Annotated in this window: 115 protein-coding genes, 4 tRNA genes and 1 pseudogene (1 of these 120 only partly in view); 56 read left to right on the plus strand and 64 right to left on the minus strand. The window is 69.6% G+C overall.

Annotated elements, in window-relative coordinates:
• From WH85_RS13895 to WH85_RS13905, 3 genes are all read left to right on the plus strand, one after another.
• Positions 1-481 (plus strand): peptidoglycan-binding domain-containing protein (locus tag WH85_RS13895; RefSeq protein ID WP_045742257.1); only part of this gene is annotated, 481 nt, incomplete at its 5' end.
• A 43-nt stretch (positions 482-524) separates the two neighbouring features.
• Positions 525-818 (plus strand): hypothetical protein, encoded by a 294-nt coding sequence (locus tag WH85_RS13900; RefSeq protein WP_045742258.1) that lies wholly within the window; start codon positions 525-527, stop codon positions 816-818.
• Positions 815-1,048, plus strand: a complete 234-nt coding sequence (locus tag WH85_RS13905) for a hypothetical protein (protein ID WP_045742259.1) — start codon at positions 815-817, stop codon at positions 1,046-1,048. The genes WH85_RS13900 and WH85_RS13905 overlap by 4 nt, the downstream gene beginning before the upstream one ends.
• A 7-nt stretch (positions 1,049-1,055) precedes the next feature.
• Here WH85_RS13905 and WH85_RS13910 read toward each other — a convergent pair whose 3' ends face one another.
• Entirely contained in the window at positions 1,056-1,340 is a 285-nt protein-coding gene (locus WH85_RS13910) for a hypothetical protein (RefSeq protein WP_045742260.1), read from the minus strand.
• 64 nt (positions 1,341-1,404) lie between these two features.
• Between WH85_RS13910 and WH85_RS13915 the strand changes: the two genes are divergently transcribed.
• Both WH85_RS13915 and WH85_RS13920 read left to right on the plus strand, forming a co-directional pair.
• On the plus strand, positions 1,405-1,665 hold the full coding sequence (locus WH85_RS13915) for a holin (RefSeq protein WP_245673932.1): 261 nt from the start codon (positions 1,405-1,407) through the stop codon (positions 1,663-1,665).
• Positions 1,662-1,898, plus strand: a complete 237-nt coding sequence (locus WH85_RS13920; RefSeq protein WP_045742261.1) for a hypothetical protein — start codon at positions 1,662-1,664, stop codon at positions 1,896-1,898. Before WH85_RS13915 ends, WH85_RS13920 begins: the two co-directional genes overlap by 4 nt.
• 7 nt (positions 1,899-1,905) lie before the next feature.
• On the opposite strand, the gene WH85_RS13925 is transcribed toward WH85_RS13920, so the two are convergent.
• Positions 1,906-2,085: a hypothetical protein gene (locus tag WH85_RS13925; RefSeq protein ID WP_045742262.1), complete on the minus strand. Its 180-nt coding sequence runs from the start codon at positions 2,083-2,085 to the stop codon at positions 1,906-1,908.
• Between the two features lie 173 nt (positions 2,086-2,258).
• On the opposite strand from WH85_RS13925, the gene WH85_RS13930 reads away from it, so the two are divergent.
• The 5 genes from WH85_RS13930 (at position 2,259) to WH85_RS13950 (ending at position 6,142) form a co-directional block, all read left to right on the plus strand.
• Positions 2,259-3,482, plus strand: coding sequence for a helix-turn-helix domain-containing protein (locus WH85_RS13930; protein WP_045742263.1), 1,224 nt, complete (start codon positions 2,259-2,261; stop codon positions 3,480-3,482).
• 375 nt (positions 3,483-3,857) lie between these two features.
• Positions 3,858-4,181, plus strand: coding sequence for a hypothetical protein (locus WH85_RS13935; protein WP_157410980.1), 324 nt, complete (start codon positions 3,858-3,860; stop codon positions 4,179-4,181).
• A 34-nt stretch (positions 4,182-4,215) separates the two neighbouring features.
• Positions 4,216-4,908, plus strand: a complete 693-nt coding sequence (locus tag WH85_RS13940) for a hypothetical protein (RefSeq protein ID WP_045742265.1) — start codon at positions 4,216-4,218, stop codon at positions 4,906-4,908.
• Entirely contained in the window at positions 4,908-5,699 is a 792-nt protein-coding gene (locus WH85_RS13945) for an SAM-dependent methyltransferase (RefSeq protein WP_045742266.1), read from the plus strand. The genes WH85_RS13940 and WH85_RS13945 overlap by 1 nt, the downstream gene beginning before the upstream one ends.
• 239 nt (positions 5,700-5,938) lie before the next feature.
• A complete protein-coding gene (locus WH85_RS13950; RefSeq protein ID WP_045742267.1) occupies positions 5,939-6,142 on the plus strand; it encodes a DUF397 domain-containing protein in 204 nt (67 codons plus the stop codon).
• A 129-nt stretch (positions 6,143-6,271) separates the two neighbouring features.
• Here the strand turns inward: WH85_RS13950 and WH85_RS13955 are convergent, their stop codons facing one another.
• On the minus strand, positions 6,272-6,484 hold the full coding sequence (locus WH85_RS13955; protein ID WP_063775508.1) for a hypothetical protein: 213 nt from the start codon (positions 6,482-6,484) through the stop codon (positions 6,272-6,274).
• Between the two features lie 268 nt (positions 6,485-6,752).
• Here WH85_RS13955 and WH85_RS13960 point away from each other — a divergent pair, with 268 nt between their 5' ends.
• Positions 6,753-7,154 (plus strand): hypothetical protein, encoded by a 402-nt coding sequence (locus WH85_RS13960; RefSeq protein WP_045742269.1) that lies wholly within the window; start codon positions 6,753-6,755, stop codon positions 7,152-7,154.
• Positions 7,155-7,238: 84 nt separating this feature from the next.
• Here the strand turns inward: WH85_RS13960 and WH85_RS13965 are convergent.
• From WH85_RS13965 to WH85_RS13975, 3 genes are all read right to left on the minus strand, one after another.
• Positions 7,239-7,325, minus strand: a tRNA-Leu gene (locus tag WH85_RS13965).
• Positions 7,326-7,745: 420 nt separating this feature from the next.
• On the minus strand, positions 7,746-8,222 hold the full coding sequence (gene bcp, locus WH85_RS13970) for a thioredoxin-dependent thiol peroxidase (protein ID WP_045742270.1): 477 nt from the start codon (positions 8,220-8,222) through the stop codon (positions 7,746-7,748).
• Positions 8,223-8,242: 20 nt separating this feature from the next.
• Positions 8,243-8,677 carry an S-adenosylmethionine decarboxylase family protein gene (locus tag WH85_RS13975; protein WP_083448993.1) on the minus strand — a complete coding sequence of 145 codons (435 nt, stop codon included), beginning with the start codon at positions 8,675-8,677 and terminating at the stop codon, positions 8,243-8,245.
• Positions 8,678-8,917: 240 nt separating this feature from the next.
• Here WH85_RS13975 and WH85_RS13980 point away from each other — a divergent pair, with 240 nt between their 5' ends.
• Positions 8,918-9,295, plus strand: coding sequence for an Asp23/Gls24 family envelope stress response protein (locus WH85_RS13980; protein WP_045742367.1), 378 nt, complete (start codon positions 8,918-8,920; stop codon positions 9,293-9,295).
• Here WH85_RS13980 and WH85_RS50350 read toward each other — a convergent pair.
• Genes WH85_RS50350 through WH85_RS14000 form a run of 5 tightly spaced genes read right to left on the minus strand, consistent with a single transcriptional unit; the run spans position 9,282 to position 12,314 of the window.
• Positions 9,282-9,458 (minus strand): hypothetical protein, encoded by a 177-nt coding sequence (locus WH85_RS50350; RefSeq protein ID WP_157410982.1) that lies wholly within the window; start codon positions 9,456-9,458, stop codon positions 9,282-9,284. The genes WH85_RS13980 and WH85_RS50350 overlap by 14 nt on opposite strands.
• Positions 9,459-9,514: 56 nt before the next feature.
• On the minus strand, positions 9,515-10,510 hold the full coding sequence (locus WH85_RS13985; RefSeq protein ID WP_045742271.1) for a UbiA prenyltransferase family protein: 996 nt from the start codon (positions 10,508-10,510) through the stop codon (positions 9,515-9,517).
• Entirely contained in the window at positions 10,507-11,247 is a 741-nt protein-coding gene (locus tag WH85_RS13990) for a DsbA family protein (protein WP_045742272.1), read from the minus strand. Before WH85_RS13990 ends, WH85_RS13985 begins: the two co-directional genes overlap by 4 nt.
• Complete coding sequence (locus WH85_RS13995; protein ID WP_045742273.1) at positions 11,244-11,717, minus strand: MauE/DoxX family redox-associated membrane protein; 474 nt, start codon at positions 11,715-11,717, stop codon at positions 11,244-11,246. Before WH85_RS13995 ends, WH85_RS13990 begins: the two co-directional genes overlap by 4 nt.
• A gap of 51 nt (positions 11,718-11,768) precedes the next feature.
• Positions 11,769-12,314, minus strand: coding sequence for a sigma-70 family RNA polymerase sigma factor (locus WH85_RS14000; RefSeq protein WP_045742274.1), 546 nt, complete (start codon positions 12,312-12,314; stop codon positions 11,769-11,771).
• Between the two features lie 105 nt (positions 12,315-12,419).
• On the opposite strand from WH85_RS14000, the gene WH85_RS14005 reads away from it, so the two are divergent.
• The 4 genes from WH85_RS14005 to WH85_RS14020 all read left to right on the plus strand — a co-directional run bounded on the left by WH85_RS14005 (position 12,420) and on the right by WH85_RS14020 (position 18,019).
• Positions 12,420-14,096, plus strand: coding sequence for a copper resistance CopC/CopD family protein (locus tag WH85_RS14005; RefSeq protein WP_045742275.1), 1,677 nt, complete (start codon positions 12,420-12,422; stop codon positions 14,094-14,096).
• Positions 14,097-14,205: 109 nt separating this feature from the next.
• Complete coding sequence (locus tag WH85_RS46970) at positions 14,206-16,920, plus strand: hypothetical protein (protein ID WP_052720437.1); 2,715 nt, start codon at positions 14,206-14,208, stop codon at positions 16,918-16,920.
• A 341-nt stretch (positions 16,921-17,261) separates the two neighbouring features.
• Complete coding sequence (gene orn / locus WH85_RS14015; protein ID WP_083448994.1) at positions 17,262-17,858, plus strand: oligoribonuclease; 597 nt, start codon at positions 17,262-17,264, stop codon at positions 17,856-17,858.
• A gap of 85 nt (positions 17,859-17,943) precedes the next feature.
• Positions 17,944-18,019: transfer RNA gene (locus WH85_RS14020), tRNA-His, on the plus strand.
• 54 nt (positions 18,020-18,073) lie between these two features.
• Here the strand turns inward: WH85_RS14020 and WH85_RS14025 are convergent.
• The 24 genes from WH85_RS14025 to WH85_RS14135 form a co-directional block, all read right to left on the minus strand.
• Positions 18,074-19,363: a tyrosine-type recombinase/integrase gene (locus WH85_RS14025; protein ID WP_169792443.1), complete on the minus strand. Its 1,290-nt coding sequence runs from the start codon at positions 19,361-19,363 to the stop codon at positions 18,074-18,076.
• 207 nt (positions 19,364-19,570) lie between these two features.
• A complete protein-coding gene (locus tag WH85_RS50355) occupies positions 19,571-19,921 on the minus strand; it encodes a helix-turn-helix domain-containing protein (RefSeq protein WP_157410983.1) in 351 nt (116 codons plus the stop codon).
• A 483-nt stretch (positions 19,922-20,404) separates the two neighbouring features.
• A complete protein-coding gene (locus WH85_RS14030; RefSeq protein ID WP_045742277.1) occupies positions 20,405-21,988 on the minus strand; it encodes a hypothetical protein in 1,584 nt (527 codons plus the stop codon).
• Positions 21,985-22,308 carry a DUF4031 domain-containing protein gene (locus WH85_RS14035; RefSeq protein ID WP_045742278.1) on the minus strand — a complete coding sequence of 108 codons (324 nt, stop codon included), beginning with the start codon at positions 22,306-22,308 and terminating at the stop codon, positions 21,985-21,987. The genes WH85_RS14030 and WH85_RS14035 overlap by 4 nt, the downstream gene beginning before the upstream one ends.
• Positions 22,305-23,264 (minus strand): bifunctional DNA primase/polymerase, encoded by a 960-nt coding sequence (locus tag WH85_RS14040; protein ID WP_045742279.1) that lies wholly within the window; start codon positions 23,262-23,264, stop codon positions 22,305-22,307. The genes WH85_RS14035 and WH85_RS14040 overlap by 4 nt, the downstream gene beginning before the upstream one ends.
• 331 nt (positions 23,265-23,595) lie before the next feature.
• Positions 23,596-23,874, minus strand: coding sequence for a hypothetical protein (locus WH85_RS14045; protein ID WP_045742280.1), 279 nt, complete (start codon positions 23,872-23,874; stop codon positions 23,596-23,598).
• A 1-nt stretch (position 23,875) separates the two neighbouring features.
• Positions 23,876-24,619: a DNA cytosine methyltransferase gene (locus WH85_RS14050; RefSeq protein WP_063775509.1), complete on the minus strand. Its 744-nt coding sequence runs from the start codon at positions 24,617-24,619 to the stop codon at positions 23,876-23,878.
• An 8-nt stretch (positions 24,620-24,627) separates the two neighbouring features.
• Complete coding sequence (locus tag WH85_RS14055; protein WP_045742281.1) at positions 24,628-24,921, minus strand: hypothetical protein; 294 nt, start codon at positions 24,919-24,921, stop codon at positions 24,628-24,630.
• Complete coding sequence (locus WH85_RS14060) at positions 24,914-25,111, minus strand: hypothetical protein (RefSeq protein ID WP_157410984.1); 198 nt, start codon at positions 25,109-25,111, stop codon at positions 24,914-24,916. The genes WH85_RS14055 and WH85_RS14060 overlap by 8 nt, the downstream gene beginning before the upstream one ends.
• Positions 25,104-25,505, minus strand: a complete 402-nt coding sequence (locus WH85_RS14065) for a hypothetical protein (RefSeq protein ID WP_045742283.1) — start codon at positions 25,503-25,505, stop codon at positions 25,104-25,106. The genes WH85_RS14060 and WH85_RS14065 overlap by 8 nt, the downstream gene beginning before the upstream one ends.
• The gene (locus WH85_RS14070) at positions 25,502-25,945 is read right to left on the minus strand and encodes a hypothetical protein (RefSeq protein WP_045742284.1); all 444 of its coding nucleotides are present in this window, start codon (positions 25,943-25,945) and stop codon (positions 25,502-25,504) included. The genes WH85_RS14065 and WH85_RS14070 overlap by 4 nt, the downstream gene beginning before the upstream one ends.
• Positions 25,942-26,322, minus strand: coding sequence for a hypothetical protein (locus tag WH85_RS14075; protein WP_045742285.1), 381 nt, complete (start codon positions 26,320-26,322; stop codon positions 25,942-25,944). The genes WH85_RS14070 and WH85_RS14075 overlap by 4 nt, the downstream gene beginning before the upstream one ends.
• Entirely contained in the window at positions 26,322-26,606 is a 285-nt protein-coding gene (locus tag WH85_RS14080; RefSeq protein ID WP_052720441.1) for a hypothetical protein, read from the minus strand. The genes WH85_RS14075 and WH85_RS14080 overlap by 1 nt, the downstream gene beginning before the upstream one ends.
• 137 nt (positions 26,607-26,743) lie before the next feature.
• Positions 26,744-28,909: a cell division protein FtsK gene (locus WH85_RS14085; RefSeq protein WP_045742286.1), complete on the minus strand. Its 2,166-nt coding sequence runs from the start codon at positions 28,907-28,909 to the stop codon at positions 26,744-26,746.
• Positions 28,899-29,306 carry a hypothetical protein gene (locus WH85_RS14090; protein WP_052720443.1) on the minus strand — a complete coding sequence of 136 codons (408 nt, stop codon included), beginning with the start codon at positions 29,304-29,306 and terminating at the stop codon, positions 28,899-28,901. Before WH85_RS14090 ends, WH85_RS14085 begins: the two co-directional genes overlap by 11 nt.
• A gap of 181 nt (positions 29,307-29,487) precedes the next feature.
• Positions 29,488-30,123: a hypothetical protein gene (locus tag WH85_RS14095; RefSeq protein WP_045742287.1), complete on the minus strand. Its 636-nt coding sequence runs from the start codon at positions 30,121-30,123 to the stop codon at positions 29,488-29,490.
• 9 nt (positions 30,124-30,132) lie between these two features.
• Positions 30,133-30,321 (minus strand): hypothetical protein, encoded by a 189-nt coding sequence (locus WH85_RS14100; protein ID WP_045742288.1) that lies wholly within the window; start codon positions 30,319-30,321, stop codon positions 30,133-30,135.
• Positions 30,322-30,341: 20 nt separating this feature from the next.
• Entirely contained in the window at positions 30,342-32,021 is a 1,680-nt protein-coding gene (locus WH85_RS14105; protein ID WP_157410985.1) for a type IV secretory system conjugative DNA transfer family protein, read from the minus strand.
• An 8-nt stretch (positions 32,022-32,029) separates the two neighbouring features.
• Entirely contained in the window at positions 32,030-32,746 is a 717-nt protein-coding gene (locus tag WH85_RS14110; protein ID WP_045742290.1) for a DUF4097 family beta strand repeat-containing protein, read from the minus strand.
• An 11-nt stretch (positions 32,747-32,757) separates the two neighbouring features.
• On the minus strand, positions 32,758-32,970 hold the full coding sequence (locus tag WH85_RS14115) for a hypothetical protein (RefSeq protein WP_045742291.1): 213 nt from the start codon (positions 32,968-32,970) through the stop codon (positions 32,758-32,760).
• Positions 32,967-33,368 carry a Pycsar system effector family protein gene (locus WH85_RS14120; RefSeq protein ID WP_157410986.1) on the minus strand — a complete coding sequence of 134 codons (402 nt, stop codon included), beginning with the start codon at positions 33,366-33,368 and terminating at the stop codon, positions 32,967-32,969. Before WH85_RS14120 ends, WH85_RS14115 begins: the two co-directional genes overlap by 4 nt.
• A 5-nt stretch (positions 33,369-33,373) precedes the next feature.
• On the minus strand, positions 33,374-33,601 hold the full coding sequence (locus WH85_RS14125) for a hypothetical protein (protein WP_157410987.1): 228 nt from the start codon (positions 33,599-33,601) through the stop codon (positions 33,374-33,376).
• 95 nt (positions 33,602-33,696) lie between these two features.
• Positions 33,697-34,704: a hypothetical protein gene (locus WH85_RS14130; RefSeq protein WP_045742293.1), complete on the minus strand. Its 1,008-nt coding sequence runs from the start codon at positions 34,702-34,704 to the stop codon at positions 33,697-33,699.
• Positions 34,701-35,081 (minus strand): DUF6284 family protein, encoded by a 381-nt coding sequence (locus tag WH85_RS14135; protein ID WP_045742374.1) that lies wholly within the window; start codon positions 35,079-35,081, stop codon positions 34,701-34,703. The genes WH85_RS14130 and WH85_RS14135 overlap by 4 nt, the downstream gene beginning before the upstream one ends.
• Positions 35,082-35,577: 496 nt before the next feature.
• Between WH85_RS14135 and WH85_RS52895 the strand changes: the two are divergent.
• The 3 genes and pseudogenes from WH85_RS52895 to WH85_RS48695 form a co-directional block, all read left to right on the plus strand.
• A pseudogene (locus WH85_RS52895) lies at positions 35,578-35,787 on the plus strand (winged helix-turn-helix domain-containing protein); the annotation flags it as partial.
• A 9-nt stretch (positions 35,788-35,796) separates the two neighbouring features.
• On the plus strand, positions 35,797-36,411 hold the full coding sequence (locus WH85_RS52900) for a UTRA domain-containing protein (protein WP_342669792.1): 615 nt from the start codon (positions 35,797-35,799) through the stop codon (positions 36,409-36,411).
• A gap of 19 nt (positions 36,412-36,430) precedes the next feature.
• Positions 36,431-37,336: a glycosyltransferase family 2 protein gene (locus tag WH85_RS48695; protein WP_083448997.1), complete on the plus strand. Its 906-nt coding sequence runs from the start codon at positions 36,431-36,433 to the stop codon at positions 37,334-37,336.
• A gap of 50 nt (positions 37,337-37,386) precedes the next feature.
• Here WH85_RS48695 and WH85_RS52905 read toward each other — a convergent pair whose 3' ends face one another.
• Complete coding sequence (locus WH85_RS52905) at positions 37,387-37,770, minus strand: hypothetical protein (RefSeq protein ID WP_245673933.1); 384 nt, start codon at positions 37,768-37,770, stop codon at positions 37,387-37,389.
• A gap of 730 nt (positions 37,771-38,500) precedes the next feature.
• Between WH85_RS52905 and WH85_RS14140 the strand changes: the two genes are divergently transcribed.
• Entirely contained in the window at positions 38,501-39,391 is an 891-nt protein-coding gene (locus WH85_RS14140) for a DUF4231 domain-containing protein (protein WP_245673934.1), read from the plus strand.
• A 575-nt stretch (positions 39,392-39,966) separates the two neighbouring features.
• Here the strand turns inward: WH85_RS14140 and WH85_RS14145 are convergent.
• The gene (locus WH85_RS14145) at positions 39,967-40,893 is read right to left on the minus strand and encodes a hypothetical protein (protein ID WP_157410988.1); all 927 of its coding nucleotides are present in this window, start codon (positions 40,891-40,893) and stop codon (positions 39,967-39,969) included.
• A complete protein-coding gene (locus WH85_RS14150; RefSeq protein WP_157410989.1) occupies positions 40,890-41,480 on the minus strand; it encodes a DUF6932 family protein in 591 nt (196 codons plus the stop codon). Before WH85_RS14150 ends, WH85_RS14145 begins: the two co-directional genes overlap by 4 nt.
• 204 nt (positions 41,481-41,684) lie before the next feature.
• Here WH85_RS14150 and WH85_RS14155 point away from each other — a divergent pair, with 204 nt between their 5' ends.
• Genes WH85_RS14155 through WH85_RS46975 form a run of 5 tightly spaced genes read left to right on the plus strand, consistent with a single transcriptional unit; the run spans position 41,685 to position 45,798 of the window.
• On the plus strand, positions 41,685-42,983 hold the full coding sequence (locus WH85_RS14155) for a glycoside hydrolase family 12 protein (protein ID WP_045742296.1): 1,299 nt from the start codon (positions 41,685-41,687) through the stop codon (positions 42,981-42,983).
• Positions 42,984-43,030: 47 nt separating this feature from the next.
• Positions 43,031-43,561, plus strand: a complete 531-nt coding sequence (locus WH85_RS14160; protein ID WP_045742297.1) for a SigE family RNA polymerase sigma factor — start codon at positions 43,031-43,033, stop codon at positions 43,559-43,561.
• Entirely contained in the window at positions 43,554-44,348 is a 795-nt protein-coding gene (locus WH85_RS14165) for a hypothetical protein (protein WP_045742298.1), read from the plus strand. Before WH85_RS14160 ends, WH85_RS14165 begins: the two co-directional genes overlap by 8 nt.
• Positions 44,349-44,400: 52 nt before the next feature.
• Positions 44,401-45,192, plus strand: a complete 792-nt coding sequence (locus WH85_RS50365; RefSeq protein ID WP_157410990.1) for a DUF6461 domain-containing protein — start codon at positions 44,401-44,403, stop codon at positions 45,190-45,192.
• 42 nt (positions 45,193-45,234) lie between these two features.
• Complete coding sequence (locus WH85_RS46975) at positions 45,235-45,798, plus strand: hypothetical protein (protein ID WP_052720448.1); 564 nt, start codon at positions 45,235-45,237, stop codon at positions 45,796-45,798.
• 55 nt (positions 45,799-45,853) lie between these two features.
• On the opposite strand, the gene WH85_RS14180 is transcribed toward WH85_RS46975, so the two are convergent.
• Positions 45,854-47,101 carry a L,D-transpeptidase gene (locus WH85_RS14180; RefSeq protein WP_045742378.1) on the minus strand — a complete coding sequence of 416 codons (1,248 nt, stop codon included), beginning with the start codon at positions 47,099-47,101 and terminating at the stop codon, positions 45,854-45,856.
• Between the two features lie 152 nt (positions 47,102-47,253).
• The gene (locus tag WH85_RS14185; protein WP_045742299.1) at positions 47,254-48,504 is read right to left on the minus strand and encodes a L,D-transpeptidase; all 1,251 of its coding nucleotides are present in this window, start codon (positions 48,502-48,504) and stop codon (positions 47,254-47,256) included.
• A gap of 140 nt (positions 48,505-48,644) precedes the next feature.
• On the opposite strand from WH85_RS14185, the gene WH85_RS14190 reads away from it, so the two are divergent.
• The 3 genes from WH85_RS14190 (at position 48,645) to WH85_RS14200 (ending at position 49,674) form a co-directional block, all read left to right on the plus strand.
• Positions 48,645-48,717, plus strand: a tRNA-Lys gene (locus WH85_RS14190).
• A 135-nt stretch (positions 48,718-48,852) separates the two neighbouring features.
• Positions 48,853-48,925: transfer RNA gene (locus WH85_RS14195), tRNA-Lys, on the plus strand.
• Positions 48,926-49,014: 89 nt separating this feature from the next.
• Positions 49,015-49,674, plus strand: coding sequence for a hypothetical protein (locus WH85_RS14200; protein WP_157410991.1), 660 nt, complete (start codon positions 49,015-49,017; stop codon positions 49,672-49,674).
• On the opposite strand, the gene WH85_RS14205 is transcribed toward WH85_RS14200, so the two are convergent.
• Positions 49,640-50,227: a DUF4190 domain-containing protein gene (locus WH85_RS14205; RefSeq protein ID WP_052720452.1), complete on the minus strand. Its 588-nt coding sequence runs from the start codon at positions 50,225-50,227 to the stop codon at positions 49,640-49,642. The genes WH85_RS14200 and WH85_RS14205 overlap by 35 nt on opposite strands.
• 129 nt (positions 50,228-50,356) lie before the next feature.
• Between WH85_RS14205 and WH85_RS14210 the strand changes: the two genes are divergently transcribed.
• Entirely contained in the window at positions 50,357-51,016 is a 660-nt protein-coding gene (locus WH85_RS14210) for an NADPH-dependent FMN reductase (RefSeq protein WP_063775510.1), read from the plus strand.
• A 3-nt stretch (positions 51,017-51,019) separates the two neighbouring features.
• Here the strand turns inward: WH85_RS14210 and WH85_RS14215 are convergent, their stop codons facing one another.
• Positions 51,020-52,540, minus strand: coding sequence for a sulfatase family protein (locus WH85_RS14215; protein ID WP_045742300.1), 1,521 nt, complete (start codon positions 52,538-52,540; stop codon positions 51,020-51,022).
• A 347-nt stretch (positions 52,541-52,887) separates the two neighbouring features.
• Here WH85_RS14215 and WH85_RS14220 point away from each other — a divergent pair, with 347 nt between their 5' ends.
• Positions 52,888-54,081 (plus strand): cytochrome P450 family protein, encoded by a 1,194-nt coding sequence (locus tag WH85_RS14220; protein ID WP_245673935.1) that lies wholly within the window; start codon positions 52,888-52,890, stop codon positions 54,079-54,081.
• 54 nt (positions 54,082-54,135) lie between these two features.
• Here WH85_RS14220 and WH85_RS14225 read toward each other — a convergent pair whose 3' ends face one another.
• Positions 54,136-54,801 carry a DUF305 domain-containing protein gene (locus tag WH85_RS14225; protein WP_045742302.1) on the minus strand — a complete coding sequence of 222 codons (666 nt, stop codon included), beginning with the start codon at positions 54,799-54,801 and terminating at the stop codon, positions 54,136-54,138.
• A 139-nt stretch (positions 54,802-54,940) separates the two neighbouring features.
• Between WH85_RS14225 and WH85_RS14230 the strand changes: the two genes are divergently transcribed.
• Complete coding sequence (locus tag WH85_RS14230) at positions 54,941-56,371, plus strand: LVIVD repeat-containing protein (RefSeq protein WP_045742303.1); 1,431 nt, start codon at positions 54,941-54,943, stop codon at positions 56,369-56,371.
• Between the two features lie 40 nt (positions 56,372-56,411).
• Here WH85_RS14230 and WH85_RS14235 read toward each other — a convergent pair whose 3' ends face one another.
• Positions 56,412-57,587, minus strand: a complete 1,176-nt coding sequence (locus WH85_RS14235) for a helix-turn-helix domain-containing protein (protein ID WP_245673936.1) — start codon at positions 57,585-57,587, stop codon at positions 56,412-56,414.
• Between the two features lie 158 nt (positions 57,588-57,745).
• Here WH85_RS14235 and WH85_RS14240 point away from each other — a divergent pair, with 158 nt between their 5' ends.
• Positions 57,746-58,147 (plus strand): hypothetical protein, encoded by a 402-nt coding sequence (locus tag WH85_RS14240; RefSeq protein WP_045742305.1) that lies wholly within the window; start codon positions 57,746-57,748, stop codon positions 58,145-58,147.
• Between the two features lie 76 nt (positions 58,148-58,223).
• Complete coding sequence (locus WH85_RS46980; protein ID WP_052720454.1) at positions 58,224-59,012, plus strand: hypothetical protein; 789 nt, start codon at positions 58,224-58,226, stop codon at positions 59,010-59,012.
• Between the two features lie 362 nt (positions 59,013-59,374).
• Here WH85_RS46980 and WH85_RS14250 read toward each other — a convergent pair whose 3' ends face one another.
• Entirely contained in the window at positions 59,375-59,590 is a 216-nt protein-coding gene (locus tag WH85_RS14250; RefSeq protein WP_045742383.1) for a DUF397 domain-containing protein, read from the minus strand.
• A 40-nt stretch (positions 59,591-59,630) separates the two neighbouring features.
• Complete coding sequence (locus tag WH85_RS14255) at positions 59,631-60,479, minus strand: helix-turn-helix domain-containing protein (protein WP_045742306.1); 849 nt, start codon at positions 60,477-60,479, stop codon at positions 59,631-59,633.
• A gap of 261 nt (positions 60,480-60,740) precedes the next feature.
• Here WH85_RS14255 and WH85_RS14260 point away from each other — a divergent pair, with 261 nt between their 5' ends.
• Genes WH85_RS14260 through WH85_RS14270 form a run of 3 tightly spaced genes read left to right on the plus strand, consistent with a single transcriptional unit; the run spans position 60,741 to position 63,835 of the window.
• On the plus strand, positions 60,741-61,382 hold the full coding sequence (locus tag WH85_RS14260) for a GOLPH3/VPS74 family protein (protein ID WP_052720456.1): 642 nt from the start codon (positions 60,741-60,743) through the stop codon (positions 61,380-61,382).
• Entirely contained in the window at positions 61,379-63,211 is a 1,833-nt protein-coding gene (locus tag WH85_RS14265) for an APC family permease (RefSeq protein WP_083449000.1), read from the plus strand. The genes WH85_RS14260 and WH85_RS14265 overlap by 4 nt, the downstream gene beginning before the upstream one ends.
• 12 nt (positions 63,212-63,223) lie before the next feature.
• Entirely contained in the window at positions 63,224-63,835 is a 612-nt protein-coding gene (locus tag WH85_RS14270; RefSeq protein ID WP_045742308.1) for a GNAT family N-acetyltransferase, read from the plus strand.
• 16 nt (positions 63,836-63,851) lie between these two features.
• On the opposite strand, the gene WH85_RS14275 is transcribed toward WH85_RS14270, so the two are convergent.
• The 4 genes from WH85_RS14275 to WH85_RS14295 form a co-directional block, all read right to left on the minus strand.
• A complete protein-coding gene (locus WH85_RS14275) occupies positions 63,852-64,406 on the minus strand; it encodes a hypothetical protein (protein ID WP_045742309.1) in 555 nt (184 codons plus the stop codon).
• A gap of 1,259 nt (positions 64,407-65,665) precedes the next feature.
• A complete protein-coding gene (locus WH85_RS14285) occupies positions 65,666-66,589 on the minus strand; it encodes a carbohydrate ABC transporter permease (RefSeq protein WP_045742311.1) in 924 nt (307 codons plus the stop codon).
• Complete coding sequence (locus WH85_RS14290; RefSeq protein ID WP_045742312.1) at positions 66,586-67,593, minus strand: ABC transporter permease; 1,008 nt, start codon at positions 67,591-67,593, stop codon at positions 66,586-66,588. The genes WH85_RS14285 and WH85_RS14290 overlap by 4 nt, the downstream gene beginning before the upstream one ends.
• Positions 67,590-69,248: a type 2 periplasmic-binding domain-containing protein gene (locus WH85_RS14295; RefSeq protein ID WP_045742313.1), complete on the minus strand. Its 1,659-nt coding sequence runs from the start codon at positions 69,246-69,248 to the stop codon at positions 67,590-67,592. The genes WH85_RS14290 and WH85_RS14295 overlap by 4 nt, the downstream gene beginning before the upstream one ends.
• Before the next feature lie 189 nt (positions 69,249-69,437).
• On the opposite strand from WH85_RS14295, the gene WH85_RS14300 reads away from it, so the two are divergent.
• Together WH85_RS14300 and WH85_RS14305 are read left to right on the plus strand one after the other, a co-directional pair.
• A complete protein-coding gene (locus WH85_RS14300; protein ID WP_045742314.1) occupies positions 69,438-70,640 on the plus strand; it encodes an ROK family protein in 1,203 nt (400 codons plus the stop codon).
• Between the two features lie 195 nt (positions 70,641-70,835).
• Complete coding sequence (locus WH85_RS14305) at positions 70,836-73,661, plus strand: glycoside hydrolase family 3 protein (RefSeq protein WP_083449002.1); 2,826 nt, start codon at positions 70,836-70,838, stop codon at positions 73,659-73,661.
• A 201-nt stretch (positions 73,662-73,862) separates the two neighbouring features.
• Here the strand turns inward: WH85_RS14305 and WH85_RS14310 are convergent, their stop codons facing one another.
• On the minus strand, positions 73,863-74,729 hold the full coding sequence (locus tag WH85_RS14310; protein ID WP_045742315.1) for a helix-turn-helix transcriptional regulator: 867 nt from the start codon (positions 74,727-74,729) through the stop codon (positions 73,863-73,865).
• An 87-nt stretch (positions 74,730-74,816) separates the two neighbouring features.
• Here WH85_RS14310 and WH85_RS14315 point away from each other — a divergent pair, with 87 nt between their 5' ends.
• Positions 74,817-75,311, plus strand: a complete 495-nt coding sequence (locus WH85_RS14315; RefSeq protein WP_045742316.1) for an SRPBCC family protein — start codon at positions 74,817-74,819, stop codon at positions 75,309-75,311.
• 9 nt (positions 75,312-75,320) lie between these two features.
• On the opposite strand, the gene WH85_RS14320 is transcribed toward WH85_RS14315, so the two are convergent.
• Positions 75,321-77,438: a glycosyl hydrolase family 95 catalytic domain-containing protein gene (locus WH85_RS14320; protein ID WP_045742317.1), complete on the minus strand. Its 2,118-nt coding sequence runs from the start codon at positions 77,436-77,438 to the stop codon at positions 75,321-75,323.
• Positions 77,439-77,483: 45 nt separating this feature from the next.
• Between WH85_RS14320 and WH85_RS14325 the strand changes: the two genes are divergently transcribed.
• Positions 77,484-79,457, plus strand: a complete 1,974-nt coding sequence (locus WH85_RS14325; RefSeq protein ID WP_045742318.1) for a beta-galactosidase — start codon at positions 77,484-77,486, stop codon at positions 79,455-79,457.
• A gap of 43 nt (positions 79,458-79,500) precedes the next feature.
• On the opposite strand, the gene WH85_RS14330 is transcribed toward WH85_RS14325, so the two are convergent.
• The gene (locus WH85_RS14330) at positions 79,501-79,893 is read right to left on the minus strand and encodes a rhodanese-like domain-containing protein (protein WP_045742319.1); all 393 of its coding nucleotides are present in this window, start codon (positions 79,891-79,893) and stop codon (positions 79,501-79,503) included.
• 71 nt (positions 79,894-79,964) lie between these two features.
• On the opposite strand from WH85_RS14330, the gene ftrA reads away from it, so the two are divergent.
• Positions 79,965-80,957, plus strand: a complete 993-nt coding sequence (gene ftrA / locus WH85_RS14335; protein ID WP_045742320.1) for a transcriptional regulator FtrA — start codon at positions 79,965-79,967, stop codon at positions 80,955-80,957.
• Between the two features lie 726 nt (positions 80,958-81,683).
• On the opposite strand, the gene WH85_RS14340 is transcribed toward ftrA, so the two are convergent.
• Positions 81,684-82,922, minus strand: a complete 1,239-nt coding sequence (locus WH85_RS14340; RefSeq protein ID WP_045742321.1) for an FAD-binding protein — start codon at positions 82,920-82,922, stop codon at positions 81,684-81,686.
• 63 nt (positions 82,923-82,985) lie between these two features.
• Here WH85_RS14340 and WH85_RS14345 point away from each other — a divergent pair, with 63 nt between their 5' ends.
• The 4 genes from WH85_RS14345 (at position 82,986) to WH85_RS14360 (ending at position 86,919) form a co-directional block, all read left to right on the plus strand.
• Positions 82,986-83,561 (plus strand): PadR family transcriptional regulator, encoded by a 576-nt coding sequence (locus WH85_RS14345; RefSeq protein WP_045742322.1) that lies wholly within the window; start codon positions 82,986-82,988, stop codon positions 83,559-83,561.
• A gap of 37 nt (positions 83,562-83,598) precedes the next feature.
• Positions 83,599-84,465 (plus strand): response regulator, encoded by an 867-nt coding sequence (locus tag WH85_RS14350; protein WP_045742323.1) that lies wholly within the window; start codon positions 83,599-83,601, stop codon positions 84,463-84,465.
• 413 nt (positions 84,466-84,878) lie between these two features.
• The gene (locus WH85_RS14355) at positions 84,879-85,790 is read left to right on the plus strand and encodes an MHYT domain-containing protein (RefSeq protein WP_045742386.1); all 912 of its coding nucleotides are present in this window, start codon (positions 84,879-84,881) and stop codon (positions 85,788-85,790) included.
• A 100-nt stretch (positions 85,791-85,890) separates the two neighbouring features.
• A complete protein-coding gene (locus WH85_RS14360; RefSeq protein WP_045742324.1) occupies positions 85,891-86,919 on the plus strand; it encodes a 3-oxoacyl-ACP synthase III family protein in 1,029 nt (342 codons plus the stop codon).
• Positions 86,920-86,929: 10 nt separating this feature from the next.
• On the opposite strand, the gene WH85_RS14365 is transcribed toward WH85_RS14360, so the two are convergent.
• Positions 86,930-87,265 (minus strand): PRC-barrel domain-containing protein, encoded by a 336-nt coding sequence (locus WH85_RS14365; protein WP_045742325.1) that lies wholly within the window; start codon positions 87,263-87,265, stop codon positions 86,930-86,932.
• 216 nt (positions 87,266-87,481) lie between these two features.
• On the opposite strand from WH85_RS14365, the gene WH85_RS52250 reads away from it, so the two are divergent.
• The gene (locus WH85_RS52250; RefSeq protein WP_063775511.1) at positions 87,482-88,255 is read left to right on the plus strand and encodes a hypothetical protein; all 774 of its coding nucleotides are present in this window, start codon (positions 87,482-87,484) and stop codon (positions 88,253-88,255) included.
• A gap of 258 nt (positions 88,256-88,513) precedes the next feature.
• On the opposite strand, the gene WH85_RS14375 is transcribed toward WH85_RS52250, so the two are convergent.
• Positions 88,514-91,099, minus strand: a complete 2,586-nt coding sequence (locus tag WH85_RS14375) for a lipopolysaccharide biosynthesis protein (protein ID WP_045742326.1) — start codon at positions 91,097-91,099, stop codon at positions 88,514-88,516.
• Positions 91,100-91,346: 247 nt separating this feature from the next.
• Positions 91,347-92,432 carry a magnesium and cobalt transport protein CorA gene (locus WH85_RS14380; protein ID WP_045742327.1) on the minus strand — a complete coding sequence of 362 codons (1,086 nt, stop codon included), beginning with the start codon at positions 92,430-92,432 and terminating at the stop codon, positions 91,347-91,349.
• Between the two features lie 53 nt (positions 92,433-92,485).
• Here WH85_RS14380 and WH85_RS14385 point away from each other — a divergent pair, with 53 nt between their 5' ends.
• A complete protein-coding gene (locus WH85_RS14385; protein WP_045742328.1) occupies positions 92,486-93,466 on the plus strand; it encodes a helix-turn-helix transcriptional regulator in 981 nt (326 codons plus the stop codon).
• 240 nt (positions 93,467-93,706) lie between these two features.
• On the opposite strand, the gene WH85_RS46990 is transcribed toward WH85_RS14385, so the two are convergent.
• Complete coding sequence (locus WH85_RS46990; RefSeq protein WP_052720457.1) at positions 93,707-94,249, minus strand: GNAT family N-acetyltransferase; 543 nt, start codon at positions 94,247-94,249, stop codon at positions 93,707-93,709.
• 11 nt (positions 94,250-94,260) lie between these two features.
• The gene (locus WH85_RS14395) at positions 94,261-94,797 is read right to left on the minus strand and encodes a GNAT family N-acetyltransferase (RefSeq protein WP_045742329.1); all 537 of its coding nucleotides are present in this window, start codon (positions 94,795-94,797) and stop codon (positions 94,261-94,263) included.
• Between WH85_RS14395 and WH85_RS14400 the strand changes: the two genes are divergently transcribed.
• Entirely contained in the window at positions 94,796-96,262 is a 1,467-nt protein-coding gene (locus tag WH85_RS14400) for a beta-N-acetylhexosaminidase (RefSeq protein WP_045742330.1), read from the plus strand. The genes WH85_RS14395 and WH85_RS14400 overlap by 2 nt on opposite strands.
• On the opposite strand, the gene WH85_RS14405 is transcribed toward WH85_RS14400, so the two are convergent.
• A complete protein-coding gene (locus tag WH85_RS14405) occupies positions 96,232-97,497 on the minus strand; it encodes a cytochrome P450 (protein WP_083449005.1) in 1,266 nt (421 codons plus the stop codon). The genes WH85_RS14400 and WH85_RS14405 overlap by 31 nt on opposite strands.
• 90 nt (positions 97,498-97,587) lie before the next feature.
• Between WH85_RS14405 and WH85_RS14410 the strand changes: the two genes are divergently transcribed.
• Complete coding sequence (locus tag WH85_RS14410; protein WP_045742331.1) at positions 97,588-99,672, plus strand: M48 family metallopeptidase; 2,085 nt, start codon at positions 97,588-97,590, stop codon at positions 99,670-99,672.
• Between the two features lie 317 nt (positions 99,673-99,989).
• Here the strand turns inward: WH85_RS14410 and WH85_RS14415 are convergent, their stop codons facing one another.
• The 3 genes from WH85_RS14415 to WH85_RS14425 form a co-directional block, all read right to left on the minus strand.
• Positions 99,990-100,301, minus strand: a complete 312-nt coding sequence (locus WH85_RS14415; RefSeq protein ID WP_157410992.1) for a hypothetical protein — start codon at positions 100,299-100,301, stop codon at positions 99,990-99,992.
• A gap of 145 nt (positions 100,302-100,446) precedes the next feature.
• Positions 100,447-101,424 carry a hypothetical protein gene (locus WH85_RS46995; RefSeq protein WP_052720460.1) on the minus strand — a complete coding sequence of 326 codons (978 nt, stop codon included), beginning with the start codon at positions 101,422-101,424 and terminating at the stop codon, positions 100,447-100,449.
• A gap of 11 nt (positions 101,425-101,435) precedes the next feature.
• Positions 101,436-102,110: a hypothetical protein gene (locus WH85_RS14425; protein ID WP_045742333.1), complete on the minus strand. Its 675-nt coding sequence runs from the start codon at positions 102,108-102,110 to the stop codon at positions 101,436-101,438.
• 354 nt (positions 102,111-102,464) lie between these two features.
• Between WH85_RS14425 and WH85_RS14430 the strand changes: the two genes are divergently transcribed.
• From WH85_RS14430 to WH85_RS14445, 4 genes are read left to right on the plus strand one after another with little or no spacing between them, the layout of a single operon-like run.
• Positions 102,465-105,341: a nitrate- and nitrite sensing domain-containing protein gene (locus tag WH85_RS14430; protein ID WP_045742334.1), complete on the plus strand. Its 2,877-nt coding sequence runs from the start codon at positions 102,465-102,467 to the stop codon at positions 105,339-105,341.
• Entirely contained in the window at positions 105,338-105,760 is a 423-nt protein-coding gene (locus WH85_RS14435) for a roadblock/LC7 domain-containing protein (RefSeq protein WP_045742335.1), read from the plus strand. The genes WH85_RS14430 and WH85_RS14435 overlap by 4 nt, the downstream gene beginning before the upstream one ends.
• Positions 105,750-106,142: a DUF742 domain-containing protein gene (locus WH85_RS14440; protein ID WP_045742336.1), complete on the plus strand. Its 393-nt coding sequence runs from the start codon at positions 105,750-105,752 to the stop codon at positions 106,140-106,142. Before WH85_RS14435 ends, WH85_RS14440 begins: the two co-directional genes overlap by 11 nt.
• A complete protein-coding gene (locus tag WH85_RS14445) occupies positions 106,123-106,722 on the plus strand; it encodes a GTP-binding protein (RefSeq protein ID WP_045742337.1) in 600 nt (199 codons plus the stop codon). The genes WH85_RS14440 and WH85_RS14445 overlap by 20 nt, the downstream gene beginning before the upstream one ends.
• Positions 106,723-106,874: 152 nt before the next feature.
• On the opposite strand, the gene WH85_RS14450 is transcribed toward WH85_RS14445, so the two are convergent.
• The gene (locus WH85_RS14450) at positions 106,875-108,302 is read right to left on the minus strand and encodes an AfsR/SARP family transcriptional regulator (protein ID WP_045742391.1); all 1,428 of its coding nucleotides are present in this window, start codon (positions 108,300-108,302) and stop codon (positions 106,875-106,877) included.
• 150 nt (positions 108,303-108,452) lie between these two features.
• On the opposite strand from WH85_RS14450, the gene WH85_RS14455 reads away from it, so the two are divergent.
• The 3 genes from WH85_RS14455 to WH85_RS14465 all read left to right on the plus strand — a co-directional run.
• Positions 108,453-109,238: a hypothetical protein gene (locus WH85_RS14455; RefSeq protein ID WP_045742338.1), complete on the plus strand. Its 786-nt coding sequence runs from the start codon at positions 108,453-108,455 to the stop codon at positions 109,236-109,238.
• Between the two features lie 166 nt (positions 109,239-109,404).
• Positions 109,405-109,905, plus strand: coding sequence for a type 1 periplasmic-binding domain-containing protein (locus WH85_RS14460; RefSeq protein WP_052720464.1), 501 nt, complete (start codon positions 109,405-109,407; stop codon positions 109,903-109,905).
• 406 nt (positions 109,906-110,311) lie between these two features.
• Positions 110,312-111,435, plus strand: the start of a protein-coding gene (locus tag WH85_RS14465) for a LamG-like jellyroll fold domain-containing protein (protein ID WP_045742339.1). Its footprint extends 9,766 nt past the window's final position; the window shows 1,124 of its 10,890 coding nt (coding positions 1-1,124); its start codon is at positions 110,312-110,314; the stop codon falls past the right edge of the window.

Below are 111,435 nucleotides of genomic sequence, written 5' to 3' on the forward strand. Positions count from 1 at the left end.
GGAGGCGTCGAACTCCTGGCGGCAGAGCTCGTACAACGGGGCCAGCCCGCACACCGAGCACGCGCACTTCTCCTCGTCGTACGAAACCGCACGCGAAGCCGACACCAGCTCGTGGCACCTGGACGAACTCCGAAAGGACGATGACGTGATCCCGGTCAAGAAGGGCGACAGCGGCGAGGCCGTGAAGTTCTGGCAGCTCGCGTTGGTCGAGCTGGGCTTCGGCCCGCTGCAGGCCGACGGGGAGTACGGCCCCCTCATGGAGAAGGCGGTGAACGCCTACCGCGCCAAGCACGCGCCGACGTCGGGCACCACCCCCCAGATCACCGGCTGGCACGCCTTCCACATGATCCGCGCGCTGGCCGCCAAGTACGCGGGCAAGCCCGGTGCCGACGGCAAGCCGGGCAAGGACGGCACGAACGGCACGCTGACCGGAACGCTCACCGTGACCAGCGGCGAGTTCAAGGTCAAGGCCGGCGCGTGACGGCCGTAGCCCGCCCCGGCGCGGGGAGAGGGCGGCGGCATGCATGAGCACGTCGCGCCCTTCCCGCTCCCGCCGGCGGCCGGATCGGGGCACGGTCATCAAGGACGCGGTCTCGTACGTGCTGGGGCTGGGCCTGATCGTCCATCAGGCCGGATGGGTGGACCCGGCGGACTTCAACGTCGTGCTGGTGGTGCTGGGCGCGATCCTGGTCGGGGTCCCCGGGGCGACGCAGCTGCTGCCGTGGCGTACCGGGCAGTTGCCCTCGCCGGATCCGCCGGAGCCCTCGCCGGAGTCGCCGCCCTCGTCCTCGTCCGCGCCGTCGGGGGCTGAGCGATGAGACCCGGCTGGTACACCCTCGCGGCGGTCCTGCTCTCGTCGCTCACGACCGGCGTGATCGCGCTAGCGATCAGCCTCTACGCCCTTGCCGAGATCCGGCGTCAGGTGTGCGTGGTTGTCGTCGCCCAGGACGACGTCTACCGCGAGACCGGCGCGTCGACCCCGGCCGGCCACCGTCTGGCCGCCGCGCTCCGATCGGTGCGCGGCGATCTGGACTGCCCGCCGAGCTGAGCGCGAATCAGACCGCCCAGTGAATGTGGTCTCGCTGCGAAAAGATCTCGGGATACGGCTTCCGGGACTCTTGCTGACGCCGGTTGGCGGCTTCCAAGGCGTCTTGCGCCAGCACTGAGAGCACGATGACCTCGGCTTCGTTCGCAGCGACCTCGCCGTCCTCATCCGCGGTGGGCACCCACATGAGCGGCTGCGCGCCGATGCATCCCTCGACGGTGCACATGTCGTGTCCGCGGTGGAACCGGAACGCGGCGATGTGTCGCCGCTTCCACTCCTCGCTGGGATCGCTCATCCGCCCATCCTCTCAGGATCCAGCGGATTCAAGCCAGCAGTTCACCCCGTCCGGTCGGCCCACGATGCCGACCGCACTCACCGCCCAGGAGGGCATCATCATGTGGACCAAGAAGTTCTGGCGCGAGGCGTTCGAGCGCGCCCTCAAGTCGGCCGCGCAGGCGCTGCTGATCGTGTGGGCCGGTGACGGCGTGTTCAACGCCTGGAGCATCGATCCGGCGCTGGCCGGCGGAGTCGCGGTCGGCGCCGCAGTGCTGTCGGTGCTCACCAGTGTCGTCAGCCTGCCGGTCGGCGAGCCGGCCAGCCCCAGCGCGGTGCCCGAGTGAACATCACGGGCCCGAACCTGCGCCGCTGGGCGGCCGGCATCTTGATGGCCCTCGTCGCCGCGGCGCTCGCGTTCGTCGCGGCGATCACGACCGGCTGGCCGACCGGGCCAGACCCGCAGCCGTCGCCGACCTCGACGACATCACCGCCGCCGACGATGACGCCCACCGCCGAGCCGACGACGCAGCCCACCACGACCGCTCCGAACACGCCACCGGCCGGCGACGACTCCTAACGGGCGGTCAGAACCAGGCTCGCGCCTCGTCAGCCGCGAGCCGTGCCAGGTCGTCAAGGCTCAACCGCGGCACACCCAGCTCGTCGACGAGCGCGGCCCGTCCCTCGCCGACCTCGGCTCCCGTGCGCACCTGGTGCTCGACCACCGCGGCGAGACGCGCCGAGATTCGCTCCTGCAGCTCATCCATTCCCGGACCGTAGACCGGTCGGACCGACCCGCGCCCCGCCCTGTGGATACGTCCGCAGGGCGGGGCGCTTTCCTTCGTCCGATGATCGTCGGCTTGGCGTACCGTCGAAGAGGACGGTCGGCGTCTTCCGGCCAGGCTGTCTACCCCTGACCGCGAGCAGGGAGGTCCCCGCCGTGCCCGATGAGCTTTCCTTCGGCCAACGACTTCGCGCCCTACGCGAGCGCTCTGGAAAGTCCCGACCCGTCCTTGCCGGGCTGGTTGGCAGGTCCTCCGACTGGGTCAAAGCCCTGGAGAGCGGGAGGCTCCTGCCCCCTCGCATGCCCATGCTTGTACGACTTGCTGAGGCGCTCGGGCTTCAGGACCTGTCCGACCTGACTGGCAGCCACTCCATCCCGATCGGGTCGATCACGAAAGCCCCTGTTGCAGGCACCGAAGCGGTGACCGCTGCGCTGCTGCGACCGATTGCTCTAGCCCGCCCGCCCCTCCCTTTGGCCGAACTGGTCGGCCGTGTCGACATGGCCTGGGGGGTGTGGCACCGGTCGACGCAGGAACGGACCGCGATTGTCGGCGTGCTCCCGGACCTGGTCGCGGATGCCCGCGCCACGGTGGGGGCCCTGAGCGGCACGGAGCAGCGGCGCGCCCGTGTCGAACTGGCGCGCGCCTACCACCTGGTGCAGCTGCTGTCGGCGTACCAGCCGACCGAGCAGCTGTCCTGGCTGTCGGCGGACCGCGCCTACAGCGCCGCTCAGGAGGCCGACGACCCGCTCGCCATGGCCATTGCAGCCTGGTACTACGCACATCTCTATCGAGCCAGCGGGCAGGCCGACCTTGCGGTGGACGTGCTGACCGACGCGCTGAGCCACCTCGGCCCAGATAGCGAAGACGGCAACCCTGACGCCCGCGCCGTTCGAGGTCAGGTGCATCTCGGATTGGCTCTCGCGCACGCAAAGGCGGGCCGCTCGGGAAAGGCATGGCACCACCTGGACGAGACGGAGAAGGTCGCCACGCAACTCGGCCGCGAGTATCACCATCCGTGGCTGATGTACGGGGCTGCGGCCGTGGACATCTACCGGGTGACCGTCGAGACGGACCTGGCCCGATTCGGTGAGGCCGAGCTGGCAGCCCGCAAAGTCGAACTGCGGACGCTGCCGTCGCACACGCGCCGGGCGTTCTTCCACCTGGAGCAGGCCCGCCAGCGACGCGCCAAACAGGACGACGTCGGGGTTCTGTACTTCCTCGGCAAGGCGCTGCGCGAGTCTCACGACACTACGGTGCATCACCCCGTAGCGCGTTCGGCGGTTGTTGAGCTAGTCACCCGTCCGGGTGTTATTGGCGAGGACGCCCGTGAATTGGCCCTCGTCATCGGCCTTGAGGGCGACGGGGGATACATCGGGTAGGGGGACAGACTCTCCCCCTCTCTCCCTTGTGGTCGCCGTAGCTTGCCTATGCGGATGGCTCGCCTCGATCAGGGAACGAGGAGGCCGGCCATCCGCGCCAAGCGCGGCAGGACCGGCTCTCTCCATCAAGCGACTCCCGGTCTGCCGCGCCTGATACGGCGGCGGGCTGTGCTCGGTCAAGACCCTCTTTCGGCCTGCCGCGCTGATGCGGCGGGTCGGGTGTCCATGCTCGATCTCCCTGACCCGCCGCGTCGGTACCCCTCGGATCGGATCCAGGTGGGAGGCGATGGACGTGGTGGAGTACGAGGGCGGTCACCGGCCGCGGCGTAGCTGGCGGCGCCCCTGGCGGCGGCACTGCCGTCATGACGGAGCGCGGTGGCCATGCTGGGCCGAGAAAGATCGGTGGCCGAGGGAGTGGTCCTGGTGATCGCGGCTGTGAAGTGCGCCGGCAAGAACTGCTCGGGCGCGTGCGAGGAGATCGCCTGTGAGGCGACAGTGGCCGCGCTTGTCGCCGAGCACGGGGACGGGCTGCCGCTCACCGCGCACCTGTATCAAGCGGCGATCGAGGGCTGGAACCGCTTCGACGTGGTCGCCCGCCTGGAGCCGAACGCCGACTTTGTGGCGCTCTACGTGAAGTCTGTTCGCGAGCCGCTGGAGGCTGCTGCACGGCATACCGCGGAGGCGTCTCGTGGGCAGTGATGTCTCGCTCGAGGTTGCCAGCGGAGCGGTTGGCGTGGCCGGTCTGTCCGCGGCGGAATCGTCGCTGCTGCGCGACGTCATCCGTTGGATGCAGGCTGAGAAGCACATCCGTCACGGCCGTATCAATCGCTGGGAGTTCCGCCGACCGGGTAAGCCGAACTGGGACGTCAGCTTCTGGCCCTGCGAATGGGAGCCGAACGACACGGTTGCCCTGGAAATTCGGCGTGATCGCGACAGCAGCCAGCGGTACTGGGTTCGCAGCCTGGTCGAGGCCGTCGATCTTCTGGTGAGTCTGGGGATGGTCCCCACGAGGTTCTCGTCGGCGTTCCGGGACGGCCGCCAGGATGGCTACCGGACCGGGTGGCGCGACTCCCTCGATGTCTGCTGCCACACCGGACCCGGCGACGGCCATCAGCGCGCGCGACTCGTCATCGATCGGTGGACGCGCGCCGAGATGGGCAGATGGCCGACCGGGGTCGTCGAGGAGTGCGAGCGCCTGGACCGCGAGCACCCCGCCTGGTACGTGACCTACGGCGATGGGCCCCGGGCTGCCACCGCCTGGGTGGCGTTGCTCCGCGACGAGACCGTGACCGTCATGAACGGCGACGCCGCCCGGCTCGGCGAGCCCCGGCGGCCGCGGGTCCGGGGTGCCACCGTGGCCGACCTGGAGACCCAGATCGGCGAGGTCGAGGCGAGGATCGCCGAGCAGTCAGCGGGCCGGCCGTGATGGACACCTCGACGTTCGACCGGGCTGTCGATGCGCGGGTCCACAACTACCTGGCTGGGGAGCGGGACAATTTCGCTGTCGACCGTGCTGCCGTCGACGAGATGATCACGGTGGTTCCCCAGTTGCGGGTGATGGCCGTGGCGAACCGGGAGTTCATCCACCGTGCAACCCGCGTCCTGGTCGAGCGGGGCATCACCCAGTTCCTGGACATCGGCGCCGGCATCCCGGCGCATCGCAACCTGCACGACACTGTGCAGGGCGCCGTTCCGCACGCACGGGTGATCTACGTCGACTACGACCCGATCGTGGCCGTCCACGCCCGCGCGCTACTGCGCAGCACCGCCGCCGGCCGCGTGGAGTACCTCGATGCCGACCTGCGGTATCCGGCCACGATCCTCACCTCCTCCGTTCTGCATGACACGTTCGACCTGAGCAGGCCGGTCGGGCTCATCCTGAGCGCCGTCCTGCCGTCGCTCGCCGCCGAGGACTACCCGTGGAGCGCGGTCGAGGCCATACGAGACACGCTCCCGGCGGGAAGCTGCATGGTGGTCACCCACCTGGCCAGCGACATCCCCTCCGGCTCGGGGGCGGCCGCTGCCAAACTCACCGCGATCGCTGCCTCGCACGGCCTCACCCTGTTCCCCCGCGGCAAGGCCAAGGTGATCCGGTTTTTCGGTGACTGGGAACTCCTGGACCCGGGCCTGGTCCCGGTCTCCGCGTGGCGCCCCAACGAGCCTGGATACGACTACGACCTCAGTGGCGCCTGGGCGGGAGTGGCATGCAAGCGGTGACCAGGTGACCAATCCGATTTCCAAGATTTCGGAGCGCTGCCCACGCTGCCACTCACGCCGCTACGTCCCGTGTGTTGCCCTCCACGGCAAGGTCTCCACCTTCGTGCACGCCTCACGGTTGGCACTGATCATGTCGACCCCCGCGGCGGACCTCCCGCCCGCCCTGATCGCGCCGCCCGCCAGGACAGCGCGCCCATAGACCACCCCTTTCCGAAGTTCCAACAACAGAAGGAGATCGCATGCTCAAGATCGGCGTTCCACACAAGAGCAGCCGCAGCGGCGCCGCCGGCCAGTGCGTCGAGGTCGAGCTCCAAGCGGCAGGCGGCATCGTCGTCCGGGACACCAAGAACCCGGGCGGCGCCGCGCTGACCTACACCGGAGGCGAGTGGGACGCGTTCGTCGAGGGCGTCAAGGCGGGCGAGTTCGACCGGCCCGCCGCCTGATGACGTGCGGCGGCCGGTGGGTCGGGTCTCAACTTGGCCGCCGCACCAGTAACCCCCGGCCGACCAACTCCGCCACGTTGTGACGCGGTCGGGAGCGGCGGTCGGTCCAGCCAAGGGCCGGCCGCCGTGCTACGAACTGCCCCCTGCATCCTCCGCGGACGGTCGACGCCACCGGTCAACCCAGGCCAGGACTTCGTCCTCGAACCACACGGTCCCGCCGCGCAACGTGTCGTCGGCCGGATCCGGGAAGCCCTTGCGGTGCATGATCTCGCGGGCACGGGTACGACCGAGCCCCAGCGCCTGCTGTATTTCGTAGGCGCCCATCAGCCGCACTCTGCGCATGGGGGGAGTCTTGGTCCGCTCAGTTGGGCGGCCAGTTGCTCCGCCCAGTTGACCGGCCAGTTGATCAGTTGACCTGCGACAGGATGCCGCGCCGCCTCGGATGGGTCAAGAGTCCGAAAGGGATCTTGCCCATTCGGGCCAGCGGAGTTGAGACCGACGTCACGAGTCCGGGCCTGATCACCCCCTGTTGCTATGGAACAACTGTGCGAGAGGGTGGGCGTCTCGCTCCCTGAGATCCATAAGGGAACCGACTTTCGGGGGAACTGTCATGGACCGAATCCGAGCATGCATCTTCGTCCCGCCCCGCCTCTCGCTGGACGGCCTCTATGCCCAGCGATGCATGACGTACGTAGCGCGCCGCGGGTACGCCCTCGTCTCGCTCCTCCGAGACTGGGGCACCGTCGAGCGCAGCCTCCTAGCGGGTCACTCTCAGGTCGTCGTCGTGGCCCGCCAGGACCACTATGCCGGTGGTTGCCAGCCCGGCCGAGGCGTCGAGGTGGTGACCGGAGAACGGACCCGCGTGATTCGCCGCCAGGTCGTCGCGGGGTCATGCCGGGTGCGGGCGGCCGCCCCCGCCGCAGCCCTGGTTGCGGCCTACCGCTCCGGGTACGCCGACGGCTACGTCGACTGTCTGACCATCCGCAGCGAGGGTGTCGGTCGACCCGACTGAAAACCGATTCCCCTACCTGTCCCCTAAATGGACTCAGGCCCGATCATGAGATCGGGCCTGAGCTGCAAAAACGTAGATCACATATGGTGCGGAAGAGGGGACTCGAACCCCTACGCCCTTTCGGGCACGGGCACCTAAAACCCGCGCGGCTGCCGGTTACGCCACTCCCGCCCGTGCTGCCCGTCACGGCACAGCGTTGGGGAGAGTCTAATCGGTCGCCCGTCCCCGTGGCGCCTCGGTTACCACCGTTCTCGCCCGTCTCCCCTGCAACCCGGCGCCTCGCGGGTGCCCTCGGCGCCGTTCCGGGAGCCGCGGAAGCGTGCACGGCGGCCGCCTTGCGGGTTGGGTACCGCATGACGACCGCCGTGAGTTCCGGGCCCGACCTCACCGGGGCCGCACTGGTACGTACCCACGGGGAGTCGGTTCGTCCCCGTCGGGGGCGGCTCGCCCCTCGGTGGGGGTGAACCCGCCCCCTCGCCGGGGTCGGCTCGCCCCCGCCGAGGCTCAGGGGGAGCCCGGCGAGGGCGATTGCACTCCCCATCGGCGGGGCCTGCCCGGACTTGCGGCTTTCGACGGACTTTTCGCCCCGGATCAGTCCAGACCGAGGTCGCGGCGCAGTTTGGCCACGTGGCCGGTGGCCTTGACGTTGTAGAGGGCGTGCTCGATCACACCGTTCTCGTCGATGACGAAGGTGGAGCGGATGACGCCGGTCACCGTCTTGCCGTAGAGCGACTTCTCGCCGAACGCCCCGTACGCCGTGAGGGTGCTCTTGTCCTCGTCGCTGACCAGCGGGAACGTGATGGCGTCGTTCTCGCGGAACTTGGCGAGCTTGGCGGGCTTGTCGGGGGAGATGCCGACCACCTCGTACCCGGCGGCCTGGAGCGAGGCCAGGTTGTCGCGGAAGTCGCAGGCCTGCTTGGTGCAGCCCGGGGTCATCGCGGCGGGGTAGGCGTACAGGACGACCTTGCGACCGCGCAGGTCCTTGAGGGCGAGGCTGTCACCGTTGTCGGTGGGGAGCGTGAAATCGGGTGCGGCGTCGCCGGCGGCCAGGCGCACGTTCTCAGTCATGGGACCGACGATAGTGCGGGTCAGGCGGCGATCCGGCGGGTGCTCCAGAGGCGCCGGGCTCCGGCCATGTCACGGGGCCATTCCTCGCCGCGGCGGGTCAGGGTGCGTTCGGTGGTGACGAAGTCGCCGACGAGACGGTGGAACTCGTCGACGACGTCGGACTCGCGGAACGGTTTGCAGGAGAAGATGTTCGCGAAGATCTCCCGGAGATGCGGATAGGTGTGAATGGCCGCGTGCGATTCGGCGAGGATCACCACCGCGGATTTGCCGGCCTTCTCCGGCGGCCCGGTCTCGGTGGCGACCAGGGGGCCGGCGATGACGGTCATGCCGATCCGGGCGACCAGGTCGCGCAGGAACGTGGTGAGCGCCTCGTCGTCGTCGAGCAGCGAGATGTCGGTGATGCCGGAGAGCCGGAGGGTCAGTTCGTCGCCGTAATGATCGTCAGCAATGGCCATGACCGTACGTTACTGACAAGTGACGGCACGCGGTCAAGGGTGCTGTGTGCCAATTCCGAGGCCCCTGTGGAATCCGTTTCCACGACTATTCCCCACCGTTTTTCCGTTCCTTTTCCGGCCGTACGGAGACGGAAATGGCACGCCTTCGCAGCGTGTTCTGCGCGCGGAGTCGTAGCCTCCCCACAGCGGGGGAGGGGCGGTACGCTCCCGGATCAGGAATCGAGAGTGGAGATCAAGCACATGAGCGACACCGGAACCACCGGCGAACCCGTGGTCGGCGACACCACCACCGTCGCCAACGAGGTCGTCGAGAAGATCGCCGTCGCGGCCGCCCGGTCGGTGCCCGGCGTCGCCGACCTCGGCGGCGACGTGGCCCGCTTCTTCAACACCATGCTCGACAAGGTCGGCCTGGACTCCGTCGGCGACGGCAGCCGCGGCGTCGCCGCCCGCGTCGAGGGCGCCGACGTCACCGTCGACGTCGTCCTGGTCCTGGAGGCCGGCCGCGTCGTCGCCGAGGTCACCGCCGAGGTCCAGACCAAGGTCACCGAGGCGCTGACCGGCTACGGCCTGAACGTCCTGGCCGTCCACGTGAAGGTCGACGACATCAGCGGCGTGTGAGCTCCGCCGGCCCGTCGAGGTGGCAGGTGGGGAAGACCGAACGCAACGTGGGCAGACTGTCCCGGGCGAACGAGGCGATCACCGCCTGCACACCTTTCAGGTGCAGGCGCCCACCGGCCGCGTCGTGGGCGAAGTGGTGAAAGGAGAAGCGTCGTCCTCCCAAAGCCGACCCGGACGTGCCCACCGTGGACGCGGGCGGCTTCGGCCACCTTAATCCGGTCAGGCCGACGAGGCCGTCGACGGTTCGGGAAGCCCCTCGCGGGAGGCGGGCGCCGGGGCGGTGGCGGCGCGCAGGCGCAGGACGCCGGTGAGGGCCAGTCCCGCACCGGCGCCGATGGTCACCGCCACCAGCGCCCGGGCCAGCCAGCCCGGCCCGGCGGACGGGACGACCGCGGCGAAGAAGACGTCGGTGCTGCCGAAACCGGCGAAGGCGGCGACCACGAAACCGGACAGGGCCAGGTAGAACGGCGGGTGGCGGTAGACCGCCCCGGCGGCGATCGCTCCGGCCAGCATGAGGACGCCGGACCAGCCGGTGCCGTCGAGGACGCGCGTCAGCGCGTACCCCCAAGGGGCGAAGGCCGCGATCAGCGCGAGGGGCCGCACCGCGCCGGACCACCGATGGGCCAGCAGCGCCCCCAGGGCGGCGATCAGGGCGGCGCCGGTCCACCAGGCCCAGGTCGGCGGGGGTGGCTCGTAGTCGAGGGTGCCCTGGATCTCGAAGGTGCGGGTCTGGTCGCGCAGCGGGATCGCCCAGTCGCGGAGCCGCGTCCGCTGTGCCGGATCGGTCGTGGCGGGCAGGCCGGCCTCGGTCCAGCGGGCGCGTTCGTCGTGCCAGCGGACCGTGGGATCGTCGGAGATCAGCCGCCAGGACGGGGCGACGGTGGCGTCCGCGCCGGCGGGTAGCGCGGTGTCGGCGTTGAGGTAGGTGGCCGGCGAGTTCACGTTCTCGTAGGCGCCGTCCGGCCGGATCTCCAGGTAGGGCTCGCCGTGATAGCCGAGCACTTCGATGGTCCGGTCGCTGGTGTTGGTCAGTTCGAGTCCGGCGCCGCCCTGGACGACCCGCACGCTGAGCCCGTCGAGGGGGCTGCTGATCCCGGTGATCGTCGTCCGGTACGCGCTCACGTCGCTCGCGTCACCCGCGTGGGCGGACGCCGGAGCGGCCGGCAGAAGGATCACGCCGGCCGCCGCGGTCACCGCGAGGAGCAGTCGCCTCAACCGGCCGCCTTCTCGATGGTCTGGGTGAGCAGTTCGGTGGTGGGCACGCTGTCCTCCGGCCCGGTCAGCCGTTCGCCGTCGACGACGATGGTCGGCGTGCCGTTGTAGTCGCGCTTGGAGAATGTCTCGGTCGCCTGGGTCACCCACGTCTCGTAGGTTCCCTCGTCGACGGCCGTTGCGAAAGTCTCGCTGGTCAGACCGACCGACTTGCCCAGCTCGACGAGTTTCTCGTCACTGAGCCCGGACGAGTTCTCCTCGGGCTGGTTGGCGAAGAGCACGTCGTGGAACTCGGTGAACTTGCCCTCCTCGGCGGCGGCCGCGGCAGCGGCGGCGGACCGGGTGGAGTATCTCGTGCCGTTGGAGGCCCGGTCGAGGATGCTCACCGGGTGGTATCGCAGCGTGATCGTGCCGTCGGCGGCGAGTCTCGTCAGGGTCTCCCCGCTGCTCTGCTCGAAGTTGTTGCAGATCGGGCACATGAAGTCCTCGTAGATGTCCACGGTGACCGGGCCGGTGCCGACCGCGAAGGCGGTGCTCTCGTCGACCGCGGACGCCGGGGTCACCAGTTCGCCCTCGTCGCGTCCGGCCATCACGGTGTATCCCACCAGCCCGGCGACGAACAGCACCAGGACCACGGTGACCGAGGTCCACAGGGTGACCCGCCGGCGCCGGTCGGCGGCCTTCTGCGCCTCGACGATCTGCCGGGCCTTCGCCGTCCGGTCGCGCTTTGCCTTGCTCACCGTTCCCCCATCAGTACGCCGTCGAGTGAGAACCGGGTCCGCGGTCGCCACAGCAGGATCCCGGAGAGTGCCAGAAAGCCCAGGTCGCGGACGATGTCGATGCCGTACCGGGTGTCGGTGCCGGCGGCCAGTGCACCACCGGAGCTGAAGCATCCGCAGTCGATCTGCAGTCCGCGCGCCCACGCCGAGACGATGCCGGCGATGAAGATCGTCATCAGCAGGGCGGAGATCGCCGCGGTCAGCCGGGTCGACAACCCGATCAGCAGGAGCACGCCGAGGGCGATCTCCAGGAACGGCTGGACAGCGCCGACGACCTTGGCGACGTCGTAGGGCATCAACTGGTACGCGTGGACCGCGCGGGCGGAGGCGGCGAGGTCGCCGACCTTGAGCCCGCCGGCGATCAGCCAGACGGCCGCCAGCCCGGCACGGGCCGCCGTGGAGATCCACGGCCAGGCTTTTTCCTTGGTCACGCCGGTTAGACGACCGGCGCCGCCGGGAAAGTTCCCCGTTTCAGGAAGGTCTCAGCTTGCTTGAGCCCGGCTCACAGCGGTGATCAGCTCGTCGCGGGCCCGGGCGACCCGGGACCGGATCGTCCCGACCGGCACGGCCTCGACCTCGGCGGCCTCGGCGTAGGAGAGGCCGAGAACCTGGGTGAGGACGAACGCCGTGCGACGCTCCTCACTGAGCCGGCTCAGCAGATCGGCGCTGCTCAGACGGTGTGCCGGGTCGGGAACCGGCATCTCGGTGGCGGCCTGGGCGGCGAGCCGGGCGTCGAGACGGCGGCGGCGGACCACCGAACGCAGATGGTCGGCGCAGGTGCGCCGGGCGATGCCGAGCAGCCAGGTGCGCACACTGGAGCGCCCGGCGAAACCGTCCAGGGCGCGGAACGCCCGCAGGAACGTCTCCTGGGTGAGATCGTCGGCGCTACCCGGGTCGATCAGGGCGGCGGTGAACCGCCACACCTCGGCCTGGGTGGCCCGGACGAAGGCCGCCTGTGCGACCGGATCGCCCTCGCGGGCGGCGAGGGCCAGCGCGGTGGTCTCGTCGGTCTCCTGCTCACCCGTCACGAGGCGACATGGTACGCGCTCCCGGGTCGAAGGTCCCGGTCTGGAACCATGCAAGGCACTCGAGCGACCACCCACGTGTGGGTGTAAAGACCGGGATCGGAGAGCATGTCTGCCATGACCGTTGACCGCCGCCGGGTATACGCCGTGCTCACCGGACTGCTGATCGGCCTTTTCGGGTCGCTGATGGCGGCCGCGCCGGCCAGTGCGCACGCCGCTCTGGTCGGCAGCGACCCGGGTATGGGCACCATCGTTCCGGATGCCCCCAATCGGGTGACCCTGTCGTTCAGCGAGTCGGTGCAGCTGCTCCAGGGCAAGATCCGGGTGATCGGGCCGGACGGGGCCCGCGCCGATCAGGGTGACCCGACCGTCGACGGCGCGACCGTGACGATCCCGCTGCGCTCCGGCGGCGGCCGGGGGACATACCTGGTCAGCTACCGGGTGATCTCCGCGGACAGCCACCCGGTGGCGGGCACCATCACCTACTCGGTGGGTGCGGCCTCGACGCCGCCTTCGGAGAGTGGGGACGACGCGCGGGTCGATCCGGTGATCCGCTCCCTCATCCCGGTCGGCAAATATCTGGGGTACGCCGGACTGGTGTTCCTGGTCGGCCCGGTCATGGTCCTCGCCCTGCTGTGGCCGCAGCGGCTGTCCCGCCGGGGTCCCGGTCGTCTCGTCTGGACCGGCATCGGGCTGGTCGCCGGGAGCACCGTGCTGGCGATCTGGCTGCAGGCGCCGTACACGCTGGGCACCGGTCTGTTCGACATCGGCCTCGGTGACCTGCGGGACGTCCTGGCGAGCACGTTCGGCGCGGTGATGCTGGTCCGTCTCGGCGTGGTGGTGGCCGCCGCGTTCCTGCTCAAGCCGCTGCTCGGCGGCTCTGCCGGTGGCTCCTCGGGGGAGGGCGAGTCGAAGCTCGACCTGGCCCTGCTCGGCGTCCTCGGTGTGGCGGCGCTGGCCACCTGGCCGCTGACCGGGCACCCGACCGCCTCCCCGGTGGCCGGCGTCTCGGTGGTGATCGACGCGCTGCACCTGGCCGCGATGGCGGTCTGGCTGGGCGGCCTGGTGATGCTCTTCGCGTTCCTGCTGCCGCAGGCCAACGGGCGGGAACTCGGCGCGATCCTGCCGATCTGGTCCCGGTGGGCGGCCACCGCGGTCGGCGTGCTGATCTTCGCCGGGGTGGTGCAGGCGCTGATCGAGGTGTCGACGCTGGACGGCCTGTTCAACAGCACCTACGGCCGGCTGATCATGGCGAAGGTGGCACTGGCCGCGGTGGTGATCGGCGTGGCGGCGTACTCGCGGAAGCTGGTCAAGGACCGGGTCTCCGAGGAGTCGCCGAAACCGCTGCGCCGGATCGTGCTGGCCGAGTTGGCGATCACCGCGGTCGTGCTGGGCGTGACGTCGGCGCTGGTGCAGATCTCCCCGCCGCGGACCGCCGAGGCCGCCGAGACCGGGGCCGCCAACCAGACGGTCACCCAGACCCTAACCTCGGATGCGATGTCCCTGCAGGTGGACGTCTTCCCGGCCACCGTCGGGAACAACTCCATTCATCTGTACGCGTACACGCCGGACAACCAGCCGTTGCCGGTCGTCGAGTGGAAGGCCACCGCGGCGCTGACCGCCCAGGGCATCGAGCCGATCGAGATCCCGCTGCTGCGGATCACCGACTTCCACGCCATCGGCGACATCGCGCTGCCCGCGGCCGGCGAGTGGACGTTGCGGTTCACCGCCCGGACCAGCGACATCGACCAGGAGAACTTCACCGCGACCGTCACGATCTCCTGATCCCGGGGTCCCCGCATCTATCGGGGACTGACGTACTCGTTTGACCACTTTGGGGTTATTTGCCTCTGTATGGTCACCGCGAGTACGGCCCGGGAAGGGGGAGAGACAGATGCGGGTGTTCCGCACGATCCTCGGCATGCTGTTACTGACCATCGGACTACCCGCGCTGCTGGCGGCCGGCGGCCTGTGGACCGTCATGCAACACCGTGACCCCGGCGGGGCGTTCAGCGGCGAGCTGCAGCGCCTCACCGTTCCCGGGTACGCCCTGGTCGTCCCGGACATCGACCAGCTGCTCCGGTCCGACGCGCCGTTCGCCCGGATCGGCGGCACCGAACTGCGCCTGTCCGCCCTCACCACGAACGGCCCCGCCTTCGTCGGCCTGGCCCCGTCCGCGGACGCCGCCCGGTACCTCGACGGCGTCCCGTTCAGCCAGGTCGGCGCGGTCAGCGTCGGCACCGGAATCCTGCCGGTCAGCGCCACCCCGGTGGCCGGCCACCGGGCACCCGCGGGCTCCCCGGCCGGCGAACGGATCTGGACCCGCAGCGGCACCGGGCAACTCGCCTTCACCCCCGAGGAACTGGCCGGCGGACCGTACAGCCTGATCGTGATGAACACCTCCGGCAACCCGCTCAGCCGCCTCGCGACGGTCGCCGAGATCCGCCCCGGCTGGATGAACTCCAGCACCTGGGGCCTGTTCACCCTCGGCACCCTGCTGGTGATGGCCGGTTTCATCGCCCTGACCTGGCCGGGCCGCCACCGCGAAGTGGTCTACGTGGTCGAGCCGAGCCAGGTCCCGGAACTGATGCACGCGATCGGCGCACCGCTGCCGCTCGGACCGGGGCCCCGGCACAGCGGGGTGTACCGCCAGCGCGCCCTGACGGCCACCTGGTCCGGTCCGGCTCCCGCGCTGCCCGAGTTCATCTGGCCGCCGCGCCACCAGCCGGGGGGCCCGGGATCTCCGGACCCGGCCTCGGACCCGGCTGCTCCGGGTTCAGTCGCTCGGGGAACGGCGGCATCGGGTACGGCAGCCCGGGGTTCGGTGGTGACGGGTTCGGCGACCGTGGTCTCCTACGGCGAGGTGCTGCCGGCCGTGCCGGTGCCGCCCGGCGCGCGGACCCCGGCGCCCGGGGAACCGCTGAGCCTGTTCGGCGAACCCGCCGCTCTGACCGGACTGCAACTGGCCGGCCCGCCGGAGAACGCACCCGCCCCGGGCCGCCGCGACACCCGTCGTCGCGACCCGGCCCCGGGCGATCTGCCGGAGTTCCACGCCACGGCCGTCGGCGCCTGGGTGGCCGCCACCGCCCCGGAACGCGCCCGCCAGACCGAGGCCCGGGCCGCGGCCCGCCTGGCCGAGGCGGCTCGGCGCTCGGCTCCGGCCCAGTTCGCCCCGGAACAGCCTTTCACGGAATCGGCCTCCTCCCAGCCCACGTTCTCCCCGTCGGACGAGCCGGCGTTCTCCCCGTCGGACGAGCCGGCGTTCTCCCCGTCAGGCCAGCCGGCGTTCTCGGAGCAGGAGCCGGAGCCGGAGTCGGACCTGGAGCCGGCGAGGATCCCGGCCGAGAGCGGGGCGACGGCCCGAAGGGCGATCGCCGCCCCCCGTGAGGCCTCGGAGCCGGTGACCGAGGACGACACCGCGTCGGCCGAACAACGAGTCGCCATCAGCACCGGCCCCGCCGCCACCGACTGGACCGCCACCGGTTCGATGCCCTTGGGAATGACCCGTTTCGCCCAGGAACAGGCCTCTCCGGAAGCCGAAGAGGCGGCGGGAAGGACCCCGGCGAAAACCGACGACCCGAAACCCGACGACGGCAAGCCGGTCCCCGCCGAACCGAAGCGCCCGATCGTTCCCTTCCCGTCCCGCCCGGTCACCCCGGAGCCGGTCCCGGCCCGCTCCGAAGCGGCCACCGAGGACATCACCGTGACGCAGGAGACCTTCGGTGGGGCGGCTGATGCCACGGTCGAGTCCGGTACCCCGGCCGAAGCCGCCGGCAAGGTGGTCCCGGCCCGCCGCCGCCCGTCGGTGCACGCCACCGAGGCCGGTCCTCTGCTCGACGCCCCGACGGCAGAGACCACCACGGTGGTCAAGGCGGTCGGCCGTGCCACCGTGGCCCCGGCCCCGCCTCGCCCGATCCCGGCTCCCGCCGATCCTGAACGCCCGTCGATCCACGAAGCCGAGGCCCCCGTGACTCCGATCCCAGACCCGACCGCGGTCCCGACCTCGCCCTCAGTCCCGGCTGCGGCCCCGGCTGCGGTCCCGGCTGCAGTGCCTACCCCGGGCCCGGTGTCAGTTCCGGCCCCGGCTCAGGCTTCGGCCCCGACTCCGGCCGCCGGCCCGAAGAAGCCCTCCGCGGCGAACAATCCGCTGACCCGGGCGCAGAGCCGCACCTCCGGCAAGGGCTTGGCTCCGGCCGGCCCCCGCCAGGCTCCGCAGACCCGCCGCATCCCCGCCTCCTGGCTCAAGGCCGCCGAGACGGTGGCCGCGAGGGTCGCCCAGTCCGCCCCGGAAGCAGCCACCGTAGAGGCGGCGTCACCGGCGGAGGAGGCGGAGACGGCACCGCCCGTGGAGAAGCCGGACAAGGGAGACAAGGCGGAGCAGAACGAGGCCCGCCGCGCTCTCCCCGGTGACAAGCGCAGGCCGTCACCGCGGCCCAAGCCGGGCACGGCCCCGAAGCCGGCCCAGGACAGCGCCCGCTCCCGGAACTACCGCGAGGAGGCCGCGGAACTCCTGGCGGGGAGTCCGGAGCAGGAGCGCCGCCGTCGGCGTACCGTCGCCGGCCGCCCGGCAGCCGCGCAGGACGGCCCCGCCGAGACGGACGGATCCTGAGCCGAGCCGGACAAGTCACCAAGAATGCGGAGAGCGGGTCACCCGATCAGGGTGGCCCGCTCTCGTTTGCCGTGATCCCGTCTTCGGCCCCGGCCGCGACGCCGATCCGGACCCCGGTCCCGACCCGGGATGGGAAAGGTGGAGGGCCCTCCGCGCTGCCGACACGGAGGGCCCTTACCGGGGGGAACGGAGTAACCGAAGGGGGGCTTCGTCCGTTAAGTACGACTTTACCCCGCAACCGGCCAAGTCGGAAGTCCAGGGTGTAAACCAGACAAAACACTTGAAGAAGCGTTTGCGGTCGGCGTACGCGTCAAACGTCGGACGGCCGCCCGGCGTAGGCTGTGCCCGTGGCGGATCTTCTGGTGTGGATCGACTGTGAGATGACCGGCCTTGACCTGGGCAAGGACAAGCTGATCGAGGTTGCGGCTCTGGTCACCGATCCTGAACTCAACGTTCTCGGTGAGGGCGTCGACCTCGTCATCCACGCCGATGACGAGGCGCTCGACGCGATGCCCCCGGTCGTGCGTGACATGCACGCCAAGTCCGGCCTGACCGAGGAGGTGCGCCGCTCGGTCGTCACCATGACCGAGGCGGAGGAGGCCGTCCTGGCCTACATCAAGGAGTATGTGCCCAACCCGCGGACCGCCCCGCTCTGTGGCAACTCCATCGCCACCGACCGTGGCTTCCTCGCCCGGGACATGCCGGCCCTCGACGCGCACCTGCACTACCGGATGATCGACGTCTCGTCGATCAAGGAGCTGACCCGCCGGTGGTACCCGCGGGTGTACTTCGGTCAGCCCGCCAAGGGGCTCTCGCACCGGGCGCTCGCCGACATCCGGGAGAGCATCCGCGAGCTGGAGTATTACCGTCGCACCGTCTTCGTGCCGCTGCCCGGACCCGACGTCGAGACCGCCAAGGCCATCGCCGCGGGGCTGTGAGCCCTCGGAGGGGTAACCCGCTCGACGGGCCCGCGGGGGATGTCGCTATGATTGTCTCGCACCGCAGGGATCACCTGCGGGCATGGTGGTCGTAGCTCAGCTGGTAGAGCACCGGGTTGTGGTCCCGGGGGTCGCGGGTTCAAGTCCCGTCGATCACCCCAAAGAAAGTCCAGGTCAAAGCGCCTGACCGCGAAAGCGGTCAGGCGCTTTGCTGTTCAGGTGTCCGAATTTGGGAGCGCTTTGGGAGCGAACCCGCCCAGAGGGAGCGCCAGGGGCGGATCCGCGAGCGCCGCCAGCGCCTCGTTCAGCACCGGCAGTGGTGACGTGGGCCACAGGGCGGCGCGAGCACGTAGTGAGTCCAGCCATCGCCGCTGTAATGCCTCACGGACCTCGTCCAGCATGCGGTCGGTGACGTGGCTGTAGATGCCACGCATCCCCGGTACCTCATGCCCCATCTGCTGTGACTGTGCCACGTACGCAATGCCGTCCTCGTCCAGCCAGGTCTCGTAGCCGTGCCGCTGGCCGTGCGGAGTCAAATTTGGCCGGATCGGCAGCCATGACGCGAACCGTGACGCGTCGGTCTCACGGGGCCGACCGCGACCCTGCGGTGGCGCGTACGGCTCGTTTTCGACAGCGGCCGGCCAGGGCGGCAGCGGACTGCCCGGCCACGAGTGCTGAAGGTCGACCAATACGGGCATGCGGGGCCGTGTCGAGCGCCGCGGATACCAGCCGTCGGCGGCCGGCCGGAAAATCCTTTCGCTGAAATTCGAACGCCGGTAGTGGCTTCCTTCGACAGTGAGGAACGTGTACGCGCCACCCGTGCACCAGGGAATATCGTCGTCAGTGGTGTGCGGAATACAGGAACAGGTCAACGGGGCACCCGATCGCAGGAAACGCTTAATCATGCGATTAAGGAATGGCGGTGTCGCCACAGTTCGCATGCTGCCGTCTTTGGGTCGGCCGCGGTAGAACTTGCCGTTGAGTTCGTACAACTTCCAATGCAGGTCGATGGCATCGTCGTAAATCATGTCAGGGGGGATCGCCAGCATCTCACCCCAGCGGCTTCCGGTGTAGGCGATGGTGATGTCCGCGATGAACGTGCTGTCGCCACCGGAAATGATCGCAGCGCGTTCCGCGATCAATAGAACCTGCAATGGTGAAGCCCAGACTTTCGCCTCCTTCTCCATGCGCTCGACTCGGCTACCGCCTTTCCTTCCCTTCCCTTTCCGTTTGGCTGCCGGGTTCAGTGGGATGTACCGGGGTGTCGCGTCTGCGAGCATGGCGGAGAGGGTGCCACGGGCATTGGAAGCGGTCTTCTGAGATAGCCCCTCTGCGGCAAATGCCTTCTCCCACTTGGAGATGTTCTCCTGGGTTAGCGATATCAGGGCGTCCGAACCGAACTTCGGGAGAATGAAAGTCTCGATCAGATAGCGGTAGCTATCTAGGGTTGATGGTTCCAGATCGAGAGCAGGAAACCAGATGTTCGACCATTCCGCCACGGTCATCCGGGATCCGCGGGGGTCGACATACCGGTGTGCCCGGATTGCAGCCTCCTGATCCCTGCCGTACTTCAAGGCGGCCTTCTCGGTCTGGAATCCAGGCTGCGACTCCAGCGTTCCATCTGGGCCGCGCCATCGTGCGCGCCACAGGTTCCCGCGCTTTTCTGCATACGCCATACGGGACGCTCTCTCTCTTCGATCCGAACAGGCGGCTCAAGCGGCGATATCGACTTGACGTGGAAGCCGCCGGGGGCGTGGGCGAAGCGGGGTCACCTGCAAGTCGGGAATCTCGGCCGGAGGATTCTTTTTTCGGCGAATCATGGGGATATCCTGGGCCGGGATGAGTGAAGGGCCGGATGTGGGTTTCCGCTCGAACTGGGCGAATATCTGCCAGAGATGGTCAGGGGAGAAGTGATAGCTGCCGCCCAGCAGGGAAACGGGGATCTCGCCGCTGGCAGCCTTCCTTTCGAGCCAACTCTTTTTGACCTTCAAAATCGTTGCCGCCTCATCGATCGTAAAAACCTCGGGAACCGATTTGGTCATGTCCCGATGCGGCAGGACCATGGATGCCCCTTCCTGAAGAGGTGCAGCGGGGTACGCGATACGGCCCGACGGCGCCGTTCGCGCATGAGGGGGTGTCAACGGGACCCGCCCGGCGGCGTCCCCGCAGGAATCCGCGTGTTAGCCCGCTGAGGGCGCCGGAGCAGCAAGATCCGGTGGTTGTGAGGGTTAAGGCATGGCCCAGACCGGCTCGGTCGTTCTCAGCGGGTCCGTTCAGCGCGGTCGTCTTGTCGGGCCGGGTTGGCTGAAACATCTCCGCATCTCCGCAGCAGGTCGGTTGACCTGCGGTTTTGCGGTGCGGAGATGTTCCGATCCCATCTCCGCACATCTCCGCATCTCCGCATGATCTTGGAGTGGTGTCGAGCTGCGGAGATGCGGAGATGTGCGGAGATGGGTGGCTCCGCATCTCCGCAGCCTGTTTTCCCTGTTAGAGCAAGGTTTCTGGGTGGCTTGCGGAGATGCGGAGATGTTTCAGCGGTTTTCCGGTCAGTCGGTGCGGTGCTCGACTCTGAACACGGACCGGTCACCCCGTTCTGACCGTTCGGCGCGGATGACGTATTCGCCACGCCACCTGCCGTTTTGGCCGGTGAGCATGCGTCCAAGCACGATTGCGTTGGGCAGTCGGCCGTTCTTCGTGGTGATGAACATGCCGTCCCACGGGTCGTGCAGGTCCCCGCCGAGCTGTACCTGTTCGGCGCTGCGCCGCAGGTCGGCAGCGGTGACCGGTTTGGCACCGTGCCGGTCGTGCCAGGCCGTGAGGAACCCGCACCAGCGGATCGCGTCCTCGTCGACGTCGCGGACGCTGCTGATGTTGGTCAGGAACCCGTCGATGCCGTGATGGGCGAGGAACCCGCCGAGTGCCTGCGCCCACGGGGTGAACTGGCGCATCGAGAGCCCGGCCGCCCGCGGCGCCGTGGCGCGTGTCCAGTCGAGGACCAGGACCAGCAGGTGCCACAGCACGGTGAGCTGATTCGCCGGAACCGTGATCCACTGATCCAGCGACGGGATGCCGAACCCGGACTGATCACGCGATTCCGGATGCGGCATGTCGGGATCGAGGTGCACCCGTACCGTCCGGGAGGCCATGTCTCCGCCGACCTGCAAGTTGTTGCCGGTGGCCATCCACAACCGGTCGTTGACGCTGGCAACGTTGCGCGACGCGCCCAGCTGCCGATCGGACCACTCCCGCTGCGTGATCAGCTGGGCCAGGACCGCCGAGTCGACGACGGTGCCCTCGGTCAGGTTGTCCCAGATCACCACGCCGACCTGCTCGGCGAACACGGCGGTGATCGACTTGCGGAGTTCGCCGTCGTCATCGTCGGGCCAGGTCAGGATCTTCTGACCGTAGAGCATGCCCGGCCCGCCGGTCAGGATGCTCTTGCCGCTGGCCGGCATCGTCGCGTCGATCAGGGCGAACGGGGTCAGCGACCGGGTGTAGTGCCGCAGGATCGGCGTCGCGAGCAGCGCAACGTAGTTCGCCCGGTCCGCCGGCGACGACCAAGGGAAGTCCCGCAGGAACCTGTCGAGCAGGAACGACCGGGCCGTGGCCACCTGCTCGGCGGTCGGCTGGTCCGGCACCGGCGGCAAGTCCACGCTGGATGCCAGGTAGAGGCCGGTCGCCGGGTCGTAGCCGGGGGCCTGCAACAGGGTGCCGTCACGGCGCAGCACCGGCGCCCCGATGATCCCACGTAGCGCGGGCAGGCCCGGCCAGGTCTTGCCGGCCAGGACCGCGCCGAGCGCATCCCGGGCCGGGGTGCACTCCTCGTCGTAGGGCTTCGGGTCCCCGCCGTCGTCCTTGCGGATCTTCTGGCGGTAGACGAACGCGTGTCCGGCCAGCAGACCGGCCAAGCTCGCCGGGGTGACCGCACTCGCGGCGACCGGCAACGGCGCGTCCTCGTCGGCGGCGCCGGCCAACCCGCCGGACACCGTCTCCACGTGCACCAGGGCGCCCGCGGACACGTACGTGTCCGGCAGTAGCCCGCTGCCCAGTTCGGCTTTGAGAGTGCGGATCGTCTCCGGGCCGGTGCCGACCTTCACCCGCCGCGCCGCCGGCCGGCCCTGCTCGGTCACCGACGCACCACCGCGAGGTGTACGGCCCGCCGCACGGCGACGATCTCGCCGAACTCGCGGACGCCAATCGACACCGCCCCCGCCGCGATTGCCTGGAGTCGCTTGTTGTCGGTGACGTCGTAGTGGAAGTGGACGCACACCCCACCCGCGGACGGGCACGTCCTGCTCTTGCACCTCGACTGGAACCAGGCGCGGCGCAGGCCGATACGTTCGGCGAACTCGTGCAGCTCGTCGGGAGTCGCGGCGGTCAGGTGACTCCACCGGGCCTGTATCCGTCCGACGCGGGCCGGGCACCGGAAGTCATCGACGAAGACGGTCATGTGATCCTCCTGGGATTACGCGCACCGGCCATGAGGCCGGAACGGATGGTGCGGGTGGTCTCCCGCTCGGTCAGTCCGATCGCCAGCGCGGTCGGGGCCAGCGCTTCGGCCACCTCGGCACAGGTCAGCGCCCCGCCGGCGGCGAGCTGACCAAGGGTCTGCGCGGCCATGAACAACGCCGCGTTACGGCCCGGCTCCCGGGCCGCGGCGAGCCGGTCGAGGGTGCCCACCACTGCGGCCCGCACATACGCACTCCGCCTATATGCGGAGAAATTTCCCTTTACTAGGCGCGGCGAGGTCACCTTGGCGGGCCGGAGCAGGGCCGCAATCCAGCCGGGCAGCGGTACGGCCGGCCGGTCGGACAGCACCCGGTACGCCCGGCCACCGGCGGTCGAGCCGGGGGCAACCACGTATCCGCCGTGTGCACGGGTGTCGATCAGCCACCCCAGACCGCTGCCGCGGGCGCCGGCCGTGTTGTGCAGTGCCGGGCCGGGCGGATGCCGGAAGTAGAGGTGCCGGCCGCCGCTGCCGGTCTCCACCGTGTACGTGTCGCCGGGTACCGGCTGACCGTGCTCGGCGCACAGGGCGGCGAACACGTCCAGGCCATGCCGGTACTGGTCGTGCCTAGCGGGGACATTGGCACCGGGCTTGCGGGTGTCGAGGTCGATCACCACAAGGCGGGAGGGGCCGCAGGCGATGCCGACGTTGTACGGCGCCGCCGTCCACGCCCTGCCGATGCGGGCCGGGTCGCAGGTGGCGCGGGGCTCCCACCCGGTATGCCCGGCACGGCATCGCGGGTCGGTGCGGGGGCACCGGTCGACGGCGTGGTCCGGGAAGGCGGGCTTTTTCGGATGGTCGGGGTCGTGGTGGCGGTTGTCGGGGCGGAGCGGGAACACGTGCCATCCCCGGCCGGCATGGTCGAGGGCGGCGGCGCGCAGGGCGCCGGGGTCGGGCATGGGGAGCCTCCTGGATCGGGGCGGGAAGTAGCTGCCCGGGTCGGGTACCGGGCAGTGAGAATCGACTGCCACCACCGCCGCGCGCGGCGGGCGCGCGGCCCTGGCGCGGTGGCCGGGCAGGCAGCGGCGAGATGCCAGCTGATCAGCGCTTGCGCGTTGTTTTCCGAGTCGGCCGGGCCGACGGCGGGGCAGAGCACGCAGGACCAGCGCCAGACACGCGGCCCTGCAGCGCGGGGTTCACAGCCCGGGTGGACGGTGTACCCACCGACCGCGGCGGCCGGGTGCAGCGGGACACCGCACCCGGCCATGCAGGTCAGCATCGGTACCGGCGTCATGCGGGCACCTCGCTCCGATGCGCGGCGAGATGCTCGGCCTCGGCGCACACCTTGTGACAGGGCTTGCCGTTGCAGTCGGTCAGCATCGACAGGCCCCGGCAGATTCGGCACGGGCGGTCGTAACCGGGCCAGGTCACCGGGTGTCCCCAGTTGTTGCCGCCGGACCAGTCCATGCCGCAGGTGATGCCGCCGGATTTCGTGCGGTAGATCAGCGGCGGGAGGTGCCCGCCCCCGTAGACGCACTCGTCCGCGGTGACGCGCGGCGTCTTGGCCATGTCACGCCGCGCGCTCGATCGGCTCGCCGGTGATGGCCCCGACCACGGCGGCGACCCCACTGTCTTCAACTCCCGGCGGATTCGAACCGGTAGCCACCGAGACCAGCTCGCGGCCCTGCAGATGCCGCATTATTTGTCCACCAATGTGCTCGGCGTAGACCGGCGGGATGCATTCGCGGATGCCTTCGCGGGTCATCCACGGCACGCCCATGTCTGCACGCACGTACGGGACATTCGAGAAGTTGCCGACGGCCTGGTACCAGTCGCCCTCGCGGAGCGGCCGGCCCATCTTCACCAGCCGCTCGGGGTGCGGCGGGTGCTCTGGCGCGGTGAGGTCGATGTTCGACTCGAAGAGCCGGTGCCGGTAGGTGTGGAGCCCGAACGTCGCCCCGCACAGCTCGATCGGGTCTTTCAGGGGGGCGCCGGGCACGTTCTCGATGGCGTACGGGAGTCCGGAGGCGATGACCAGCTCCCGGAACGGGGTGATCAGGTCCGGGTGCTCGCGGCGCTGGATGCGCTGCGCGAGGGTGAACCGCTGACACGGCGGCGAGCCGCCCACCGCCGCGTATTCGCGGATCTCGCCGGACGTGATCAGCCCGGACAGGTGGGCGATGGCGTCGGCCACGATCACCTTGTGCGGGGCGTAATGCCGCGGCTGAGGCATCAAGTCGACGGGCGTGACGTCGAAGCCCGCTTTCTCGTAGCCCTTGCAAGCGCCGCCCTGGCAGCAGAAGTAGACGATCATGCGCGGCTTCACTCGGCCACCGCCGAGAGATACGGCGCGGTGTCCACCGGTCGGTGCATGGGATCGTGGTCGGAGTCCGGGTTGTGGAGCGGGCAGTCCTGATCGCCGAGCACGTCAGCCTGCCGAGCGCAGGAGCACTCGCCGTGGACCTGGCACCAGAGCGCGTACCAGCCGGAGCAATCGGTTATCCCGGCCGGTGCCAGCTCGTCCGCGATCCCGCGCAGCAGGTTCGCGGCCTCGTCCGGATCGAGCCGGCCGAGAAGGGTCACCACGGCGAAACGGGCGGTCAGGATGTCACGCATCTTCGACCTCCGACGGATTCGGCATGCCCGGTCCGGTCTCCCATTCACCGTTTTGCACGGCAGAGAGAAGCTGGTAGGCGGCGTCGTCCACGGTCGATGCCGAGGCGGACGTGCCGAACCCGACCTCGCTGTAGCTGCTCTCGTCGGGAAGGCGCCGCTCGATCGAGAACGTGATCCGGAAGTCAGCCACGGTCCGCACCGCCCTCCGAGAGAGAAGGACGGGTAACGGTTGCGTCCTGGTTCCGTGGCGCGGGCCGGTCGGCGCGGACACTGTCCCGGTAACTCATCACCGCGTTGTAGTCGGCCATCTCGGCGCGGCTGACGTAGAAGGCCCGGTAGGAGGCGTTCCCGAACCGGCGGTAGACCGCGAAGTGGTCGGGGCCGCCAGTGACCTCGACACCGAGCGCAGCAGCGATCGCCGCCAGCTTCGCCAAACCTGCCCGGTCGTCGTCGGCGGACACGCAGTACTCGACGCGGTGGACGTCGCGGGCGGGCACGTCGGGGTTCTCGGCGAGGAAGGCGGCCAGGTCGCGCAGCCCGTCAAGGACGGCCTGACGTTCCGGGGCGATCGAGGTGGTGGTCACGCGACGTCCTCCGCTTCGGACTCGTCCTTCAGTTCGGGGGTCCACCGGGCGGAATCCCCGTTGATCCACTCGTTCCGGCCGTACTGCGGCCCGGGATTACGCGCCGCCTCCTCCTGACTCGCCCGCGTGGCGGCGTCCTCTTCCTCGCGGTACTCGGCATGGGCGTCGTTCCAGAGCCGTTCCGTCATGTACTCGTCGGCCTGCTCGCGGGCGGTGGGTGCGTCGAGGTCGCAGAATCGGCGGGCGAGCCGGGAGTTGTCGAGGATCTCCGCGGCCCGGTCGTAGTGACGGCTGATCAGCTCCGCGCACTCGGCGCGGGCTTTCGGGTGGTCGGTGTTGGCCATCCGGGCCTCGAGCAGGGCGACGGCGCGTTGGTGGCGATCGACCGCGTCGGCGGGTCCGGACAGATTGAAGAACTCGGCGATTCTGCGCAGGCTCATGCGACTCTCCGTTCGATCGCGGCACGGCCGGCGTCGAGAGCCGGGCGCCCGGGGCGGGCCAGCGGGGTACTGGCGGTGCGGCGGGACAGGGCGGGACGCAGCGCGGCGACCGCGTTGAACAGCTCGCCCAGTAGCCGGGCGATCGTGGCGAGCTGCTGGCGGGCGGTGCCGGGGTGCAGCGGCACCCGGGCGGTGATCTCGGCGTACTCGCGTTCACCAGCGCGGACGCGGGTGATCACGTACCGGCCGCCGGTGTCAGGGCCGACGGTGATCGTCCGTCCGCGGTGCTCGGCGAGCCCGCAGGTGTGGTCGCGCATGCACCAGTCGGTGTGGTCGGTCTGTGCCCGCCGGTGGTGGGCCATGGTGCGGATGGTCATCAGCGGGTCCCCTTGTCGTGCAGTTCGCGGAAGCTGTTGATCAGTCGGCGGCCGATGCGCAAGCGGCGTCCGTCGCCGTGGCAGCGGCGGCACAGGCCGAACGCGCGGCCGAACGGGGAGCGGCGTTTTCCAGTGCCGTGGCACTTGCGGCACGCGCCGAACGGCCAGATCCAGCAGCCGATGCCGTAACAGAAGGTGACGACTATCAGGATGATCAGAAGCGGACAGAGGAGAGCGGCGATCGAGGCGCCGTCGGGGGTAGCAGTAGCGGCCAGCGCGGGCATGAAAGTTCCTCCAGAGCGGTTTTCGCTGGTGGGAGGGGTGGTGCCGCTACCCGCTACATGCCTGTATCGGTACTGGCCAGGCATGTAGCGGGTGCATGTAGCGTTCGCGCTACATGTAGCGGGGGTGCCGCTACATGTCAGGCGGCGCCACGGTCGGCGATGATCTGTTCGAGATCGGACCGGCGGGCGCCCCTGCCGACGGCTCCGCGCATGTTGATGCTCACGCTCGGTACACCGAGCGCGCGGGCCTGCGCAGAGATCGACTCGTCGGTGCCCGAGCCGTACGGCTCGGGCAGCGCGCCGCCGAGCCGTTCGGCGATGACCTTCCAGTGCAAGCCCGGCTCGCCCTCGAACACCGACAGGATGTCGGCGAGCACGTCGCGGGTCTCTCGCTCGAAGGCCTCCCCGACGGCATCACCGGTCAGGGTGCCGGCGTCCTCGCGGTGTTTACGCGCGGCGATCAGGATCTTCTCGGCGTCCTCGTGGTCGGCCAGATGCGTGCGCAGGGTCGCGGTGTCGTCGCTGTGGCCGTAGAGGATGCCCACGCCCCGGTAGTCGGCGCCGTTGGGCAGCGCCGACGCGTCGAACCCTTCGGCGTAGGCGTCACCGCCGAGCACCGCCTCACTGACGATCCGGTTGCCGCACCGCAGCGCGAACCGGACGGCGTGGTTGTCGCGGTAGCGGTTGAACAGCCTGCCCACGTCGCCTGCGCCGACACCGGACGGCTTCTGCGAGGACGACAGGATGATCACTCCGGCCGACGGGCCGACCGCCATGATGAACGACAGCAGCGCGGCGATCTTCTTGTTGTCGTCCTGGTCGTCGGTCTCGTAGTACGCCTGGAATTCCTCCATGACCAGCAGCCACGGCCGCAGCAACGGGTACTTGCGCGACAGCTCCCGGGTGAGCTTGCCCTCCGGGCATTCGCTGGTCGGCAACGAGGCAAGGAAGTCGTTGACCTCCTCGATGTGCTTCTTGACCTCGCGCAGCATGTCGAGCAGGTGCTCGATCGGATCGTCGTCGCGGCTGTTCGGGACGATGCCGCACACGTACCGGTGCGCGATCAACCGGAACTTGTCCCAGTCCGCCGACATCTTCCCGTCGGCCAGCAGCAGCACCGTGTACGGGTCGAGCGCCGCGTACAGGGCCATCAGCCGGGTAGCGAACGTCTTGCCCTTGCGGGGCTGCGCACCGACCAGCACGCTGATCCACATCAGCAGCAGCGACACCTTGCGGCCCCGTTCGTCGAGGCCGAGCGGGGCAGGCTTCCAAATGTCGCGGATCTTGCCGTCCAGCAACGGCGTCCGGCCGGCCGGCACAGCGAGCGGGTCCCGGTCGGCGACGAACAGCAGGTGCCGCCGGTTCGAGGTCCGGTCGCGGGTGATGAACACCTGGTTGACCGACACGTCCAGCCCCGACGCGATGGCGCCTTTGGCCTTGACCACCTCGTCGAACGTCTTGCCGTACGGCAGATCGATCGTGACCTGAGAACCGGTACCCGAGCCGTCACGCGACATGGGACCGCCGAACGTGACCTGCTGGTGCGGCCGGTCCGGGTGACCGAGCCCCGCGGCGTAGTACGCCCGCAGGATGATGTCCGGGTTGACCCGCCGGAACCGGCCGGTGACCGTGGCCGGGGTGATGATCGGCCGGTCGTCCGGCCGACCGAGATGCGCCAGGCCCGCCACGACCGCGGTGCTAACCAGGGCGAGCACCCACCACGGGGCCATGGCGTAGAGCACCGGGGCGCCGACGCCGAGCGCGAGCAGCTCGGCGACGATGACGGTGAACCGCCACGCCCGGGTGGCCTTGACCTCCCGGTGCAGCTTGAGCCACATCCCGGGATCGTTGGCGTCCGCGGCGGCCTGCCGCAGCCGGTACTGCTCGGTGACCCACCACCACCGCAGGTGCCGGCCGGTGACCCGGAACACCCCGACGGTTGCCCAGAACGCACCGAGTGCGACGTACTTCGGGCTGCGCACGGCGTGGAAGCAAGCGCGGTAGCCGGTCAGCGCGGCCAGCTGCCGGCTGCTGTGCTTGATGTTCGGCCAGGTGTTCCAGCCGACCGGCACGACCGGCATCCGCCCGTCCGGGGCCGCCGTCGGCGGCTCCACCGGCGCGCCACCCGGGATCGGCTCCTCATCCAGGGCCACCTCGTAGTGCGTGCCCGGATCGTCAGTGGCGGCCTTACGGGCGCGGGCCGAGTCCAGGTCCACCACCTCAGCCGCGGGCCGCTCCGCCACGTCCTGCTCGGCGGCCGTCCAATCGAACCCTTCCGGGTTCGGGGTCTGCTCACTGCTCATCCGGCACCCCCGCCCCGGCGGGTCGTACCCGGGTCTGCGACGGGGTAGAGCAGCCCGAACGCATCACCGTTGTGACGAACAGGCTCAGGCGGCACAAGCCACGCCGTGCCCACCCGGCAGGGAGGGGTGTGCGGATCACGGCTGCCGTCAGCGAGCCGGACCGGCCCGAACTCCACGGGGTCGTGCGGGTCAGTCCGAGCAGGGTCAAGCCTGCGTCCGCGGCGGCGACCTCGCCGGGCAGCGGCTCGGTGTAAGCGTCCCAGCGGATGCCGAGGTCCACCCCGGTCCGGCGGCGCCCGCCGACACTGAAGTAGGTGAACAGGATGTAGCCGCCGCAGCCGGCCGGAGCGATGACAGCCCGGACGGGATCGCCCCACGCGATCGGCGGACGGGACACCCGACGGGGACGGGGCGGAGGCTGAGGCGGTTCCCACGCGCGGGGGACCTGCTTCCCGGGCGGGGTGTGGTCTGAAAGCATCAGGTTCTCTCTCCCAGTGCTGGACGTGTGTGGTGCAGGGGTGAGGGACCGGCAGCACGGCCCTGTGGCCTAGGAACCCGTGCCGTGCTGCCGGGCGGATCTAGAACTCGTCGGTGTCGTCGGCCTCGGCGCGACGCCCGGTCTCGGTGGCCTGGTCCTGTGCTGCCCACTGCGCACGCTGCTCGGCCATCTCGCGGTGATCACGAACGGATGCGGCGGTCTCACGGATCTGCTCGGCTGTCGGCGACCGGTCGTCCGGGGCGAGGGCGTCGGCGTTGGCCAGGACCCGGTCCTCCATGCGGGCGCGGGTCCGGTCGTTGTGGGCGTCGTAGCCGGCGGTGCGCTGCTCGGGGGTGCCGTTCCACTCGGTCTCGGCGTCCGGGCACAGTTCCCGGGCGATCGCCGCCTTGTCGCTCGCACGGGCCGACACCTCGTGCAGCGCGTCACGGGCGTCGACCCCGCTCGACTGAATCGCCGCTCGGACCGCAGCGGTGATCTCCTCGAGACGTTGCTGCCGTCGCAGGTCCTCGCCGGCCGGGACCGGCTGGAACTCCGCGGCGGCTTCCGGGCCGCCCCACGCCTGAGCGAGCGCGGCCCGGTCGGTGTCGGGCAGGTCAGCCTCGGCGAGCAGGTCGTGAAGGTCGGCGCCGGTGGCGCCGGCCTGCTGTTCGAACTCGTTGCAGAGGCCGTTCTGCCGGTCGTCGAGGTGGGCGTACGGGTCGGGTTTGTCCGTCACGGGTTCTCCTCAGAACTCGTCGGCGTCGTCGTTGGCACGGCGGGCGTGATCGGCGCACGCGTCACGCCACTCGGCCTCGCGTCGGCGCAGGTCAGCGGCGACTTCCTCGTCGGTCATGTAGTTGTAGCCGCGGCCGAGGACCTCCCACCGCTCCTGTTCGAAGGCTTCGTCCCATGCGGCACTGTCTTCGGGGTTCATCGATGGATCTCCTCAGTGGGTCAGGCGGCCCGGTGACCGGGGCGCGGGATGAGTGCTGACACGGTTCGGCGTAGCTGGGCGGCCCGGGTCGGACGGGTGCGCTGGGCGCGGCGTACGTCGCGGCGTTTCCAGGCGATCGGGGTGTCGACCAGGGCGACGCGCATCCCGCGGCGGATCAGCATTGCCCGGAAGCTGGGCAGGCCGGCGAGCATGGCCGGGGCGATGACCGGCACCCGGCGGGTGCTGGTGGCGGTGACGCGGCCGTGGGCGTCGCGGAGTTCGGTCACCTCTTCGCGTTCGCCGGCCAGGTCGACCAGGGCGCGCAGGTCGTCGGCGTCCTTGCATCCGCCGTAGATCAGTACTGCGGCGGCGGCGTTGAGGATCATCGAGGCGCCGTCGTTGCCCCACCGTTCCCGTAGCTGGCCGAGCCCTTGGCAGGCGGCATGGATGACGATCGAGCGTTTGCGCAGCTCGGCCATCCACTTGTCCAGCGGGGTCGGGCAGACCAGGGCGACCTCGTCCAAGACGAGGGCCAGGCCCGGGTCGAGGCGCCCGCCCGGGCGGGTCGCAGCGAGCCGGCGAGCCTGGTGGGCGATCTCGGCGACCAGCGCGCCGACCAGCGGGCCGACGGTGCCGTCGTCGTCGCCGAGCAGGTACAGCGTGCCGCGCCGGTCGACCAGCTCGCCGACGTCGAACATCTCGGCGTCCGGGTCGGGGTCACCGGCGCGGGCGGCGTCCGGCAGGGTGATCCACGCCAGGGCCGGGGCCATCGAGAGCATCACCCCGTCGCGGGTACGGGTCGACATGTCGATCGACTGAGCGGCTGCCTGCCGCATCGCCGCAGCCTGCGGGGACGTTTTGAGGGCGGTCAGGATCGCCTCGCGGCCGGTGTCCGGATCGGCGCACCACGCCTGCACATCGGCCATCCGGTACCCGCCGAGCGCGGCGGCGTGCAGCCACACCGCCAGGACCCGCCGGGCCTGCAGCGACCACCGCTCGGCCTCACTGCCGGGCTGCGACGGGCCGACCAGGTCCGCCGAGCGCCGGGCCGCGGTGCCCGGATCGGTGCAGCCGGTCAGTGGCGACCAGCGCAGCGACGAGGCCACCGCGCCGAGCCCGCCCGGGTTGAACACCCGCACCGGACCGTGCTGGGCGCGCAGCGGCGCGGTCAGCTCGTACATGTCGGTGGCGGTCGAGGTGACCACCACCCCGCCGGGCGCGTCCAGGACCCGGCACGCCATCTCGGCGGTCTTGCCGGTGCCGGGGATACCGACGCGCACCGTGGACTCCTCACCGGAGGTCCACACCGTCTGACGGCCGGCACGAGCCAGCGGAACCGCGAACGTGGTCAGCGGCACCCGGCGGCGTTCCCGCCGGGACATGCCCGCCAGCGACGGGCGGATCACGGTGGCCTTGCGGCGCATCGCCCACCCGGACGAGGTGCGCCAGATGTCGAACCGCGACGCCGTGCCCGCGTTGCGGCGGGAGTGTGCGTCCCACCGGCCGATCGCCCCGGCCGATCCGGTCCGGGCGTTCTTGATCCGCCACCACAGCGGGCCAACCGTCACCGCGAGCCCGGCCAGGATCAGCCCGGCGCCGGTGAACAGGTGATCGGTGTTGCGGGCCAGCAGCCATCCGGTCGCGGTCAGCAGCAGCCCTACGCCGGCAGCGCGAGCGAGGGTCTTCGTCGTGAGCGTCATCGCCGCGTTCACCACCACTCGTCGGCGGTGGACGCGCACTGGCCGTTGACCCGGCCGGACACGCTGGACGCGTCGAGGTCGACACCGCCGGAACTGCTCACGTCACCGGTCGTCGTCTTGGCGGTGACCCGGGTCCCCGGCTCGCCGCTGACCATGATGTCGCCGGAAACCGACTTGAGCCGTGATGAGGCGGTGACGCCGACCGCGTCGATGTTGCCGGACGTCGTCTTGGCCCGGACGTCGTCGACGCCGAGCGTGGTCACGTCACCGGACACCGTCTCCGCCCGCACGACGCGCACATTCTTGGCCATGACGTCACCAGACACCGTCTCGACCTTGACCGCAGAGCCGGTCTCGGTGATCGCCCGGACCAGAATCTTGCTTCCGCCGATGGTGGTACCGCCGGTGACGACCTGGCCGTTGACCCGTATCGTGCCGCCGTTGCCGAAGATCATGCCGCCGCCGTAGATGTTGGAGAACGTCATGCCACCGGTGCTGAAGCTGACGCTCGGCTCGGTCAGCTTCAGGCTGACCTCCGCGCCGTCGTCGTAGAACCGGGCCTCGCGGATCGCGTCCACCGACGGACCCGACTCGTCCTCGGTGGACAACTCGATCCACGTGCCCGTCACGCTGGGGTCGGCGACGACCATGACGTCCGCGGCCCCTGTGTCGATGTTCAGAGTGACCGGCCCGGTGAGCCGGGCGGTGTGGTTGACCTTTGCCACGTACTCGCTCCTCAGAACTCGTCGGTGTCGTCGGCGTACGGTGCCGGCGGCAGCGGCTCGCCGGCGGCCAGCGCCGCAGCGGCGCCGGACAGGTGCTCGGCGATGTACTGCCGGTCGGTCCCGTCGCTGTTCAGCACCCGTTCGGCCCAATCGTGCAGACCGGCCAGGTCAGCGCGCAGACTGCGCAGCGCGACTTCGGCCGCGTCGATCGCGGGTTCGGTCACAGCGCACCGATCCCGCCGACCAGCGCCGCAGCGGCGAGCAGCAGAATCGCCACCTGAATCAGCCGGTACTTACGGCGCGCGATCCGGGCCAGGACGTGCAGGTGTTCCCAGCTCGCGGCAGGTTCCTCGGTGTCGGCCTGCGCCTCCAGCACGGCCGCCGAACGAGCATCTGCCCAGAGCGCGATGCCGGTCCGGCCACCGAGCCGGGGCAGGATGACCAGCAGGGCCATCACCAGCGCGGCCAGCACCAGCACACCCGCAACGACGGCCAGCGGGCCGTGCACGTTGCCCTTGCCCAGCGACGCCAGACCGAGCGCGAACGCGGCCACGATCGACGCCTTCGTGTCGCCGCGAACGATGTGCGACTCGGCCAGCTCCGCGCGTTCCCGCGCCGTCATGCCGCTCACATCTCATCCGCATCGACGACACGGCGTTCGGCGCGAGTCCGGGCGGTGCGCTGGTCGGCGGTGGTGTCGCGTCCCGTCGCGGCGATCGCCCGTCGCCCGCGGACCGCGTCGGCAGTCCGGGCATGGTTCGCGTCGGCGGTGCGGGCCGCGTCCTGGTCACGTTCGATGTCGGCGGCGGTCCGGCCCATGTACGGGCCTCCCGCGCCGAACAGACTGCTTGCCATACTGGTGACCTCCCGAAGGTCCTGGTGACGGGATGAGGGGAGACCGGCGGCACGGCACGTGCTTGCGAGGCTTGAGGCCGTGCCGCCGGGCGAAATCAGTGCGAGCGGTGCACCAGGTGCGCGAGACCGGCACCCATGCCGAGCACCGCGACCGGGAGACCGGAAACGGCGACGATGATCGGCCACGGGGCGATCTCCCACCCGGCGGCGGCCATCTGGTGATAAGCGGCCTGACCAACGAACCCGATGACCAGCGAACCGATCGCCGACCACTTGGCGAACCTCAGCGCCGGACCGGTAACCGTGCCGGACAGCCACACGTACAGCGCGTACGCGGCGTAGGTCTCGACCCCGATCGGAAGCGTGATCGCCGTGTTGATCTGGAAATCCGAGATACCGGGCAGCAGCGTGACCATCCCGAAGCCGGTCATCCGTCCCATCTCGACCCAGCCACCCCAGATCGCGACGAACGCGGGCAGGCACAGGATCAGCACCGGCCATGTAACCGTCCGCCGGCGCCGCTTCGGCGGCTCCGGCTCGGCGACCGGCTCGACCGTGGGCGGCTCGGCGGGGACCTCCGCGGCTACCGGCTCGAGCGCGGCCGGCTCGGCGGCTGCCACCGGAGCGGCGGCCGGTGCGGACCGAGCAATGTCCAGGAGTCCGGCGGACCGGACACGGTGCCGGATCGACTCGGGGACGGCCGAAACTCGCTCGGTGACCGTGTCACCGGCGGCATTCGGATAGGTCACCATCAGGTCGCCGGCGGCGTTGCGGTAGGCGGTCATGTCATCCGCATCGGCGGGCACCGGCGGAACCGGGATCACCCGCGGCTCCGGCTCGCCGGGCGTCTCCGCACCCGGCTCGATCTCCGGGGCGGCCGGTGCCGACGAGATCTCACCCGTGGCGGGAAGGTTCTCCGCGGCCCGGGTGCCGGTCAGCTCGGCAAGCAAGGCTTTCGCCTTGTCGGCGCCCACGTGGAAGGTCTTCATCAGCTCGTTGCGGCTCGGTGTCTTGCCGAGCTGCTCGGCCAGGTCGCGAGCGTGCGGGATCAGCTCGGCAACAGTGCGCGGGTAGGCACTGCGGGCCGTGGTCGCGGCGGTCACGACGCCACCGCCTGACGGGCGATCTGGCAGCCGTACGTGTAGGAGTGGCTGACCTGCTCGGTCTCGCACTCGTCACACCGCATCACCTTGCAACCGGACGGGCAATCCGACAAGCGCACCTCGCGCTCCCGGTGCGGCTTGCACAGCTCGTGCCGGCGCCCATTGACCAGCAGCCGAGCGACGTCGAGCAACTGCCGGTTCGCCCGGCGCAGACGCTGCCAGTCGATCTCACCCGGCCCACCACGGTCAGCGGCGTAGAGCATGTGAATCTCGGCGTCCAACACGTCCAGCTCAGCATCGATCAGCGGACGCTCGAACTCGATCGCCGCTAACTCCACCAACGACGGCTCACCGTCAAACTCGTCGAAATCATTCATGAGATGTCTCCGAAACAGCAGGCCGGCACCACCACTGCGCACCAGCGCAGGGCCGTCCCGGACGAGGGAAGTCAGAAAAAGTTGCAACGCCGGGTGAGACCCGCCAGACAGGCGATCAACCACACGGCGAACAAACATCAAGAAGGAAGTGCACCGCGCAGCGCGGTACCGGCCTGACGACCAGTACCGCACTGACCAGCGGTTTCATCGAACGAAGCACATGGATAACCGACGTCCATGCACGGCGACCTTTTCGGGGTTCCGACCCGGGGAGGTGCGACCCACTCGGCTCTATTCAGTTCTCAGAGAACGTGTGCGCGGCGGGACGATCACGAGCGGCACAGCCGAAGCCACGACCGCCGTGTCGGAGCCCGACCGGCTCGCCAGCTAGCTAGTTTGCTAGCGAACTGGCGATGAGGGGAACGTAACGTACGACGCACGAGCCGCGCAAGGGTTCGCTAGCGAACTGTCCAAGATCCGTGCTTCACTGGCTGTCATGCGTGAGCGGACCGCGGGCGTAGTCCCGATTCACCACCAGATTGCGGACTCGATCCGCGATCGAATCTTGGGCGGCGAACTTCAGCCGGGTGACAGTATTCCGTCGGTAGGAGAACTGTGCGAGGAATGGAACTGTGCGCCTGGCTCCGCCAGGACAGCAATTTCCGTTCTGAAAAACGAAGGTCTTATTACTGGCGGACGCGGACGACCGGCAACAGTGCGCCGGCCACCAACTCGAATCAGGCTCAGTATCGCTACGACGCAAAGCGCAAAGGACCTGGTTCTTAGGCCAGAGTCAGAACGACGCGTCAAAGGAGCTATCGAAATGACGGCAGGACTGACTCTTGCCGATGTAATTTCTACTCACAAGTACAACGTCATCTCTGCTAACGAAGAGCTTGCGGAAGAATTTTCAATCGAGGCGGAAACGCCGCTCTTAAGACGTGCTTACGAAATGACGGAAAAGGCGACCGGCAAACGGATATCTTGGAGCATCTCATACATTCCGAGATTCCTAATCGAATCCAACGGCAAGCTTCTTGACGAAAATAACGAACCATGGCCAGGTGGCCACATGCATCAGCTTTACACTGTCGGAATCGAGATCGACCACTTCGTCCGTTCGATTACCGCAGTAGAGCCGAGTCCTGGCGACCGCCAGAAGTGGGGCATGGATTCGGGTGTGCCACTGCTGTATGTCAGGAGTAGATCGGTTGACATTGGCGGCCGAGTCGTCGAGCTTTCTGATGCGGCCTACCCTGCCGACCGCACAGAAATCACTTTTGTCGACAAGCTCGATCGCTGGCCCTCGGATTCAATCCCTGAGAAGTAGACTTCGGAAAGGCTGAAATATGGAACTCCCTCCCATCGATCCAGCGTTGGGGCTGAATCTAGTCGCCAACAGAACTCTTGAAAAGAATTCGGGCAAGGTGGGGATCGTCATTCCCGCCCATAATGAAGCGGCTACGATTGCGCAGGTTATTGAGGATTGCCGCCAAGGATTGGACTTGCTGAAGGCAGACGGCGAAATTCTTGTCAGCGCCAGTGGATGCACCGATGACACGGCTGAGATCGCCGCTGACGCCGGGGCGCACGTTGTCGTATCCCCAGCTGGCAAGGGCGCCGCTATAAAGGCTGGCCTGCAAGCCACCGACGGAGATATCATCTGTCTGATTGATGGCGACGTTCAATACTTCGGCGATAGGCCGCTTGCAACAATCTTGGTTGAACCAATTTTGAACGGTATCGCAGACGCTACAATTACGGATCTTTACTGGCGCCCGCTCTATCCGCAAATGTGGTTGCACGCTTTTTTTGCACCTTTGGCTGGGCTGCTTTTCCCGGAGATGCTTCCTAAATGCGGATCTACCCCTTGGTCGGGTCAGCGCGCAGCGGTTCGGTCGCTGTGGCCCAAAGAGCTTCCGGATGACTTCACGGTTGATCTAGAACTGCTTATGCATTGGAACGAGAAAGCTTTAAGGCTACGTCCAATCGTGGCCGACGACTGGACAAATCCTCAGCGCCCTAAATCTGACCTCATGCCGCGCGAGTTCGCTTTAGTAATTAATCACGCAGTGAGGCGCGGGCGGATTAGTCAGAACCTCATTCCGAGGTTACAAGATTGGTTCAATGCGGCACATCACATGATGGCGGAATACAGGCCTGATTCAGATGATCCGCAGGAATTCGAACAGCGACTGCTTCTCGATTCAATGACCGCGCTACGAACTTGCCTTTTGAGTGATACTGCCGGGTGAGCTACGCCGCTACGGGATGCGCCGAAAATAGACGTCGGCGCATCCCCTCGTCAGGAGGAACAGGCGTCGCTTCTGACGTACCCACCACACCATTCGGGAGCATCGACCCGGATAACCCTCCAACCCTCATTCTCGCCCACTTCAAATAACCACGGTCTGGCATCGCTGCTGAACCCACTGACGCGGCCAGCGGTATCAGTGCTTCGCCATGTTGCCTGAACATCTACACGAACCCTGAAACGGGCATCAGATGTTCGTTCAGAATGAAATTCGCTGAAGGACAACAGGGGCGCGGAAGTGGTCGCTTCCATGTCCGTTCGGTATTCGCGCCATTGGATGAGTAGTTCCTCTTTTTGCTCGTCATCAAGAAGCGGAGAAATGCCCTCTTCTTGCCCGTAGGACAAGCGCATGAGGTATTCGTCGGCAGCGGCCACGGGAGAGATGGCCCCCCGGCCAGCTTCAGCAGTGGCTCGCACGAACCAAATCACAGGACCGACCATGACTCCGCCGCAGCACAGAGCAGCCATCGTGGGGATTGCAACGAACACTGCAAGCCGGCGACGTACCGACCAGCCAGCCAGTCTCGCCCCAACCTGCCGGCGCTCCCACCGCTCATAGGCGTCCCTGAGGACCGCTGCGTGCAACCTAAGCCGATCAAGCACAGTGATCACTTCAGAACGATAGGCACAGTGATCAACTAATGTCGATCCGGGTAAGCGGTGCGGGTGTAGCGGACCGCAGCGCCGGTCTCCTGAGCCGTCTCAATTCCCGTCTCGTTCGCTCCGGTTCGGGAACGTTCACCGGGGATCGTTGAGGGCAGAGAGCGCAGCTCACGGCACCTAACGAACGCTGGCGGACGACGCCCCGCAGACTTGGAAGCGGTGAAGGATGGCGCGAAGGGATTGATCGCAGAGGTGAGAGAAGCGGAGCACGCGGGACCCTGATCCTCGTCGCTGGCGCGGGAAACGACACGATGAAGCCACATTGACCGTTATTGACAAAATATAACGAGTTTTGCCACAAAGGGGTGATGGGTGATAGTTGATACTGATCAAGGAAAAATCAGCGGCGGTGTTACCTTAAAATTGGCCATCCGGGTAGGCGTTTGTCGAGGACAAGACTTTCTAGCGCGTCGATCGATGCACTTATAGAATTATGGGTATCATGCCCTCTCCTCCACGACGGAATGTCAAATCCGTAGCGAAGGCTCTGCCTACAATTGATGACGTTGTTGCTGAGCCCGAGAAAAATTGGAACGCCCTCTATCTCAAGAGTCAGATAGCGGATGCCGAAGATGCTTTGTCTCTACAGGAATCCTGGCAGTCATTTACGCGTGTGGCAACTTTCTTCGGGCTGGTTGCCTTATGGGGAGCGGCGGTATCTGCGGACTTCTTCGGGTGGCCGAGCCTGGGGAGATGGAATTGGATTCTGTATGTATCAGCTTTGATGCTGTCCCTGGTTTTGCCGACGATAGGTTATCGTCAGCACAAGAGGGTTCGAGGGTTGAAATTAGGTATCAAGAAAACGAAGATCCTACTCCGCGATAAGCTCGCAGAGCAGGACCGGGTGGCGGGACGATCTAGCGATGGGCCTTTGGTTAAACAGCGGCGATATCGCGATGACATTCCCGATATCGTTGCTCAGATGCGTGAGCAGGCGGCAAGGCTTCGAAGAATTCACAACCGATATCAAGCCGTAATTATTGTTGGCTCAATTTTGGCGTCAGCAATTACTACTGCATCGGTTTCATTCGAATTTACTCGATGGATATCGGTAGTCGTTACGGCCCTCGTGGGGCTTGCTGCTGGATTTACAGGGTACTACAAATTTCACGATAATAGTTACAATCTTCAGCAGGCGTCCGACGCCATTGAACGCGAATATGAATCGGTCGATTTGCGAGTGGGGCGCTATTCCGGCCTGGAAGATAAAGAGGCGTATTCGATGTTCGCGGACACTGTCGAGCGTATGCGAGACGAGCAGAACAAGCGTCAACAGCAGCTTGACCAGCCGGTGGAGGCAACGTCGCGTGAGCAGGCGCCGACCACTTCCTGATACACGTGACACGCGCGCCAAAGAGCGTGGAGACGCATGGGGGTGATCCTGGCAGTCTGAGCGTCGACTCGGCGGTCGCCGGGGTGCGTGACGCAACTAGAAACCTGGGGTGGGAGCAAACTGGGAGCGAGTCTGGGAGCGGCGCCCGCTCCCAGGCGAGGTCAGCCGAGGTGTTCAACAGGCGTCATGGTGGCGTTGACCTGGGTAGAACAGTCGCCAGCGAAAGATGCCACTGAGGTTGACCTTGGTTGTGGTCCCGGGGGTCGCGGGTTCAAGTCCCGTCGATCACCCCATGCAGTACAGCAGTTCAGAGGCTTCCTCCATGCAGTCGGAGGGAGCCTCTTCTCATTGCTGACCCCGATCCGGGGCGAGGGGCGGGGGAAGTGCTCCTGAAATCTTTCGGTGCCGCGTCGAGGGCCGGCGCACCGTGGGATCGGGCAACGGGGCCGCCGTTCCCGTCGGGACGTGATCCGAAGCTCCTGAGCACGTCTGCCGAGCGTGTCGGCCCGGGGTGTCTTGCTGCGGGCACCACGCATCCGGGCGCCTCACGGGCCCATGTGAATTCGGGCCCGGCCTCACAGCAGGCGCTGATCGCTCTCCATGCGCACGAAGTGGTAGGTGGGAGCCTGCTCGATGCCGAGATGGTTGACCTTTTTTCTTTCGGTCACCCGAACGTGAACAGTTTGCCCGAGTTCAAGATGTAGATCGACCAGGTTCTGTTCTCCGTCGACATGGATGTCGTATCTCTTGGAGTTCCGGGCGCTGCCGATCTTCACCGAAAAGTGTCCACCCAGATCAAGGCGTACGACGTAGCCGTTCACCGAGACGTCCTGCTCGAGGTAGTGAATTTCCCATAGCTCTTGCAGGTACTGCCTGGTGGGCCTGTCCAGTCGGGAAGTCCGATGCCGGCCTGTTCCCGAGCGCCACCCGACCTCGAGGTCCAGATCGTGACTGTCCAGCGCTGACGCGAGTAGCCTGAGTCCCTTTACCAGGGACTCGTGCTCTGCGAAGCGGCGCAGATCGCCCTGCTTCTCGGCGGTGTGGTGGAGGTCCGTGATCGTCGAGAACACTTCATCAACGGGGTCGACGTCGACCGCCAACTGCCCTTCGCTGTGCCGCCCGGCATCGTCTGCGGGAACCAGATGAAGGACGGCGCTCCCCGGGGACACTCCGGCAAGTTCAAGCGAAACGCCATTTCTGACGGAGTTGACCTCGGCGGCCCCGGCGACCTCCTGCGCGAAGGCCTGGAAAACCTCATGCGCAATTCCGATATCAAGCCTGCCTCCGGCGGCTCTCGTCCCGGAAAGGCGAAGGTCCAGCCAGCGGCCCAATCGTGCGGACGAATCCTGTTCGGTGAGGACATCGAAAAGATGCCGATCAAGAACCTGAGACGGCGTTTCATCCGACTCTGGACCATCCGTGTATTCTGCCCAAAGTCTAGCGAGATGGTCTGAATCGACGCGGCCCTGGAAGGCCGCCAGAGAGTCACGTTCGGTGCTCACAGCATCACCTCCAGGTATCCGCGCTTCGGGTCTCCAGTCTCCCTGGTCGGAGCCTGCTTGTCTTGCCCCGTTTGGCGGAGGCGGCTCCAGAAGTCATCGAAACCTCCACGGGCCTGCATGTACTCGGCCTCGGCGGGGTTGTAGCCGCCCTTGAACGGGCTGCGGAAGTATCGGTGCCGCACGATGATCGGCGAGACTCGGAAGTCCTTGAGGGCCTTCTCCCGCTTGCTGAGCCGCTCCAGCGGGCTGGTGACCGGGAGCCTGGCCAGTTTCGCGTTTTCCAGCACTTCTCCGTCTATGAACAAGGTCAAGTCGACGTTGTTCGGATCCGGCTTGGCGCTGATGAAGCTTCCTGCGAGCCAAATGTATCTGCCCAGAGAACCGCCATTCAGCACTGGTTCAAGGGTTTCCTCGTACTTTGACCAGAGGGCCATGTATGTCTGAAAACCCGTCCAGCACTCCCGCCGAGTCAGCGAGTCGGCGAACATCGGGGCATCCACGAATCGTGCCTGTACCTCGGCGAGCGACACAGAGAATCGCCCGAGTGGCAGGTGGCCGTTCGATGCGAAGTCGGGGACGCGGCTCAAGGGGTGAGTCTCCCTCTAGGCGGCGGGGTGGCTGGCGCATAGTGCTCCAGCGATGACCCACTGTAGAGCAAGGCCTCGTTCGTGGACCGCCGGGCCTTTCTCGTCGGGGCGCCGCAGAAATTCTGGGGGAGCGGGCAACCTTTCCGGACTCCGGGGCCACTGGGGGTTGGATCAACAACCTCCGTCCCCCGGGAGAACCCGCTCATGCAAGCCAAGCGCATCGCCGTCCCGCTCTCGGTGCTGACCCTCGGCGCCGGTGCCGCCCTGTTCGGTGTCCTCAACGCTGACGCCGCGGAATCCGGCTCCTGCGCTGTCACCTACGACGTCCTCAGCCAGTGGGGGACCGGGTTCGGCGCCGATGTGACGGTCCGCAACACCGGGGGTGCGGCGGTCGACGGCTGGACGCTCGGGTTCGATTTTCCGTCCGGGCAGACCGTCGACGGCGGCTGGAACGGTGCCTGGAAACAGAATGGCACGCAGGTGACCGTGGTCGATGCGGGCTGGAACCGGGCGATTCCGGCGGGCGGGAAGGTGTCGGTCGGCTTCAACGGGTCGTGGAGCGGCGCCAACGCGGTTCCGGCGGCGTTCACGCTCAACGGCGTGACCTGCAACGCCGCCGCAGCCACCCCGGCGTCGACAAGCCCGACAGGTCCGACAGGCTCGACGTCCAAGAGCCCGACGGCGAGCCCGGCGACGACCAGCCCGACCAGCCCGGCCAGCCCGACGGCGAGCTCGGCCACCCCGACGACGAGCCCTGCGGCGAGCCCGGCGACGAGCCTGACGGCGAGCCCCGCAACAGGTCCGACCCCGGCAGCGCCCGAGGACTGCACCGACTACGCCGCCCTGGTCCGCGGCAAGTACTGGGTCAACAACAACGTCTGGGGCAAGGCCGACGGCACCGGCTCCCAGTGCGTCGCGGCGAACGACCTCGCCGGCGACGACCTCAGCTGGAGCACCCGCTGGGACTGGTCAGGCGACAACACCAAGGTCAAGTCGTACGCGAGCGCGGTCCTGGGTTGGCACTGGGGTTGGAAGGCCGAGAACACCGGTCTGCCGATCCAGCTCAGTGCCGGAGAGTCCGTCGACACCACCTGGAACTTCACCGTCACCCCGGCCACCGGCAACGTCATGAACGTCGCCTACGACCTGTGGCTGCACGACATCGCCGACCCGGACTGGCAGAACAACCCGACCGACGAGGTGATGGTCTGGTTGTACCGGTCGGGCGGCGCCGGCCCGCTCGGCACCAAGCAGGCCACCGTCACGGTCGCCGGCACCACCTGGGATCTCTACCAGGGTGACATCGGCTGGAACGTGTACTCGTTCGTGCGGACCTCCAACACCTCCGCCGCCGACCTCGACCTGACCGATTTCACCGATGTGCTGACCGCGCGGGGTCTGCTCGCGAAATCCAAGTATCTCTCCAGCGTGCAGGCCGGCACCGAGGTCTTCACCGGCCAGGGCCGGCTGGACACCTCGAAGTACTCCGTGACGATCGGCTGACCTTCCGGCCGGGACACCCCCTCACCCCTCAAGGTCAGGACAGTCGCTTGCCCGACTTCGACGCCGAAGACGCCGAACGCGCGTTCCGGCGCTTCTTCGACGACCATCACGCCGACCTCTCCCGGCTCGCCTATCTGGTGACCGGGGACTCGCAGGTCGCCGACGACCTGGCGGCCGACGCCTTCGTGGAGGTGTGGCGACATTGGGCGCGTGTCCAGGCGGCGGACAGCCCGGTCGCCTACGCCCGGGGCATCGTGGCCAACCTGGCCCGTCAGTGGATCAAGCGGCAGACCAGGGAGCGGTCCGGTCTGCTGCGTCTCGGTCTGCTGCGCCGGGACCGCGACGAGAGTGACACCCCCGCGATCCTCGATGTGCGCAGCGCTCTGCGGCGGCTTCCGCTGCGGCGCCGGGAGTGCGTCATTCTGCGGTACGCCTTCGACCTGCCGGAGAAGGAGGTGGCCGCGATCCTCGGCATCTCGGTCGGTGCGGTCAAGAGTCACACCTCGCGGGGTGCCGCCCAGCTGAGCGAGTTCCTCCGCGGGATGCCGATGATGACCGGGGGAGGCCTTCGTGGCTGAGCTGTCGCCGCAGGTGCGGGCGGCCCTGCGCGCCGAGGCCGCCCGGCACGTCCCGGACCGGGGCGTGATGCTGAACCGGATCGCCGCCCGGCGCGCGGAGCCGGCCGTGGGCCGCCGGTGGGCGCTCACCGCGCTGCGCCCGGTGGCCGCGGCCGCCTCGGTGGTGGCGGCCCTGGTGGTGGGTTTCGCCGGGATCCGCCTGTCCGGCGATCGTGATTCCGGGGGTACGCCCGCAGCCCCCGCCCCGAGCCGACCCGTGATGTCGCCGCCGGCTGTCCCCTCGTCGCCGGTCCCGTCCGCGCCGGGTTCGCCGTCGTCCACGCCGGCGCGGACCGCTCCCGGCCGCACCTCGGGTGGCGGCCCGGCGTCGACGGCACCCGTGCCGTCGTGGCAACCCGTCGACGGGTTCCTCGCGTCCACGGCCGAGGTCGACTCCCACTCGAACGAGACGTGGGCGCAGGGCAACCTCACCGTGACGACCGAGGCGACCGTCACCGCCCTGGACGTGGTGATCAGCGTGGCGCGGACCGGCGGGGTCGCCGACGCCGGCCGGTGGAGTTCGGTTCCGGCGGAGATGCTCACCATGAGCGTCACCGAGGAGAAGGACGCGCTGCTCTACCGGTTCACGCTGGCCGGTGGCCGGACCCTGGCCCCCGGCTCGTACGTGTTCGCGACCCAGTATTCGCACGCCGCCGGGGTCCGGGATGCCGGCGGCGACAAGTACGGTGCGATCGCCGCGGCTGACGGCCGGCGTGCCGAGGTGACCGGAACATTCACGACACGGTGACCCGGGACAGCCGGAACACAGCATCGTGTTAGATCATCGTCGAATGGTGGCGGTGAGCGCGGACGACTATGCCTGGTTCACGGAGCAGTGCGCTGATCTCGCGGATGCGTACTGTCTGACGCTTGTCCGGGGGCGCACCCCGGCCGAGGCGGTCGAGACTCTCGGCGGCCGTGATCCGGTCCCGGTGACCGGCCTGCGCGCGCTGTCCGGTGATCCGGCGTCGGCGGCGGGGTTCGTGGCGGCGACCGCGATGGGTGACTGGACCCTGATCGTGGAGCCGGACGGTGTGCGGGGCGGTGACGAGGCCCGGACCCTGTCGCGGGGCACGGTGCTCGTCTCGCACTACCGCAGCGACGGCACCGACCCGCGTTTCGTGTGGGCGCGGGACGGCGAGATCGTCCTCGAGTTCGACCCGTCCAGTCCCGAGGATCGTCGTGGCACCGACCCGGACGGCCTGGCCGAGGTGCTGGACCGTCTCGGGTTCCAGGTCGGCGGCGAGGACGCTCCGGACCGCAACTACGACGACCGTTACCGGGAGCGGGCACTGGCTCTCGCCGAGCAGCTCACCGGCGTACGCATCACTCTGGAGGACCTCGAGGCGGCGACCTTTCAGCGGGCCGCTCTGGGGGAGGCGTCCCCGGCGCAGCCGGAAGCCGTCTCACCTGCGGCACGTCCCTCACCCCGCCCGCCGGCCCGTGGGGAGAAGTGGGACGAGGAGTACGAAGTGGACGACGAGGATGACGACGAACTCCGTGAGGACGGTGACGAGGACGGCGACGGTGAGCGTGAGTGGCCTCGGCTCGTCGCCGCGTCGGCCCGCCGGATCGGCCGGATCTTCCGGTGACCGGGGCATCGGCCGGGGTCGCTGATCCCGTAGGGTGCCGCCATGTCGATCTTCTCCCGTCTCCTGGGCGGTTCGCCGGAGGTGGCGCCGCTGCCCTACGACCCGCAGTCTCCGGAGGGTCTCGCCGCCCGCTGGGTGCGCTGGGTCGCCGGGATCGGCCCGGTCCGCAATCCGATCGGTGACGAGAACGGCCTCTACTCGGATCTGCACCAGCCCGACGACGTCTGGTTCCTGGCCGGCACCTTCGGCGGGGAGGCGCGTCGCAGCTGTCCGGTGCCCGCGGGCCGGCCGTTGTTCTTCCCGGCCTTCAACATGTGGCACTGGCCGGCGGAGGGCCCGCCGACCGCGCTGCGCGGCGCTTTCGGTGGTCTGACCGTCGACGGCGTCCAGGTGGAGCTGGATGTGATCGCGACCCCGGTCCCGTTCCTCGTGGCCGGTGCCCGGGCGAACCCGGTGACGCAGACGAACAAGCCGGTCCCGGTGACCGTCTGGGGTTACTGGAAGCGTCTCGACCCGCTTCCGCCCGGCAACCACGTCGTGCAGTTCTCCGGCGGCGACGGTCACGGTTTCATGGTGAGCGCCACCTACTACCTGGCCGTCGGCTGACCGGTCCGGACACGGAGAAGGCCCGGTCGGCAGCGACCGGGCCTTCTCGTGAAGGTCAGAGGTAGCTGCCCTTCTTGTACTCCTCGTAGCTCATGTTCCAGTCGGTCCAGCCGTTGCCGTTCTTCAGCTTCTCCTCGGTGCCCGTCACCTTGATCGGGTCGCCCATCAGCGTCTTGTTGAAGAGCCACTCGCCGAGTGCCTCGGAGACGTTGACGCAGCCGTGCGACACGTTGGTGGAGCCCTGCTGGCCCTCGGACCACGGAGCGGCGTGGATGAACTGGCCGCTGTACGTGATGCGCTGCGCCCAGTCGATGTCGGTGCGGTAGCCGCCGTCCGGGTCCTCGTCGGTGGTGTCGAAGACGGTGTGCGCCTTCTTCTCCATCACGACCATGGTGCCGCTCGACGACGGGGTGCTCTTCTTGCCGAGGCTGACGGGGATGGTCTTGATGACCTTGCCGTCCTGCTCGACGATCATCTTCTTGGTCTTGTTGGAGACCGTCATGATCAGCTCACGGCCGACCTTCATGTCGACGGTCAGGTCGGACCGGCCGTACCACCCGTCACCCAGCTTCACGCCCTTGAGCTGCACCTTGTAGAAGATCTTGGTGCCGGCCTGCCAGTACACCTTCGGCCGGTAGTGCACCTCGGTGGAACTGATCCAGCGCCAGGTGCCCTCCTGGGCGGGTGTGGCGGTGACCACCATGCGGCGCTCGACCTCGGCCCGGTACTTCTCCGGGATGGCCCGGCCGAACTTCATGATCAGCGGCATGCCGACGCCGACCGTGTTGTCGTCGCCGAGGAAGCTGGTCACCCGGACCAGGTTCGCCGGCTTCTTCATCGTGGTGAACGAGCTGCTGGTGGTGTTGCTCTTGCCCTGCGCCTCGGGCGTGGCCACGGTCACCGTGTACTTGGTGGCCCAGTCCAGTGACTGGGCCGGGCGCCACGTGTTGTCGTCCTTGTCGACGGTGCCCTTGACCTCGGCGCCCTTGGCGTCGGTCACCGTGACCGTGGTGTTGTCCGGGTCCTCGCTGTTGTACTTGACCTCGGACCAGGCCTCGACGTCCGTCGCGTCCAGCGCCGGGGACGTCACCGCCACCGTGCTCAATTGCGGCGCCGCCGACGCGGCGCCGGAGGCTCCGCCCGCGGTGTCGCCGCCGCCCTCCCACGAGGGCGAGTCGCCGCCGCTGCACGCGGCGGTCAGCAGCAGCGACCCCGCCGCGAGCACGCCGACCAGGGCTGTGCGCCAACGTCGGCCGGCGCGGCCGACCACCGCGGATCGCCCCGCTGACCGCATTGCATCCATGTCCATGGTCCCCTCACGGCGTCGTTCTCCCGGCGCCCAATACTGCTCCATAAACGGCGGGCCACCAATCCCGGTTTTGTGCCGTGACCGCGCTGTGGCCTTCGTCGTGGTGTCCGCATCGACGTACCCCGGTGGCGCCGGACCGGAAACCGTCAGCCGAGGCCGGCGGGCACCTCGAGCGCGCTGCCCTCGGCGAACTTCTCCCAGCTCACGTTCCACGGGGTCCAGCCGTTGCCGTACGACAGTTTGTCGCCGGTGCCCTTGACCGTGACCGGGTCGCCGATCAGGGTCTTGTCGAACAGCCACTTGGCGTTCGACGGTGACACGTTGACACAGCCGTGTGACACGTTGCGGCTACCCTGCGCTCCGGTCGACCACGGGGCCGAGTGGATGTACTGACCGCTCCAGGTCAGGCGCTGCGCGTACTCGATGTCGGTGCGGTAGCCGTTCGCGCCGTCGGTGTCGGTGGTGTCGAAGACGGTCGCCGCCTTCTTCTCCATGACGACCATGGTGCCGCTCGACGACGGGGTGCTCTTCTTGCCGAGGCTGACCGGCATGGTCTTGACCTCTTTGCCGTCGCGCAGCACGGTCATCTGCTTGGTGGCGTTGTCGACGTTCATCTCGAACCTGCGCCCGATCTTCGCGGTCGCCGACCGGTCCCGGTCACCGTAGATGCCCTTGCCGGTCGGGTGCCCGCCGACACCGATGCGCACGGTCAGCGTGGTGCCGGGCTCCCAGAACTCCGGGGCGCGGTAATACGCCTGCGTGCCGGCGGCGGTCCACGACCAGGTGCCCGGCTGCGACGGCGAGGTCGTCACGAACATCCGCTTCTGCACCTCGGCGCGGTCCGCCTTCTTGATGCCCGGGTTGAACTCGACCACCACCGGCATGGCGACCCCGTACGTGTGGTCGTCGAAGAGGTAGAGGCCGGTGCCGGTCCGCTTCGAGGGCGCGCCCATCGTGGTGAACGACGTGGTGGCGGTCGTGGACTGACCGTCGGCGCCGGTGGCGACGACGGTCGCCGCGTACTTCTGCCGGGTCTTGAGCGGTTTGGCGGGCACCCAGGAGGTCTTGTCCTCGCGCATCTCGCCGGCGACGCTCTTGCCCTTGGCGTCGGTGAGCGTCACCGAGGTGACCTCCCCGCCGTTGACCTCGACGCCGATCTCGGCGCTGACGGGCACGTTCGTCTTGTCGGCGGCCGGTGTGACGGTGAGCGTCACCGGGCCGCCGGCCACGGTGGTGCTCTCGGTCACCGGCGCGGTCGAGCCGGATGTCGCGGCGGGTGTGCTCGCGGCGGGCGTGGGGTCGGCGATGGCGGGCTCGGAGTCGTTACCGCAGGCGGCCAGGGCGGCGATCAGGCCGCACGCCGTGATCGCCGCGAGGGAGCGGCGGAGGTCAACCATTCTCGGGGGCCCCGTTCTGGAGTTGTCGGCGCAGCCATCCTGACGCATCCACGCAACCAGCGGGTCCTCCTTCAGGGGGGATCCGGGCGATTTCAAGGACAGTCCCGGCCCGTGCTAATGTTCTCCTCGTTGCACGGCGAGCGTCGCTAGCTCAACTGGCAGAGCAGCGGACTCTTAATCCGCGGGTTGTAGGTTCAAGTCCTACGCGACGCACTCTCACCACGCACGGAAGCCCTGACCGGGATCGGTCAGGGCTTCGTTCGTTGGTGAGCCCGCCCCTGGTGAGCGGGCCGACCCCCTGATGAGCAGCGGCCTCCGGCCGTGTGTTAAATTTTCTCCCGTCGAAAGGCGTCGCTAGCTCAACTGGCAGAGCAGCGGACTCTTAATCCGCGGGTTGTAGGTTCAAGTCCTACGCGACGCACGGCAGAAGTCAGGGCCTCACCTCATTCGCAGGTGGGGCCCTGACGGCATTCCGGGACACGACCGCCCACCCGTGGTGATCATGGTGCGGTGCGACGGATACGAATGATGCGGGTCTGTGCCGCCGTGGCGGCCGGCGCCGGGCCTCTTCTCACGGCGGTCCCGGCCGCGGCGCACCCGATGCCCCACTCGGTCGTCCTGCTCGACGTGCACGGATCGTCGGTGACGGCCGAGCTGGAGATCCCGGCCGGCGACCTGACCGCCGCCAGTGGCGTCCCCGTCGAGCTGCCCGCCCGGGCCGGGGAGCTGCGGACCTACCTGGCCGCGCACATCCGGCCCGTGAGCCCCGCCGGCCGGCCCTGGACGGTCCGGGTCGGTGACCTGGCGACGACCGCCGCGGAGCAGACGTCGACCGGGCCCTACCGCGAGCTGACCGCCACGGTCGAGCTCACCCCACCGGCCGGCGAGGACGGAAGGCACCTCACCGTCGGGTACGACGTGGTGGTCCACCAGGTCGTCACGCACGTGACCCTGGTCTCGGTCCGGCGGGGCGGGACCACCGTGCAGGCCGGTGAGGTGCGGATCGACAACCGCACGATGACCGTCCCGCCCCTCGCCGTCGACCTCGGCGCAGGCGGCCGTGACCTGGCCCGCCCGGCCGCGCTGGGCGGGGCGCTGGTGGCGCTCGCCGTATTCGCGGTGGCGGCTGCCCGGATCAGGAGCCGGCGAAGATCGCCGTCAGGCCGCTGATCCCGCTGGTGAGCAGGATCGCGATGGCCGGCGCCAGGGCGATGTATCCCAGCACCAGGCCGGTGATCGCCATGCCCTTGCCGCTCTTGCGGTTGTCCTTGGTCTCGTTGAGCCCGATGTGCCCGAAGATGATCGCCAGCAGGCTGACCACGCCGAACGTGCAGAAGAAGGTCAGGGCGCTGATGATGCCGAGCACCATCGACGCCACGGCCAGCCCGGAGGTCGGCGGCCCGATGTGCCCGATCACCACCGGCTGGTACATCGGCTGCGGCGGGTACGGCGACTGCGGGGGATAGCCGGCCTGCTGCTGCGGCGCGTAGTACGGCTGCGGAGGCGGCGCGTACGCCTGCGGCGGGGCCTTGTAGGGATCCGGCGCCGGTGAATAAGGCTGCGGCGGGAAAGGCGAGGTCGGCGCGGGGTCGTTCACCGACGCCCAGGCCGACGACAGCGGCGTGGTCGGCGGAGCGCTGTCCGACTCCGGGAAGGGAGAGGAAGCCGGGAACGGAGCCGTCGGCTGCGTCGGGTCGAACGGCGATGAGGTGGGTTCTGACATGAGCTCCGAGTTCCTGGTAGACCGTCGTCCCATGCTGCCGGGCACGTCCCGCGCGGGCTACCCTTCCGCCCTGATCGGGTCCGAAAGTTCCCGCGATGTGTCCGGTCGGACGTCGTCTATCGTCGGCCCATGACGCGCGTCCTGCTGATCCCGGGGAGCACCCGTGACGGCTCGCTGCACACCTCCGCCCTGCGCACCGCCGCCCACCTGGCTCCGGAGGGCATCGCCGCCCTGCTCTACGGCGGCCTGACCGGGCTGCCGGCGTTCGTCCCCGGTGATCCGGGACCGCCGCCGGTGGCCGAGCTGCGCCGCCTGATCGCCGAGGCCGATGCCCTGATGTTCAGCACCCCGCAGTACGCGGGTTCGCTGCCCGGCAGCCTGAAGAACCTGCTCGACTGGCTGGTCGACGGCGGTGACCTGGCCCGCAAACCGGCCGCCTGGCTGTCCGTGGTGCCGCCGGGGCAGGACGACGGTGCCTGCGAGGCCCTGGAGGCGGTGCTCGGTCACGGCGACGCCCGCCTGCTCAAGGCCGCCTGCATCCGGCTGCCGCTGGAGATGAGTTCGGTCGACGGGGCCGGCACGGTCACCGATCCCCGTCTGCACCTGGCCCTGCAGGACATGCTGCACGCCCTGATCGGCGCGATGGCGTTGCCCGAGCCCCGGCAGCAGCCGTCGTGGCAGGTGCACTCGAGCGTCTACCCGGTGATCCAGGCGCCGAGCACGCCGGGTTTCGTCAGCGGACAGTCCGCCTGGCCCGGCGTGCAGACGTGGAAGGGCAACGACGGATGATCCTCAGCTGATCGCGCGCCCGGCCGTGGCACAGGCGGCCGCGCCCACGCACGTCGCCAGTCCGCGCAGCGCCGCGTGCAGCTCGGCGATCCGTTCCGGCTTCAGCGTGGGCCCCAGGTTGCGCAGCTGGTCCGGGTCCGTCGTCCGGTCGTAGTACTCGCGGGTGCCGTCCACGTACTCGACGTAGGTGAAGGTCGCGGTGCGGATCGCGTCGTATGCCGGCGGGATGTTCCGCTTGTCGACCTGGTAGTCCGGGTCGAGCGGGTCGGCGGCCGGGTCCCGGTGTTCGATCAGTTGCACGGTCCGCCACTGGTCGGGCACCTCCCCGGCGAGCAGCGGCTTGATGCTGCGCCCGTCCGCGTCCGCCGGCGCGCTGCTCCCGGCCAGGTCGGCGAAGGTGGCTCGCAGGTCGATGTTCTCCACCAGCGCGTCCACGGTCTTCCCGGCCTGCACGCCCGGGCCGGCGACCACCAGCGGCACGTTGACGTCGGTGTCGTACGCGGTCTGCTTGCCCGACGCCATCCGGTATTCGCCCAGGTGGTAGCCGTTGTCGGAGTTGAAGACGACGATCGTGTCCCCGGCGACGCCGGCGGTGGTGAGCGTCGCCCGCAGCGAGCCGATCATCCGGTCGATCGACTGCACCGACTGGACCCGTTTACGGAAGTCCGCGTCGGTCGCCGCCTTCTCCTTCTTGGTGAGCGGCGTGTGGTTCGCCAGCCACTGCGGTGCCGGGCTGGGCAGCTTGTCGTACGCCGCGGTCCGTGGCGCCTTCAGCCCGGGGAACGAGGCCGCGTCCCGGGGCGCCGGCGTGTACGGGCTGTGCGGCGCGTACGTCGCCACCTCCATCATGAACGGTTTCCCGGTGGCGGCGGTGCTGGTGATGAACGCGGACGCCTTCGCCGAGAGCACGTCGGTGAGGTAGTCGCCGGGCGCGGTGCCGTACTTGGTCACGGTCCCGTTCTCGTTGAGCGAGTAGTCGAAGTTGTCGTACGCGTTCCCGCCCGCCACCCAGTAGTCCCAGCCCGGCGGCGTGTACGGCCCGGTGCCCAGCGGGTTCCGTGGCTGGTATTCGTTGAGGTACTTGCCGAGGAACGCGGTCCGGTAGCCGGCGGCCTGCAGGTCGGTCGCGAAGGTCGACTTCTCCTTGCCCTTGCTGTGGAACAGTTTGAACCCGCCGTCGGACCCGTGGTTCTTGAAGATGCCGGTGTTGTGCGGGAACTGTCCGGTGAGGATGGACGCCCGTGACGGGCAGCAGAGCGAGTCGGTCACCGCGTAGTTGCTGAACGTGGTGCCCTCCTTCTGGAGCGCCACCACGTTCGGCATGTGCTGCACCAGGTTCTTCGACAGGTCGTCGACCAGCAGGTAGACGATGTTCGGTGTGGTCGCGGTCCGGACCGGTGCGGGTTCGCCGTCGGGCGCGGCCATGGCCGTTCCGCTCCCGGTGTTCGACGTGCACGCCGTGGTGGCGAGCAGCAGGGCGACGGCGGTGACCGTGCCGAGGGCACGACGGTGGCGGGAGAACATGTGGCGCGGGTGCTCCGTCCGGGGGTAGGCGGCGACCCCCGGAGGGTAGTAGGCGCCCGCTGCCCGGCGAACCGTGCGGGCCCTTCTCGAACCGTCGGGTTGCTTACCTCCGGCTGAGATGATCTTTAAGAATGTCTCAACAGTCGGTCGCGAAACCCTGAAACGGCGGATAGTGGACACTCTCGCCGACTCCGGGAGGTATTCCGTGTCTTCCTGCTCCCGCCCCCATCCGCGCCGTCCCCGGCGACTCGCCCGCCGCCGGCGCCTGCCGCTGCGCCCGCCGCGGTCACCCCGGCGGGCCGGCTGACGGATCCCGGGCCCGGAGATCGAAGAGTATCGTCGGATTCGTGACGGTCCTCGACTATGCCGACCCGGCTTTCCAGTCCGATCCGCACCCGGCCTACGCGCACCTGCGGCAGGTCGCCCCGGTCCACCGCGCCCGGCTGCCCAGCGGCGTCGAGGCCTGGCTGGTCACCCGTTACGAGGATGCCCGCCAGGCTCTGACCGATCCCCGGCTGTCCAAGAAGACCGCGTTCGCGGTCGGCTCGTCCCGGACCGCGACCCGGTCCCCGTCGGTGAGCAACGTCCTGTCCCACCACATGCTGGCCGCCGACCCGCCCGACCACACCCGCCTGCGCCGCCTGGTCTCGGCCGCGTTCACCGCCCGCCGCATCGAGGCGTTGCGCCCCCGCATCCAGGAGATCTCCCGCGACCTGCTGGACGCGCTGGAGGGCGTGGACGAGGCGGACCTGATCGACACCTACGCCTTCCCCCTGCCGATCCAGGTGATCTGCGAGCTGCTCGGGGTGCCCGCCGCCGACCGGGACGCCTTCCGCGCCTGGTCCGGCATCATCGTCGCGGGTTCACAGTCCGGCGACCGCCTGCAGCCGGCTGTCCGGGACATGTCCGCGTACATCCTGGCCCTGCTCGACGAACGCCGCGGCACCCCCGGTGACGACCTGCTCTCCGGCCTGATCGGGGTCAGCGACGCGGGCGACCGGCTCACCGAGGCCGAACTGTCCTCGATGGTCTTCCTGCTGCTGATCGCCGGCCACGAGACCACCGTCAACCTGATCGGCAACGGCGCCTACCTGCTCCTGCGGGACCGTGCCCGCTGGCGAGAGCTGGGGGCCGATCCCGCGCTGCTGCCCACCGCCGTCGAGGAGTTCCTGCGTTTCGAGGGCCCGGTGGAGACCGCCACCTTCCGGGTGGCCACCGAACCCCTCACGCTGGGGGGTGCGCGGATCGCCGCCGGCGACCCGGTCATGGTGGTCCTGCTCTCCGCGAACCGCGACGACACCCGCTTCCCGGACGCCGGGGTGCTCCGGCTGGACCGCACCCAGAACCCGCACCTGGCGTTCGGCCACGGCATCCACTACTGCCTGGGCGCGCCGCTGGCCCGCCTGGAGGCGCAGATCGCCTTCAGCGACCTCCTGGCCCGCCATCCCGGCCTGCGTCTGGCGGTCCCCGCCGAGGACGTCCGCTGGCGGCCGGGCATGCTGCTGCGCGGCCTGGAACAGCTGCCGGTCCATCTGCGCTGAAGCCCTTCCCGGGGGTACGCGCTGAAGCCGTCGACCATCCGCGGCGGCGGATGGTCAGGCGATGCCCAGTTCCGCCATCCGCCGGATCTCCACCACCTGCTCGACCGCGGTCTCGTTGGCCATCTCGCCCAGCCGCTGATCAGTTCCGCCCCGCACCAGGTCGCCGGCCATCTGCTGGGCCCCGCGGTGGTGGGCGGTCATCATGGTGACGAAGAGCCGGTCGAAGTCCGCCCCGGTGGCCGCGGCGAGTGCCGTCATCGCCGTGTCCGCCTGCATCCCGGGCATGGTCGCGTGGTCGTGCGCGGGGTCGCTCTCCGGTTGTCCCCGATCGCTCAGCCAGGCCTGGAGTGTCACGATCTCCGGGCCCTGGCCGGCCTTGATCCGGGCCGCGATCCCGGTGACGCCGGTGTTCACCGCCCGTCCGGGCGCCAGGTCGGCCATCACGATCGCCTGCCGGTGGTGCACGATCATCATTTGGGCATACGCGACATCTATCCCGTTGTAGGCTGAACCGTCGGGCGCCTGCACCTGATCGGAGCCGGTCACCGCCGCTGACTCGCCCGGTCGCCCCGGCAGCACGACGCGCACCGGTGCCGTGGAGGCGGCCGGTGCCGCCGCCGGTTCCGGGTCGCCGGTGTCACGGGTGAGCGCGACGAGCCCCGCGGTGGCGGCGAGCACGACGGCCACGAGGGTCGATGTCCACAGACGACGGTGTTGCATGTATGTCCTTTCCGTCTCGAGCCACCCACGGCGGGCCTTCGGCGGTTATCGTAACGATCGATATCGCTGTCGCTGGCGGTGTGTGGTGTACGACTTACCGTGTGTCGCCGGTGGCTGCGCAGCCGGAAGAAGGAGCTTCATGGAGCACCCTGCCTCACGAGGGCGGATCACGCGCCTGGCCGGTGCCGGTGCGGTAGCGGTCTTGCTGAGCTTCCTGGCCGTTAACCCGGCCAGGGCGGAAGCGGCCGTGATCCCGGGCGTTGACGAGATCGTCAGCAGCGCGAACATCAAGCAGGTGGCCAACATCCCCAAGCAGGGGCCGTTCGCCACGGAGAGCGCCCTGAACACCGACTGGGCGTTCAAGGGCAAATACGCCTACGGCGGCAACTACAACGGTTTCACCGTCTACGACATCAGCAACCCGCGTCAGCCTGCGGTCGCGGCCCAGGTCCTCTGCCCGGGCGCGCAGAACGACCCGTCGATCTACGGTGACCTGCTGTTCCTGGGCACCGACTCGCAGCGCAACGACGACTCGTGCGCCAGCACGAGCGTGCCGGGCTCCTCGCCGGCCGAGACGCCGCGCTGGGAGGGCATCAAGATCTTCGACATCAGCGACCCGCTGACGCCGAAGTACATCGCGGCGGTCAAGACCGACTGTGGTTCGCACACGCAGACCCTGGTGCCCGGCAAGGGCAAGGACAAGTCGGTCTACATCTACGTCTCGTCGTACAACCTGTCGGGCGCGAGCGTGCCGAACTGCGCGCTGCCGCACGACAAGATCTCGATCGTCAAGGTTCCGTTGAAGAACCCGACCGCGGCCGCCGTGGTGGCCACGCCGGTGCTCTTCCCGGACGGTGGTTTCCCCGGTGACGAGGACAGCAACGAGACGACCGGCTGCCACGACATCACGGCGTACCCGGCGAAGGACATCGCGGCCGGAGCCTGCATGGGTGACGGCGCGCTCTTCGACATCGCGAACCCGGTGGCGCCGAAGGTGATCACCACGGTCCGGGACACGGTGAACTTCGCGTTCTGGCACTCGGCCACGTTCAACAACGACGGCAACAAGATCGTCTTCACCGACGAGCTCGGTGGCGGCGGCGGCGCGGAGTGCAACGCCGAGGTCGGTCCGACGCGGGGAGCGGACGCGATCTACGACATCGTCGGCAAGGGCAAGAAGGCCAAGCTGGCGTTCCGCAGCTACTACAAGATCCCGCGGGAGAACACCGACTTCGAGAACTGCGTGGCCCACAACGGCTCGCTGATCCCGGTGGCGGGCCGCGACATCATGGTGCAGGCGTGGTACCAGGGCGGCATCTCGGTCTGGGACTTCACCGATTCCCGCAAGCCCAAGGAGATCGCCTACTGGGAGCGGGGCCCGCTGAGCGCGGACCGGCTCATCGTCGGCGGCTCCTGGTCGGCGTACTGGTACAACGGCTTCATCTACTCGAGCGACATCCAGAAGGGTCTGGACGTGCTCGAGATCAGCGACCGCCGGATCGACAAGGCGGAGAAGAAGCGCACGTACCTCTTCAACGCGCAGACCCAGGACGACTACCGCAAGTGGTGACCTGAGCTGACCGCCGGTGTGGCCGTATGTGCGAACACGGTCATGCCGGCGGCCGGTGCCAGGCCCACAGCGCCCACCACCAGCGCATCGTCTCCAGCACAGTGAGCTGAGCGCCGGTCTCGGCGAACCCGGTCAGCTCCCGCAGCCGCCGCAACCGGTAGCGGACCGTGTTCGGGTGCAGATGCAGCGACTCGGCGGTCCGGTCCAGTCGCTGCCCGTGGTCCAGATAGGCGATGGCCGTCCCGGCCAGGTCCTGATGAAAGTCGTCCGCCGGATCGAGCGCGGTCAACAGCCCGTCCCGCAGGAACCCGGCCAGCAGTGGTTGCCCGGCCAGCGCGGTCTGCCCGGCGAGATCCACGACACCGCACACCCCCGTCGTCCCATGGGCGCGGGCCGCGTCGAGCGCGGTCTGGGCGAGGCGGTGCGCCTCGGTCGCCTTCTCCAGGGGTACGGGCGGAGTGGTCACGACCAGACTTCCCGGCTTCTCCCCGAACCCGGGTATCCGCGGTGTCACGCCGCTCAGCCGCCCGCCGACCGGGGCGAGGACGCCGCCGCACCGGGTGAACGCCTGCTCCAGTTCCCGGACCCGGGCCGGATCCGCCGCGTCCGACACCACACAGTGGTAGTGCGCGACGGCGGACAGCCCGAACCGCGCCGGGTCCTCGTCGTTCTCCTCGCCCAGCAGCAGCCGGCGCAGCAACCGGATCCGGGCCGCCCGCCGGTCGATGTTCAGCTGTCGTTCCGCCGCCCGGTGGCCCTCCAGCACGTGCCGGGCCAGCGCGTTGCCGTACCGGTCGAGGCGCAGCAGGCCCTGCAGCAGGACGTCGTCGGCGAGCCCGAGTTCGCGTCCCCGGCCGATCGCGATCTCCAGGATGCGGCTGCGCCCGGCGTGCGCCCCGGAGAGCAGGGCCGCCACCGGTACGCCCAGCGCCGCGCCCTCGGCGCCGAACCGGGCGGCTTCGGTGAAGTCGTCGTCGCCGGGCTCGCCGGTGCGCAGGAACGCCCGGCAGCCGGCCTTGATCAGTGCCGCCACGTGGTGCCGGCTCTCCTGGCGGTGCAGCCGGGCCGCCTCCGGGGACTGGGTGCGGGCGGCGGCGACCACCTCGTCGACCAGTCGGGTGTCACCGGCGAGGCCGTGCACCAGGGCGGCGAGCGCGCCGCCGGTCACGGCCGGGGTTCGCGGGGGCGCGGCCGGGGGTGTGCCGGGCTGATCCACATGCGGCTCCGATGTGATTCCTTCTCGTGTTCTCGCGGTGTTACCGCAACGTAACAGGCAAAGACATCGATGGGAATCAGATCCTTTCGGGTGCAACACCGGGTGACCCGCGCGCGTCGAAACCGGACTTCCTGCACCATGTGGGTACTTTGGTCCCCATGACGACGACCGGACGACGCAGCCACCTGCTGCGCCGGTCGCTGCCCGCGCTGCTCCTCACGCTCCTGCTGGCCCTCTTCGCGGCCCCGTCCGGCCGTCCGGCCGCCGGCGCCCAGCCCGGCCTCGCCCGGCTCGCCGGTGCGACAGTGGGAAGCGCCTCCGCCCGGCTCACCGGCACGACGGCGGTGAGCGGCTCCGCCCGCCTCCTGGCCGGCGCGGCGGCGGAGCGCACCTCCGCCCGCGTCCCGGCGGAGCAGGTGGCCTCGGTTCCCGTCGCGGAACCCGCCCCGGAGCACGAAGCGCGTACGCCGTCCCTCGTCGTCCCGGGCATCGCCCGCGTCCTGCGGCACCAGTACGCCGCCGGGACCAGCGCCTCGCGCGCTCCGCCGCCCGTCGCCTGAGCACCCGGCGGCCGACGGCCGCGCGGGTTCACGCGAGTCCCCCTGCGGAAACCTTGACGAGTGGACGAGAACACTGATGAACATCGTTGCCGAGATCCTGGTCCACGAGCCCGCCACCATGGCGATCTGGGCCTCGTTGCTGCTGCTGACCCTCCCCGCCGTGGTGCTGCTCGCCAGTCCGGTGGGAATGCGGCACCCGGTGCGGACCCTCACCCGGGCCGCCCTGTTCGTGATGCGGACCGGTCAGCGCCGTGAGGAGCGCCGGATCGACCGGGAACAGCGGGCGATCCGGGCGGCCCGCTACGCCGAAGAGGTGGGCGTGGCCGCCGAGCAGGCCGGTTATGCCGTGAGTCGCTGGCAGGAGCACTGGGCCGTCGCGTCCGAACTGGTCGACACGACCGCGGTCGCGTGGCACGTGGCGGACGCCCGCTGGACCCGCAGCCGCGTCGCGGTCCCGTACTGCGCGCCGTGGACCCCGCAGACCCCGGCGGAGTACGCCGACCGGGAGAACTTCCTGCACCGCACCGTCCGGTCCGCGGTCGAGCGGGGTGACCTGCCGGTCGAGGCGCTCAGCGACGCCGTGCACGGCCGTGGTGGCTGGGATCCGCGGCTGCACCCGGTCCGGCAGGAGCTGGCGGTGCACCGGGCCTGCGCCGGTCACCTGGAGCGGGCTCTGCGGGCCGCCGTCGCCGCCGAGCGTTCCGCCTGGCACGACCTGCAGCTGGCCCGTCGCAGCCGGGACAGCCTGCGGCACGAGGCGCTGGTCGCCGAGGCGCAGGCCGCTCTGGTCCGGCACCTGCTGCCGGCGGCCCCGGCGGCACCGCGGGCGATGGTCCCACGCCCGGCTTTGGCGCCGGTCGCCTGACCGATTTTAATCACACAAAGACGTTAGTGAATGTGTGCTTGGTGATCATGGCGTCGATCACGGCGGTGGGAATGACACCACCATCGACCGGTCCGGCCAGGTTCGTGATCTCGTGTCCGGATGGGCGGGTGTGACCTCGCGCCGTTCGGCAGCCCGGTCCTTCGCCGGCCCGCAGGGGTAGCTGTCCTGCTGTCCGTGCAGGTCCGGGGCGCGGACAGCCCTGCCGCGATCGGCGGCAGGGCTGCTGCCCCGATGCCGCGGCGTTCCTCCCGGAACGTCGCGGCACACCGCTAGTCGCACATCGTGGAAGTCGACCTTGCGGTCGGGCACTTCCATCGTCGTACGCCTATCGGTAGGCTCTCTCAGCGAACGATGTCGAATTCGCCGTCCTTGGCAGAGTCCACGAAGGCGGTCCACTCCGCCTGCGTGAACATGAGGGCCGGACCTGTTCGGTCCTTGCTGTCACGGACGGCGATTCCATCGTCGAGGAAAGCAACCTCGACGCAGTTGTTACCGCCGTTGCCGTTACTGCGACTGCCCTTTTTCCAGACGGCACCGTTGAGTTGGTGCGCGAGCAACTCGGGCACCTCCCTTCGATATGAGATTTCCTCGGGAGTGCTACGCGACGAGCAGGCTCTCGATCATCTTTATCGTAGTCCGATGGTCGAGCGCCTTTGCGCTCAATCGCTCGAACTCCTGTCGGTACCTGGCAACCTCGTCTGGTTGCTCTTCGTAGAAGTCTCCCGCAATGCCTTCCAGGTAGACAACATCCAAATGGGTGGTCTCGCGGAACTCCAAAAGCGCTGCTGACCCGCCCAGGAACGGGTGTTCGCCGACGTTGAACGGCGCGATCTGCAGGGTTACATTCGGTAATCTTGCGGAGTCGATCAAATGCTGCAGCTGGCCACGCATCACGTCCTCGCCACCGATCACCCGGCGCACCACGGATTCGTCGATGATCGCGGACAGTTCGAGGGGGCGCTCGCCGCTGAGCCGGCTCTGTCGCGTGAGCCGTAGTGCCACCCGCCGGTCGATGTGTTGCGGTGAATCCATCGATCGACCGGTATTGATCAGTGCCCGCATGTACTCCTCGGTCTGCAGGAGGCCGGGCACGAGGACCGCCTCCCACGTGCGCATGGCGGTGGCCGCCGCCTCCAGCCCGACGAAGTTGCCCGGGCGCATGATGTCCCGGTAGTCGGTCCACCATGTCCGCTCCCGGGACAGCCGGGCCAGCTCCACCAGCGCCTCGCGATAGCCCTGGTCCCGGACGTTGTAGAGCGTGAGCAGGTCGCGCACGTCGCGCGGGGTCACCGCGACCCGTGCGGTCTCGATGCGGGTGACCTTGGCGGCGTGCCACTCGAAGTGCCGGGAGACGTCCTGTTGCGTCAACCCGGCCGCCTCCCGGCAGCGCTTGAGCTCGGCCCCCAGTCTGCGGCGTCGTAGCGTCGGACCCTCAATATCGGACACCTGGACTCCCTACCGTCCTAGTGAAGTCGATATTACGACCGTTTCCGCACGTTTCCGCAACTCATTCATGATCAGTCTTTCCAAGATCAGCAAATCATGATCACAAATGGGGTGCTGGACGGCGGGGCCTGAATAAGAAGTCTAGTACTTCTTGTATTGACCTTGATGTTGGGTACATGATGCATCGGACATCGAGTTCTGTCTTGTTTCCTACATAGGTGAAATGATCATTGGAACTTGCGTCTAAGGGGCGTGGGCGGAGTGTTGGCTGACCAGTATTACCTGATCGCACATGAGGACCGCACCGGAAGGTCCCGGCTGCACCCTCGTGCGACCGGCCTGGGCCTGGCCGCCGCGTTACTCGGCGAGCTGGTTCTCGAAGGACGCATCGGCGTCAGTGACGGCGAATTGATCATTCTCGACCAGCGTCCCCCTCGGGACGCGCTCGACCACGACATCCTCGATCTCCTCTGTGCACAGTCGCAGCACCGCGACGTGCACACCTGGCTGGCCTTCCTCTCGCAGGACGCGGCCGTCCGGGTCGCCGAGCGGTTGGTCCGCGTCGGCGCCGTCGAACTGGTCACCAAGCGCCGCATGCTCGGCACGCTGCAGACCCTCTATCTGCCCAACACCGCGCGGCAGCGCAACGCGGCGGCCTGGGCCTCCACCCGCGTGGCGAACATCCTGGTCCGCGGCATGGAGCTGAACCTCAGCGACCGCATGCTCGTCGGCCTGACCGTGGCGACCGGCCTGACCCGGCACGTGATGTACGGCTTCGAGATGTACCCGCACATCTACCACGCGCTGCCCAGCATGATCGCGTCCCTGCCCGGTGACTTGCGCGAGCTGGTCGAGAGCACCGAGTCCTCGGTGGGCTCCGCCCTCGCGGTGGGCCGGCGTTGACCGGCCGCCATCAGCGCCGGCGCGACAACGTCGACCAGTGGGCCGGGCGTGTGCTCCAGGAGCAGCGCCGGCGCCAGGCCGAGCCGGACCTGATCTCCCAAGCCCTCGCCAGCAACCGTCTCGGCGTCCCATCGGTCGTGTTCTTCGGCGTCGCCGGTGCGGCCCCGCTGACCGTGGTCATCGGCGGCATCTCGACGGTCTACGCCGTGATCGGCCAGACCGCTGCCCCGATCGTCTACATCGTGGTCGCCCTCATCCTGTCGATCTTCACGGTCGGCTTCGTCGCGATGAGCCGCCACATCGTCAACGCGGGCGCCTTCTACTCCTACATCGCCCAGGGTTTCGGCCGGGCTCTCGGGGTCGCCTCGGCCTTCGTGGCCCTCCCGGCGTACGCGATGATGCAGATCGGTCTGTTCGGTCTGTTCGGCGTCGTCGCGGCGAGCGTGCTCGAGGCGTTCGGGCTGGTCACCTCATGGGTGGTCTGCGCGCTCGTGGCCTGGGCGCTGGTCGCCGTCCTCGGCATCCTCTGGGTCGACCTCAGCGGCAAGGTGCTCGGCGTGCTGCTCGCGCTCGAGATCCTGGTCGTGGTGGTCTACGACGTGATCATGATCGCCAACCCGGCGGGCGGCGAGATCAGCTTCGCCACGCTCGACCCGGTGCAGCTGCTGACCCCCGAGGTCGCCGCGATGATGGTGCTGGCGATCGCCGGCTTCGTCGGTTTCGAGGCGACCGTGGTGCTCTCCGAGGAGGCCCGCGATCCGAAGAAGACGGTCGCCCGGGCCACGCACATCTCGGTGATGGTGGCCGGCCTGCTGCTCGGTGTCTCCGCCTGGGCGATGTCGGTGAGCACCGGACCGGCCCGGATCGTCGCGGTGGCCCAGCAGGAGACGACCAACCTGGTCTTCGCCCTGGTCGCGCCGCACGTGCCGGAGATCCTGGTGAGCATCGGCTACCTGCTCTTCATGACCAGTGTCTTCGCGGCGCTGCTGGCCTTCCATGCCGCGGTCTCCCGCTACCAGTTCGCCCTCGGCCGTGAGGGTGTGCTGCCCAGCGCCTGGGGTTACACCCATCCGCGCACCGGCGCCCCGGTGGTCGGCTCGATCGCGCAGAGCGTCGTCGCCCTCGGCGTCATCGTGCTGTACGCGTTCATCGACCAGGACCCGCTGGTCTACCTCTTCGCCTGGCTGACCACGATCGGTGGTCTCGGCGTGCTCATCCTGATGTGGGGTGCCTCGGCCGCGGTCGTCGCATTCTTCCTGCGCAATCCGGGCCGGGAGAACGTGTGGCGGTCCATGGTCGCGCCGATCATGGCGTTCTTCCTGCTCAGCATCGTCCTGGACGCGACGGTGATCGGTCTGGGAGACATCCTGCAGGTGCCGGAGGGCTCACCCTTCCGCTGGATCTTCCCGGTGGCGTACGCGGTGTGTGCCGTCGTCGGCATCGCCTGGGCATTGATCATGCGGCGCACCCGCCCGCAGGCGTACGCGGTGATCGGACGCGGGGGAGACGGCCGCGCGGTGATCGAGAACCTGCCGGCGGTTCCCCGTCCGCACTCGCACGCGTTGCCGATGCACCCCTCCGGGCCGTACCCCGGACCGGAGTACCCCGATGCCGACTACCCCGGCTCGGCATACCCGGACGAGCACTTCCAGGGCCGTCCGCACCTCGGTCCCGGATACCCGCACGAATACCCGGGTGAGGGCTACCCCAGCGAGGACTTCCCGACCCAGCAGCAGCCGGTGACCCCGCCGTACCCCGCTCCGCAGTACCCGGGTGCGCAACACCCTGACCAGCAGGACCCCACTCACATGCAGCAGTCGATCAGGTAGGGGACAGGTTCAATGACGTACGCGATTCAGGAGCTCGTGGTCCGTCACGTGTCTCCGCTCGACACCGCGGAGATCACCGAGGTGGTGGCCGACGCGATGTGGGACGGCCCGGTCGCCCGCTGGCTGCAACCCGACCCGATGGCCCGCCGCCGCAACGTTCCCCGGTACTTCGAGATCTTCGTGGACTACGCCGTCCAGTACGGGGAGGTCTACGGCACCGCCGACGAGACCGGCCGGATGGCCGCGGTGGCCCTGTGGTTCCCGCTGACCTCGATGATTCCGCCGCCCTTCGAGTACGAGCGGCGCGTCAAGGAGGCCGCCGAGGACGCGATCGACCGGGTCCAGCAGTTGGACGTCGCCCTTGACGCCAACCACCCGCTGGAACCGCACCACTACCTGGCCTTCCTCGCCGTCCGCCCGAGCCGCCAGAACCACGGTCTCGGCAGCGCCCTGATCGGCCGCCATCACGCCCGGCTGGACCAGGCCGGCATTCCCGCCTATCTCGAGGCGAACGACCCGCGTAACCGGGATCTCTACCTTCGACACGGATACCAGGTCCGGTCCGTGATCGACCTACCCGACGGGCCGCCGCTCTGGACGATGTGGAGGGCGCCTATGGTCTGATGCCGACCCGAGAGGCTCAGGCAGCCGCCCGGAACTCGTAGGCCCAGAACTGCTCCTCGTCCATGCGTTCGGCATGCATCGTGCCGCCGGCGAACCGGTTCAGGATCCGTTCGGTCGCACGACCCATGTTGCGCTTCGCGTCGTTGTATCGACAGAAGTCGAGGGCGATGATCCCGTTCTGGCTGGAAGCGGTGCGGTACATCGCCTCCATGAGATCCAGGAGTGCGCGGGAGGATCGACGGTCACGATCGACAGCGACGAACCCGGCGTACCAGATGCGCCGTTGCCGGTACAGCTCCGGCCATCGACGTTCGAAGTACTCCGGAGAGATCAGTGACATCGAATAGAGATCATTGCTGAGGGTGGCGAACCCGCAGAGAGTGCCCTCGTCGTCGTAACAGAGGTACTTCTCCACGCGCCGGTCCAGCATGACCTCGTCGAACTCCGACTGGTACATCAGATGACGCTGCACCGCCAGTGCGCGCATCTCACCCAGTGCTCGCTCATAGAGCTCCCATGCGGCCTTGTGCAACTCGTCGTCGGTGATCTGGTCGATGACCTTGACAAGCATGACTGCTCCTCCCCGGGCTCCGTGCCGAGCCGGCTCGCATCGCTCGTACTTATGTCGATCGATTGCAGTTGACCAACAGAGTACGAAGCGAATTGGCATCGCGACAATGCGTGTGCGGGGAAAATCATGTGCCAATTCCAGATTGGAGGGTTGCCGTTGGTCCGAAGCCGCTGCAACTTGCAAAGTTGCAGGTAGATTTGCCGGATCGCAGCCCGTCGAGACCCGCGCCGGCATTTTTCCGCCCAGGCCGCCGGAATCGTAATCGGCAAGTGCAGTATTCCGTGGGTCGGCCTTTCAGTGAAATGCACCGAGTACTGGCCTTCGTGTTCAGTACTCCTTGTACTCGCCCGCGCAGACGCGTGAGTACATGAGTGCATCAGCGTGAATGCGCGGAGGAAGCCTGACACGGATCACCCTTCGACGACACCGGCGGGCGCGGCTCCGGCACACGGCGGGCCACGCCGGCGGTCAGCGCATCCCCCTGCCGCCCCGGGTGGCTCGTCGTCGTGTGACAAGGCGGAAACCGTCCTCGTGCACTACCGCGAGTACCGGCCTTTCTGCGTGAACATCGCCGGCGGTCACTGTTTCGGTGGCACTGCACGTCAGGTTCCCTGCGGCATCGACCGGTGAATCCGCACCGCTTTCGTCGCCCACGGTATTCCGGTGATCGACCGTGAATACGGTCTGTTCGAGGACTGCGGGCACGCCGGTGCCGCCGGACCGGGCGGAATCCCGGATTCCTCGAACTGTTCGAACACCGTGTCCCGGCATTCCGGCACGCCGCGAGGGCCCGTCAGGGGGGCGGTGGTGGCCGTCAGACACAGGCCCAGGGCGATCACCGCGGCGCCGGTCAGGGCATCGAGCGAACGCCGGACCGCCGGGCAAGCACCCGGCGCTGGGCCGCGACCAGGCTGGCGACGACGGTGAACCAGGCGATCGTGACGACCACGGCCACCGCGGAGAGCAGGCAGCACGCCGGTGAAGGCGCTGTCGGGGGCGACGAATTGGGGGAGTAAGGCGATGAAGAAGACGCCGGCCTTCGGGCTGAGACACGCCCGCGGCGATCCCGGCGGCCGCCAGATGTCGTGCCGCCGGCCACCCACCATCGATCGGCGCGGCGAAGTCCGGTCCGGGCGACTTCGCCGCCAGGGCCGTGATGCCGGCGAAGGTCAGAACGTGCGCGGTCGTCGTCTGCCCGCATCCTGCACCTACGGCCCTGGCCGGGGCCAGGGCCGTACCGGAAGGCCCGGCCTCGACGCCTATCCCTTGACTGCTCCGATGATCACGCCCTTGGTGAAGTGGCGCTGGACGAACGGATAGATGATCAGCGCGGGCACGATCGTGACCACCACCACGGCCATCTTGATCGCAAGGCTGGGCGGCATCGACGCCCCCAACCCGGGGATGTAGACCGCCGCACCCGACGTCAACGGCGACTGCCCGGCCAGGATGAACTGCTGCAGCACCCGCTGCACCGGCTGCAGGTCGTTACGGTCGATGTAGAGGATCGCGTTGAAGAAAGCGTTCCAGTAGCCGACCGCGTAGAACAGCCCGACCACAGCGGTCACCGCTTTGGAGAGCGGCAGCACGATCCGGGTGAGGATGCGGAACTCGCCGGCGCCGTCGATCCGGGCGCTGTCCAGCAGCTCGCCGGGGATGCTCATGAAGAACGCCCGCAGCACCACCAGGTTGAACGCACTGATCGCGGTGGGCAGGATCAGCGAGAGCAGGTTGTCCTTGAGGCCCAGGCCGGTGACCACCAGATAGCTCGGGATCATGCCCGGATAGATCAGGAATGTCAGCAGGAAGTAGAACAGGATCGGCCGGTGCCCGAGTGTCCCCGGCCGGGACAGCCCGTAGGCCGCGAGCACCGTGACGATCAGGCTCAGTGCCGTGCCGACCGCCGTCACCAGCGTGCTCACCAGGACCGCGTCGGTGACCTGCCCACCCGAGAAGATCACCACGTAGGCCGACGGGTTGAACTCGCGGGGCAGGAAGACGTAGCCACCGGCCTCGTTGATCGTCTTCTCGGACGAGAGGCTGGTGACCACGACCACCCAGAGCGGGACGAGCACGGCCGCCACCACCACGGTGAGGATCGTGCCCTTGCCGAACTGACCGAGGAGCGTGGGCTTCTCCTCCCACACCGGCCGGGAACTCTTGCGAACAGCGCTGACGCTCATGACTTGGAATAGATCCCTTGCTCGCCGAACCGGTGCGCGATCTTGTTGGCCCCGATGATGAGCAGGAGGCCGACCACCGCCTTGAGCAGGCCGGCGGCCGCACCGACGCCCCATTGCTGGACCGCGATGCCCTGGTAGTAGACGTAGGTGTCGAGCACCTCGGCGGCGTCCCGGCCGACCGCCTCACGTTGCAGCACGAACTGCTCGAAGCCGACGTTGAGCGCGTCGCCCAGTCGCAGGATCAGCAGCAGGACGATGACCGGCCGCAGCCCGGGCAGGGTGATGTGCCAGAGCCGTCGCCACCGCCCGGCACCGTCGGCCGCGGACGCCTCGTACAGGCTCGGGTCGATGGCCGCCAGCGCCGCCAGGAAGACGATCATGCCCCAGCCCGCGTCCTTCCAGACCGCTTGCGAGGTGATCAGGAAGACGAACGTGTCCGGGTTCGTCATGATGTCCGGAACGGCCATCCCGGACTGACGCAGGGTCTGGGCGATCAACCCGGCACCGCCGAGCATCATCTGGAACAGCGAGACAACCAGCACCCAGCTGAAGAAGTGCGGCAGATAGACGACGCTCTGCACCAGCGACCGCAGGCGCGGCGACATGATGCTGTTCAGCAGGATCGCCAGGATGATCGGGATCGGGAAGTAGAACACCAACTGGAACGCCGTGATGGACAGGGTGTTGACCACCGCATCCCAGAACGACGGGTTCTTGAACAGGTACTCGAAGTTGCCGAACCCGATCCACTCGCTGTAGAGGAACGCCTCCAGCGGGTTGTCCCCGGCGAACGGGTTGTAGTCCTGGAACGCGATCACGTTGCCCAGGGCCGGCAGGTAGTGGAAGACCGCCAGCAGGGCCATCGCCGGGAAGCACATGAGCAGCAGCGGCCAGTCCCGCCGCAGCCGCGCCCCGAAGGAGAGCTGCTGACGCTGCGGCGAGACCTTGGCCTTCTTGCGTTTCGTGTCGGGGGCCGACTCCGCCACGATCGGAGGGGCGCTCATCGTCCGTTGTCAGCCAGGACCTTGGCGTAGAAGTCGCGTGCCGCGTCGCCGCCGCCGGCCTTCCACTCGTCGATCACCTTCGGCAGGTCGGAGAGGGGACGCCGGCCGCGCTGAATGTCGGTGATCTTGTCGTCGGTGGGCTGCTGGATCGCCGCCTGCTGGGTCGGCACCTCGACCTTGATCCCCTCCCACGGGTTCTTCTCGAGGTACTGCGTGGCGTCGTTGCCCCAGTTCACGAAGTCGGACGCGTAGTTGGGGATGTCCGGGCCGCCGACCACCACCGGCGGACGGCCGCCGAGGAAGATGAACTGGTTGGCGAACTCCTTGACGTACAGGTCGTTGGTGACCGGTGCACCACTGGCGTCCCGGGTGAAGTGGGTGCCTTCCGTCCCGTAGTTCATCAGCTCGTACTCCTTGGTGCCGAACGGCGCCGCCACATAGTTGAGCACCCGCAGCAGCTCCGCCGTACGCTCCTGGCCCAGGCCCTTCTTGACGAAGGTCCACATGATCGACGGGGTGCCACCCCAGCGCACCGGGGGCTTGCCGGCATCCGCCCCGAATGCCTTGACCGCCTGCATGTTGAAGCCGGGCGTGGTGGCGATCGCGGGCCGCTGGACCTCTTTCCAGGCCCCACCGCCGTCGGCGAACATGAAGATCTTGCCGCCCTTGAAGAGCGTCTTGACGTCGCCGCCCTTGCTGCTGGCCAGCTCGGGGTGGATCAGCTTCTCGGCGTAGATCCGGGCCATGAACTCGACGGCCCGCTTGTACTCCTCGGTCTCGTACCGGTGGTAGACCTTGCCGTCGGCGCCCTTGGCCCAGCCGTTCTGCGACCCGGTGTTGCCGCAGATCTGCAGCACCTCCTGGAAGATGTCGCCGAACGCCCACTCGCCCTTGTCCGCGTTGGTCATCTTCTTGCCGAACTCGTAGACCTCGTCCAGCGTGGTCGGCGCGGCGATCCCACGCTGGTCGGCGATGTCCTTGCGGTAGAAGAGCATGGTCGGGAACGGGTTGTCACTGGGGAACGGGACGCCCATCAGCTTGCCGCCCCACACCGCGTCCTGCCACGACTTGGTGTCCAGGCCGGCCAGCAGCGGATAGGCGTTCGCCTTGTCCCCGGCCAGGTACGGCGTGAGGTCCTCGAAGAGCGCGTGTACGCCCTCGTTGAACCGGGCCAGCTTGTTGATCTCCCAGCCCGGGATGCAGGTCAGGTCGGGCACGTCTCGGGCGCCGAGCATGGTGTTCAGCTTGTCGCCGTAGGTGACGCCGTCCTGGATGCTGAAGTTGATCGTGCCGCCCAGGTCGGCGTTGACCCCGCCGACGAGCTTGTTGTCGGTCGGCGGCGCCGGGCCCCACCAGGGCGTGGTGGCCGAGATCGGCTGTCCGCTGGTGATCGGCTTCTCGGCGACCGCGTCGGCCAGCGACGTCGGGTACTTCTGGTATCCGTCGGCCACCGGCCGGGTGCCCTTGATGTCCGGCGGGACCAGGGTGGAGTCCTTGAAGGTCGGCACCACTCCGGCGGCCTGCTCGGCGGTGGTCGCCGAACCCTTGGAACCCGGCTCCTTGCTGCAGCCCGCGAGCGTCCCGCCACTGGCCAGTGAGGCCGCGCCGAGGCCGACCAGCCCCAGGAAGTTGCGCCTGTTCGTCGTTCCACCCACGGGCTTACCACCCTTCCGTTATGGAGTTACTTTGGTTAGCGTCTAAACTAAGTGCATCGAAGACAAGCTAACTGACGTGCGACGACCGGACAAGCGGTCTCTTGGGAGCGCGCCCACTGCGACGCTCCGTGGAGATGCGGCAAGATGATCCAGCGGGGCGGCACGGGACGGCCGAGAGCGGAGCTTGATGTGAAGACGACCAAGGCCGAGCCGCAACCGGCGGACTTCGCCGACGTGCGCGCCACCAACCTGGCCGTGGTCCTGCGCCATCTACGGGTCAACGGGCCCAGCTCACGCGCCTCGATCGCCGCGTCGACCGGGCTCAACAAGGCCACCGTCTCCAGCCTGACCAGTGACCTGATCGGCCAGCGGCTGCTGCGTGAGACCGGCCTGTCCGGCAACCGGATCGGCCGGCCCTCCACGGTGCTCGCCCTGGACGGTTCGGCCTATGCGGCCATCGGCCTGCAGGTCGCCGCGGACAGCCTGACCGCCCTCGCCGTCGACTTCGCCGGCGACCGGTTGCTGCTCTGGCACCGTGCGTTCGACGGCGAGCCGGCCACCACCGGCGCCGGCCGGGCGGTCACCGCGATCACCGCTCTCGCCCAGCGCGCCGCGGTCCGGGTCCGTCAGCAGGGGCGGCGCGTGCTCGGACTGACCGTCGCGGTTCCCGGCCTGGTGGAGGACGGCACGGTCCGGCTGTCGCCGCCGCTCGGCTGGTCCGACGTGGACCTGGGCGGCCGTCTCGCCGGATCGCTGCGCCAGCCCGGCCTGGACGTCGCGGTGGCGAACCACGCCGGCCTGGCCGCGCTCGCCGAGCTGCGCCACGGCGGCCATCCGGCCGGTCTCGACCTGACCTATGTCACCGGCGCCGCGGGCCTGGAGGCCGGGATCGTCGCCGACGGCCGCCTGCTGCTCGGCGCCCGCGGCTTCACCGGGCAGATCGGGCGGTTCGCGCTCGGCCCGGCCGGCTCCCCCACGCTGCAGGACTTGGCCGGCATCGAGCCGCTGGTCCGCCGCACCCTGCCGGACGTCGACCCGGAGGCGCTCACCGACCTCGGTCCGGCGGTCGAGCAACTGGCCGTCCTGGCCCGCTCCGGCGACGCCGGCGCCGTCGCGGCGCTCCGGGACACCGGATGTCACCTGGGTCAGGGCCTGGCCCTGGTGGCGAACCTGGTCAACCCCGAGGTGATCGTCCTCGGCGACCACTACGCGAGCCTCGCGGAGTGGATCGTCCCGGCGGCCGAGGCGGAGCTCGCCCGGCACACACTGGCACCCGCCGCGGGTGGCGCGCGCCTGGTCGCGTCCGCTCTGGGCCGGCACGCCGCGGCCCTCGGCGCGGCCGTCTCGCACCTGGACCGGATCGACACCGGGCACCTGCCGGAAACCCGCTGACGGAGACGCCCGACACATCCCGGCGGTGGCCGATCGAGCCCCGTCGTAACGATCCTCGCCTCTTGACCAACGTGTGACGAGGGTGCGAGCCTGACGGAACTCCGTCCGAAACATTCGCGAAATCCACGCGTGGTGGCTTTCGCCGCTCGATTGTCGAAGCGCTTCGACGACCGACTCGGCCCGAAGGAATACGTTGTGACCGATTCCCCCACTCGCATCGTTTTTCGCGACCCGCAGCAGAAACTCGCCACGCGGGTCACCGACCTCCTGGGCCGGCTGAACCTGGCGGAGAAGATCGGCCTGCTGCACCAGCACCAGGCCGCCGTCCCACGCCTGGGCGTCGATGCGTTCCGGACCGGCACCGAGGGGCTGCACGGGGTGGCCTGGCTCGGCGTCGCCACCACCTTCCCCCAGGTGGTCGGGCTCGCCAGCAGCTGGGACCCGGAGCTGCTGCGCCGCGTCGGCGAGGCGGTCGGCGTCGAGGTGCGCGCCATGCACCACCGCGACCCGGAGAACGTCGGCCTCAACGTGTGGGCGCCGGTGGTCAACCTGCTGCGCGACCCGCGGTGGGGACGCAACGAGGAGGGCTACGCCGAGGACCCCTGGCTGACCGGGGTGCTCAGCACGGCGTACTCGCGGGGGCTGCGCGGCGACCACCCGCTCTGGCTGCGGACGGCACCCACCCTCAAGCACTTCCTGGCCTACAACAACGAGACCGACCGGTGTCTGACCTCCAGCAACCTGCCGCCGCGGGTGCTGCACGAATACGAGCTCCCGGCATACCGGCCGGCGCTCGCGGACGGTGCCGCGGTCGCCGTGATGGCCTCGTACAACCTGGTCAACGGGCGCCCGGCACACCTCAGCCCGCTGATCAACGAGACGCTGCGGTCCTGGACCGAGGACGACGTGATGGTCGTCGGCGACGCCTGGGCGGTGCACAACCTCGCCGGTGACCAGCAGTGGAGCGAGGACCACGTGGCCGGTTTCGCCGCCGCGCTGCGGGCCGGCGTCGACTGCATCACCGAGGACCCCGCCGCGTCGGTCGCCCACCTCACCGCAGCCTGCGAACAGGGCCTGCTCAGCGAGTCCGACGTGGACGCCGCCGTCCGGCACATCCTGTCGGTGCGGATCCGCCTCGGCGAGTTCAACCCGGAGGAGGACCCGTTCCGGCACATCGGCCCCGAGGCCGTCGACTCCGCCGAGCACCGTGCGCTGGCCCGCGAGGCCACCCGCGCCTCGGTGGTGCTGCTGCGCAACGACGGCATCCTGCCACTGAACCCGGCGACGCCGCGGACCGTCGCGGTGATCGGGCCGCTCGCCGACGTGACCTTCGACGACTGGTACAGCGGCACTCCGCCGTACCGCCGGACCCTGCGCGACGGCATCACCGAACGGGTCGGCACCGTCCTCTTCCACGAGGGGGTGGACCGCGTCGCGTTGCGCTGCGCGGCCGGGCTCCTGGTCACTGATCACGATCTTCTTCGGGTACGCGCAGAGCACGGCACCCCGGACGACGCGCTCTTCGACGTGCTGGACTGGGGCGAGGAGACCATCTCGCTGCGCGCCGTGTCGAACGGTCTGTTCGTCGGCGCCGACGGTCTCGGGCCCGAGGCGCACCGACTCGTCCACGACCGGCCCGGCCCGAACGGCTGGGAGGTGCGCGAGACGTTCCGTTTCGTGCCGGTCTCCGGTGGTGTGCTGCTGCGGCACGTACAGAGCGGCCGCTTCCTGGCCGCCGGGGCCGACGGGGTGGTGCGGACCGCCGCCGAGGTGCCCGCCGACGCCACCGTCTTCACCGTCGACCTGCTCGTCGACGGCGTAACCGCGGCCGCCGCGGTGGCCGCGCAGGCCGACCTGGTCGTGCTCGCCCTCGGCAACCATCCGCTGGTGGCCGGCCGGGAGACCGCCGACCGGCGGGACCTGTCCCTGCCCGGCACCCAGAACGACCTGCTGCACGCGGTGCACGCCGCCAACCCGCGGACCGTGCTGGCGTTGACCAGCGCGTACCCGTATGCGATCGGCTGGGCCGCCGACCACCTGCCGGCCGTCCTCTGGTCGTCGCACGGCGGTCAGGAACACGGCGCCGCGCTCGCCGACGTCCTGTTCGGCGCGGAGCCGACCGGACGCCTCACCCAGACCTGGTACGCGGACACCGGCGACCTGCCGGAACTCCTCGACTACGACATCATCGCGACCGACGCGACCTATCTCTACTACCGGGGCACGCCGCTGTTCCCGTTCGGCCACGGCCTCGGCTACACGACGTTCCACCACGAGAACCTGCGGCTGAGCGCGACCACGGTCGACCCGTCCGGCACGGTCACGGTCAGCGTCGACGTCGTCAACACCGGCGATCGGGCCGGCACCGAGGTCGTCCAGCTGTACACCCGTCAGCAGCGTTCCCGGGTCAAGCAGCCGCTGCGCAGCCTGCGCGGATACCGCCGGATCCACCTCGAACCCGGGGCGCGCGCCACCGTCGAGATCCCGCTGGCCGCCGCCGACCTGGCGTTCTGGGACGTCACCCGGTCCCGTTGGGTGGTCGAGGACGCCGGGCACACGATCGCCGTCGGCCGGTCCAGCACCGACTGGACGCAGACCGCGACCCTGCGCGTCGACGGTGAACGCATCCCGTCCCGTGACCCGCGGGCCGGCCTGCGCCTGATCGACAACGACGGTTACGACGCCGTCCTGCCCGCCCCGGTCGACCGCGCTCCCGGCGAGGCCCTGCGCAGCGTCCACGCCGGCGCCTGGGCGGTCTTCGACGACGTCGACTTCGGCGCCGGCGTCACGAGCCTGCGCGCCGAGGCCGCCGCCTGGGGCGAGGCCGCGACACTCACCCTGCGCCTGGACGACCCGCTCTCCGGACCGGTCCTGGCCACCGTCCCGGTCCCGCCGGTCGAGGGCCGCGAGGAATTGACCGAGGTGACCGCCGGTTTCCCGCCGGTGGCCGGCACCCACGACCTGTACCTCCGCTACGACCACCCGGATCTCACCGTCGCCACCGTCACCTTCGACGCCTAGACACCTCTCGTCATCGGGGTCCGAAGCCCATCCGTGTGGTGACTTCGGGCGTGCAGCGCGCCCGTATTCACCACACCCGCCATGGTGTGGTGACTTCGGGCGTGCAGCGCGCCCGTAATCACCACACCCGCCATGGTGTGGTGAATACGGGCGTCCAGCGCGCCCGTAATCACCACACGGATGGGCTTCGTCCCTGCGTGTCTAGGCGGTGGCCCGTTCCTTCTCCGTCGAGCGGTCGGCCGTCACCCGCAGCCAGTCCAGCCTGTCGGCGTCGGGGGACCCCGCTGCCGCGGTGTAGGCGACGATGCGCAGGTCGGCGCCGGGCACCGTCAGCACATCGCAGTCAAGCGTCACGTCGCCGATCTCCGGGTGGCTGATCGTCTTCTCGTCACTGGTCAGCGTCGTGGCGCCGACCGTCGTCCACAGGCGCTCGAACTCCGGCGAGGCCTGCCGGAAGCCGGTCACCAGCGCGGCCAGCCGTGGATCGGCGGGGTACCGGTCCGCGGCGTCCTTGAGGTCGGCGACGATGGTGGCTGCGAAGGCGTCCGGCCCGGCCGTCGAGGTCAGTGGCCGCAGGTAGGCGGGCGCGGACCCGGTGCCGAACAGCATGTGCGCGATGGTGCGCTCCGGTTCGGGGATGACGGCCGGGTCACCGTGCAGGGCGATCCACATGGGGTTCCACCACAGCAGCCGCCAGTCCGCCGCGAAGATCCCGATCGGCACGTCACCGAGCCGGGCGGCGAGCCGCTGGACACCCGGCGGGACATGGTCGTCGACCATCCCGTCCTGCGGCGGCAGCAGCCCGGCGGCGCGGAAGAGCTGGTCGCGTTCCGGTCGCCGGAGTTGAAGGGCCCGGGTGATCGCGGCCACCACCTGCGCCGACGGATTCGTGGCGCGGCCCTGTTCGAGGCGTAGCACGTACTCCACGGACAGCCCGGCCAGTCCGGCCAGATCCTCACGTCGCAGGCCGGGAGTGCGGCTCCTGGCCGTCCGGGTGAGCCCGGCGTCGGCCGGATCCAGCCGATCACGCCATCGCCGTACCAGGGCACCGAAGGTCACCGCGCTCATCGCTTCATGATCGCAGCCTGGGTACCGCTGGTACCAGGGTCGATCAGGTGCCTGGCTGCCCCCTGCCGATGGCCGGAAGCTGATCCCATGCTCATCACCAGTACCGACCGGACCGTTCCGATCACCGTCTTCGCCCGGACGTCCGCCACCCCCGCCGTCACGTTCCGGATCATCGCCCCGATCGACCTGAGCCGGGTCTTCGTCGCCGACCGCCTGTTCCCGGGGATCGCCGGGGTGGAGGACCAGACCAGCGACTGGGACCACGCCGGGGTGTCCCGGCGGCCACGGTTCACCGACGGTTCGCACGCCACCGAGGCGCTCACCGAATACGTCGACGGCCACGGTTTCGCGTACGAGCTGACCGGCTTCACCAACGCCCTGGGTGCGCTGGCCCGCGGCGTCCGCGGTGAGTTCTCGTTCCTGCCCGACGGGGACGGTACTACGATCCGCTGGACGTACGAGTTCAAGCCCCTCCCCGGACGAAAGCTGATCATCGCCGGGCCGTTCCGCCCGCTGTGGCAGCGTTACATGCAGGCGGCGCTGAACCGGATGGTCGCGGTCGTCCAGGGGGAAGCCGTGTGAGCGGGAGCGTCAGCGCGGGGCGGAGACCTGGTGGGGGTGGTCCGCCCGCAACGTGACCGTTTTCGTCAAGCCGGGCAGGCCCAGTTCGACCGTGCGGTCGACGGGTGAGGTCAGCGTCGCGTCGACCCGGTCCGGGGTCCAGGACACGTCGACGGTCACCGGGCCGCGGGCGACCAGGCCGCGGACGCTCCCGGACGGCCACGCGCCGGGCAGCGCCGGGAGCAGGTCGACCCGGGCCACCCCGTCCGGTCCCACGTCCCGGCTGCGCAGTACCATCGCCACGATCAGCGCCGGGTAGGCGCCGGCCACGTCCACGTTGAACATGTGGTCGCGGTTGTGGGTGGGCACCATCGTCGGACGCCAGTACGCGTCACCCAGTCGTTCCAGTGCCGCGTACGCCTCCGCGGCCAGGCCCAGGTGCGCGGCTGCCACGCCGAGCAGCGCCAGGCCGTACCCCATCTCGTCGGACGCCTCGCTCAGCCACCACCGCAGGCGGGCCCGGACCGTCGCCACCGCGGCCGCGTGCAGAGCCGGGTCGGCGTCGACGAGCGGGTCGCCGGCGTACAGGAACGGGACCAGATGACTGGAGTGCCGGTGTTCGTGGTGGTCGCCGAACCTCGGGTCGATCCATTCGGCCAGCTCGCCGGCGGCGTTGATCCGGTGGGGCGGCAGCGCCTCCAGCAGGGTGCGCCGGCGGTCCGCCGACGGGTGGTCCGGGTCCAGGGCGAGCAGACCGCGGAGCAGATCCCGGACGGCCTGCACGTCGAGGGTGGCGTCGGCGCAGGCCTGGGCGCCGGCGCCGTCCGGATCGTTCTCCGGGGAGTAGGACGGGCTGAACCGGGCGCGACCGTCGACGATCTCGACGACGTGCAGGTGGAAGTCGGCGACCTCGCGGAGGAACGGGAGGGCCCGGGCGGCGAGGAACTCCCGGTCGGCGGTGTGCTGCCAGTGGTCGAGGTACAGGCGGGCCAGCCAGGCGGCTGCCGCGGTCCAGAACGTCAGGCACCAGACCGGTCCGAAGTGGTTCTGCCGGCCGTGACTGCCCAGGTGTGCGGGGATGTAGACGCCGGGCGCGCCGTACAGCCGCCGGGCGTTCTCCCGGAAGTCGTCGTGCAGGGTGTCGAGCAGGTCGAACAGTGGTGTCATCAGTTCCGGAGTGCCGGTGGAATGCACCGACAGCAGCGCGGCCTGCAGGTTGCCGTCGACGGTCCAGCCGCTGCGCCACGGCGGCGACCAGGAACCGGACCAGACGCCCTGCAGGGTCGGCGGGCGGGTACCGGTGCTGCTGATGATCGCGTAGCGGCCGGCGTCGAACAGTTGCTGCTCCCGGCGTCCGCCCAGGTCGAGCGTGACCCGTCCGGCCAGGTCGCCGTGCCGGACGACGTGGGCCGCCAGGAGGCCGTCGAAGTCGCCGTCGGGAAGGGCTCCCGGCCGGTCCGGGGAGGGGGTGGCCCGGGCGACGATCAAAACCTCTTCCCGGGTACGCGTGACGCGCACGCCGACGGTGTATCCCGGCAGCGCCCCCGCCCAGTCCACGCCCGGGAACCGTGCGGTGAGCAGCAGTTCGTCTCCGGACCGCCGGGTGACGGCGTCCACCGGTCGTTCCGGTCGCCCGTCGGTGAGCCCGATCGTCACGGTTCCGTCGACGCCCCGGATCCGGGTCACCACCGCGTCGTGGACCCGGGACACGAACGTCTCGCAGGTCACCCCGTCCCAGGTCTGGGTCACCACACCGGTGGCGAAGTCGGTGCCCCGCGACCAGCCGGCGCCCACCGGACCGTCCGGGGTGAACGTGATCGTCGCCGCCGGGATCAGCGGATCGGTCCAGCGCGTTTCCGCGTACCCCGGATGCTCTTGAACTGCCAGGTCGCACACCGCCTGCGCCGCCTCGCTGAAGCGCCCGCCCGCGATGAGATCGCGCAGTCGCGGCAGGGCCGCGGCGGTGGCCGGTGCCGGGAGCGGCTCGGTGACCGGCTGGAAGATCTCCTCGTGGGCCAGGGTGAAGCGCAGCGCGGTGGGGGAGCCGTAGCAGAGGACACCCTGCCGGCCGTTCCCGCTGATCAGCGCGCGCTCCCAGTCCTCGGTGCTCGTCGTGATGCGGAAGGACTGATTGACAGCGGTATGCACTCTGCCTACTTTGTTTATCGTCCAAACTAAAGTCAAGGCGGTGCGATGCTCTTCTTCGGCGGCGACTACAACCCCGAGCAGTGGCCGGAGAAGGTCTGGGACGACGACGTCGCGCTGATGCGCCAGGCCGGCATCACCATGGTGTCACTCGGCATCTTCGCCTGGTCGCACCTGGAACCCCGCGAGGGCGAGTACGAGTTCGGCTGGCTCGACCGGATCATGGACAGGCTGCACGACGGCGGCATCCGGGTCGCCCTGGCCACCCCGACCGCCTCACCGCCGCCCTGGTTCACGCTCGCCCACCCGTCGGCCCTGCCGGTCAACGCCGACGGGGTCCGCCTCACCCACGGCAGCCGCGACACCTACTGCGCGTCCGCACCCGCCTACCGCGCGGCCGCCCGCCGCATCGCCGCCGCCCTGGGCGAGCGGTATGCCGGGCACCCGGCGCTGGCGATGTGGCACGTGCACAACGAGTACGGGACGGACTGCCGCTGCGATCTGACCGCCGAGGCCTTCCGGACCTGGCTGCGGGACCGGCACGGCGACCTGGACGTGCTGAACGAGGCGTGGACCACCGCGTTCTGGAGCCAGCGGTACTCGGACTGGTCGCAGATCATGCCGCCGCGCGCCACCCAGTACCTGCCGAACCCGGCCCAGGTGCTGGACTTCCGCCGGTTCCTCTCCGACGAGTTGCTGGGCGCGTTCACCGAACAGCGCGACGTGCTGCGCTCCTTCACCCCGGACATCCCGGTGACCACCAACTTCGTCCAGGGCGGCTGGGTCAGCGTCGACCACGCCCGGTGGGCCGCCGAGGTGGACCTCGTCGCGGTCGACCACTACCCGGACTCGGCCGGACCGGGAGCCGAGGAGGAGACCGCCTTCGCCGGTGACCTGGCCCGCGGCTGGGGCGGGGGATCGTGGCTGCTGATGGAGACCGCGCCCAACCTGATCTACACGCCGGGCCGGATGCACGCCAAGGAGCCGGGACGTCTCACCCGGCACAGCCTCGGCTACGTGGCGCGCGGCTCCCGAGGGGCGATGTACTTCCAGTGGCGGCAGCCCCGCGGCGGCGCCGAACTGTTCCACTCGGCGCTGGTGCCGCACGCGGGCGCGGACAGCCCGGTGTTCCGGGAGGCGGTCGGACTGGGACGCGCCCTCAAGAACCTTGCCACCACGGCCGGCGCGGCACCGCCCGCGGCGCGGATCGCGGTGGCCTGGGACGCCCCCTCCTGGTGGGCGCTGCAAGGGGCGGGACTCCCGGCCGCGGACATCGACTACCTCGCCGCGGTCCGGCAGGCCCACCGCGCGCTGTTCCGCGCCAAACGCCAGACCGGTTTCGTCTTCCCCGGCCTGGAATCCTTCCCGGAGAGCCTCGGCGCCTACTCGATGATCGTGCTGCCGCACCTCTACCTCGTCTCGGACCGGGCCGCCGCGGCGCTCGGCGACTGGGTGGCCGCCGGTGGCCACCTGGTGGTCGGCTACCTCAGTGGCATCGCGGACCCGGCCGGCCGGATCCGGCTGGGCGGTTACCCGGGCGCCTTCCGCGACCTTCTGGGGGTACGGGCGGTCGAATGGCACCCGCAGCCCCCGGAGACGACGCTGCTGCTCGACGACGGCACGGTCGCCGGCCGCTGGGCGGAACGGGTGGAGACCGCGGGCGCCGCGACGGTCGCGTTGTACACGTCGGGGGTGCTGGCCGGCGCCCCGGCGATCACCCGTCGCGAGGTCGGGGCGGGCGTGGCGTGGTACCTCTCCACCGGACTCGACGACGACAGCCTGGAACGGCTGCTCGGCACGGTGGCGTCCGAGGCGGGCGTGGGGCCGGTGCTGGAAGGGCTGCCCCGCGACGTCGAGGCGGTACGCCGGGACGACCTGCTGTACCTGTTCAACCACGGACCGGTCGCGGCGTCGTTGCCGCTGCCCGGTCCGGCGGTCGACGCGGTGACCGGCCGGCCGTTGCACGGTGCCGTCACGGTCGCCGGTGGGGGCTGTCTGATCGCGCGGCTCTCTGCGGTTTGATCTTTTTCGGTTTGATCTCTTGTGGCTCGATCTCTTGGCTTGATCAACATCCGCAGGGGGCGGTCAGTTCGTCGACCGGACGGGTCACCTCGCCGGTCGACGTGACCACCGGGAAACCCTCCCGAGCCCAGTACTCGAAGCCGCCGATCATCTCGCGGACCCGGTGGCCGTGCCGGGCGAGTTCCAGGGCCGCCTTGGTCGCGCCGTTGCAGCCCGGCCCCCAGCAGTAGACGACCAGCTCGGCGTCCCGGGGCAGGGTCGCCGGATCGGGCCGGTGGACGGCACCCGGGAGGTGCCCCTGATCCCAGGAGGCGGTGTTCCGGGAGTCGATCACGATCAGTCCGGGCCGGCCGGACTCCAGGGCGGCGTGCACGTCACTGACGTCGGTCTCGAAGGCCAGTTTCGCGGCGAAGAAGGCCTCAGCGCTGTTGTTCATGATCCGATCCTGCGATGTCGTGGGCCGGCCGGACCAGTGGCGGGAACGACGGCGGGCGCTAACATCGCGCCATGCTGACGGTGGGACGGCGCGGCCACGCGGTGGCGGTGCTGGCATACGACGGGATGTCGGTGTTCGAAACCGGCATCGTCACCGAGATCTTCGGGCTGCCCCGGCCCGAATTCGACGTGCCCTGGTACGAGTTGACCATCTGCGCCGAACGGCCCGGACCGATCCGTCTCGTCGGCGGCGCCACCCTGCACACCACGCACGGGCTGGAGGTGTTCCAGCAGGCCGAGACGCTGATCGTGCCCGGGGTGCCGGACGTCGAAGCAGCGACCTCCCCGGCCCTGGCGTCCACGCTGCGCCGGGCCCACGCCCGGGGCGCGCGGATCATGTCGATCTGCTCGGGCGCGTTCGCCCTGGCCGGCGCGGGACTCCTGGACGGCCGCCGGGCCACCACCCACTGGCGATACGCGGCCGCCCTGCGCCGGCGGCACCCCGCCGTCGACGTCGACGCGGACGTGCTCTACATCGACGACGGCACGGTCCTGACCAGCGCGGGCAGCGCCGCCGGACTCGACCTGTGCCTGCACGTGGTACGCCGCGACCACGGCACCGGCATCGCCAACGCGGTCGCCCGGCGCCTCGTCGTCCCACCCCACCGGGACGGCGGCCAAGCCCAGTTCGTCGAGACGCCGATGCCCGCCGACGCGGACGACGACCGGGTCGCGGGCAGCATCGCGTGGGCACTGGGCCACCTCGCCACCCCGATCACCGTCGACCAACTGGCCCGGCGCGCGCACATGTCGTCGCGGACGTACCTGCGGCACTTCGCCCGGGCGACCGGCACCAGCCCGATCCGGTGGCTGATCGCGCAGCGCGTACACGCGAGCCTGGCCCTGCTGGAGGACGGCGGGCTGCCGATCGAGGAGGTGGCGGCGGCTGTCGGCTTCGACGCCGCGGTGACCTTCCGCCACCACTTCAGCCGGGCGATGCGTACGTCGCCGTCCGCCTACCGCCGTGCCTTCAGCGCCGCCCAGCAGCAGTCCCCGTCTTGTTGACTGCTGGCGCCCGGTCACGCTGACCGCGCTGGTGCTCCGTCACGCCCGGCGTCGGCACCCGCACTCTCGGATCGTGCCGACTCCGGGGCGTGCCGGGTTCGGATCGTGCCGGGTTCGGATCGTGCCGGGTTCGGATCGTGCCGACTCCGGGGCGTGCCGGGTTCGGGGCGTGCCGAGTTCGGGTTGTGCCGGGCCGGGGTCGTGCCGGGCTTGGGTCGTCAGCCGTCGTCCACGGTCGTCGTCAGTCCATGGCTCGACCGTGTCCGACGGCTGGGTTGGCGGAGCCGTCGGACACGGCTGTTCAGGAGGCGAAGTTCAGCCCTGAGTGGCGGCTCGGGATGGGCGGCCGTCGTTGAGGGTCGTTTCCGGCTCTTGGATCAGCCGTGGGTGACGGCTGGGGGTGGTTCAGCCGTCGTCCACGGCTGTTCGGGAGGTGGGGTTCAGCCGTGGACGACGGCTCGGGGTCGTCAGCCGTTCTTCAGGGTTCTTTCTGCGGCGTCGGGCGACCGCTGGCGACGGCTCGTGTTTGTGGGCCGTCGCCCACGGCTGTGCTCGGATTGCAGGTAACCGTGGCCGACGGCTGGGGCGGCCCTGCGGGGTCACACGGCGAGGGGTTCGCGCTGCGGGACCGCAAGGTAAAGGGACCGCAAGGCAAGGGGACCGCAAGGCAAGGGGACCGCAAGGCAAGGGGCTCGCGCTCCGGGGACTCCCTCTGCTGGGTGCGGGTCAGTCGAGGAGGGCGTCCAGCCACGGGTTGCGGAACGTGCCGGACGGGTCGAAGCGGCGGGTCAGGGCGGCGAAGTCGTCGAAACGGGGGTAGGCGGCTCGCACGTCGGCCGGGGCCATCGTGAAGACCTTGCCCCAGTGCGGGCGGGGGGACAGCGGGGCGAGCGCCTTCTCCAGGTCGGCGACGACCGGGAGCACCGCCTCGGTGTCGGCGATCCAGGTGAAGTGCAGGGCCAGGCTGTCCCGCCCGTGGTTGGGGCTGAGCCACAGGTCGTCGGCGGCGATGGTGCGGATTTCGCAGATCTGCAGGACGTCGGCGACCCGTCCGCGTAGTCCGCCGACCGCGTCGAGGGCGGCCACCGCGTGTTCGCGGGCGATGTGCCATTCGGACTGGAGTTCCTCACCGCTGCTCGGGGTGAACTCCATCCGGAAGTGTGGCAGGCGCTCCTGCCACGGGCCGGGGACGCCGCCCTGCTCGGTGCAGTTCACCGTGGGCATGCCGGGCACCGGGTGGCGCGGGCCGTCGGCGCGGCGGGCGCCGAAGTAGTCGTCGCCGGTCAGCGGGTCGGGCCGTTTCAGCCACACCTGGTCGATGTCGGGTCCGGTCCAGCTGGTGAAGAGGCTGACGCTGTAACCGTCGGCGAGGATCTCCTCCAGGTCGGTGCGGAGGGCGGCGGCCGGCAGGTTCTCGAAGACGTACTGGCGCAGCGGGAACGACGGCACCACGTCGAGGGTGAGGGCGGTGACCACGCCGAGCGCGCCGAGCCCGACGACGGCGCCGGCGAAGTCGGGGTCGCCCCGGCGCAGGGTGACCGTCTCGCCGTCGGCGCGGATCAGTTCGACGGCGGCGACGGCGGTGGCCAGGTTGCCGTTGCGGATGCCCGAGCCGTGCGTGGCGGTGGCGACCGCGCCGGCGACCGAGATGTGCGGCAGCGAGGCCAGGTTGTGCACGGCCAAGCCCTCGGCCTGCAGGGCGGTGGCCAGTTCGCCGTACCGGATGCCGCCGTCGACGCGGACCGTGGTCCGGTCCGGTCCGATCTCGACGGTGCGCGGGAGGTCGGCGAGGGAGATCAGGTCGCCGTCGGTGTCGGCGATCCGGTTGAACGAGTGGCCGCTGCCGAGCACGCGCAGTTTCGGTGCCGCGGTGACGATCGCGCGGACTTCGGCGGTGGAGGTGGGGCGGTGCACGTGATGCGCGCCGAAGACGATGTTGCCGGCCCAGTTGGTCAATTCCCGCATCGCTTCACCCTACGACGACCTGCACGGTTGTCTTTAGATGTATACGCTTATTAAAATCGGGCGATGCCGCTGGATGCCTCTCGGAACAGCCTTGTGCTACCCATTCTGGGCCTTCTCGTCCAGCAGCCCGCTCACGCGTACGACCTGTCCACCCGGCTGCGGGAGCGATGTGCTCCGCTGACGGTCACCCGCAGCACGGTGACCACCCTGCTCAAGTCGCTGGCACGGGCCGGTCTGGTGCGGGCGCGCAAGCCCGGACGGGTGGGCAATCGGCCACCCCGGACGGTCTACGAGGCGACCGCCGCCGGGGTCGCCTGCTTCCGGGAGAAGCTCGAGGTGGGCCTCCGGGACACGCCGGCCGCCTCGGTCGACTTCGTGCTCGCGGTCGGCTTCGCCGAGGCGCTCGCCCCGGACCGGGCCGCCGGGATCCTCGACGACCGGGCGCGGCGGCTGGCCGGTGAGGTCGCCGATGACGGGACCGCGCCGCTCGAGGAGGCCTACTGGCGGGGGATCGTGGCGGCCGAGATCGACTGGCTGGCGACGCTGGTGGGGCGGATTCGGTCGGGAGAGCAGTCCTGGGGCTCCGAGCGATCGGCCGGGTTGCCGTTTCGCCCGGATGGTGTGCCTTCCGCGGGTTAAGGTCGATCCACCAGCCGACTCGAGGAGGAGGGCAGGCATGGCGTCGATCGTGGTCGCCGAGGACGACACGGACATCGCCGATCTGCTCGCCACCGTGCTGAGCAGTGAGGGGTACGCGGTTCGCACCGCACCGTCCGGCGCCGCCGCCCTCGATCTGATCGCCGAGTCCGGACCGGATCTGATCATCCTGGACCACCACATGCCCGGGATGAGCGGTCTCGACGTGGCCGAGCGTCTGCGCGCGCAGAAGGACACCGCCGGCATTCCGGTGATCATGTTGTCCGCAGCCGCGCCGGCCGCGGCCCGCGGACTGTGCGACGTGACCATCTCCAAGCCGGTCCGTCCCCGGCATGTGGTCGTCGCGGCCAAGGAGTTGCTGGCGGCCCGCGAGGCGGGACGTCGGACGAGCCCGGACGCGGCAGCCCACCTGGTGGACGTGAAGCGGCTGCTCGCCGTCTCCGACCTGCTCACCCGCCCGGCGCACGCGGCGGCGCTGGACACCTTCGCCGAGCGTCTGGCCGAGTTGACCGGGGTGCCGATGGCGGCGATCAGCCTGGTCCTCAACGACAGTGTGGTGGTGACCGGCTCGCACGGCCTGCCCAAGTGGGTCCGTGAGGCGGGCGGTGTGCCGGTCGAGTGGTCGCCGGACACCATCGTGGTGGCCGAGGACGTCCCGGTGCTGATCGGTGACAGTGCGACCGACGACGAGTACGCGGACACCCCGCTCTTCGCGATCAGTGGTGTCCGGTCGTATGCCAGCGTGCCACTGAACTCCGCCGAGGGGCACGTGGTCGGGACCCTGTGCGTGATGGACGAGAAGCCGGGCACCTGCACCGAGGACACCGTGCAGATCCTGCATTCGCAGCGCGCGCCCGCTTTGAACCTGTTGTCCCGGGCGGGATGACCGGACGGCGCGAAGTCCGGCCGGCCGACCGAGTATGGGTGCGGCCGAACGTCGATCCTGGATCATCCGGTTGGCGTAGCGCGTACCCCCAAAGAAGGTTTTCGATGAAGCCGGGGCCCCGCTGAGCCGGTGGCGAATCGCCCGATGTTACCGATTGTTATATAAGTTGTCGCCGCGTTCATCTGCCCGTCTTTGAGTGACGGTGCGGTTACTGAGCGCGGCATGTGTGTTTCTAAGTGTGGAAACACGGACGACAAAGCTCAAAACGCCCGGCGTTTCATCGCTAGGGATCTAAATCGAGATGCGCCGCACGTTCTCTTGCGACGAAAGCTGCGTCACAATCAGTCACGCCCATGAGATAGGTGCGGGCAGGATGCAGACCAGCGAATCACGTGAGCGAGAGGGACGGCGTCATGGCGGAGATCCACCATTTCGATCATGGATGGATTACCCCGGCGGTCAGCTATCTGCTGTCCGTTCTCGGCTCGCTGCTGGGGCTCACCGCCGCGGTGCGCCTGCGCGGCTCGACGCGGTCCGGCGAGCGCATCTGGTGGCTGATCCTGGCCACCGTGGCGATCGGCGCGACCGGCATCTGGAGCATGCACTTCGTGGCCATGACCGGGTTCAAGGTGGACGGTACGCCCATCCGCTACGACGTCGGCCTGACCGTGGCCAGTGGGGTGATCGCGTTCGTCGCGGTCGGCGCCGGCCTGGCCATCGCGCTGCTCGGCACCGCCGCGCAGCAGGTCCGGATCCTGGCCGGCGGTCTGCTCGCCGGTCTGGGGGTGGCCGGGATGCACTACACCGGCATGGCGGCCATGCGGCTGCACGGCGAGATCCACTACGCCGGCGGGGAGGTCGTGCTCTCCATCGCCATCGCCGTGGTCGCCGCCACGGTGGCGCTCTGGCTCGCCCTGGTGGTGCACCGGCCGCTGGCCATCGCCGGATCCGCGCTGCTGATGGGCGTCGCGGTGAACGGCATGCACTTCACCGGCATGCTCGCCATGTCGGTGACGCGGGACACCGGTTTCGGTTCGGTGTCCGGCGCGAACGCCACCACCATGCTCATCCCGATCGGTGCGGCGGTGCTCTTCGCCGTGATCGGCATGGGGTATTCGCTGATGGCCGCGCCCAACGAGGACGACCGTGCGGCAGCGGAATACCTGGCCAGCCGTCTGGAGGCGCGGGAGCAGGCGCCCGCCACCGGGGTGCAGCCGGGGCAGCTGTGGGGTCAGCGCCCGCCGAGTCAGCCGGCCGATCCGGGACCGAGGCGTTCAGCGCTCGGTAACGGCGACTGGACATACCGCGATCGCGGTCCTCAGTAGAGCAGAACCGCAGGCCGGAGGGGCGGCTTTTATCAGCCGAACCGCCATGGGATCGATCCGCACGACAGCAGTGTCGCTGGTTAGGGTCGTGGGGCAAAACATGAAACTTGTAAGCGAAAGCTCCGAGCAAACGGGGGAACGCGTGGCGGTCGGCATACTCGGGACAGGGTCTTACCTCCCGGAGCGGGTCGTGACCAATGTGGACCTGCGAACGCTGGTGCCGGATGCGGACCCGGAATGGGTGTCGCGCAAGACCTTGATCGAGGCCCGCCGGTTCGCGGCGCCTCACGAGGCCACGTCCGACCTGGCCACGAACGCAGCCAAGGCGGCACTGGAACGGGCGGGCATCGCTGCCGCCGACATCGACTATCTGATCGTCTCGACGTCCACCGGGGACTCCCCGCAGCCGCCGACGTCGAACCTGGTGCAGCAGTCGATCGGCGCCGACAAGGCCGCCTGTTTCGACGTCAACGCGGTCTGCGCCGGCTTCGTCTTCGCGCTGAACATCGCGAACGGCCTGGTCGCGGCGAACCCGGGCGCACTCGTCCTGGTCATCGCGTCGGACATCTACTCGCGCATCCTGGACTTCGGCGACCGGCGCACCTCGGTGCTCTTCGGCGACGGCGCCGGTGCCGCGGTGGTCGGTTCGGTTGCCGACGGACACGGCATCATCGACATCGACCTCTCCTCCAAGGGTGAGGCGAACGACCTGATCTATGTCAAGGGCGGCGGCAGCCGGATGCCCCCCACGGCCGAGACGGTGGCCGCGGGCGATCACTACTTCCGGATGAACGGCCGGGGCGTGCGGGACTTCGTCGCCGGCGCGGTCCCGCCGGCCCTCGACGAGTTGCTGCGCCGTAACGAACTGAAGGCCGACGACGTCGAGCACTTCGTCCCGCACCAGGCGAACGGCATCATGCTGCAGGAGCTGGTCGAGGCGGCCGGCTTCCAGAACGCGCACACGCATCTGACGCTGCCGTGGTACGGCAACGTGGGCAGCGCCTCGATCCCGGTCACCCTCGACGACGCGGCACGCAACGGCTCGCTGCGCGACGGTCAGCTGGTGCTGCTCGCCGGCTTCGGTGGTGGCATGTCGATGGGTTCCTGCCTGCTGCGCTGGGGTCGTTGACCTTTTCTGATCAACCTTTGGGCTGGATCAGCCAGTCCCAGGCGCGTCGCAGTCCGCTCATCGCGGGCTGCGACTCGTCCGGTTCGGGCAGGTTCTCGGCCGGTTCGCTGACGATCACCCCCTGCTCGAAGAGCCCGTCGATCCGGTCGGCCGCGGCGAACCGGTGTCCGAGCCCGGTCTCGAGCAGCAGTCCGTGGAAGATGTCCTCGGGAACGTCGGCGAGCACGTGTTCGACCGTGCCCACCGTGGCGCCCGACCGGTCGTAGACCGGCGTCCCGTTCTTGACGACCAGGTACGCCACCGGCGCGCCCAGGTCCTCCGACGTGGTGTTCCTGTGCTGGGTCATGACCCTTCTCCTTACCCGCGTTCCGGCTCGTCGGCACGTGGTGAGGGACATCGTCTTTTCGGCCGATCCGCCCTAAACGTTTTGTACAGAATCCGTCTTTTGTCCCGAAACATTGCGAAGCCTGCAATGGGATGGGCGGAATTCCCATAGTGTCCGTTTTGTCAGGCCAGTTCCCGCACGGCTTCACGGCTGACGACATGGCACGGAGGAATTCCCATGCAGACCACAAGGCGCATCGTCGCCCTCGCCACCGCGGCCACCGGGCTCCTCGCGGTCGCGGCGGCCCCGGCCGCCGCCGCACCCCGCGGCCCGCAGCCCGTCTCGACCTGGCTGCAATCGGTCCGGGCCAACACCAGTAGCTGGGTCAACATCTACTGGCGCACCGACCGTCGCATCTGCGACGTCGAAGTCCGCGTCCGGGCCGAACAGGCCCGCGTCGACTACCCGGGGAACGCGCGCTCGGCGACCTTCTCCCGCGGCGACTCGTTGTTCCCGGGGCGCACCGACTTCACCCGGATCCGGGTCACGCCGTTCCTGCAGCGGCAGGGCGTGACACAGCTCTGGACGACCATGACGTACGACGACTGCGGGTTCAAGGCCCGGCCCCAGACGCGGACGGCGGTGCTGTCGCTGCCGGTGCTGCGGGCCGACAACTGGCCCGGCGGTCCGGGCGGTCCGGGCGGTCCCGGCGGCGGCCCCCATGGCCCGGGCGGTCCCGGGCAGGGCCAGCCGGGCGGGCAGGGACAGGGTCAGGGCCAGCCGGGCGGTCCCGGGCAGGGACAGCCGGGCGGACCGGGAGCAGGTGGTCCCGGCGGTCCTGGAAACGGTCCCGGTGGGCCCGGAAACAACCAAGGCGGCCCCGGCGGTCAGAACGGGCCCGGCCAGGGTGGGCCGATGCAGGGTGGCCCGGGCGGTCCCGGACAGGGGCAGCCCGGTGGGGGTCAGAACGGCCAGGGCGGCCCCTGGCACGGTGGTACCCCGCGGCCGTGATCTGATTCCGGCTGCTCGAGGGTGGCGTCCGACTTCGGTCGGGCGCCACTTCGCCGTTTCCAGCGGGTGCCGCTTCGCCGTTTCCAGCGGGTGCCACTGCGCCGTTTCCAGCCGGTGCCACTTCACCGTTCTCCGGAGGGAACGGAAAGGGGCCGGCCGCCGGACCCCGCGAGGGTCCGGCGGCCGGGGGGAGAGTCCGGCCGATCGGGGGGTGTGCCGGCCGGGCTCGAGTATGCGGGCGCTGTGCTGCTGTGACGGTCAGCGGCGGGCCATGATCAGGCCGGCCGGGTCGGTGCAGACCAGGTCCAGGGCCCGGGCGATGAGCGCCGGGTCGTACGTGCTGGCGTGGAAGGTGGCCTCCAGGTGCAGGACGCCGTTCATCTCGCTGGTGGTCAGCGTGATGCCCTCCGGGCCGTTCAGCGTCGGCACGCTCTGGTTGATCCGGCCGGCCGGTTCGACCGCCCACGGCAGATCGCTGAGGAAGTCGTGCCGTCCCTGGTTGCTGAAGGTCAGGCTGGGGCGGGGCTCGACCGGGGCCTCGGTGGGGTACGGGTCCGGCATGCCGGGCGCGCCGGTCAGCAGGATCTTGCCCTCACGCAGCAGCAGCATGGTGAGGATCCGGCCGGTGGCCAGTTCCGCCTTCAGCGTCGTGTGGATGGCGAGCGGGTCGGTCAGGCTCTGCGGGGTCAGGAACGGGCCCATGCAGAAGTTGCTGTCGATGCTGACGCCCTTGTCCAGGTACCGGCGGGCGTCGGCGAGGAACGTGCCGCCGCGCAGGTCGGGGCGCAGACCGAGTTCGATCAGGGCCGAGGTGAACGCGGCGAACGTGATGGCCGACGTGGTGACGCCGGGGGCGTGGTCGTCGCGCCAGCCGCGCATCTGGCCGAGGACCCGGCCGGAGCGGGCGGTGCGGACGGTCAGGTCGGCCTGCCACGGGCGGGTCGCCGACTCCTCCGGGTGCGGCGGGCGGGCGAAGCTCATGCCCTCCTTCCAGCGGCCGGGCTGCAGTCCGAACTGTTTCCACCACGCCTTCACGAGGGCCGTGCGGTGCCGCCGGGACGGGGCGATCCTGGCTGGGCGCTGCTCGTAGGCGGCCTGCACCAGCTCGTGCACCAGGGTGCCGACCGGGCCGGCGTCGCCGTATGCGTGCGACACCTTGAGGGCGAAGTAGCCGCCGCCGACCAGGATCCGCAGCGGGTGGTGGGCCCGCGGCTCGGACTGCAGCTGTCGGGTCATCGCGTCGAAGTCCACCGGGCCGGGGCCCAGGTCGGTCACGGCGTGCTGCACGAACGCGGCGAACGACGCGGCGTCCATGTGCTGCCAGCGGGCGCCGGACCGGTCCAGCCGGGAGACGGCGCGGTGGGTCGGGTCGGCGGCGTGCAGGCCGATCAGTGCGTGGCGTACCCGGTCCGCGGTGACCCCGGTGAGCGGGCCGACGGTGCGGATGTACTCCAGCGGCAGCCAGGACCGCTCGCGCAGGGTCATGCTGGTGGTGGACACGACGTTTACTCCCTCCGCCGCAGCGGACATGTCGACGACAGGGGCGAAGACGACTTTCAGGACCATCGGGGCGACCAGCACCATCTCGATCGCCATCACCACGACGACCGCGGTGACCAGCGTGTCCAGATCGCCGGTGGTGCCGCCGTACCAGGCGGCGCCCAACTCGGCCACACCGGCGAAGCAGGCGAAGATCCCGGCGCCGCGGAGCCGGTTCTGCACCCGGGAGATCGCCAGGAAGAAGTGGTGGAAGACGAACGGGAGGTACGACAGCGTCAGGATGGCCAGGGCGTTGCCGGCCAGGTCGGCGTACTGAGAGCTGAACAGCGACATGATGAAGTCGCTGAGCCCGTAGACGACCAGTGCCGCCGGCAGTCCGACGATCAGGCAGATCAGCAGGCCGACACGGACCTTGCTGCGCAGGGCCGCCTTGTCGCCGGCGGTCACCGCGAACAGCGTGATCGCCACGTTGCCGGGGACCATCGCCAGGAACGACAGCACCATGAACGCGGTGTAGAAGGCCGCGTTCACCTCTTTCGACAGGGTCGCGGTCACCACCAGCGGCAGTGCCGCCCGGGGCAGGTAGGTCGCCAGGTTCAGCAGGTTGTGGTCGAAGGTGGCCTTGCCGCGGCCGCGCATCAGGCCGGGCCGGGGCCGCATCGAGTCGATCATGCCGCGCTTGCGCAGGGTGCGGAACAGGATCGCGGTGGACATGACGATGCCGGCCACCCAGGTCAGCAGCAGGATCTCGCCGGTCAGCGTGAACGGCAGCAGGGCCGCCAGCGCCAGCAGCACCAGCTTGATCACCGAGAACCAGGCGTTGCGCATCAGCTGCAGCGGGCCCTGGAGGAGGCCGACCATGGCCTCGTCGAGCACCAGGGTCATCGCGTTCAGCGCGATGCCGACGATCAGCAGGATCATGCCGGCGGTGCCGCCGAACGCCTCCCGCAGGCTGGGGATCCACAGGTCGGCGACGACCACGTACGCGATGCCGCCCACCGTGGCCACCGTGCCCGCGGTCAGCAGACAGGTGGAGATCAGGTCCCACTTGCCGCGGGGGATGCTCGGCAGCGCGCCGATCAGCATGGTGCCCATGCCGAACATGCCGATGGTGCCGATGGTCGTCATGGCCGCGACCGCGGCGGAGGCCTCGCCGACCGCGTCGATCGGTGCGACGCGGGCGGCGACCCACCAGTACGCGAAGCCGAAGAGCGAGGTGAGAAGGGTGGTCGCCATCAGCGAGCCGGCGTTCAAGAAGAGGTCGACGTGGCCCTTGAGGGCCGCGAATATGCCGCTTTTACCCGGCGACTCCGCGTGCTGCGGTGCGGCGTCGGTTGCCGTCATTCCGAAAATCCCCCAAAGATCGACGCAGTCACAAAAACTAGTAACTCGCCGTGTTCGTGGGCTACGGCAAGACGCCCGGGGTTCGCCAACCGTCCGGTGTGGAGACTAGCCGTATCGGTGGTTGCCATCACCCGGAAGGTTGAATGAGTGCACCACGTTGGGGGTCCTCAACTCGCGCATCGCGGGCGAATCCGGCGCGCGTCGAGACTGTGACCTTCATCTCTGTAACCGTCAGTGATCATGGTCGCTACAGCCAACCGCCCTTTCGCAGCTTCCAGTACAGGAATCCACCGATCAGCAGCATCGCCAGGACGGACCCCGGGAAACCGTACGGCGAGGCGAGTCCCGGGAAATGCTCGAAATTCATCCCGAACACCCCGGCGATCACGGTCGGCACCGCGGCGATGGCGGCCCATGCGGCGATCTTGCGCATGTCGTGGTTCTGGTCGACCGACACCTGGGTCAGCCGGGCCTGCAGGATCGAGTTCACCAGGTCGTCGAAACCGGCCACCCGGTCCACCGCCCGTGCGAGCCGGCCCCGCACGTCCACCAGGTAGGGGAGCAGCCCTGCGGGCAGCGCCGGGTCCTCCAGCAGCCGGGACAGCGGATCGGCGAGCGGCAGCACCGCCCGCTTGAACTCCACCATCTCCCGCTTCAGCTGGTAGAGGTGGGCGAAGTCGGACGTGCGGACGGCCGCGAAGGTCTCCTCCTCGATCCGGTCCAGGTCGCTCTCCACGTGCTCGGCGACCTCCAGGTAGCTGTCCACCATCCGGCTGCCCACCGCGTACGCGACCGACCACGGCCCCTGGGACAGCACCTCCGGACGGGACTCCAGCTCGGTGCGGACCGCCCGCAGCGCGCCCACCGGACCGTGCCGCACGGTGATCGCGAACCACGGGCCGATCAGCACCGTCACGTCCCCGGTCTCCACCACCTCGGACGTCGCGGTGAGCCGGTCGTGCTCGACGTAGCGCGCGGTCCGCAGCACCAGCCGGGTCACCTCGCCGACCTTCTCCACCCCGGGCCGGTGCCCGCCGGCCACCGCCTGTTCGACGAGTAGCTCGTGCAGGCCGAACACCTCGGCCACCGCGTCCATCGCCGCCCGGTCCGGCTCGTGCAGGCCCAGCCAGACGAACGCGCCCCGCCGGCGCCGGGCGATCCGGGCCGCCTCCCGGAAGGGCGGCGCGCCGGGCCGGCGCCCGCCCGCCTGGTAGATCGCGCAGTCCACCACCGCGTCCGCACGGGTGCCGTGCGGGGCCGGTGCCGCGATCACCGGCCGGGTGAGTCCTTCGAGTAATCGGCGTGCCGTCGGCACGATGAGGATCCGCCGCATCGGGAGAAGGTAGCGGTCGGGTTCCGGCCGTAATCCGCGGGATCCTTGCGGGCATGGCGAACACCAGTGCCCGGATGCTGAGGCTGCTGTCCCTGCTGCAGACCCACCGTTACTGGCCCGGCGCGGAGTTGGCCGGCCGTCTCGAGGTCAGCCCCCGCACCCTGCGCCGTGACGTGGACCGGCTCCGTGACCTGGGCTATCCGGTCGATGCCAGCCGTGGTGTGGCCGGTGGCTACCAGCTGCAGGCGGGGGCGGCGGTGCCGCCTCTGCTGCTCGACGACGAGGAGGCGGTCGCCATCGTGGTCGGACTGCGCAGTGCCGCCGCCGGTTCGGTGGCGGGGTTCGAGGAGACCTCGGTCCGTGCCCTCGCCAAGGTGATCCAGCTGCTGCCGCCCCGGTTGCGCCGCCGGGTCGACGCGGTCCGGGCGGTGACCGCGCCGGCGGTCCCCGGTGACGGCCCGATCCTGGATCCGGGGGTGCTGACCACGATCGCGCTGGCGTGCCGGGGCGAGGAGCGTCTGCGGTTCACGCACACCGCCTCCGGTGGGGAGCCGATGCGCCGGCACGTGGAGCCGCACCGTCTGGTGTCGCTGGGGCGCCGGTGGTACCTGGTGGCCTGGGACCTGGACCGCGGCGACTGGCGCAATTTCCGGCTGGACCGGCTGACGGATCCGGAGCCGGCCGGGGCGCGGTTCCGTCCGCGGGAGCTGCCGGGCGGCGACCCGGTGGCCTGGATTCGCGAGCGGCTGGCCACCCTCCCGAACCGGTACGACGTCTCCGTCGTGGTGGCGGCGCCGGCCGAACGGGTACGCGCCGTGATGGGCGACTGGACGAAGGTGGAACCGCTGACGGACCGGGCGCGGTGCCGGATCCGGATGAGCGTCGACGATCTGGGGTGGCCGGTGATGGTGCTCGGGGTGCTGGGCGCACCGTTCACGGTGGAGTCGCCGCCCGAGTTGCGTGAGCACGTCGGCAGGGTGGCCGAGACCCTGCTGCGGGGCGCCCGGCCGCCGGACCGACGCGCGGCGGGATGACCGGCCTCGGGGCATCGGATGGGGAGGGGACTCCGATGCCCCAGGCCTGCTCGCCGACGAGGCCGCCGGGCCGGTCGCGTGCCCGGCGGGTCCCGCCGTCCGGGCACGGCCGAGCAGCGCCTCGCTGTCGAGCGTGGACGGACCGGTGCCCCCGTGGCGCCGGTCCGCAGGAGAGAAAGTAGCGCCCGGGTGCGACAATTCCGCGTAAAGTTATGACTCCACGCTTATATAAATCTCAAGTCATTTCGGCGAGAGCCGGCGGAGCAACAGGACCGACCAGACGTCCTCGGCCTCGCTGGAGCCCGCGGCCCGGCGGCGGCCGATCGGCGTGAATCCCCGTGCCTGGTAGAACGGGATGGCCTTGGTGTTGCCGGCCAGGGCGGCGGCGCCGATGGCGGTCGCGCCCCGGTTGCGCAACTGGCCGGTCACCCGGTCCAGCAGGAGGGTGCCCAGACCCCGGCCGAGGTCCTCGGGGTCCAGGTAGAGCACGTGCAGCTCACCCAGGACCTCCGATGGGGAGGTGGGGAAGGCCGACGCGGGGACCAGGCCGCCGGCGGCGAACCCCCGGACCCGGCCGGACTCCTCGACGACCTGATATCCCAGCCAGCCCGGCGGTTGCGCGGCGATCGACTTGGCCACCCGGGCGGGGGTGTAGTGCTCGGCGAGCATCCGGCGCCAGTACGACTCGGGGGCGACGCCGTCGTAGGTAGCGACGTAGGCCCGCAGGCAGATGTCGTGGATGTCCGCGACGTCGCCGTCGTGCGCGGCCCGGACCGATGCCATCGCGCCGGGCCTCAGGCGCCCAACTCGCGACGCCGGATGTGGTCGTCGTGCCAGTCCGAGCCCACCAGGAAACGCTTCGTCCCGACGATCGCGAAGTCGTGCTTGGTGTAGAACCTCGCCGCCCGCTCGTTCTGCTGGTTGACGCCCAGCCAGCAGGACCGCGCGCCGATCTTGGACGCCACGTCGAGTGTCTCGGCCATCAGCACGCTCGCCGCGCCGCTGCCGTGCGACTCCTCGGCGACGTAGAACTTGCTCAGCTCGACGCTGGTCGCCTCGTCGATCACCGCGGTGACGTCCGGATCGGCGATCGGGCCGAGGACCAGCATGGAGTAACCGACCACCTGATCGCTGTCGGACACCAGCAGGATGATCCGGTTCGGGTCGGCGAGGTAGTGGGCGAAGTTGTCCGCGGACAGGTGCGCCGCGAGGAATTCGTCGATGTCACTCTGCGCGGTGCCGGGGGGACATGCCAGACCGAACGTTCGTGCCGCCAGGTCGCGCAACAGCTGGTCATCGCCGATGACGCCGTGACGCGTGGTGATCGTCATGGCAAAACAGTTTAGAGTCCTGGGAGTGCCTCTTCCGACGAAGCAGCTAGGCGATGTGATCCCGGTCCCGGCCGTGGTGCGGCCGGTCACCACCACGACATTCACCATCGTTTCGAGTACGAGGGTGAGCACGGTCCCCGAGGCCGAGGCGGTCGCCGGCCGTCTCGCCGCCGGCCTGAGCACGGCGACCGGACTGCCGGTCACCACCGGTGACGGCGGATCGATCCGGTTGTCACTGGATCCGGGTCTGGGCGCCGAGGCGTACCGGCTGGAGATCACGGCCGGCGCGGTGACCCTGACCGGTGGCAGCCCGCAGGGGCTGTTCTGGGGCGTCCAGACGATCCTCCAGCTGGAGTGCGGTGGCGTACTCCCGGGTGGCGTGATCGAGGACCGTCCCCGGTTCCCGTACCGCGGGGCGATGCTCGACCTGGCCCGGCACTTCTTCACCGCCGACGAGATCAAGGCGCACATCGACCAGCTCGTCCCGTTCAAGATCAATCACCTCCACCTGCACCTGACCGACGACCAGGGCTGGCGGCTGGAGATCCCGGGGCGGCCCCGTCTGACCGAGATCGGCGGCGGACCGGGCACCGGCGTCGACGGCGCCGGACCGGGCTTCCTGACCACCGCGGCGTACGCGGAGGTCGTCGCGTACGCCGCCGACCGGTTCGTCGGAATCGTCCCGGAGATCGACATGCCGGGCCACGTCAACGCCGCCCAGGTGGCCTACCCGGAACTCACCGCGGACGGGCAGCCGGTCGCGCCGCGCACCGACACGGCGGTCGGATACAGCTCGCTGCCGGCCGGCCCCGAGACGACGTACGCCTTCGTCGAGGACGTCATCCGCACGGTCGCCGACCTGACCCCGGGGCCGTACCTGCACATCGGCGGCGACGAGTGCCACTCCACACCGGCCGCCGACTACCGCGCCTTCCTCGAACGGGTCCTGCCGATACCGGCGAAGTACGGCAAAACCGTCATCGGCTGGCACGAGATCGCCGCCGTGGACCTGCCGGACCACGTCGTCGTCCAGTACTGGCGGCCGGAGGCGGACGACGCGGGCACGGCCCGGGCCGCCGCCGAGGGCCGGCGCGTCATCATGTCCCCGGCCGACCGGGTCTACCTGGACATGAAGTACGACGCGGACACCCCGCTCGGCCTGGACTGGGCCGGACTGATCGGGGTCGAGCGGGCGTACGACTGGGACCCGGCCGACCGCCTGCCCGGCGTGGACGAGGAGTCGCTGCTCGGGGTCGAGGCGCCGCTCTGGTCGGAGACGCTGCGCAGCGTGGACGACGTCCACCGGATGACGTTCCCCCGGCTGCCCGCGGTCGCCGAGGTGGCCTGGTCGCCGCGGGCCGCCCGGGACTGGCCGTCGTTCCGGGAACGGCTCGCGGCGTACGGTCCGCGCTGGGACGCGGCCGGGGTGGACTACTACCGGTCGCCGGAGATCGACTGGCGCTGACGGGCGGCGTGGTCCCGGGCCGGCGCCCAGTCCGGGAAGACCATCTGGATACGGTCGCGCGGCCGGGCCGGGATCCGGCTGAGATCGATGTCGGTGTTCTGCGGCGGCAGGTAGTGGTCGAGCCGGGCCAGCCGCGGCAGCAGGGTCTCCAGCAGGGCGATGGTGATCTGCTCGCCGGGGCAGCGGTGCCCGGTCCGCGGATCGCCCCCGCCCTGCGGGATCAGGTCGAACTCGCCGAGCACCCGGCCGGCGAAACGCTCCGGCCGGAACAGGTAGGGGTCCTCCCACAGCTCCGGGTCGTGGTTCTGGCCGTAGACGTCGAGCAGCACCAGCGTCCCGGCGGCGATCGGCTCGCCGCGGAAGTACAGGTCACGGGTGGCGCGCCCACCGAGGAACGGCGCGAACGGGTAGAACCGGCGCACCTCGTGCACGAACGCCCGGATGTGCTCCTCGTCGCCGGCCCGCAACGGTTCCAGATGCCGCGGCCAGCGGTCGAGAGCATGCGCGGCGAACGTGACGAACCAGGTCACCGCCGCGGTCGGCCGGATGATGTTGAGCAGTTCCACCGCCGCGGTCCGTGGATCCAGCAGTTCGCCGTCGTCGGTGTGGTGCGCGATCACCGACAACGGGTCCGAGGTCGGGGGCGCGGAGCGTACCCCCGCAATGATCTTTGAAAAGCGGTGCTCCTGCCGCCGCCGCGCGATCATGGCCCGCGCGGCACGCGGACCCACCGTGGCGAAACCGTCCACCATCGCGATCAGATCGGAGGCCAGGACGGCACGCTCACGCTCCTTCTGGGGTACGCCGACCCAGCGCGACACGGCCGTCGTCAGGACACCGGCCGTCGCGTCGAAGAGCCGGACCGGCGTCTCGCCCCGCCATCGCGGCGCCGCCTCGTCGAAAGCCGTACCGGCCAGCCCGGCCAGCCGCTCGATCCCATCGCCGAGCAGCAGCGACGTGAACAGCGCCTTCCGGTGCCGGTGCGCCTCGTCGTCCAGGGTGTGCACGGCACCCCGGCCGAAGAGCGTGCGGACCACGAGCCCGGGCAGCGCCGAGTGCCGCTCCAGATTGCCGTGGCCGTAGAAGAACCGCGCCGCGGAGGCTCCGCAGATCACCACGGCGGGCTGCCCCATGATGCGGATCCGCACCGGCTCGCCGGGCGAGCGGCGGCGCAGATCGGGCAGCCAGGCGTAGCCCTTGAGAGCGAGCGCGAGAGTCTGATCCAGGTCGGCCATATCGCTCGTATTTCCTGCTGCGCGGACGCGAAACGCGCCGGGCAGACCGGGCACCTACCCTGGGGGCCCGGTTCGAAGGAGGAGAGCGGCTTGAGCAACGACGCACGGGCGGCGGCCAGGTCGGCTGCCGCGCTGGCCGGATTCCTGGTGGTCGCGGGGCTGCAACTCGCCCTGGTGCTGCTCGCCCTCTGGATCGTGTTGAAGCTGCTGCCGAGCACGTTCGCGCTGCGTGCCGGCGTGCCGCTGAGCATCGCCACGTTCGGCGCACTGGCGTACGCGACCTGGCGTGCCGTGCACACCCGGATGCGGGTGCCGGCCGGTGCGGTGGTGCCCCGGGACCGCGCGCCGCAGCTGTGGGAACTGATCGACGGCGCGGCGAAGGCGGCGGGTGTGCCGGCTCCCGACGGGGTGACCGTGGTGGCCGACGCGACCCTGGTGCTCGGCGAACGCGCCCGTGCCCTGGGACTCGTCGGCGGGCGGCGCGACCTCTACCTCGGTCTGCCCCTGCTGCAGGCGTGGGAACCGGCGACGCTGCGGGCCGCCGTGGCGCACGAACTGGCGCACGGGTCGCCGAAGCTCGGACGGTGGGCGCCGCTGGCGTACCGGGGGCGGATCGTGGTGGGCCGGAAGGTGCCGCGGATCTCCCGGCGCAATCCGGCGGGGGTGGTGCTCCGGGCGTACGCGGGGTTCTACCGGCGGGTGGACGCTCCGTTCAGCCGGGCCCAGGAGCTGGCGGCGGACCGGATCGCCGCCGCGCACGCCGGGACGGAGGCGGCGGTCACCGCGATCCGGGACCTGCCGGCGCTGGCCGGGATGCAGCGGTTGTTCCACGCCGAGTACCTCGGGCCGGGCTGGCAGGCGGGTTACGTGCCGGACGACGTCTTCGGCGGGTTGCTGCGGGTGCTGGCGGCCCGGACCGGCGAGATGGAGATGCTGCGGACGCAGCAGCCGGAGGCGAACGGGGCGTGGGACACGCATCCGTCGATGGCCGAGCGTCTGGCGGCGTTGACGGCTCCCGCCCCGGAGCCGTCGGGCGCTGTCTCCGATCCTTCCTCTCCTCCCTCCGCCCCCTCTCCCGCTCCCTCTGCCTCCTCGGAATCCGCTTCCTCGGAATCCGCACCGGAGAGCTCGGCATCGACATCGGACGAGACGGCCGAACCGGCCGGGGACCTGGTGCCGGACCTACCCGCGCTCGGCCGCGCCCTGCAGGCCGTGGCGTTCCCGCCGCGCGGGCGTACCGTCGTCAGTTGGGACGAATGCCTCAGCGTGGCGCGCACCACCGAGATGGAGCGGGAGGCCGACGCCGCGCTCGCCACCATCTCCCGGGCCGCGGGCACGACGGTCACCGACGCCGCGAGCGTCCTCGAACTGGCGGCCGACGGGCGACTGCGCACCGCCGCCGAATCGATCTTCCCGGAGGAGCCGGCCGAGCAGACCACCGAACGGATCGTGGAACTGCTCGGGCTGATGTTCGCGCTGGCCGCCCTGCGCAGTGGTGTGGTCCGGTGGCGGCACAGCTGGACGGGTGCCGCCGAGGTGGTCGGGGCGCAGGGTGCCTACCTGAACCTCGCCGAGTTGTCCCAGGCGGCCGCGGTGCCGGAGATGGTCGGGTCGGTGCGGGAGTACTTCGCGCAGATCGGGGTCGACCTGGCCGCCCCGGCGGGTGCCACGGCCGCGGCCCGGGCGCAGGTGCTCGGCGGTCTGGTCGGGTTGTCGGCGGACGGGGAGCGGACCGATCTGCTGATCACCGACCGTGGTCTGTTCCTGGTGCCGGGGCTGCCGCGTGGCCGGGTGATCGAGGCGAAGAAACGGCTCACCCGGATCGCGTCGGACGGGGTGCCGTCGTCACCCGGGGTTCCGGCGCCCACCGAGCCGAAGGCCGGGAAGGAGTCGGACCCGAAGACCGAGGTGACGGACCCGAAGACCGAGGTGACGGACGGGCCCAAGGATGTGCCGAAGGACGAGCCGAAGCCCGAACGCCACGGAGACGGCCGATTCGTGCCGTTCGCCGACGTGGCCGGGGTGACCACCCTGCCCGGACGGCGCAAGGGCTGGGTGATCGGACTGCGGGACGGCGGGAGCATGACCCTGAAACCGGCTCTCGACGCGGACGAGTTGCCGGGCGGGTGGGCCGCGTGGGACGACACGGTCGCCTATCTGACCGGATCGCGCTGAATCGGGTGCCCTGATCGGGGGCGCCGGTGAACCCGCCCGGGGACCGGTTTCGTACACCGGAGTGAGCCGAGTCGTGTCTGCGACGCAGGAGTAACTCTTACGTCACTTTGGGTCACAATAACCTCGGCGATTGTTCGCTTCGGCATTGCCCGGAATGGGTAGCACGGTCCCGGGTGAGGCGCGACGATCGTCTCGACGTCCGGGGAGGCGCTCATGGAGCGAGGGCCGTTGCTCGCGTTCGGGACCATCGTGGCGATCGGAATCGGTCCGGCTCTCTGGCTGGGCGCCCAGTTGGGCACCGTGACCATCGCGCCGGATCAACGTCCCAACACGGTCGGCGAACAACTGCAGGACAACGACAGGGACTTCGGCGGGGTCGGGGCCGGGGAGACCGCCGACTCGATCGACGCCGTCACGGACCACACCGCCCGCCCGTCATCGGCGACACCGCGGGCGCGGGCGACGACGCCGCCCCCGGCCCGGCCGTCCGCCTCGCCGACGGTGTCGGTGTCGATCACCCGGAGCCCGTCGGTGTCGCCACCGGTCTCCGTCTCGGCGTCGGTCCCGCCGTCGAGCAGCCCACCACCCGCACCACCGGAGCCGTCGGCGTCGTCCGGCCCGGTATCCACCGGGCCCACCTCGGCGGAGCCGGCCTTCTCGGCGGAGCCGGCACCCGACGTCCAGGAGTCATGAAAAAGGAGCCCCGAACTCGGAGCTCCTTTTTTCGGCTTCCGTGCCGTCGATCCTCCGTCGGCCGGGGATCGGTGGCGGTCCTCAGAGACCCAGCAGGCGGTCCAGGATGTCGCGGTAGCTGCGCAGCTCGACCCGCAGACCCTCGGTGTCGTCCTCGCCCTTGACGACCGCGCCGCGGTGCTCCTTGAGCGCGGTGGTGAGCTTGTCGACGGCCTCGTCCACCAGGGTGGCGGCGTCCGAGGTGGCGGCCTTGGGGTCGTCGACGAACCGCAGCTGCACGTCACGCCAGCGCTCGCGCAGGGCCTGGGTGTCCGACTCGGGGAAGAAGGGCGCCGGACCGGAGATCGTGGTCTCCTTCGGGGTCTCCGCAACCGGGGTCTCCTCGACCGGCGTCACCGGCGTCACCACGGCCGGGGTGGTGTCGACCGGCGCGGGGTCCTCGACGCGGTCCTTCGGGGTGTCGTGGTCGTCGAGCGGCAGGTCCACCGGCTCGTCGTCCCGCTTCGCCTCGTCGGCGTCCTTGACCGTGGAGTCCTTGACCGTGGAGTCCTTGACGCCGGCGTCCGTGACGCCGGCCTCGTCGGGGTGGGTGACCGTCGGGCCGGCCCACGAGGTCCCGGCGCCGGTGTCGTCGGCGTCGTTCTCCTGGCGGTGGCGGCCGTCGTTCAGCGGAGCGGTCTTGTCCACGTCCGCGTCCGCGTCGGTCCGGTCGGTGTCGAGCCGGTCCGTGACGGTCCGGTCGGTGTCGAGCCGGTCGCTGTCGTCGCCGGTGTCGAGCCGGTCGCTGTCGAGCCGGTCCGTGTCGCTCCGGCCGGTGTCGTTGATCGCGACGGTCGGATCCTGCGAGCCGGCCCGGTCCTGCGCCGCGCCGCTGCTGAAGGCGACGGTCCGGTCGTCCTGCTCGTCCTTGACGGCGCTGTCCGCCGGGCCGTGCTGCCACGGGGAGCCGGCGCGCTGCTGCGGAACCGTCGACGGCTCGGTGCGCAACGGCTCCGTGCGATCGTCGTCGGTGCGCTGGTCGGTGTCGTTGTCCTTGGCCTCGTTCGAGAAGAAGCGCATCGTGGGGCTCCTCAGCGGCTGGTGGCGTCGGGCCGCGGGCGGGCGACGCCGGATTCGGTGGAGGTGTTCTCAGTGTCGTGCACGACGCGCGTGGTCGCACCGGTTCCGGGCGTGTCCTCTGTGGCCGGTCGCGGCGCCGGGGTGGTGGACCGCACCGGTTCCTCGCCGAGCAGGTCGGCGAAGAGCGAGCGGTAGTGGACCAGCGCCTGGCGCAGGTCCTCGGTCTCGGTCTCGTCGTTCTTGCTGCGCGCGGTGATCTCGTGCGCGGCGCGGTAGTGCTCCAGGGTGGCGGCGTGCTCGACGGAGAGGTCGGCGAGACGCTCGTCGTAGTCGCCGGTCGGGTACCCGCGCTCGGCGATCAGCCGGGTGACCAACTCGTCGGCGGTCTCGGCGGCTTCCTTCGGGTCGTCGACGAAGCGGATCTGCACTTCTTCCCAGGCGGCCGAGTACTTCGCGCGGGACTCCGCGGAGAGCGGCGTGAGCTCGAGCTGCGCGTGCCGCTTGGTGCGTTCGAGCAGTTCGCGCTCGGCCTCCGTGCGGTTGCCGGTGTCGGCGACCACGCGGTCGTACTCCGGGCCGAAGGTCTGCTGGAGCCGGCGTCGCCGCGTGGCCCGGACACCGAGGACGATCGCGGCCAGCACCAGGAGAACGACGATGATCAGGACGATGGTGGCGGTGGCGGACATCTGGTCCCTCCTTCTTCGTAAGGAGGTATTCCCACCCGCACCCACTCACCAATCCCTATCGACGAAACCCGTCAGAAGTCGGGCGGGTACATCACGGACGGTGGCGCTTTGTTGACGCCGCCTCGCTCCGCTGTCGTAACCCCGACGATCTCGCAAAAAGATCGCGTGCCAATCTGGCTGGACAAACGGGATCTAAGCCTAGGATCTGGTGTCACCGAGAGCTAGCTGAGATGGACGTCATTACGTATTCTGCCGGAGCGCGTCACTCAGACGTGTCGACCGTCCCTTTCTGATCGGTCCGCACGCCGGCGGGCGCGTTGATCGTTTCCTGCCGAACCCCTCGGGCGGAGCCTGATGAGAAGCCGCAACTGGTCGATCCGTTCGAAGATCATCGCGATGAGCGCCGTGCCGCTCACCGCGCTCTTCGCATTGTGGATCTTCGCGATCGTGGCCACCTCCGGTCCGGCCGTGACCCTGCTCAACGCGCGGGACGCGGTGCAGCAGCTCGGCGACCCGGGCCTGCGCCTGATCGCCCAGCTGCAGCGGGAGCGGCACTTCTCCACCATCTACATCTCCGCCGAACGCCCGGCCCGCACCGAACTGGCCCGTGAGCGCGCGGCCACCGACACCGTCGGCGCCGAGTTCCGCAAGGCGGTCTCCGGCGCCGACCTCGACGAGGCGGTGCAGAGTCGGGTCACCGACCTGCTCGACCGGCTCGAGGACGTGCAGGACACCCGCACCGAGATCGACCAGCGCAGCATCACGCTGCTCAACGCCGTGCAGGACTTCAACCGGGCGATCGACGCCGGATTCGAGGTGTTCAGCACCGCGGCGGTCTTCTTCGAGGAACGGGTCGACCGTGAGGTCCGCGGCCTGATCGGCGCGCTACGCGGCCAGGAGTACCTGAGCCGGGTGGACGCGGTGCTGGCCGGCGCCAACACCGAGGGCCGCATCGACGCCGTCGCCCGCGAGACGATGATCGAGGACATCAGCACCTCGCGATACCTCATCGCCTCCGGTGTGGCCGACATGCCCGCCGACGCGCAGGGCGACTACTCCCGGTTGATCACCCATCCGACCTTCATCGAGCTCGACATCATGCAGAACATGCTGATCGGGCAGAGCTACGCCGGTGGCGCGCCGCCGGTCTCCGGCTCCCGCTGGCAGCCCACCTACGACTATGTGTCGCAGGAGCTGCGCAACTTCGGGACGCGCGTGGTCGGCGAGGTCTCCCAGGACGCCATCCCGGTGGCCTTCAGCGTGCTGCTCTGGCTCGCCCTCTCCGGACTGCTCGGCCTGGTCGCCCTGGTCCTGTCGATCTGGGTGTCGGTCCGGGTCGGCCGCTCGATCGTCGGCCGGCTGATCCGGCTCCGCCGCGAGGCCCTGGAACTGGCCTCGGAGCGGCTGCCCTCGGTGGTCCAGCGCCTGCAGCGGGGCGAGGCCGTCGACGTCGACGTGGAGACGCCTCCGCTGGAGTACGGCAGGGACGAGATCGGCCAGCTCGGGCACGCGTTCAGCGACGTACAGCGGACCGCCGTGCAGTCCGCGGTCGACGAGGCCAACGTCCGCCGCGGCATCAACGAGGTGTTCCTCAACATCGCCCGGCGCAGCCAGACGCTGCTGCACCGCCAGCTCTCGCTGCTCGACAAGATGGAGCGCCGGGAGACCGAGCCCCGGGAGCTGGAGGACCTCTACCGGGTCGACCACCTGGCCACCCGGATGCGGCGGCACGCCGAGGACCTGGTCATCCTGGCCGGCGCGGCACCCGGCCGCGGCTGGCGCAACCCGGTCCCGGTGATCGACGTGATCCGCGGCGCGATCAGTGAGGTGGAGGAGTACAAACGGGTCGACATCCGGGCCGTGACGTCCTCCGCGCTGCTCGGCCGGGCCGTCGGCGACGTGATCCACCTGCTCGCCGAGCTGATCGAGAACGCCGCGTCGTACTCGCCGCCGCACACCCGGGTGCAGGTGGTCGGGCAGGTGCTGCCGAACGGCTACGCGATCGAGATCGAGGACCGCGGGCTCGGCATGGAGCCCGACGCGATCACCGAGGCGAACCGCCGTCTCGCCGAGCCGCCGGAGTTCGACCCGGCCGACAGCGCCCGTCTCGGCCTGTTCGTGGTGGCCCAGCTGGCGAACCGGCACAACATCCGGGTCTCGATGCGCGCGTCGGCGTACGGCGGTGTGACCGCGATCGTGCTGGTGCCCGGCGAGCTCGTCACCGCGGGGCCGCGGACCGGGTCCTCCGGCGGCCCGAGCGGCCCGGAGAAGGGCTGGAACGCGCCGCTGGTCGGCACGGGCACCAGCGACCCGGCCCGGGGCTCTCTCGCGGAACTGCAGTGGCAGGGCGGCGAGGAGCTGCAGGAGGTTCCGGTCAACGGCAACCGCGCCACGGCACAGGTGCCGACGCCCGTTCCGGCGGTCGACCCGACCGGCCCGGCGCCGAGCGTGGTCGCCCCCGAGCTGAGCGCCGACGGCCTGGTCCAGCGGCGCCGGGTGAAGCGGGTTCCCCAGCAGATCGAGACCGAGCCGGTGGAGGACACCGAGGCCCGGTCGGTGCCGCGCAACTCGGGGACGGCGGCCGCCGTGCCACCGCCACCCCGGGCCGTTCCCCGCGGTTCCGAGTCCGCCGCGGCAGAGGAGCCGACCATGGTGCAGCCGGTGCGCGCGGTTCCCCGCGGTTCCGGGCCCGCCGCGATCGACGAGCCGATCGACGAGCCGATCGACGAGCCGACCGTGGTACAGCCGTTGCGTTCGGTGCCGCGGGGCTCCGAGCCTGTCGCGGCCGGGGAGCCGGACGCCGGTCCCGGCGAGCCGGACGAGATCACCGCTGCGATGCCCGTCGCCGCCACCGACGACAACCTGCCCCGTCGGGTACGCCAGGCCAGTCTCGCCCCGCAGCTACGCCAGCCGATGGCCCAGCCGTCCGCTGCCGCGCCGGCCCGGTCCCCGGAACAGGTCCGCACGATCATGAGTGCACTGCAGCTGGGCACCAACCGTGGCCGTGTCGCAGCAGCCCGTGTCGAAGCCTCGACCCCCGCGCCGCAGGGCACCGGAAACGCCGCCGATCCGGACGGAACGGCATTTTCCGCAGCGGCTACCGTCAGTTTCCCGGCCCTCGTGGATGTCGCGGCGGCGCGGGAGAAAGCACCATCCGGGACGGACACGGGCGCGGCCGGCGACCGCGCCGGCGATCCCGGTGAGAATCTCAGGCTGGAGAAGGACGCATAGTGGCACAGACGAAGCAGAGCGCGAACCTCACCTGGCTCCTCGACGACCTCGTCGAACGGGTGCCGACGGCACAGCAGGCCGTGGTCCTCTCGGCCGACGGGCTCATGCTCGGCGCCTCCGCCGCGATGGACCGCGAGGATGCCGAACACCTGTCGGCCATGGCGGCCGGCTTCCAGAGCCTCGCCAAGGGCGCGAGCCGGCACTTCCGGGCAGGTCAGGTCCGGCAGACCGTGGTGGAGATGGAGGAGGCCTTCCTCTTCGTCACGGCCGCCGGATCCGGAGCGTGCCTGGCGGTGCTCGCCTCGGCCGACGCCGACCTCGGCCTGATCGCGTACGAGATGGCCATGCTTGTCACACGGGTGGGACAGACGATGAGCGCTCCGGAGCGGACGGTCTTCGCACCGTCCGATGCTCTCTGAGCAGCCGCGTGTGACCCCACACGACTGGCTGGACAACGACGCGGGCCCGGTGGTCCGCCCGTATGCGATGACGCAGGGCCGGGTCGCCCCCTCGGACGGGGAGTTCGACCTGGTCGCCTTCGTCGTCGCCACGGTACCGGACCTGCCGGCCGGCAGTCCGTCCCTGCAACCCGAGCACCACGCCATCGTGGCCGCCGCCTGGGAGCCGATCTCGGTCGTCGAACTGGCGTCTCAGCTGGACCTCTCCATCGGCGTGGTCCGGGTGTTTCTCGGTGATCTACGCTCAGCGGGTCTCATCTCGCTGTACGAACCCCCGGCGGCCACCCAGCCGCACGACGTCGACGTACTCAAGGCGGTTGTCAATGGACTCCGTGCGCTCTGACCGCAACGGCGGCTCGTCGCGCATCCCCGTCGCTCTGAAGATCCTCATCGCGGGGGGTTTCGGCGCCGGAAAGACCACCATGGTCGGGTCGGTGAGTGAGATACGGCCACTCCAGACCGAGGAGGTCCTCACCGCCGCCGACGGTGCCGACGACGTCTCCGGCGTCGAGGGCAAGACCACCACCACGGTCACCATGGACTTCGGCCGGATCACCATCACCGACGACCTCCAGCTGTACCTGTTCGGCACGCCCGGGCAGGACCGCTTCTGGTTCCTCTGGGACGAGCTGTCACAGGGCGCGCTCGGCGCGGTGGTGCTCGCCGACACCCGCCGGCTGGCCGACTGCTTCCCGTCGATCGACTACTTCGAGCAGCGGGGCACGCCGTTCGTGGTGGCGGTGAACTGCTTCGACGCGATGAACCGCTTCTCGCCGGACGCGGTGGCCCGGGCGCTCGACCTGGACCCGGGTGTGCCGGTCGTGCTCTTCGACGCCCGTGACCAGGCCGCCGCCCGCAACGTGCTGATCGAACTGGTGGAGTACGTCGCCCGCCGTCAGTACGCGTCGGCCGCCAGCCGCTAGACACGTTTCGTGGTCAGCGTCCGTGTGGTGACTGGGGATGCCCGGCGCGGCTGAAGTCACCACGCTCCACGTCGGGTGTGGTGACTGGGGGTGCCCGGCGCGGCTGAAGTCACCATGCGGACGGGCTTCGGCGCCCTGACCTCGAAACATGTCTAGACACCTCGCCCGGACGGATCCGGCGGTACGCAGATCAGCCACCGCCGGATCCGGTGCAGCACCCGCCGCGGCAGCAGTCCGCGATCGGCGACCTCCTCCGGCCGTGTGTACGGCCGCCCGGCGACGATCCGGCGTGCCGGCCCCGGCCCGACCCCGGGCATCCGGGCGATCTCCTGCACCGGCGCGTGATTGAGGTCGACCAGCCCGCCGTCGTCGAACGGCCGCAGCAGGTCGGGGCGCCCGATGCCGGCCTGCCGCGCACCGGCCGGGTCGGTGGCGGCGAAGTGCCGGGCCAGTTCCCGCCGGGCCCGCGCCTGATGGTTGTCGCCGGGGTGCGCGGCGAGGACGACGCCGTGTGCCGAGGCGGTCAGGGACAGCACCGGGACCAGCAGCAGTCCGATCTCCTCGGCGCGGCTGAGGTCGCTGCTGTCGACCGGGCTGGGATCGATCAGGAGCAGCACCAGGACGGTCACCGATCCGGCCAGGTAGCCGGCGGCGAACAGAAGTTCCCGCAGACTGCGGCGCTGCGCGGCGGCGTACCCGAAATAGATCCAGGATCCGAGGGCGCAGAGCACGATCGGGGCCAGGGCGGCGGCGGCCATCTCCAGCCAGGGCCGGCCTCTCTCCGGCTGATCGGTCTCCCCGAGCGGCGCGCCGGGCCTCTCCTCGGCCGGGGTGAACGCCTCGGTGCGCAGGATCCGGCGGTGTTCCGCCTGCATCCGCGCGCCGGGTTCGGCACCCAGCTCGTCCAGGAAGAACTCCCGGGCGTCACGGAACGCGGCCAGCGCCTCGGCCTGTCGGCCACTGCGCTCCAGCGCGATCATCAACTGCACCCGCAGACCCTCGTGCAGCGGAAACTCCTGGATCATCCGGTTCAGCCCGGCGACGACGGCGGACGCGTTGCCGCGATCCAGCTCGATCGTGGACCAGAGTTCCCCGGCCGTGGCCCGTTCCTCGGCGAGACGGATCCGCGCCGACTCGAAGACCGGCCCGGTGAGACCGCCGAGCGGCTCGCCGTGCCACATGTCCAGGGCACCCCTGACCAGCCCGGCGGCGTCCGTGAGCCGGCCTGCCCGGTGCTGTTGGGCGGCCAGGGTCAGCGCGGACCGGAACGCGTCCAGGTCCAGGGCGCCCTCCGGAACCCGTAGCAGATAACCGCCGTCGGTCAGGGCGAGCAGTTCCCGGTCCGGTTCCAGTGCCCGGCGCAACCCGGCGACGTATTTCTGCACGACGTTGGTGCCGTTCTCCGGCGGGCCGTCGCCCCAGACCGCGTCGACGATCCGGCGGACCGGCACCGGACGGCCCGGCTCCAGCAACAGGACGGCGAGCACCGCGCGCTGTTTCGCCGGCCCCAGATCGAGGGCCACCGGGCCGCGGAAGGCCCGCACCGGGCCCAGGATCTCGAATCGCGGGCCGTCACTCACCAGCCCATCCACCCCCTGTGACCAGCACTGACGTGACATGGCAGCGGAACGGCAGTCTGCCGCAGCATAGCCGCAGAGCGATGGCAGCGGGGGCGTCGAGTCTTCGATGCGTCAGGCACCGTTCACCCCGTTGGAAAGAGACGTGGACCGATGAACATTCGGACCGTACGCATCGCTCTGCTCGCCTCGGCGGCCCTCACCGGCACCGTCCTCACCGGATGCGGCACCGTCGGCGAGGTCGTCGAGAAGGCGGCGAAACCGCCGACCCCGGCCGAATCGCTGCTCGCTGCCGTCCCCCACGACAAGACCCCGATCTTCCGGTACGCGGTGAAGGGCACCGCCATGCCGCAGCGGGGCGTGCTGGACATCGCCGGCGGCATCGCCAGTGTCGAGTACAGCGAGAAGATCGCCGATGCCGGCGGCATCCGGTTGACCACCAAGGCTGTGCTCACCGCCGACCGTTCCTGGGTGAAGATCGCCTTCACCGACGTGCCGGACGGCGTGGACCTGCCGAAGTTCCCGAAGAAGTGGATGGAGCTGGACCGCACCCGGCTCAGCCCGGAGATCGCCGAGGACGTGACCTACCGGGGTGAGACCGATCCGGGTTTCGTCAGCACCCTGGTGGAGGCGTCGGCCGGCCTGGCCGAGACCAGCCCGGGCCACTTCGCCGGCACCACCGACCTGAGCCGCTCGATGGAGGCGGAGATCATCGACGAGAAGCAGCTGGCGGCGCTGGGCGACGCGGCGAAGTCGGCCCCGTTCGAGGCCACCGTGGACGACCAGGGTCGGCTGCGGACGGCAGCCGTCACCATCCGGCTGAAGAAGACCGTCACCTACCGGGTCACCTACGACCGGTACGGCGAGGCGGCCGCGCCGAGGATCCCGTCGAACGTGATCGCCGCACCGGACGTCGTCTACGAGACGGTGGCCGGCTGATCCACCCGGACCGGTGGTGGCGTGGAGCGACGGGGGTCCACGCCACCACCCTCGGCTTGACGGCGTGGGTACGCTCTGCGCCGTGCTGGGTGGACGGGTTGACAAGCGGTTACACGGTTCGGCGACGACGGGCGGGGGTTCCGGCCGACGGCTTCCGGGTCGGCCGGTGTGGTGGGCGGCCGGCGCCGCCGGTGTGCTGGTGGCCGCCGGGGTGCTGACCTGGGCACTCTGGCCGGGCACCGAGCGGCCGGATCCGCGGTCCCGCGTCTACACCGAGGCGTCGGCGTGCCTGCTCACCCCGGCTGCGGGCGTGGTGGACGAGGCGGTCGTGCCGGTGTGGGCGGGCATGCAGCAAGCCTCCACGGAGACCAGCGGCAAGGTCAGCTACCTGGAGGTGGACGGCCCGCAGACCAGCGAGAACGCCTCGACGTTCCTGGCGACTCTGGTGCAGGGCGACTGTGATCTGGTTCTCGCCGCGGGCGCGGCCCCGGCAGACGCGGTGGTCCGGTTCGCCGGCCAGTTCCCCCGAACGAGGTTCGTCGCGATCGGGTCGTCGCAGGACCGGGCCCTGTCCAACGTGGTCCGGGTCGACGAGACCGATGCCGCGCAGGTGACGGCCCGCGTTCACGATCTGGTTGCCGAGGAGTTGCGTTCGGCAACCGAGTGAAACCCTCGAGCATGCGCGGTTCGGCTGTGAGGAACCTGTCATCGCCCAAGGTCGTTTTGGGGTGGGCTGAGTGTTTACCAGTGGGAACGTCCTCGGGGCCACGTATTCGATGTGACCGACCTCTCACCTCGAACGGGTTTCCGGATCGTCGGGGCGGCGTCCTGGCCCGGAGGTTCTCCGGAGGGTAAGGGGATCGTCGCAGGTGGCGGCATTGTCCAACGTGGTGCGTGAGAGTAGTGGGATGGTGGCCGGGAGTGGTCACGGTGATCACTCTCCGGCTGTCGAAGATCCGCTATCGGTCACCGAGGGTTCGTCGCCCATCCATTTAAGTATTCAAGATCTTTCGTAGCGTCACCTGATCGTGCACACTGCTCCCCGCTGTTGATGTTGGCGGGGGGATTCGGCGATGCGCCGGGGTACGAATCGGATCGCGGTGTTGTCCGCGATCGTTCTTGCGTTGACGGTGGGTGCACCCGTCGGCGCCGTGGAGAAACCGGAGCTTCCGGTCTCCTGGCTTCTGTCGCTGCTGGAGGCGAGGCCGCTGCTGGCCGGGCCGCCGCCGGCACCGGAGCAGCAGGAGGGTTCCGCCGAGGGGCGGGACGCCACCTATGACGACACCAAGGAGCCGGGTGGCGCCGGGCGGGCGGCGACGCCGGTCAAGAACGCGCTCGACGCGTACGAACCGTACGACCCGAACAAGCCGAAGAAGACCACCGGCGAGATCGTCGAGGGTTTCGACGAGAAGACCAGTGAGCAGGACGAGAGCCTGTCCACGCAGCGGTCCGAGGTCTTCGACAACGCCGACGGTTCGGTCACCACGAAGACGTACCCGCGCCCGGTGAACTTCCAGGACGGCGACGGCGAGTGGAAGCCGATCGACGTCGACCTGGAGCGCCAGTCGGACGGCCGTCTGCACGCCGCCGCGAACAGCCTGGAGACGTCGGTCGCCACGGCGGTCGAGATCCCCGAGGCGGTGACGCCGGCCCCCAGTGCGAGCCCGAGCGAAAGCCCCAGCGCGGCTCCGAGCCCGAGCGAGACCCCCGAGGCCGAGGCCGAGGCCGAGGCCGAGACCGGGACCCTTCTCTCCAACCTCGAACTCCCCACCGGCGAGAGCGTCGGATACTCCCTGGTCGGTGCCGCCCCGGTCACCGCGCGGGTCGACGGCAACGTCGCCACCTACCCCGGCATCCTGCCGCAGACCGACCTCGAACTGGAGACCTTCGACTCCGGCATCAAGGAGACGATGGTCCTGCAGTCGCCGCAGGCCGCGAACTCCTGGATCTTCCCGCTGACCTTGAAGGGGCTGACCCCGCGGGCTGCTGCCGACGGTGGCATCGAGCTGCTGAACAAGGACGGCAAGGCGGTCGCCTGGTTCCCGCGCGGTTCGATGAAGGACTCGCTGGTCGACCCGAAGTCGGGTTCGCCGGCCGAGTCGACCGCCGTCGCCTTCGAGATCATCGAATACCAGGGCGGTTCCGCCCTGAAGGTCGAGGCGGACCGGGCCTGGCTGAACGACCCGGCGCGCGTCTA

The organism is Actinoplanes rectilineatus (genome assembly GCF_000962825.1).
Lineage (GTDB): Bacteria > Actinomycetota > Actinomycetes > Mycobacteriales > Micromonosporaceae > Actinoplanes > Actinoplanes rectilineatus.

What these genes read in the sequence shown, in the direction of transcription:
- WH85_RS13900 (WP_045742258.1), top strand. Translation starts at nt 525, where the DNA reads ATGAGCACGTCGCGCCCTTCCCGCTCCCGCCGGCGGCCGGATCGGGGC.
- WH85_RS13905 (WP_045742259.1), top strand. Translation starts at nt 815, where the DNA reads ATGAGACCCGGCTGGTACACCCTCGCGGCGGTCCTGCTCTCGTCGCTC.
- WH85_RS13910 (WP_045742260.1), bottom strand. Translation starts at nt 1,340, where the DNA reads ATGAGCGATCCCAGCGAGGAGTGGAAGCGGCGACACATCGCCGCGTTC.
- WH85_RS13915 (WP_245673932.1), top strand. Translation starts at nt 1,405, where the DNA reads ATGCCGACCGCACTCACCGCCCAGGAGGGCATCATCATGTGGACCAAG.
- WH85_RS13925 (WP_045742262.1), bottom strand. Translation starts at nt 2,085, where the DNA reads ATGGATGAGCTGCAGGAGCGAATCTCGGCGCGTCTCGCCGCGGTGGTC.
- WH85_RS13945 (WP_045742266.1), top strand. Translation starts at nt 4,908, where the DNA reads ATGGACACCTCGACGTTCGACCGGGCTGTCGATGCGCGGGTCCACAAC.
- WH85_RS13950 (WP_045742267.1), top strand. Translation starts at nt 5,939, where the DNA reads ATGCTCAAGATCGGCGTTCCACACAAGAGCAGCCGCAGCGGCGCCGCC.
- WH85_RS13955 (WP_063775508.1), bottom strand. Translation starts at nt 6,484, where the DNA reads ATGCGCAGAGTGCGGCTGATGGGCGCCTACGAAATACAGCAGGCGCTG.
- WH85_RS13960 (WP_045742269.1), top strand. Translation starts at nt 6,753, where the DNA reads ATGGACCGAATCCGAGCATGCATCTTCGTCCCGCCCCGCCTCTCGCTG.
- bcp (WP_045742270.1), bottom strand. Translation starts at nt 8,222, where the DNA reads ATGACTGAGAACGTGCGCCTGGCCGCCGGCGACGCCGCACCCGATTTC.
- WH85_RS13975 (WP_083448993.1), bottom strand. Translation starts at nt 8,677, where the DNA reads ATGGCCATTGCTGACGATCATTACGGCGACGAACTGACCCTCCGGCTC.
- WH85_RS13980 (WP_045742367.1), top strand. Translation starts at nt 8,918, where the DNA reads ATGAGCGACACCGGAACCACCGGCGAACCCGTGGTCGGCGACACCACC.
- WH85_RS14005 (WP_045742275.1), top strand. Translation starts at nt 12,420, where the DNA reads ATGTCTGCCATGACCGTTGACCGCCGCCGGGTATACGCCGTGCTCACC.
- WH85_RS46970 (WP_052720437.1), top strand. Translation starts at nt 14,206, where the DNA reads ATGCGGGTGTTCCGCACGATCCTCGGCATGCTGTTACTGACCATCGGA.
- WH85_RS14025 (WP_169792443.1), bottom strand. Translation starts at nt 19,363, where the DNA reads ATGACCGTGGCGGAATGGTCGAACATCTGGTTTCCTGCTCTCGATCTG.
- WH85_RS50355 (WP_157410983.1), bottom strand. Translation starts at nt 19,921, where the DNA reads ATGGTCCTGCCGCATCGGGACATGACCAAATCGGTTCCCGAGGTTTTT.
- WH85_RS14035 (WP_045742278.1), bottom strand. Translation starts at nt 22,308, where the DNA reads ATGACCGTCTTCGTCGATGACTTCCGGTGCCCGGCCCGCGTCGGACGG.
- WH85_RS14040 (WP_045742279.1), bottom strand. Translation starts at nt 23,264, where the DNA reads ATGCCCGACCCCGGCGCCCTGCGCGCCGCCGCCCTCGACCATGCCGGC.
- WH85_RS14045 (WP_045742280.1), bottom strand. Translation starts at nt 23,874, where the DNA reads ATGGCCAAGACGCCGCGCGTCACCGCGGACGAGTGCGTCTACGGGGGC.
- WH85_RS14050 (WP_063775509.1), bottom strand. Translation starts at nt 24,619, where the DNA reads ATGATCGTCTACTTCTGCTGCCAGGGCGGCGCTTGCAAGGGCTACGAG.
- WH85_RS14055 (WP_045742281.1), bottom strand. Translation starts at nt 24,921, where the DNA reads ATGCGTGACATCCTGACCGCCCGTTTCGCCGTGGTGACCCTTCTCGGC.
- WH85_RS14070 (WP_045742284.1), bottom strand. Translation starts at nt 25,945, where the DNA reads ATGAGCCTGCGCAGAATCGCCGAGTTCTTCAATCTGTCCGGACCCGCC.
- WH85_RS14075 (WP_045742285.1), bottom strand. Translation starts at nt 26,322, where the DNA reads ATGACCATCCGCACCATGGCCCACCACCGGCGGGCACAGACCGACCAC.
- WH85_RS14080 (WP_052720441.1), bottom strand. Translation starts at nt 26,606, where the DNA reads ATGCCCGCGCTGGCCGCTACTGCTACCCCCGACGGCGCCTCGATCGCC.
- WH85_RS14085 (WP_045742286.1), bottom strand. Translation starts at nt 28,909, where the DNA reads ATGAGCAGTGAGCAGACCCCGAACCCGGAAGGGTTCGATTGGACGGCC.
- WH85_RS14100 (WP_045742288.1), bottom strand. Translation starts at nt 30,321, where the DNA reads ATGAACCCCGAAGACAGTGCCGCATGGGACGAAGCCTTCGAACAGGAG.
- WH85_RS14105 (WP_157410985.1), bottom strand. Translation starts at nt 32,021, where the DNA reads ATGACGCTCACGACGAAGACCCTCGCTCGCGCTGCCGGCGTAGGGCTG.
- WH85_RS14120 (WP_157410986.1), bottom strand. Translation starts at nt 33,368, where the DNA reads ATGACGGCGCGGGAACGCGCGGAGCTGGCCGAGTCGCACATCGTTCGC.
- WH85_RS14125 (WP_157410987.1), bottom strand. Translation starts at nt 33,601, where the DNA reads ATGGCAAGCAGTCTGTTCGGCGCGGGAGGCCCGTACATGGGCCGGACC.
- WH85_RS14135 (WP_045742374.1), bottom strand. Translation starts at nt 35,081, where the DNA reads ATGAATGATTTCGACGAGTTTGACGGTGAGCCGTCGTTGGTGGAGTTA.
- WH85_RS48695 (WP_083448997.1), top strand. Translation starts at nt 36,431, where the DNA reads ATGGAACTCCCTCCCATCGATCCAGCGTTGGGGCTGAATCTAGTCGCC.
- WH85_RS14140 (WP_245673934.1), top strand. Translation starts at nt 38,501, where the DNA reads ATGCCCTCTCCTCCACGACGGAATGTCAAATCCGTAGCGAAGGCTCTG.
- WH85_RS14155 (WP_045742296.1), top strand. Translation starts at nt 41,685, where the DNA reads ATGCAAGCCAAGCGCATCGCCGTCCCGCTCTCGGTGCTGACCCTCGGC.
- WH85_RS46975 (WP_052720448.1), top strand. Translation starts at nt 45,235, where the DNA reads ATGTCGATCTTCTCCCGTCTCCTGGGCGGTTCGCCGGAGGTGGCGCCG.
- WH85_RS14180 (WP_045742378.1), bottom strand. Translation starts at nt 47,101, where the DNA reads ATGGATGCAATGCGGTCAGCGGGGCGATCCGCGGTGGTCGGCCGCGCC.
- WH85_RS14185 (WP_045742299.1), bottom strand. Translation starts at nt 48,504, where the DNA reads ATGGTTGACCTCCGCCGCTCCCTCGCGGCGATCACGGCGTGCGGCCTG.
- WH85_RS14205 (WP_052720452.1), bottom strand. Translation starts at nt 50,227, where the DNA reads ATGTCAGAACCCACCTCATCGCCGTTCGACCCGACGCAGCCGACGGCT.
- WH85_RS14210 (WP_063775510.1), top strand. Translation starts at nt 50,357, where the DNA reads ATGACGCGCGTCCTGCTGATCCCGGGGAGCACCCGTGACGGCTCGCTG.
- WH85_RS14215 (WP_045742300.1), bottom strand. Translation starts at nt 52,540, where the DNA reads ATGTTCTCCCGCCACCGTCGTGCCCTCGGCACGGTCACCGCCGTCGCC.
- WH85_RS14225 (WP_045742302.1), bottom strand. Translation starts at nt 54,801, where the DNA reads ATGCAACACCGTCGTCTGTGGACATCGACCCTCGTGGCCGTCGTGCTC.
- WH85_RS14230 (WP_045742303.1), top strand. Translation starts at nt 54,941, where the DNA reads ATGGAGCACCCTGCCTCACGAGGGCGGATCACGCGCCTGGCCGGTGCC.
- WH85_RS14240 (WP_045742305.1), top strand. Translation starts at nt 57,746, where the DNA reads ATGACGACGACCGGACGACGCAGCCACCTGCTGCGCCGGTCGCTGCCC.
- WH85_RS46980 (WP_052720454.1), top strand. Translation starts at nt 58,224, where the DNA reads ATGAACATCGTTGCCGAGATCCTGGTCCACGAGCCCGCCACCATGGCG.
- WH85_RS14270 (WP_045742308.1), top strand. Translation starts at nt 63,224, where the DNA reads ATGACGTACGCGATTCAGGAGCTCGTGGTCCGTCACGTGTCTCCGCTC.
- WH85_RS14275 (WP_045742309.1), bottom strand. Translation starts at nt 64,406, where the DNA reads ATGCTTGTCAAGGTCATCGACCAGATCACCGACGACGAGTTGCACAAG.
- WH85_RS14285 (WP_045742311.1), bottom strand. Translation starts at nt 66,589, where the DNA reads ATGAGCGTCAGCGCTGTTCGCAAGAGTTCCCGGCCGGTGTGGGAGGAG.
- WH85_RS14290 (WP_045742312.1), bottom strand. Translation starts at nt 67,593, where the DNA reads ATGAGCGCCCCTCCGATCGTGGCGGAGTCGGCCCCCGACACGAAACGC.
- WH85_RS14310 (WP_045742315.1), bottom strand. Translation starts at nt 74,729, where the DNA reads ATGAGCGCGGTGACCTTCGGTGCCCTGGTACGGCGATGGCGTGATCGG.
- WH85_RS14315 (WP_045742316.1), top strand. Translation starts at nt 74,817, where the DNA reads ATGCTCATCACCAGTACCGACCGGACCGTTCCGATCACCGTCTTCGCC.
- WH85_RS14325 (WP_045742318.1), top strand. Translation starts at nt 77,484, where the DNA reads ATGCTCTTCTTCGGCGGCGACTACAACCCCGAGCAGTGGCCGGAGAAG.
- WH85_RS14330 (WP_045742319.1), bottom strand. Translation starts at nt 79,893, where the DNA reads ATGAACAACAGCGCTGAGGCCTTCTTCGCCGCGAAACTGGCCTTCGAG.
- ftrA (WP_045742320.1), top strand. Translation starts at nt 79,965, where the DNA reads ATGCTGACGGTGGGACGGCGCGGCCACGCGGTGGCGGTGCTGGCATAC.
- WH85_RS14340 (WP_045742321.1), bottom strand. Translation starts at nt 82,922, where the DNA reads ATGCGGGAATTGACCAACTGGGCCGGCAACATCGTCTTCGGCGCGCAT.
- WH85_RS14345 (WP_045742322.1), top strand. Translation starts at nt 82,986, where the DNA reads ATGCCGCTGGATGCCTCTCGGAACAGCCTTGTGCTACCCATTCTGGGC.
- WH85_RS14350 (WP_045742323.1), top strand. Translation starts at nt 83,599, where the DNA reads ATGGCGTCGATCGTGGTCGCCGAGGACGACACGGACATCGCCGATCTG.
- WH85_RS14355 (WP_045742386.1), top strand. Translation starts at nt 84,879, where the DNA reads ATGGCGGAGATCCACCATTTCGATCATGGATGGATTACCCCGGCGGTC.
- WH85_RS14360 (WP_045742324.1), top strand. Translation starts at nt 85,891, where the DNA reads ATGAAACTTGTAAGCGAAAGCTCCGAGCAAACGGGGGAACGCGTGGCG.
- WH85_RS14365 (WP_045742325.1), bottom strand. Translation starts at nt 87,265, where the DNA reads ATGACCCAGCACAGGAACACCACGTCGGAGGACCTGGGCGCGCCGGTG.
- WH85_RS52250 (WP_063775511.1), top strand. Translation starts at nt 87,482, where the DNA reads ATGCAGACCACAAGGCGCATCGTCGCCCTCGCCACCGCGGCCACCGGG.
- WH85_RS14375 (WP_045742326.1), bottom strand. Translation starts at nt 91,099, where the DNA reads ATGACGGCAACCGACGCCGCACCGCAGCACGCGGAGTCGCCGGGTAAA.
- WH85_RS14380 (WP_045742327.1), bottom strand. Translation starts at nt 92,432, where the DNA reads ATGCGGCGGATCCTCATCGTGCCGACGGCACGCCGATTACTCGAAGGA.
- WH85_RS14385 (WP_045742328.1), top strand. Translation starts at nt 92,486, where the DNA reads ATGGCGAACACCAGTGCCCGGATGCTGAGGCTGCTGTCCCTGCTGCAG.
- WH85_RS46990 (WP_052720457.1), bottom strand. Translation starts at nt 94,249, where the DNA reads ATGGCATCGGTCCGGGCCGCGCACGACGGCGACGTCGCGGACATCCAC.
- WH85_RS14400 (WP_045742330.1), top strand. Translation starts at nt 94,796, where the DNA reads ATGGCAAAACAGTTTAGAGTCCTGGGAGTGCCTCTTCCGACGAAGCAG.
- WH85_RS14395 (WP_045742329.1), bottom strand. Translation starts at nt 94,797, where the DNA reads ATGACGATCACCACGCGTCACGGCGTCATCGGCGATGACCAGCTGTTG.
- WH85_RS14405 (WP_083449005.1), bottom strand. Translation starts at nt 97,497, where the DNA reads ATGGCCGACCTGGATCAGACTCTCGCGCTCGCTCTCAAGGGCTACGCC.
- WH85_RS46995 (WP_052720460.1), bottom strand. Translation starts at nt 101,424, where the DNA reads ATGCGCTTCTTCTCGAACGAGGCCAAGGACAACGACACCGACCAGCGC.
- WH85_RS14425 (WP_045742333.1), bottom strand. Translation starts at nt 102,110, where the DNA reads ATGTCCGCCACCGCCACCATCGTCCTGATCATCGTCGTTCTCCTGGTG.
- WH85_RS14430 (WP_045742334.1), top strand. Translation starts at nt 102,465, where the DNA reads ATGAGAAGCCGCAACTGGTCGATCCGTTCGAAGATCATCGCGATGAGC.
- WH85_RS14440 (WP_045742336.1), top strand. Translation starts at nt 105,750, where the DNA reads ATGCTCTCTGAGCAGCCGCGTGTGACCCCACACGACTGGCTGGACAAC.
- WH85_RS14445 (WP_045742337.1), top strand. Translation starts at nt 106,123, where the DNA reads ATGGACTCCGTGCGCTCTGACCGCAACGGCGGCTCGTCGCGCATCCCC.
- WH85_RS14455 (WP_045742338.1), top strand. Translation starts at nt 108,453, where the DNA reads ATGAACATTCGGACCGTACGCATCGCTCTGCTCGCCTCGGCGGCCCTC.